Annotated in this window: 102 protein-coding genes (2 of these 102 only partly in view); 36 read left to right on the forward strand and 66 right to left on the reverse strand. The window is 64.4% G+C overall.

The genetic code is table 11. The features are described from left to right. The 5 genes from MKD49_RS14790 to MKD49_RS14810 all read right to left on the reverse strand — a co-directional run. Positions 1-482, reverse strand: the 5' portion of a protein-coding gene (locus MKD49_RS14790; protein WP_084319776.1) for a porin. The gene continues 589 nt to the left of window position 1, outside the view; only the first 482 of its 1,071 coding nucleotides appear in the window; it begins with the start codon at positions 480-482; the stop codon falls past the left edge of the window. 219 nt (positions 483-701) lie between these two features. After that, entirely contained in the window at positions 702-1,790 is a 1,089-nt protein-coding gene (locus MKD49_RS14795) for an ABC transporter ATP-binding protein (protein ID WP_039783129.1), read from the reverse strand. A 73-nt stretch (positions 1,791-1,863) separates the two neighbouring features. After that, positions 1,864-3,675, reverse strand: a complete 1,812-nt coding sequence (locus MKD49_RS14800; RefSeq protein WP_121041041.1) for an iron ABC transporter permease — start codon at positions 3,673-3,675, stop codon at positions 1,864-1,866. Between the two features lie 193 nt (positions 3,676-3,868). Beyond that, positions 3,869-4,975: an ABC transporter substrate-binding protein gene (locus MKD49_RS14805; protein WP_252696663.1), complete on the reverse strand. Its 1,107-nt coding sequence runs from the start codon at positions 4,973-4,975 to the stop codon at positions 3,869-3,871. Positions 4,976-5,054: 79 nt separating this feature from the next. Continuing rightward, on the reverse strand, positions 5,055-6,035 hold the full coding sequence (locus tag MKD49_RS14810; protein ID WP_121041045.1) for a tripartite tricarboxylate transporter substrate binding protein: 981 nt from the start codon (positions 6,033-6,035) through the stop codon (positions 5,055-5,057). Positions 6,036-6,317: 282 nt separating this feature from the next. Here MKD49_RS14810 and MKD49_RS14815 point away from each other — a divergent pair, with 282 nt between their 5' ends. Together MKD49_RS14815 and MKD49_RS14820 are read left to right on the forward strand one after the other, a co-directional pair. After that, positions 6,318-6,992, forward strand: a complete 675-nt coding sequence (locus tag MKD49_RS14815; RefSeq protein ID WP_034331694.1) for a response regulator — start codon at positions 6,318-6,320, stop codon at positions 6,990-6,992. Further along, positions 6,992-8,449, forward strand: a complete 1,458-nt coding sequence (locus tag MKD49_RS14820; RefSeq protein ID WP_252696664.1) for a sensor histidine kinase — start codon at positions 6,992-6,994, stop codon at positions 8,447-8,449. Before MKD49_RS14815 ends, MKD49_RS14820 begins: the two co-directional genes overlap by 1 nt. 14 nt (positions 8,450-8,463) lie before the next feature. Here the strand turns inward: MKD49_RS14820 and MKD49_RS14825 are convergent, their stop codons facing one another. The 4 genes from MKD49_RS14825 to MKD49_RS14840 form a co-directional block, all read right to left on the reverse strand. Then, positions 8,464-10,224, reverse strand: coding sequence for a methyl-accepting chemotaxis protein (locus MKD49_RS14825; RefSeq protein ID WP_252696665.1), 1,761 nt, complete (start codon positions 10,222-10,224; stop codon positions 8,464-8,466). A 201-nt stretch (positions 10,225-10,425) separates the two neighbouring features. Then, on the reverse strand, positions 10,426-12,186 hold the full coding sequence (locus MKD49_RS14830; protein WP_252696666.1) for a methyl-accepting chemotaxis protein: 1,761 nt from the start codon (positions 12,184-12,186) through the stop codon (positions 10,426-10,428). A 240-nt stretch (positions 12,187-12,426) separates the two neighbouring features. Continuing rightward, positions 12,427-14,055 carry a histidine ammonia-lyase gene (gene hutH, locus MKD49_RS14835; protein ID WP_204726845.1) on the reverse strand — a complete coding sequence of 543 codons (1,629 nt, stop codon included), beginning with the start codon at positions 14,053-14,055 and terminating at the stop codon, positions 12,427-12,429. Between the two features lie 39 nt (positions 14,056-14,094). Next, positions 14,095-15,348: an allantoate amidohydrolase gene (locus tag MKD49_RS14840; protein ID WP_252696667.1), complete on the reverse strand. Its 1,254-nt coding sequence runs from the start codon at positions 15,346-15,348 to the stop codon at positions 14,095-14,097. A 166-nt stretch (positions 15,349-15,514) separates the two neighbouring features. On the opposite strand from MKD49_RS14840, the gene MKD49_RS14845 reads away from it, so the two are divergent. The 5 genes from MKD49_RS14845 (at position 15,515) to MKD49_RS14865 (ending at position 21,015) form a co-directional block, all read left to right on the forward strand. Next, positions 15,515-16,846, forward strand: a complete 1,332-nt coding sequence (locus MKD49_RS14845) for a C4-dicarboxylate transporter DctA (protein WP_252696668.1) — start codon at positions 15,515-15,517, stop codon at positions 16,844-16,846. Positions 16,847-16,952: 106 nt separating this feature from the next. After that, the gene (locus tag MKD49_RS14850; RefSeq protein ID WP_121041059.1) at positions 16,953-17,645 is read left to right on the forward strand and encodes a GntR family transcriptional regulator; all 693 of its coding nucleotides are present in this window, start codon (positions 16,953-16,955) and stop codon (positions 17,643-17,645) included. A 297-nt stretch (positions 17,646-17,942) separates the two neighbouring features. Beyond that, a complete protein-coding gene (locus MKD49_RS14855; RefSeq protein ID WP_121041061.1) occupies positions 17,943-19,739 on the forward strand; it encodes a methyl-accepting chemotaxis protein in 1,797 nt (598 codons plus the stop codon). 231 nt (positions 19,740-19,970) lie between these two features. Beyond that, complete coding sequence (locus tag MKD49_RS14860) at positions 19,971-20,564, forward strand: biliverdin-producing heme oxygenase (protein ID WP_371925471.1); 594 nt, start codon at positions 19,971-19,973, stop codon at positions 20,562-20,564. A gap of 4 nt (positions 20,565-20,568) precedes the next feature. After that, complete coding sequence (locus MKD49_RS14865; RefSeq protein WP_252696669.1) at positions 20,569-21,015, forward strand: YbaN family protein; 447 nt, start codon at positions 20,569-20,571, stop codon at positions 21,013-21,015. A gap of 59 nt (positions 21,016-21,074) precedes the next feature. Here MKD49_RS14865 and mgrA read toward each other — a convergent pair whose 3' ends face one another. From mgrA to MKD49_RS14885, 4 genes are all read right to left on the reverse strand, one after another. After that, entirely contained in the window at positions 21,075-22,109 is a 1,035-nt protein-coding gene (mgrA, locus tag MKD49_RS14870; RefSeq protein ID WP_209533971.1) for an L-glyceraldehyde 3-phosphate reductase, read from the reverse strand. Between the two features lie 174 nt (positions 22,110-22,283). Beyond that, complete coding sequence (locus MKD49_RS14875; protein WP_252696670.1) at positions 22,284-23,834, reverse strand: ATP-binding protein; 1,551 nt, start codon at positions 23,832-23,834, stop codon at positions 22,284-22,286. Then, complete coding sequence (locus MKD49_RS14880; protein WP_034331706.1) at positions 23,818-24,531, reverse strand: response regulator; 714 nt, start codon at positions 24,529-24,531, stop codon at positions 23,818-23,820. The genes MKD49_RS14875 and MKD49_RS14880 overlap by 17 nt, the downstream gene beginning before the upstream one ends. A 24-nt stretch (positions 24,532-24,555) precedes the next feature. Further along, positions 24,556-25,893, reverse strand: coding sequence for an ABC transporter substrate-binding protein (locus MKD49_RS14885; RefSeq protein ID WP_252696671.1), 1,338 nt, complete (start codon positions 25,891-25,893; stop codon positions 24,556-24,558). 414 nt (positions 25,894-26,307) lie between these two features. Between MKD49_RS14885 and MKD49_RS14890 the strand changes: the two genes are divergently transcribed. The 7 genes from MKD49_RS14890 (at position 26,308) to MKD49_RS14920 (ending at position 33,743) form a co-directional block, all read left to right on the forward strand. Then, positions 26,308-27,615, forward strand: coding sequence for an ABC transporter substrate-binding protein (locus MKD49_RS14890; RefSeq protein ID WP_204726843.1), 1,308 nt, complete (start codon positions 26,308-26,310; stop codon positions 27,613-27,615). An 88-nt stretch (positions 27,616-27,703) separates the two neighbouring features. After that, complete coding sequence (locus tag MKD49_RS14895) at positions 27,704-28,618, forward strand: carbohydrate ABC transporter permease (RefSeq protein WP_134134117.1); 915 nt, start codon at positions 27,704-27,706, stop codon at positions 28,616-28,618. Between the two features lie 73 nt (positions 28,619-28,691). After that, positions 28,692-29,546 carry a carbohydrate ABC transporter permease gene (locus MKD49_RS14900; protein ID WP_252696760.1) on the forward strand — a complete coding sequence of 285 codons (855 nt, stop codon included), beginning with the start codon at positions 28,692-28,694 and terminating at the stop codon, positions 29,544-29,546. A gap of 15 nt (positions 29,547-29,561) precedes the next feature. Next, positions 29,562-30,695: an ABC transporter ATP-binding protein gene (locus tag MKD49_RS14905; protein WP_121041073.1), complete on the forward strand. Its 1,134-nt coding sequence runs from the start codon at positions 29,562-29,564 to the stop codon at positions 30,693-30,695. 3 nt (positions 30,696-30,698) lie between these two features. Beyond that, a complete protein-coding gene (locus tag MKD49_RS14910; RefSeq protein WP_252696672.1) occupies positions 30,699-31,616 on the forward strand; it encodes a BadF/BadG/BcrA/BcrD ATPase family protein in 918 nt (305 codons plus the stop codon). Continuing rightward, entirely contained in the window at positions 31,613-32,740 is a 1,128-nt protein-coding gene (gene nagA / locus MKD49_RS14915; RefSeq protein WP_252696673.1) for an N-acetylglucosamine-6-phosphate deacetylase, read from the forward strand. The genes MKD49_RS14910 and nagA overlap by 4 nt, the downstream gene beginning before the upstream one ends. Beyond that, positions 32,733-33,743 (forward strand): SIS domain-containing protein, encoded by a 1,011-nt coding sequence (locus tag MKD49_RS14920; protein ID WP_252696761.1) that lies wholly within the window; start codon positions 32,733-32,735, stop codon positions 33,741-33,743. Before nagA ends, MKD49_RS14920 begins: the two co-directional genes overlap by 8 nt. A gap of 7 nt (positions 33,744-33,750) precedes the next feature. Here MKD49_RS14920 and MKD49_RS14925 read toward each other — a convergent pair whose 3' ends face one another. Beyond that, positions 33,751-34,638 carry a LysR family transcriptional regulator gene (locus tag MKD49_RS14925; RefSeq protein WP_121041079.1) on the reverse strand — a complete coding sequence of 296 codons (888 nt, stop codon included), beginning with the start codon at positions 34,636-34,638 and terminating at the stop codon, positions 33,751-33,753. A gap of 188 nt (positions 34,639-34,826) precedes the next feature. Between MKD49_RS14925 and MKD49_RS14930 the strand changes: the two genes are divergently transcribed. Together MKD49_RS14930 and MKD49_RS14935 are read left to right on the forward strand one after the other, a co-directional pair. Continuing rightward, positions 34,827-35,237: a hypothetical protein gene (locus tag MKD49_RS14930; RefSeq protein WP_209583426.1), complete on the forward strand. Its 411-nt coding sequence runs from the start codon at positions 34,827-34,829 to the stop codon at positions 35,235-35,237. Positions 35,238-35,593: 356 nt separating this feature from the next. Beyond that, positions 35,594-37,300, forward strand: coding sequence for a DUF3300 domain-containing protein (locus MKD49_RS14935; protein WP_252696674.1), 1,707 nt, complete (start codon positions 35,594-35,596; stop codon positions 37,298-37,300). Positions 37,301-37,381: 81 nt separating this feature from the next. Here MKD49_RS14935 and MKD49_RS14940 read toward each other — a convergent pair whose 3' ends face one another. Then, positions 37,382-37,903, reverse strand: coding sequence for a GNAT family N-acetyltransferase (locus MKD49_RS14940; RefSeq protein ID WP_252696675.1), 522 nt, complete (start codon positions 37,901-37,903; stop codon positions 37,382-37,384). 438 nt (positions 37,904-38,341) lie between these two features. Between MKD49_RS14940 and MKD49_RS14945 the strand changes: the two genes are divergently transcribed. The 4 genes from MKD49_RS14945 (at position 38,342) to MKD49_RS14960 (ending at position 42,758) form a co-directional block, all read left to right on the forward strand. Continuing rightward, on the forward strand, positions 38,342-39,055 hold the full coding sequence (locus MKD49_RS14945; RefSeq protein WP_252696676.1) for a gluconate 2-dehydrogenase subunit 3 family protein: 714 nt from the start codon (positions 38,342-38,344) through the stop codon (positions 39,053-39,055). Between the two features lie 53 nt (positions 39,056-39,108). Next, positions 39,109-40,881 carry a GMC family oxidoreductase gene (locus MKD49_RS14950; RefSeq protein WP_252696677.1) on the forward strand — a complete coding sequence of 591 codons (1,773 nt, stop codon included), beginning with the start codon at positions 39,109-39,111 and terminating at the stop codon, positions 40,879-40,881. A gap of 14 nt (positions 40,882-40,895) precedes the next feature. Then, a complete protein-coding gene (locus MKD49_RS14955; protein WP_252696678.1) occupies positions 40,896-42,170 on the forward strand; it encodes a cytochrome c in 1,275 nt (424 codons plus the stop codon). Positions 42,171-42,326: 156 nt separating this feature from the next. Then, on the forward strand, positions 42,327-42,758 hold the full coding sequence (locus MKD49_RS14960; RefSeq protein ID WP_121041091.1) for a hypothetical protein: 432 nt from the start codon (positions 42,327-42,329) through the stop codon (positions 42,756-42,758). 15 nt (positions 42,759-42,773) lie between these two features. Here the strand turns inward: MKD49_RS14960 and MKD49_RS14965 are convergent, their stop codons facing one another. Continuing rightward, complete coding sequence (locus MKD49_RS14965; RefSeq protein ID WP_034331719.1) at positions 42,774-43,106, reverse strand: helix-turn-helix transcriptional regulator; 333 nt, start codon at positions 43,104-43,106, stop codon at positions 42,774-42,776. A gap of 125 nt (positions 43,107-43,231) precedes the next feature. Between MKD49_RS14965 and MKD49_RS14970 the strand changes: the two genes are divergently transcribed. Beyond that, positions 43,232-44,320 (forward strand): NADH:flavin oxidoreductase/NADH oxidase, encoded by a 1,089-nt coding sequence (locus tag MKD49_RS14970; RefSeq protein ID WP_121041093.1) that lies wholly within the window; start codon positions 43,232-43,234, stop codon positions 44,318-44,320. Positions 44,321-44,489: 169 nt separating this feature from the next. Further along, positions 44,490-44,642, forward strand: a complete 153-nt coding sequence (locus tag MKD49_RS14975) for a hypothetical protein (protein WP_252696679.1) — start codon at positions 44,490-44,492, stop codon at positions 44,640-44,642. 113 nt (positions 44,643-44,755) lie between these two features. Here the strand turns inward: MKD49_RS14975 and MKD49_RS14980 are convergent, their stop codons facing one another. The 6 genes from MKD49_RS14980 to MKD49_RS15005 form a co-directional block, all read right to left on the reverse strand. Beyond that, positions 44,756-45,484 carry an Imm52 family immunity protein gene (locus tag MKD49_RS14980; RefSeq protein WP_252696680.1) on the reverse strand — a complete coding sequence of 243 codons (729 nt, stop codon included), beginning with the start codon at positions 45,482-45,484 and terminating at the stop codon, positions 44,756-44,758. A 2-nt stretch (positions 45,485-45,486) separates the two neighbouring features. Beyond that, positions 45,487-46,071 carry a restriction endonuclease fold toxin 5 domain-containing protein gene (locus MKD49_RS14985; RefSeq protein WP_252696681.1) on the reverse strand — a complete coding sequence of 195 codons (585 nt, stop codon included), beginning with the start codon at positions 46,069-46,071 and terminating at the stop codon, positions 45,487-45,489. Further along, positions 46,068-46,430, reverse strand: coding sequence for a hypothetical protein (locus MKD49_RS14990; protein WP_252696682.1), 363 nt, complete (start codon positions 46,428-46,430; stop codon positions 46,068-46,070). Before MKD49_RS14990 ends, MKD49_RS14985 begins: the two co-directional genes overlap by 4 nt. Then, the gene (locus MKD49_RS14995) at positions 46,427-46,921 is read right to left on the reverse strand and encodes a DUF4123 domain-containing protein (protein ID WP_252696683.1); all 495 of its coding nucleotides are present in this window, start codon (positions 46,919-46,921) and stop codon (positions 46,427-46,429) included. Before MKD49_RS14995 ends, MKD49_RS14990 begins: the two co-directional genes overlap by 4 nt. After that, the gene (locus MKD49_RS15000) at positions 46,921-47,334 is read right to left on the reverse strand and encodes a PAAR domain-containing protein (protein ID WP_252696684.1); all 414 of its coding nucleotides are present in this window, start codon (positions 47,332-47,334) and stop codon (positions 46,921-46,923) included. Before MKD49_RS15000 ends, MKD49_RS14995 begins: the two co-directional genes overlap by 1 nt. A gap of 368 nt (positions 47,335-47,702) precedes the next feature. Continuing rightward, positions 47,703-48,326 carry a glutathione S-transferase family protein gene (locus MKD49_RS15005; protein ID WP_252696685.1) on the reverse strand — a complete coding sequence of 208 codons (624 nt, stop codon included), beginning with the start codon at positions 48,324-48,326 and terminating at the stop codon, positions 47,703-47,705. 204 nt (positions 48,327-48,530) lie between these two features. On the opposite strand from MKD49_RS15005, the gene MKD49_RS15010 reads away from it, so the two are divergent. After that, complete coding sequence (locus MKD49_RS15010; protein WP_204726832.1) at positions 48,531-49,430, forward strand: DMT family transporter; 900 nt, start codon at positions 48,531-48,533, stop codon at positions 49,428-49,430. 75 nt (positions 49,431-49,505) lie between these two features. Here the strand turns inward: MKD49_RS15010 and MKD49_RS15015 are convergent, their stop codons facing one another. The 8 genes from MKD49_RS15015 to MKD49_RS15050 all read right to left on the reverse strand — a co-directional run bounded on the left by MKD49_RS15015 (position 49,506) and on the right by MKD49_RS15050 (position 58,884). Beyond that, on the reverse strand, positions 49,506-50,426 hold the full coding sequence (locus tag MKD49_RS15015) for an ornithine cyclodeaminase family protein (protein WP_121041109.1): 921 nt from the start codon (positions 50,424-50,426) through the stop codon (positions 49,506-49,508). Positions 50,427-50,459: 33 nt separating this feature from the next. Further along, positions 50,460-51,398, reverse strand: coding sequence for a LysR family transcriptional regulator (locus MKD49_RS15020; RefSeq protein WP_039784761.1), 939 nt, complete (start codon positions 51,396-51,398; stop codon positions 50,460-50,462). A gap of 205 nt (positions 51,399-51,603) precedes the next feature. Next, on the reverse strand, positions 51,604-52,758 hold the full coding sequence (locus MKD49_RS15025) for a TRM11 family methyltransferase (RefSeq protein ID WP_252696686.1): 1,155 nt from the start codon (positions 52,756-52,758) through the stop codon (positions 51,604-51,606). Next, entirely contained in the window at positions 52,758-53,939 is a 1,182-nt protein-coding gene (locus MKD49_RS15030; RefSeq protein ID WP_252696687.1) for a hypothetical protein, read from the reverse strand. Before MKD49_RS15030 ends, MKD49_RS15025 begins: the two co-directional genes overlap by 1 nt. Before the next feature lie 4 nt (positions 53,940-53,943). Continuing rightward, positions 53,944-54,993: a bifunctional nicotinamide-nucleotide adenylyltransferase/Nudix hydroxylase gene (locus MKD49_RS15035; RefSeq protein ID WP_134134132.1), complete on the reverse strand. Its 1,050-nt coding sequence runs from the start codon at positions 54,991-54,993 to the stop codon at positions 53,944-53,946. A 70-nt stretch (positions 54,994-55,063) separates the two neighbouring features. Further along, positions 55,064-56,761, reverse strand: coding sequence for an NAD+ synthase (locus tag MKD49_RS15040; protein WP_252696688.1), 1,698 nt, complete (start codon positions 56,759-56,761; stop codon positions 55,064-55,066). A gap of 28 nt (positions 56,762-56,789) precedes the next feature. After that, positions 56,790-57,992 carry a nicotinate phosphoribosyltransferase gene (pncB, locus tag MKD49_RS15045; RefSeq protein WP_252696689.1) on the reverse strand — a complete coding sequence of 401 codons (1,203 nt, stop codon included), beginning with the start codon at positions 57,990-57,992 and terminating at the stop codon, positions 56,790-56,792. Positions 57,993-58,020: 28 nt separating this feature from the next. After that, a complete protein-coding gene (locus tag MKD49_RS15050) occupies positions 58,021-58,884 on the reverse strand; it encodes a cysteine hydrolase (protein ID WP_252696690.1) in 864 nt (287 codons plus the stop codon). A gap of 211 nt (positions 58,885-59,095) precedes the next feature. Here MKD49_RS15050 and MKD49_RS15055 point away from each other — a divergent pair, with 211 nt between their 5' ends. Beyond that, on the forward strand, positions 59,096-59,758 hold the full coding sequence (locus tag MKD49_RS15055; protein ID WP_034333177.1) for an NUDIX domain-containing protein: 663 nt from the start codon (positions 59,096-59,098) through the stop codon (positions 59,756-59,758). Positions 59,759-59,853: 95 nt separating this feature from the next. On the opposite strand, the gene MKD49_RS15060 is transcribed toward MKD49_RS15055, so the two are convergent. From MKD49_RS15060 to MKD49_RS15085, 6 genes are all read right to left on the reverse strand, one after another. Next, positions 59,854-60,078: a hypothetical protein gene (locus tag MKD49_RS15060; protein ID WP_121041128.1), complete on the reverse strand. Its 225-nt coding sequence runs from the start codon at positions 60,076-60,078 to the stop codon at positions 59,854-59,856. A 114-nt stretch (positions 60,079-60,192) separates the two neighbouring features. After that, a complete protein-coding gene (locus MKD49_RS15065; RefSeq protein ID WP_034333171.1) occupies positions 60,193-60,453 on the reverse strand; it encodes a DUF4148 domain-containing protein in 261 nt (86 codons plus the stop codon). A 275-nt stretch (positions 60,454-60,728) separates the two neighbouring features. After that, positions 60,729-61,013, reverse strand: a complete 285-nt coding sequence (locus tag MKD49_RS15070) for a hypothetical protein (protein ID WP_252696691.1) — start codon at positions 61,011-61,013, stop codon at positions 60,729-60,731. 158 nt (positions 61,014-61,171) lie between these two features. Next, on the reverse strand, positions 61,172-62,140 hold the full coding sequence (locus MKD49_RS15075; RefSeq protein WP_121041131.1) for a transporter: 969 nt from the start codon (positions 62,138-62,140) through the stop codon (positions 61,172-61,174). Between the two features lie 49 nt (positions 62,141-62,189). Beyond that, positions 62,190-62,957, reverse strand: coding sequence for a coniferyl-alcohol dehydrogenase (locus MKD49_RS15080; protein WP_121041133.1), 768 nt, complete (start codon positions 62,955-62,957; stop codon positions 62,190-62,192). 65 nt (positions 62,958-63,022) lie between these two features. Next, on the reverse strand, positions 63,023-64,492 hold the full coding sequence (locus MKD49_RS15085; protein ID WP_252696692.1) for a benzaldehyde dehydrogenase: 1,470 nt from the start codon (positions 64,490-64,492) through the stop codon (positions 63,023-63,025). A gap of 293 nt (positions 64,493-64,785) precedes the next feature. On the opposite strand from MKD49_RS15085, the gene MKD49_RS15090 reads away from it, so the two are divergent. After that, positions 64,786-66,648 (forward strand): sigma-54-dependent Fis family transcriptional regulator, encoded by a 1,863-nt coding sequence (locus MKD49_RS15090; RefSeq protein WP_209569498.1) that lies wholly within the window; start codon positions 64,786-64,788, stop codon positions 66,646-66,648. A 47-nt stretch (positions 66,649-66,695) separates the two neighbouring features. Here the strand turns inward: MKD49_RS15090 and MKD49_RS15095 are convergent, their stop codons facing one another. Beyond that, positions 66,696-66,977: a hypothetical protein gene (locus tag MKD49_RS15095; protein WP_121041139.1), complete on the reverse strand. Its 282-nt coding sequence runs from the start codon at positions 66,975-66,977 to the stop codon at positions 66,696-66,698. Positions 66,978-67,252: 275 nt separating this feature from the next. Between MKD49_RS15095 and MKD49_RS15100 the strand changes: the two genes are divergently transcribed. Further along, positions 67,253-68,452: an ATP-binding protein gene (locus tag MKD49_RS15100; RefSeq protein ID WP_252696693.1), complete on the forward strand. Its 1,200-nt coding sequence runs from the start codon at positions 67,253-67,255 to the stop codon at positions 68,450-68,452. 176 nt (positions 68,453-68,628) lie between these two features. After that, the gene (locus MKD49_RS15105) at positions 68,629-70,062 is read left to right on the forward strand and encodes an MFS transporter (RefSeq protein ID WP_252696694.1); all 1,434 of its coding nucleotides are present in this window, start codon (positions 68,629-68,631) and stop codon (positions 70,060-70,062) included. A gap of 42 nt (positions 70,063-70,104) precedes the next feature. Here the strand turns inward: MKD49_RS15105 and MKD49_RS15110 are convergent, their stop codons facing one another. Both MKD49_RS15110 and MKD49_RS15115 read right to left on the reverse strand, forming a co-directional pair. Then, the gene (locus MKD49_RS15110; RefSeq protein ID WP_252696695.1) at positions 70,105-72,594 is read right to left on the reverse strand and encodes a DEAD/DEAH box helicase; all 2,490 of its coding nucleotides are present in this window, start codon (positions 72,592-72,594) and stop codon (positions 70,105-70,107) included. Positions 72,595-72,684: 90 nt separating this feature from the next. Beyond that, on the reverse strand, positions 72,685-72,864 hold the full coding sequence (locus MKD49_RS15115) for a hypothetical protein (RefSeq protein ID WP_034331740.1): 180 nt from the start codon (positions 72,862-72,864) through the stop codon (positions 72,685-72,687). A 167-nt stretch (positions 72,865-73,031) separates the two neighbouring features. Between MKD49_RS15115 and MKD49_RS15120 the strand changes: the two genes are divergently transcribed. After that, complete coding sequence (locus tag MKD49_RS15120) at positions 73,032-73,562, forward strand: cysteine hydrolase family protein (protein WP_252696696.1); 531 nt, start codon at positions 73,032-73,034, stop codon at positions 73,560-73,562. 9 nt (positions 73,563-73,571) lie between these two features. Here MKD49_RS15120 and MKD49_RS15125 read toward each other — a convergent pair whose 3' ends face one another. Beyond that, positions 73,572-74,858 carry an FAD-binding oxidoreductase gene (locus MKD49_RS15125; protein ID WP_204726816.1) on the reverse strand — a complete coding sequence of 429 codons (1,287 nt, stop codon included), beginning with the start codon at positions 74,856-74,858 and terminating at the stop codon, positions 73,572-73,574. Positions 74,859-74,977: 119 nt separating this feature from the next. Further along, the gene (locus tag MKD49_RS15130) at positions 74,978-76,648 is read right to left on the reverse strand and encodes a phosphoethanolamine transferase (RefSeq protein ID WP_252696697.1); all 1,671 of its coding nucleotides are present in this window, start codon (positions 76,646-76,648) and stop codon (positions 74,978-74,980) included. Between the two features lie 229 nt (positions 76,649-76,877). Here MKD49_RS15130 and MKD49_RS15135 point away from each other — a divergent pair, with 229 nt between their 5' ends. Next, a complete protein-coding gene (locus MKD49_RS15135; RefSeq protein WP_034331743.1) occupies positions 76,878-77,516 on the forward strand; it encodes a cysteine hydrolase family protein in 639 nt (212 codons plus the stop codon). Positions 77,517-77,638: 122 nt separating this feature from the next. On the opposite strand, the gene MKD49_RS15140 is transcribed toward MKD49_RS15135, so the two are convergent. Next, complete coding sequence (locus MKD49_RS15140) at positions 77,639-78,475, reverse strand: amidohydrolase (RefSeq protein ID WP_204726813.1); 837 nt, start codon at positions 78,473-78,475, stop codon at positions 77,639-77,641. Beyond that, positions 78,472-79,713, reverse strand: a complete 1,242-nt coding sequence (locus MKD49_RS15145; RefSeq protein ID WP_034331744.1) for an MFS transporter — start codon at positions 79,711-79,713, stop codon at positions 78,472-78,474. The genes MKD49_RS15140 and MKD49_RS15145 overlap by 4 nt, the downstream gene beginning before the upstream one ends. Positions 79,714-80,080: 367 nt before the next feature. Between MKD49_RS15145 and MKD49_RS15150 the strand changes: the two genes are divergently transcribed. After that, on the forward strand, positions 80,081-80,815 hold the full coding sequence (locus MKD49_RS15150; RefSeq protein WP_034331745.1) for a GntR family transcriptional regulator: 735 nt from the start codon (positions 80,081-80,083) through the stop codon (positions 80,813-80,815). A gap of 56 nt (positions 80,816-80,871) precedes the next feature. Here the strand turns inward: MKD49_RS15150 and MKD49_RS15155 are convergent, their stop codons facing one another. Next, entirely contained in the window at positions 80,872-81,354 is a 483-nt protein-coding gene (locus tag MKD49_RS15155; protein WP_371925472.1) for a type II TA system antitoxin MqsA family protein, read from the reverse strand. A 1-nt stretch (position 81,355) separates the two neighbouring features. After that, a complete protein-coding gene (locus MKD49_RS15160; RefSeq protein ID WP_034331747.1) occupies positions 81,356-81,652 on the reverse strand; it encodes a type II toxin-antitoxin system MqsR family toxin in 297 nt (98 codons plus the stop codon). Positions 81,653-82,086: 434 nt separating this feature from the next. On the opposite strand from MKD49_RS15160, the gene yfcF reads away from it, so the two are divergent. Then, positions 82,087-82,737 carry a glutathione transferase gene (gene yfcF, locus MKD49_RS15165; RefSeq protein WP_252696698.1) on the forward strand — a complete coding sequence of 217 codons (651 nt, stop codon included), beginning with the start codon at positions 82,087-82,089 and terminating at the stop codon, positions 82,735-82,737. A 94-nt stretch (positions 82,738-82,831) separates the two neighbouring features. Here the strand turns inward: yfcF and MKD49_RS15170 are convergent, their stop codons facing one another. Continuing rightward, a complete protein-coding gene (locus tag MKD49_RS15170; protein ID WP_034331750.1) occupies positions 82,832-84,088 on the reverse strand; it encodes an MFS transporter in 1,257 nt (418 codons plus the stop codon). Between the two features lie 448 nt (positions 84,089-84,536). Between MKD49_RS15170 and MKD49_RS15175 the strand changes: the two genes are divergently transcribed. Continuing rightward, the gene (locus MKD49_RS15175) at positions 84,537-85,259 is read left to right on the forward strand and encodes a FadR/GntR family transcriptional regulator (RefSeq protein ID WP_209534022.1); all 723 of its coding nucleotides are present in this window, start codon (positions 84,537-84,539) and stop codon (positions 85,257-85,259) included. A gap of 64 nt (positions 85,260-85,323) precedes the next feature. On the opposite strand, the gene MKD49_RS15180 is transcribed toward MKD49_RS15175, so the two are convergent. The 8 genes from MKD49_RS15180 to MKD49_RS15215 all read right to left on the reverse strand — a co-directional run bounded on the left by MKD49_RS15180 (position 85,324) and on the right by MKD49_RS15215 (position 95,913). Further along, positions 85,324-86,127, reverse strand: a complete 804-nt coding sequence (locus MKD49_RS15180) for a transporter substrate-binding domain-containing protein (protein ID WP_121041157.1) — start codon at positions 86,125-86,127, stop codon at positions 85,324-85,326. Positions 86,128-86,178: 51 nt separating this feature from the next. Beyond that, the gene (locus MKD49_RS15185; RefSeq protein ID WP_209569510.1) at positions 86,179-86,973 is read right to left on the reverse strand and encodes an amino acid ABC transporter ATP-binding protein; all 795 of its coding nucleotides are present in this window, start codon (positions 86,971-86,973) and stop codon (positions 86,179-86,181) included. Beyond that, the gene (locus tag MKD49_RS15190) at positions 86,957-87,610 is read right to left on the reverse strand and encodes an amino acid ABC transporter permease (RefSeq protein WP_121041161.1); all 654 of its coding nucleotides are present in this window, start codon (positions 87,608-87,610) and stop codon (positions 86,957-86,959) included. The genes MKD49_RS15185 and MKD49_RS15190 overlap by 17 nt, the downstream gene beginning before the upstream one ends. After that, positions 87,607-88,440, reverse strand: a complete 834-nt coding sequence (locus tag MKD49_RS15195; RefSeq protein WP_252696699.1) for an amino acid ABC transporter permease — start codon at positions 88,438-88,440, stop codon at positions 87,607-87,609. The genes MKD49_RS15190 and MKD49_RS15195 overlap by 4 nt, the downstream gene beginning before the upstream one ends. A gap of 247 nt (positions 88,441-88,687) precedes the next feature. Then, positions 88,688-89,542, reverse strand: a complete 855-nt coding sequence (locus tag MKD49_RS15200; RefSeq protein WP_121041165.1) for an NAD(P)-dependent oxidoreductase — start codon at positions 89,540-89,542, stop codon at positions 88,688-88,690. Between the two features lie 412 nt (positions 89,543-89,954). Next, positions 89,955-91,457: an efflux transporter outer membrane subunit gene (locus tag MKD49_RS15205; protein WP_252696700.1), complete on the reverse strand. Its 1,503-nt coding sequence runs from the start codon at positions 91,455-91,457 to the stop codon at positions 89,955-89,957. Further along, positions 91,457-94,612 (reverse strand): efflux RND transporter permease subunit, encoded by a 3,156-nt coding sequence (locus tag MKD49_RS15210; RefSeq protein ID WP_252696701.1) that lies wholly within the window; start codon positions 94,610-94,612, stop codon positions 91,457-91,459. The genes MKD49_RS15205 and MKD49_RS15210 overlap by 1 nt, the downstream gene beginning before the upstream one ends. Before the next feature lie 11 nt (positions 94,613-94,623). Next, a complete protein-coding gene (locus MKD49_RS15215; RefSeq protein ID WP_305882128.1) occupies positions 94,624-95,913 on the reverse strand; it encodes an efflux RND transporter periplasmic adaptor subunit in 1,290 nt (429 codons plus the stop codon). Positions 95,914-96,139: 226 nt separating this feature from the next. Here MKD49_RS15215 and MKD49_RS15220 point away from each other — a divergent pair, with 226 nt between their 5' ends. Both MKD49_RS15220 and MKD49_RS15225 read left to right on the forward strand, forming a co-directional pair. Further along, entirely contained in the window at positions 96,140-97,594 is a 1,455-nt protein-coding gene (locus MKD49_RS15220) for an ATP-binding protein (RefSeq protein WP_051057590.1), read from the forward strand. Further along, positions 97,591-98,334: a response regulator gene (locus tag MKD49_RS15225; RefSeq protein ID WP_121041173.1), complete on the forward strand. Its 744-nt coding sequence runs from the start codon at positions 97,591-97,593 to the stop codon at positions 98,332-98,334. Before MKD49_RS15220 ends, MKD49_RS15225 begins: the two co-directional genes overlap by 4 nt. A gap of 127 nt (positions 98,335-98,461) precedes the next feature. Here the strand turns inward: MKD49_RS15225 and MKD49_RS15230 are convergent, their stop codons facing one another. The 4 genes from MKD49_RS15230 to MKD49_RS15245 all read right to left on the reverse strand — a co-directional run bounded on the left by MKD49_RS15230 (position 98,462) and on the right by MKD49_RS15245 (position 106,082). Next, positions 98,462-100,012: a methyl-accepting chemotaxis protein gene (locus MKD49_RS15230; RefSeq protein ID WP_121041175.1), complete on the reverse strand. Its 1,551-nt coding sequence runs from the start codon at positions 100,010-100,012 to the stop codon at positions 98,462-98,464. A 179-nt stretch (positions 100,013-100,191) separates the two neighbouring features. Beyond that, positions 100,192-101,670 (reverse strand): efflux transporter outer membrane subunit, encoded by a 1,479-nt coding sequence (locus tag MKD49_RS15235; RefSeq protein ID WP_252696702.1) that lies wholly within the window; start codon positions 101,668-101,670, stop codon positions 100,192-100,194. After that, on the reverse strand, positions 101,667-102,890 hold the full coding sequence (locus tag MKD49_RS15240) for an efflux RND transporter periplasmic adaptor subunit (protein ID WP_252696703.1): 1,224 nt from the start codon (positions 102,888-102,890) through the stop codon (positions 101,667-101,669). Before MKD49_RS15240 ends, MKD49_RS15235 begins: the two co-directional genes overlap by 4 nt. 3 nt (positions 102,891-102,893) lie before the next feature. After that, positions 102,894-106,082 carry an efflux RND transporter permease subunit gene (locus MKD49_RS15245; RefSeq protein ID WP_252696763.1) on the reverse strand — a complete coding sequence of 1,063 codons (3,189 nt, stop codon included), beginning with the start codon at positions 106,080-106,082 and terminating at the stop codon, positions 102,894-102,896. A 410-nt stretch (positions 106,083-106,492) separates the two neighbouring features. Between MKD49_RS15245 and MKD49_RS15250 the strand changes: the two genes are divergently transcribed. Next, on the forward strand, positions 106,493-107,371 hold the full coding sequence (locus tag MKD49_RS15250; protein WP_252696764.1) for an oxygenase MpaB family protein: 879 nt from the start codon (positions 106,493-106,495) through the stop codon (positions 107,369-107,371). A gap of 7 nt (positions 107,372-107,378) precedes the next feature. Here the strand turns inward: MKD49_RS15250 and MKD49_RS15255 are convergent, their stop codons facing one another. The 5 genes from MKD49_RS15255 to MKD49_RS15275 form a co-directional block, all read right to left on the reverse strand. Next, complete coding sequence (locus MKD49_RS15255; RefSeq protein WP_252696704.1) at positions 107,379-108,281, reverse strand: hypothetical protein; 903 nt, start codon at positions 108,279-108,281, stop codon at positions 107,379-107,381. Beyond that, positions 108,278-109,207: a hypothetical protein gene (locus MKD49_RS15260; RefSeq protein WP_209569520.1), complete on the reverse strand. Its 930-nt coding sequence runs from the start codon at positions 109,205-109,207 to the stop codon at positions 108,278-108,280. Before MKD49_RS15260 ends, MKD49_RS15255 begins: the two co-directional genes overlap by 4 nt. 64 nt (positions 109,208-109,271) lie before the next feature. After that, the gene (locus tag MKD49_RS15265) at positions 109,272-109,649 is read right to left on the reverse strand and encodes a cytochrome c family protein (RefSeq protein WP_252696705.1); all 378 of its coding nucleotides are present in this window, start codon (positions 109,647-109,649) and stop codon (positions 109,272-109,274) included. Positions 109,650-109,680: 31 nt separating this feature from the next. Continuing rightward, positions 109,681-110,472, reverse strand: coding sequence for a DUF2145 domain-containing protein (locus tag MKD49_RS15270; protein WP_121041185.1), 792 nt, complete (start codon positions 110,470-110,472; stop codon positions 109,681-109,683). A 21-nt stretch (positions 110,473-110,493) separates the two neighbouring features. Beyond that, positions 110,494-110,904 (reverse strand): hypothetical protein, encoded by a 411-nt coding sequence (locus MKD49_RS15275; RefSeq protein ID WP_134134172.1) that lies wholly within the window; start codon positions 110,902-110,904, stop codon positions 110,494-110,496. 207 nt (positions 110,905-111,111) lie between these two features. Between MKD49_RS15275 and MKD49_RS15280 the strand changes: the two genes are divergently transcribed. Further along, positions 111,112-111,855, forward strand: a complete 744-nt coding sequence (locus MKD49_RS15280) for a helix-turn-helix transcriptional regulator (RefSeq protein WP_252696706.1) — start codon at positions 111,112-111,114, stop codon at positions 111,853-111,855. Positions 111,856-111,860: 5 nt separating this feature from the next. Here MKD49_RS15280 and MKD49_RS15285 read toward each other — a convergent pair whose 3' ends face one another. From MKD49_RS15285 to MKD49_RS15295, 3 genes are all read right to left on the reverse strand, one after another. Continuing rightward, complete coding sequence (locus MKD49_RS15285) at positions 111,861-113,090, reverse strand: MFS transporter (protein ID WP_252696707.1); 1,230 nt, start codon at positions 113,088-113,090, stop codon at positions 111,861-111,863. Beyond that, complete coding sequence (locus MKD49_RS15290; protein ID WP_034335429.1) at positions 113,087-113,434, reverse strand: DMT family protein; 348 nt, start codon at positions 113,432-113,434, stop codon at positions 113,087-113,089. The genes MKD49_RS15285 and MKD49_RS15290 overlap by 4 nt, the downstream gene beginning before the upstream one ends. Positions 113,435-113,512: 78 nt before the next feature. Further along, positions 113,513-113,742: the final stretch of a hypothetical protein gene (locus tag MKD49_RS15295; RefSeq protein ID WP_252696708.1), read on the reverse strand. It continues 505 nt past the right edge of the window; 230 of the gene's 735 nt are visible here — the last part of the coding sequence; its start codon lies beyond the right edge, outside the window — the gene reads right to left on this strand; the stop codon is at positions 113,513-113,515.

Genomic DNA, 113,742 nt, shown 5'->3' on the forward strand with positions numbered 1-113,742 from the left:
ACGCCGGTCGGCATGCCGTCCTTGCGGCCACCGGTGGCACCGGCCGAGGTCACCCAGGAATAGTTGGCCGAGTAGCCCATGGGGTCGAACGGCAGGATGAAGTCATAGGTGGTGGAGAAGGAACGGCCCACCACCACGCGGCCGAAGCCGCCTTCCAGGCCGACGTTGGACTGGCGGTTGAAGAGCTGGTTGGAGTCGCCGTCGAAGGCGCCGTTATCCAGCTTGAAGCCGTTTTCCAGCTGGAAGATGGCTTTCAGGCCACCGCCCAGGTCTTCGGTACCACGGAAGCCGATGCGCGAGGTGTTCATGGTGCCCGAACTCAGGCGCACCAGGCTGTTGCCGGCAGCATTGGCATTGGTGACATATTCCACGCCCGAATCGATCAGGCCGTAGACGGTAACGGAAGTTTGCGCCTGCACGGAAGTCGTGGCGAACGCGGCGAATGCGGCCAGCATGCTGGCGGCGAGGTGATTCCTTTGCACTGAGGTCTCCTTGGTTGAAAGCGTTGGATGGCGTCGGCACGGCCGTGCCGTGCGACGTCTTCTGTTCATGCACCCGGTGTGCCCCTGATGGCTTTTCCGGGTGAGCGAGGCGATGGCGGGTAGCCTTGCTCGCTGGTTTTCATCGATGCGATGAAACGTCAAAAAACTAAGTTTTTCCGAACAGGAAACTTAGACATCCCGTTCGGCCACCTTAGTTTTTCAGAATGCCCACAAGGCCTGTTCCGGCAGCGACAGCCAGTATTCGCCCTGGTCCAGGCGCTGCGGTGCGTAAGCGCGCAGGCCGACCGAACCGGCCGGTCCGCCCTCGACCTTGAACAGGCATTCCCAGCGGTCGCCCAGGTACATGCAGGTCGAAAGCGGCAGGCGAATCGCATTGCCGGTCTGCTCACCCGCGATGCGCACCTGCTCGACCCGGATGATGCCGGTGAGCTGCTCGCCGGGCTTGGCATCCTCGCGTCCGCGCAGGGTCGCCACCGCCGTGCCGCCATCCAGCTTGACGGTCACGCGGTCGCCCTCGCGGCTGACCACCTCGGCGGCCAGCTTGTTGTTGCTGCCCATGAATTCGGCGGTGAACAGGGTATTGGGGGTCTGGTACATGCTCTGCGGCGTGCCCTGCTGTTCGATGCGGCCATTGTTGAGCAGCAGGATGCGGTCGGAGATGGCCATGGCCTCGCCCTGGTCGTGGGTCACCATCAGCGCCGACAGGCCCAGGCGCACGATCAGTTCGCGCAGGAAGGCGCGTGCTTCCTCGCGCAGCTTGGCGTCGAGGTTGGAGAGCGGTTCGTCCAGCAGGATCACCTGCGGGTTGTAGACCAGCGCACGGGCGATGGCCACGCGCTGCTGCTGGCCGCCGGAGAGCTGGTGCGGATAGCGTTCGCCCAGATGGCCCAGGCCCAGCTGCGACAGCACTTCCTTGACGCGCTTGGCGATCTCGGCCGAGGGGGTCTTGCGCAGCTTGAGGCCATAGGCGACGTTGTCGGCCACGGTCTTGTGCGGCCACAGCGCATAGGACTGGAACACCAGGCCCAGGTTGCGTTCTTCGGCCGGCATCTCGAAGTTGCGTGCGCCATCAAAAACGCGGCGGGTGCCGATGTCGATGGTGCCGGCCTTGGGCGATTCCAGCCCGGCCACGGCGCGCAGCAGCGTGGTCTTGCCGCTGCCGGAGGGACCCAGCAGCGCCACCACTTCGCCGCGCTGCAGTTGCATGGAAACACCCTTCAGGATGGGGTTGGCGGAGGCGCCGGTGCCATAGTCCAGGTGCAGGTCGTTGACGGAAAGTTCGGTCATGATGATTCCTCAGAATGCTCTTGCTGTATCGGGAGGCCGGCACCCCGGGTACCGGCCGTGCTTTCGGTGCAGGTCAGTCGTGCAGCTTGACGCCGAAGCGCAGCGCAATGCCCAGGCCCACGGCCACCAGCGTGATGTTGATGAAGGACAGCGCTGCCACCAGTTCCACCGCACCGGCGGCCCACATGGAGACGATCATCGAGCCGATCACCTCGGTACCGGGCGAGAGCAGGTAGACACCGGTGGAGTACTCGCGCTCGAAGATCAGGAACACCATCAGCCAGGCGCCCACCAGGCCGTAGCGCACCAGCGGAATGGTGACGTCACGCGTGACGCGGGAGCGCGAGGCACCGACCGCGCGGGCGGCTTCTTCCAGTTCCGGGCCGACTTGCAGCAGGGCGGTGTTGATCAGGCGCAGGCCGTAGGCCATCCACACCACCGAGTACGCTAGCCAGACCGAGAAGATGGTCGAACGCAGGCCGCGCAGGGCGGGAATGAAGCTGTCCACCAGCCACAGGGCGATGGGGTTGTCGATGCCCTTGAGGGCCGAGTCCAGCAGCGAGGGCACGAACAGGAACACCCACAGGAAGGACAGGCCGGCCAGCAGGCCCGGCACCGCACGCGGCACCAGCACGCTGTAGTCGAGGAAGCGGGTTACGCCATCCTGCTTGCGGTGCATGGCCAGGGCGATGGCGGTGTAGCAGGCCACGGCCAGGGCGCCGCCGATCACGCCGATCAGCACCGTGTTGATGATGCCGCGCACCAGCGACGGTTGATCCCACACGTTCAACAGGTTCTCGAAGGTCAGCACGTCCAGCAGGTTGACGCCATCGCCCCAGTGCGAAACGAAGGTGCGCAGGCCGATGCCCGAGAGCGGGATGATGACCGTGAACAGCAGCCAGCCGGCGATCAGAGTGAACGCCACCCAGCGCCACTTGCCCAGCGGCAGCGCCTTCTGGCGCGCGCCCTTGCCCTTGATGGCGACGAACTTGTTGGCCGAACGCAGCAGCCAGCGCTGCAGCATCACCAGCGGCATGGTCACTGCCACCAGGCACACGGCCACCGCTGCCATCAGGTGATACGACGGCGTGCCCAGCTTGTTGGTGAGCTTGTAGAGATAGGTCGGCAGCACCAGGTGGCCTTCCGGATCGCCCAGCACCAGTACCAGGCCGAACACTTCAAAGCCGAGGAAGAACACCAGCACGCCGGAGTAGGCCAGTGCCGGGGTAATCATCGGCAGCGAGACGTTGAGCGCGACCTGCAGCGGCGAGGCACCGGCCACGCGGGCCGCTTCTTCCACATCCGAACCCAGGCTGCGCAGGGCGGCCGAGGCATACAGGTAGACGTGCGGCACGTGGGTCAGGCCGGCGATGATGACGATGCTGGTGAAGGAATAGATGTTCCACGGATCGCCCTCGAAACCGAACACCGACAGCAGGTTCTTGACCCACACCGTGTAGAAGCCGACCGGTCCCATCGAGACCACGTAGCCGAAGCCGATCACCATGGGCGAGACGAAGATCGGCACCATCAGGGCGGGGGCGATGAAGCTGCGGCCCGGCAGGTCGGTACGCACCATCAGGAAGGCCAGCATGCCGCCCAGCGGGACGGCGATCAGCGCCAGGCCGGTGGCCAGCGTGAGGCCATTGACGAAGGCCTGGCGGAAGTCCGGGTCATCGAAGATGAAGCGGTAGGAATCGAAGGTCAGCGTCTTGACCGGCGCGAAGAACGGGGCCGACAGGAAGCTTTGATAGAAGATCAGCAGCAGCGGCACGAAGATGGCCAGGGCTGCCAGCAGCACGACCAGGCCGCGCGGCCAGTTCAGCCGGAAACGGCGGGTCGGCAGGGCTGGCTCGCTGCGCGGTAGCGTTGTGGTGGTTTGCATGGTGCGCCTCATGAGTGGGCAGATGGATCAGGACAGGCAGGGAAGCGGCCAGGGCCGCGCTCCGAAACAACGAACTTGCGCGGTGATGACAAACATCCCGTTCGGACTGAGTAGACCCGCAGGGTCGTATCGAAGGCGTGACGCCCTTGGCACTGCGGACTACCCGGCCCGTGACAGGATGAATCTAAAAAATTTACTTCTTGGTGGCTTCCTTCCACTGCTTCAGGAAGTCCAGGCGCTTCTTCTGATCCAGGTATTCCAGCAGTTCGGTCGAGACCGGCATGGGCTTGAGCGACGCTCCCAGCTGCCTGGTCAGTTCGGCCGAGGTGGTGGCACCGGTGACGTCGCCACGGATGGCGAACAGCTGCGCATCATTGGCGATGATGGTCTGGCCGCGCTTGGAGAGGATGTAGTCCACCCACAGCTTGGCGGCATTGAGGTTCTTGCCGGCCTTGTTGATGAAGATCACGCGCGAGAGCACCAGGTTGTAATCCTTGGTGAAGGCCACGCCGATGGACGGGTCCTTCTTGGCGCGCACCAGGGCGTAGGGGCCGAGGATGTTGTAGCCGATCAGGTTTTCACCCGAGGAGATGCGCTCGAGCATGGTGCCGGTCGAGGATTGCACGCGCGCAGCCACGCCGCCCATGGCCTTGGCGAAGTCCCAGAAATGCGGGTTGTGCTTCAGGTCATAGGTCATCAGGCTGAAACCGACGCCGGACTTCTCGATGTCGTAGGTGGTGACCTTGTTCTTGAATTTTTCCTGCTTGCTGACCAGCAGCTTGGTGAACTCGTCGTGGGTGGTCGGCACTTCGGCCTCGGTCACCAGGCGCTTGTTGTAGACGATGGCAGCGGGCTCGAAGGTGGTGCCGTAGGCAGTGTCCTTCCAGTTGGCCCAGGCCGGCACGGCGGCGGCTTCCGGTGACTTGTAGGCCACCGCATAGCCTTCGGAGGCCAGCTTGACCTGCAGGTCCATGGAGGAGGACCACATCACGTCAGCCGTGGCGCCACCGGCGGCGGCTTCGGAGATGAAGCGGTTGTAGGCTTCGGTGGAGTTCATGTCGTTGTACTCGACCTTCACGCCCGGATAGAGCGCACCGAAATCCTTGATCAGCGCTTCGGCCGCCTTGGAATCGGTGGTGCTGTAGATCACGACCTTGCCTTCCTTCTTGGCGCCGTCGATGACCTTGGCGTAATCGGCGGGATAGCCGGCGGGGGTGTCGGCATGGGCCACACCGCTGAAAGTGACGGGCAAAGCGAGGGCCAGGCCGAGCGCAATGCTCAGGCGACGTTTGTGCAACATGGATTCTCCTTGATGATGAAACGGACCTTGCGCCGGCCCGGCTGCAGAGCACGCCTGACGGCGTGTGCAACCTGGCTGATCAGCGCACCAGGCCCAACTCCTGGGACTGCCTGCGATAACGCGCAACGGTCTGCGCGATGTAATCCGAGAGCGGCTTGCCGGTCATGGCAAAGGGTTGCAAGCCACCGATACTGCGCTGGCGATCGAATTCGGGATCGGCCAGTACCCGGTCGAAATACCGGACCCAGCGCCGGTAGTCCGCCTCCGGCGCATGCGGGCTCATGTAGAAGCCGCGAATGATCGGCCACACCACCTCGTAACCCTGTTCGCGTGCGGTCGGTATTGCCTGCAGCGGGCCCGGCAGCCGTTGCTCGGACAGCACCGCCAGGATGCGCACCTTGCCGTCGGCCATGAAGTAGGCGGCTTCCGAGGTGTCGCCCGAAATCACCTGCACGTGCCCGGCCTGCAAGGCGGCAAACGAATCACCGCCGCCTTCCAGCGCCACGAAGCGGAACTGCCTCGGCGTAAAACCGGCTTGCTGTGCCAGCAGCGCCATCTTCAGCCAGTCCTGGCTGCCCACGGTCCCGGACAAACCCACGGTGACCGCCGACGGATCCTTGCGGATCGCTTCCAGCAACTGCTTCAGGTTGCGCCACGGCGCATCGCTACGTACCGCGATCATGCCGTGATCGATGCCGATCCCGGCCACCCAGCGCACGTCGCCTACATCGGCGGGGCCATACTTGCCTTGCGCCAGGCTCAGCAGCGAGCCGCCCGAAAACGCCACCAGCGTCTCCGGCCCACCGCGCCGCTGCGAGACCACCGAACTCCAGGCCACTGCCCCGATGCCGCCGGGCAAATACGCCACCTTGAAGTCCTGCTTGCCGCCCTCTTCCTGCATGGCCCGGCGCAACAGCTTGCACGAGGCGTCCATGCCGCCGCCCGGCTTGGCCGGGACGATGCACTCGGCCGCCAGCGCGCACGGCATCGCACAGGCCAGCAGACAGGCGGCCAGCAAGCGAACACAGTGGTGCCAACGATGCGAGCGGTCCGCCTTCATGGCGGTCAGCAGCAGAAACGGGAGGCGGGAAGAACGGTACGGACGGGTCCGGACCCAAGGGTGGTCATGATGTGTCTCCGGCTTGGATTTTTTGATATGGGCGCATCGTACAAGAAAAGCCTTTCAGCCGGCTTTCAGCGAAGCTGTCAGTGTGGGATCGATGCTACGCAGTTTCCACAATGGCCGGATGAGGACGTTTCAAAGGCGGCGGCCCATCTGTTAGCATCCGCGCTGGAGACAAGCCGTACCGCAACGTACAAGTAAAAGTAAAAGGGCCGCCGCATGCGCATCCTGCTGGTCGAAGACCATATCGAACTTTCCCGCTGGCTGTCCAAGGCCCTGCGCGACGCCCACCTGACGGTGGAGTGCGCGCACAACGGTGCCGACGCCGACAGCCTGCTGCTCACGCAAGACTATGCGCTGGTGATCCTCGACCTGACCCTGCCGCGCATGGATGGACTGGAAGTCCTCAAACGCATGCGTGCGCGCGGCAGCCGCACGCCGGTGCTGATCCTGACCGCACGCGGCGGCCTGGCTGACCGCGTCAGCGGCCTCAACCTGGGGGCCGATGACTATCTGGCCAAACCCTTCGAACTGGAAGAACTGGAAGCGCGCGTGAAGGCCCTGCTGCGCCGCTCGCAGAGCCAGGAAGCGGTGACCGTGGCCTGTGGTGCGCTGTGCTTCGATACGGTATCGCGCACCTTCACCTATCACGGCGAACTGCTGGCGCTGACCCCGCGCGAACACGCGGTGCTGGAAGTGCTGATCATGCGCCAGGGCCATACGGTCCCCAAGGACAAATTGTTCCAGCAGGTCTTTTCGCTGGATGACAATGCCAGCGTGGACGCCATCGAGATCTACATCCACCGCCTGCGCAAGAAGCTGGAACACGAGGGTGCCGGCCGCGTCGGCATCACCACCCTGCGCGGCCTGGGCTACCTGCTGCAGGCCGCGTAATGGCGCAGGCCACCCGCCGACTGGGCAACCTGCGCAGCCAGCTGGTGCGCTGGCTGCTGATTCCGCTGACGCTGCTGGTGGCGCTGGACGCGGTCTCGGTCTACTACAACGCGCTCGAAGTGGCCGACCTGGCCTATGACCGTTCGCTGCTGGCCTCCACCCGTGCGCTGGCCGAGCGGGTCTCCATCGTCAATGGCCATGTCACGGCCGACGTGCCCTACGTGGCGCTGGACAGCTTCGAGACCGATACCCTGGGCCGCATCTACTACAAGGTCACGGGCCTGAAAGGGGAACTGGTGTCCGGCTACGAAGACTTGCCGCCGGTCCCTGCCAACGTCAAGCGCTCGGAAGTCTATCCGGCCCTGGTGCGCTTCTACCAGGCCGACTATCACAACCAGCCCATCCGCATCGCCGCGCTGCTGCAGCCGGTGTATGACGACAGCATGCGCGGCATCGCCCTGATCCAGGTCGGCGAAACCATGGAGGGCCGCAACGGCATGACGCGCAAGATCCTGTTCGACACGCTGTGGCGCCAGGGCACGCTGGTGAGCGTGGCGGCGCTGCTGGTGTGGTTCGCGGTGCGCTTCGTGCTGCGTCCGGTGATGCAGCTCAAGGGCGAGGTGGAGTCGCGTGCGCCGACCGACCTGTCCGGTTTTGATCCGGCACTGGTACACAAGGAAATGCGCCCGCTGGTGCAGGCCATGAATGGCTACATGGGCCGGTTGCAGGCCCTCATCAGTGCGCAGCGGCGCTTCATCGCCGATGCCTCGCACCAGTTGCGTACGCCGCTGACGGTATTGAAGACCCAATCCGAACTGACCCTGCGCGAACTGCGCCGCACGCGGCTCGACCCGGCCGAGCTGCGCGAGCTGGTGGAGGGCATGGCCCGCACCACCGATTCCGCCGTACATCTGGCCAATCGCCTGCTGACCCTGGCACGCGCAGAACATGGCGCGGCCGAGGGCGGCACCATGCGCGTCTCGCTCACCGATGCCGCACGGCAGGTCGCGCTGGAGTTGTCGCAGCAGGCGGTGGCGCGGCGCATCGGGCTGGCCTTCGAGGAAGAGGGCGACGTCGGCATCGAAGCCAATGCCCTGCTGCTGCATGAACTGATGGTGAACCTGCTGGACAATGCGATCCGCTATACGCCCTTCGGCGGCCAGGTCACCTTGCGCGTGCGCGCCATGCGCCGTCCGGGGCAGCCGACTGCGGCCCTGCTGGAGGTGGAAGACAACGGCCCCGGCATCGCCGAGGCCGAGCGCGCAAAAGTGTTCGAACCCTTCTATCGCGCCGGGGCCACCCAGCACGTCAACCCGGGGGGTACCGGGCTGGGGCTGGCCATCGTGCGCGAGATCGCCGCCATGCACAGGGCCAGCGTCACGCTGGATGCCCCGGCGCAAGGCAGCGGGCTGGTGGTGCGCATCGCCTTTCCGGGTGGGGTCGAGCTGCGCGCCTGATCACCAGAGTTAGTTCAGAATTGTTCCCAATCCCCGTCACCGGCCGGCGGTGCCTTGCTGCTGGCCTTGGCAATGGCGGCGTTGGCGGCCGTCTTGGCCGGCAAGGCGGGGACCACGACGGCTGGCGCGGGCGGTGCGGCGGCGGGCTTCTGTGCCGCTGGCTTGGGAGCGGCGGGCTTGCTGGCCACCGGCTTGGCGTAGGCAGGCGCAGCCCCCATCGCCGCATGCTGGCTATCCAGCCGGAAGATGCTGACCGTCTCTGACAGGCGGTGCGATTGCTCCTGCAGGGATTGCGCAGCGGCCGCCGCTTCCTCGACCAGAGCGGCATTCTGCTGCGTGACTTCATCCATCTGCGCGATGGCGCGGTTGATCTGCTCGATGCCGGCGCTCTGCTCGTTGCTGGCGGCCGAGATCTCGCCGACCACGTCGGTGACGCGCCTGACGCTGGCCACCACTTCGCTCATGGTGCTGCCGGCCTGCTCCACCAGGCGGCTGCCGTTGTCCACCCGCGTCACCGAATCATCGATGAGGGCCTTGATCTCCTTGGCGGCCGATGCGCTGCGCTGGGCCAGGGTGCGCACTTCGGAGGCCACCACCGCGAAGCCGCGTCCCTGCTCGCCGGCACGGGCGGCTTCCACCGCCGCGTTCAGGGCCAGGATGTTGGTCTGGAAGGCGATGCCGTCAATGACGCTGATGATGTCGACGATCTTGCGGGAAGCATCATTGATCTCTCCCATGGTCTGCACCACCTGCCCCACCACGCTGCCGCCCTGCACCGCCACTTCAGAGGCGGTGGCGGCCAGGGTGTTGGCCTGGCGGGCGTTGTCGGCATTCTGCTTGACGGTGGAAGTCAGCTCTTCCATGGCCGAGGCGGTTTCTTCCAGCGAGCCGGCCTGCTCTTCGGTGCGCGAGGACAGGTCCAGGTTGCCGCTGGCGATTTCCTTCGACGCGGTGGTGATGGCATCGGTCCCCTGGCGGACCTGGGTGACGATGCGATGCAGGTTCTCGTTCATGGACTTCAGTGAGGCCAGCAGGGTGCCGGTCTCATCCTTGGTGGTGGCCTCGATGCGCACCGTCAGGTCGCCCTGCGCCACCGCGCCGGCGATGCTGACGGCCTGGTTGAGCGGACCCGTGATGGAGCGCGTGACCAGCCAGGCGGCAGCGACGCAGATCAGGATGGCCGCGCCCGAGAGCAGCAGCATGAGGCTGGTGGCGGAACTGGCGGTCTGTTTGCCCTGGACCACGCTCTCGTCCATCATGGTCTTCTGGTAGGCCACGAAGTCATCGAGCGCCTTGAGGTACTTGTCCTGGACGGGCACGACTTCCTTGAAGAGCAATTCGGTGCCCTCTTCCTTCTTGTTCTGCTTGATCAGTTCCCGCAGCTTGTCACGCGAGGGCGTGTAGGCATTGCGGGCATCCATGACCATCTTGAGCATGTCCTTGTCGCGCGGGCTGGTAAGCAGTTTCTCGATCTGCGCCAGCGCCTTGCCGGTCTTGGCGCTGAAGGACTGCCCTTGTTCCGTGTACTTCGCCGATTCCTCGGGCGTGCGGCCGAGCAAGGCATCGCGCAGGCTGCGTACGGCACCATTGACGTTGTCACTGATGTCACTGGCCAGGGCGATCTTCTGGTAACGGTCCTCGACGATCTCGGCGGTGGACTTCTCGACCCGGTTCAGGCTCTTGAGCGCGATCCCCGTGATCACGCACATCACCCCGATGAGCACGGCGAAGCAGACGGCCAGCCGGACACTGATCCTGATATCTTTGATGTTCATACTTACCCCCTTGTTGGCTGTGAAGACATGCATGTCTTTCTGTCAGCAAATTGTTGGCGGAATGCAACGCCGCACTGGATCGCCTGACGCATGAAAAAAGCGCCGGACAGCAGATGCTGAACGGCGCTTTTGGCCAATACTTGAGAAAACAGGGTGAGGTCCGGAAGACGGCCCCTGGCCCCTGAGCCTGCGATAGTTAGTTCAGAATTGTTCCCAATCCCCGTCATCGGCCGCCATGGCCTTGCTGCCGGCCTTGGCGCTGGCTGGCGCGGCCGGTTTTGCAGGCAGGGCCTTGGGTGCCGGCGCGGGTGCTGCCCCAGCGGCTTTGGCCGGTGCAGCAGGCGCGGCGGACGCCGGCTTGCTGCTGGCCTTGGGCGGCACCGGCTTGCGCGCGGGCTGCGCACGCGGCGTCTCATGGCTGCTGAGCTTGAAGATGCTCACCGTTTCCACCAGGCGGCCCGACTGTTCCTGCAAGGACTGGGCGGCGGCGGCGGCCTGTTCCACCAGGGCGGCATTTTGCTGGGTCACTTCGTCCATCTGCACGATGGCGTGATTGATCTGCTCGATGCCATCGCTCTGTTCGTTGCTCGCCGCCGAGATCTCGGCCACCACGTCGGTAACGCGGCGCACGCTGGCCACCACTTCGCTCATGGTGGCACCGGCCTGTTCCACCAGGCGGCTGCCGTTATCCACGCGGCTGACCGAATCATCGATGAGGGCCTTGATCTCCTTGGCCGCGGACGCACTGCGCTGGGCCAGGGTACGAACTTCGGAAGCCACCACCGCAAAACCGCGTCCCTGCTCACCGGCACGGGCCGCTTCCACGGCGGCGTTCAGGGCCAGGATATTGGTCTGGAAGGCGATGCCATCGATGACGCTGATGATGTCGACAATCTTGCGCGAGGCTTCGTTGATCTCGCCCATGGTCTGCACCACCTGGCCCACCACGCTGCCACCCTGCACTGCCACTTCGGAGGCGGTGGCGGCCAGGCTGTTGGCCTGGCGGGCGTTGTCGGCATTCTGCTTGACGGTGGAGGTCAGTTCTTCCATCGCCGAGGCGGTCTCTTCCAGCGCCCCGGCCTGTTCTTCGGTGCGGGACGACAGGTCCAGGTTGCCGCTGGCGATTTCGGAGGAAGCGGTATTGATGGTGTCGCTGCCGGTCCGTACCTCGCTGACGATGCGGTGCAGGTTCTGGTTCATGGCCTTGAGCGAAGCCAGCAGCTTGCCGGTTTCGTCCCGGGTGGTCTCGCCGATCTGTATCGTCAGGTCGCCTTGCGCCACGGCGCTGGCCACGTCCACCGCTTCATTGAGCGGCCGCGTGATGGAGCGCGTGACCCACCAGGCTGCCAGCACGCACAGCAGAATGGCCACGGCCGACAGTTCCAGCATCAGGGCGATGGCCGAATCGCTGGTCTGCTGGCCTTCAGCCACGCTTTCATCCATCAGCGTTCTCTGGAAGGCGACGAAGTCGTTGAGGACGTCGAAGTAGCGGTCCTGCTTGGGAATGACTTCATTGAAGAGCACTTCGGTGGCCTCTTCCTTCTTCTGCTGAAGGATCAGCTCACGCAGTTTGTCGCGCGACGTGCTGTAGGCGGCACGCGCGTCCTGGATGGCCTTGAACAATTCCTTGCCGCGCGGCGTGCTGATCAGTTTTTCGATCTGGTTCATGGACTCGGTGGTCTTGGCGCTGTTGGCCGCACCGCGGTCGAGATAGCGCTTGGCCTCCTCGGGGTTGCGTCCCAGCATGGCATTGCGCAGGTTGCGCGCGGCCGAATTGACGTTCTCGCGGATCTCCATCACCAACGCGATCTTCACGTAGCGGTCCTCGACAACAATGCGCGAAGCCTTGCTGATGCTGTGCAGGCTCTGCATCCCTACGCCCGCGATCAGGCACATGACCGCGACCAGGATGCCGAAGCAGGCCGCCAGTCGTGCGCTGATCTTGATGTTCTTGATGTTCATTCGTGTTCCTCGATGGAGTGTGAGAGTGCTGGTGAGCGCAGTCTGGCTGCGGGCGCGTCATCCAGCCATCAGGGATATCCTGATGCGCGCAGACAACACGCAACATGTGATTGCCGCAAGGCAATCCCATTGGCGCTGCCCCCAAATGAAAAAAGCTGCCGTTCAATCTTCTTGAACGTCAGCTTTTTGTCAGACTTGAGCCTGCGGGGTCAAATTCTCATGGCTCGGCTCGCATTTACTTCACACGAACGTCCCGATGGCCGCGATCACCGCCTCCCGCACCGACCCGCTGACCACGAAGCCATGCGCAGCCTGCACGTCGTCGTGGAACCAGCGATCGCCATCCAGGCAGGCCGGGATCTGGCGGCGGATCTCGTCATAGGCCACCTGCGTACCCTGCCCCAGCTTGAAGTCCTTGAGCAAGTCCTCGGTCATGGTCAGCGCCTGCGCCGCCAGCAACATTTCCACGCCGACGATGTATTGCGTGTTCTGCACCACCGTCATCGCCTTGCGGGCGCACCAGGTCGAGTTGGAGATGTGATCCTCGCTGTTGCCCTTGGAGGGGATGCTGTCGACGCTGCCGGGCATGCACAGGGTACGGTTTTCCATCACCAGCGAACTCATGGAACACTGCACCACCGGATAGCCGGTGTTGACGCCGCGCACGCCGCTCATCAGGTTGCGCGGCAGTCCCCACGACAAGGTCGGATCGATCAGACGCGCAATGCGGCGTTCGCAGATGCTGCCCAGATCGGTGATGGCCATGGCCAGCAAGTCCATCGCCTGCGCCAGATACTGGCCGTGGAAGTTGCCGCCGGAAATGATTTCGAAACCTTCGCCGTCTTCCTTGTTGAAGATCAGCGGATTGTCGGTAGCGGAGTTGGTCTCTTTCTCGATGATGGTATCGATGTAGTCGAGTGCATCGAATACCGGACCATACACTTGCGGTGCGCAACGCAGCGAGTACACATCCTGGATGCGCGCGGTGTAGGGGATATCGGTGCGGCGCAATTCATCGGGCAATTGCACGGCGCGCGCTTCATGCGTGGTACGGGTGGAGCCCTTGAGCAGCGTGCGGATGACTTCTGCCGTCTTGATCTGGCCCGCATGCGGACGCGCCTGCTGGATACGCGGATCGAAGGCCGACATCTCGGCCCGCATCGCTTCCAGCGTCAGCCCGAGCGACAGGCAGGCATCGGTCAGTAGATGGCGCGCATCGTGCGCGGCGAGGATGGCGACCGCCAGCGAAGCGGTGCAGCCATTGATGAGGGCCGAGGCATCCTTGGCCTTAAGATCAAATTTGACCGAACCTATCCCGGCTTGCTCGATGGCCTGCGTCGCGCGCATGCGCTGGCCCTGATACATCACTTCGGCTTCATCAAACCCGGCAATGGCCGCCGCCAGGTAAGCCAGTGGCGCGAGATCGCCGGAAGCGCCGACCGATCCCTTCTGCGGCATGATCGGATGGATACCGGCATTGATGAAGGCCAGCAGGCGATCCACCACTTCCACGCGCGGCGCGGAATAATTCGATGCAAACGCATTGGCTCGCAGCAGCATGGTGGCGCGGCTGACTTCTTCCGAGAACGGCTCGCCGATACCCGCGCTGTGCGCACGAATCAGCTGGGTCTGGAACAGCTCGATATGCTCGACCTTGATGCGGGTGTCCTTGAGCAAACCGACGCCGGTATTGAAGCTGTACATCATGGGCGCTTCATCGTGCATCCAGGTGCTTTCGATGTAGTCGCGGCTTTGCTTGAGGGCCGTTCGCGAAGACTCGGCCAGCGCCACTTTCAGGTGAGGTGCGCGGGCCACGCTGACGACTTGCGCAGCGGTGAGGTTGAATCCGTCGATGGTGATGGTGGACATGGAGACTCCGTAATCTTTCAGTAAAAAGCCTGAGCGCGCTCAGGGCTGGAATTGTTCGACCAGATGGCGGAAGACCTGCGCAGCGATGCAGGCGTCCTCGGTGCTCATGGTCTCGTCGGGGTGATGGCTGATGCCGCCGTTGCCACAGCGCACGAACAGCATGGCCACCTCGCCCAGCGGTGCCATGGCCATGGCATCGTGCCCGGCCCCGGAAGGCAGGTGGCGCACCGGCCAGCCAGCCGTCTCGATGGCTCGCGCCAAGGCCGCCTGCAGGCGCGGCGCGCAGGGCACGCTGGCCGCCTCATGGGTCTGGCGCAAATCGATCCCGACCTGGCGCCGCGCGGCAATGCGCTCGATCTCGGCGCGCACGTCGGCCACCGCCGCCAGACGGTCTGCATCCTCCTCGGCGCGGATGTCGATGGAAAAACTGGCCAGCCCCGGCACCACATTGGCCGCGCCCTGCACCACTTCCAGGATGCCCATGGTGCCCACCAGCCCCGGCTTGATGCCGCAGCGCCGTTCGATGTAAAGCCCGATCTCGGCTGCTGCCATCGCCGCATCGCGGCGCAGGTGCATGGGCACCGTGCCGGCATGCCCGGCCAGGCCGCGCACCTCGGCCATGAAGCGGCTGGCCCCGGAAATCGCGGTGACCACGCCCACCGGCAAGCCCTCGTTGAGCAACAGCGGGCCCTGTTCGATGTGCACCTCGACAAACGCCGCCACGGAAGCGGGCGACCACGCATCCCCTGCAATCCCAGCCGGATCCAGTCCGGCAGCCTGGATCGCCTGGCGCATGCTGATGCCCTCGCCATCCACGTTTTCCAGCACGGCCTGGTCGAAGGTGCCGGCCACGGTGCGGCTGCCCAGCAGGGTGGCCTTGAAGCGCACGCCCTCTTCCTCGGCAAAGCCGATCACCTCGATGGGAAACGCAAAACGCCTGCCCGCACGATGCCATTGGGCAATGCAGGCCAGCGGCAGCACGATGCCCAGGTTGCCGTCGTACTTGCCGGCATTGCGCACGGTATCGAAGTGCGAACCGGTCACCAGCGCCGGACGATGCGCATGTCCTGGCGCGGCCTCGTAGCGGCCGATCACATTGCCGGCGTTGTCGCGCCGCACGCGCAGGCCGGATTGCTCCATCCAGTGCGTCAACTCGGCGGCGGCAGCCTGGTGCGTGGGGGTGAGATAGGTCCGGGTCAGCATGCCGGGGGCTTCACTGTGCTGCGCCAGCAGCTCGGCCCACTGCATCGCTTGCTGGCCGGCCTGCTGGCTGGACAGGTCCATGGCGTTCATCGCGTCTCCTCTGCTCGACCGGCTCCGGGATGGAGCGGGACTCGAAAATTTTCGTGTTTTTTATTGTATTCAAAAATTGTATGCAATATAGTGATCTCGCGCCACCGCGACAAAAAAGATCACCTGCGTTGGCAACATTTCAATAAAACAAGTCAAGGAGACAACGGTGAGCAAAGTATTCAAGTCCCTGTTCGGGCAGGTGGTGCTGGCGCTGGTGGCCGGCATCGTCATCGGCCTGTTGTGGCCGGATTTCGGCCAGAGCCTCAAACCGCTGGGCGACGGCTTCATCAAGCTGATCAAGATGATCATTCCGGTCATCGTCTTCTGCGTGGTGGTGCAAGGCATCTGCGGTGCCAGCGACCTGAAGAAGGTCGGCAGCGTGGGCGTCAAGGCCATCATCTATTTCGAAGTGGTGACCACCATCGCCCTGCTGCTGGGCCTGGTGCTGGCGCTGGTGGTCCACCCCGGCGCGGGCATGAACATCGATCCCAGCAACCTGGATGCCAGCAGCCTGTCGGGCTACATGGCCAATGCCGGCAAGGTCAAGGAGACCGGTTTTGCCGACTTCATCATGAAGCTGATCCCGGCCACCGCCGTGAGCGCCTTCACCTCCGGCGATGTGCTGCAGGTGCTGCTGATCTCGGTGACCTTCGGCTGCGCGCTGCTGCTGATCGGTGACAAGGGCGCACCGGTGGTGGCGCTGGTGTCGTCGCTGTCGGATGCCTTCTTCAAGTGCATGTCCTTCTTCATCCGCCTGGCGCCGCTGGGCGTGCTGGGGGCGATTGCCTTCACGGTCGGCAAGTACGGCATCGGCTCGCTCAAGCAGCTGGCACTGCTGGTGCTGCTGTTCTACGGCGCGGTGATCTTCTTCGTGCTGGTGGTGCTGGGCGGCATCCTGCGCGCCAGCGGGCTGTCCATCTTCAAGCTGATCCGCTACCTGCGCGAAGAGCTGGTGGTGGTGCTGGCCACCACCTCCTCGGACAGCGTGTTGCCGCAGATCATGAGGAAGCTGGAACACATGGGCATCAAGAAGTCCACCGTCGGCCTGGTGATCCCGACCGGCTATTCCTTCAACCTGGATGCCTTCTCGATCTACCTGACCATGGCCGCGCTGTTCATCGCCCAGGCCACCAACACGCACCTGTCCTGGGGTGACCTGGCGGCGATCCTGGCCATTGCCCTGGTGACCTCCAAAGGCGCGCACGGTGTGCCCGGCTCGGCCATCGTGATCCTGGCGGCCACGCTGACCACCATCCCGGCCATTCCGGTCGTGGGCCTGGTGCTGGTGCTGTCCATCGACTGGTTCATCGGCATCGCCCGTGCGCTGGGCAACCTGCTGGGCAATTGCGTGGCCACCGTCGTCATCGCCAGCTGGGAAAAGGATATCGACAAGCAACGTGCCCGCGCCGTGCTCAATGGCGAATACGTGACGCCGCTGGCCGAGGAACTGCCCGTCATCGACCTGCCGGGCGTGGCCGCCAGCCCGGCCCGGGCCTGAGCCCGCCGATGGACGCAGGGGAAGCGGAATTGGCTGTCCATCGTTGCACTGGTTACAATGGAGCGCCGCCGCAGGGCGGCCTTCCCAGCCACTCGTCCCCCCAGCCATGACCGCTTCCGCCCCTGCCCCCGCGCCCGACAGTTCCGACGCCATCGCCAGCGACATCGCGGCCAATATCGCCGCGCAGCGCCTGCCGCCCGGTGCCAAGCTGCCCGAGGAAGCCTTGGCGCGGGTGTACCAGGTCAGCCGCACCAAGATCCGCGCGGCGCTGGTGATGCTGGCCAAGGACAAGCTGGTGGACCTGATCCCCGACAAGGGGGCCTTCGTCAGCAAACCCACGGTGGAGGAGACGCGCAACCTGTTCTTCGTGCGCCGGGCGCTGGAAGCGGCCATGGTGCGCCAGTTCGTGGCCTGCGCCACCGAAGCGGATTACGCCCGGCTGGAAGCGCACCTGGAACAGGAACGCCAGGCCGTCAAGGATGACAACATGCAGGTGCGCTCTTCCCTGCTGAGCGACTTCCACATCCTGCTGGCGCGCATCGTCGGCAACGACGTGCTGACCGACATCCTGGAAAAGCTGGCTGGCCGCAGCGCCCTCATCACCATGCTCTACCAGTCCACGCGCGATGCCGCCTGCTCCAGCGAGGAACATGGCGCCTTCATCGCGGCGGCGCGGGCGGGCGATGTCGAGAAGGCCGTCGAACTGATGGAACACCACCTGCTGCATGTGGAACAGGCACTGGCCTTTGAACCCAAGTCCGGCCCGCGCAAGGATCTGCTGCGCGAACTGTTGTCATGAATTCGTCAGCCAGCGCTGAGCGAGGTTGAAAAACTTAGTAAAAATTCATTTCCATTCATATCAGTCCCCCTGCTGCAAGGGATCGCGGGCGGTCTGACCGTACTCCGACTAAGTTTTCATCACATCGGCCCGGAACCGCCCAAGTCTCGGGCAAGCCCGCATCAGACGGTGAAATCCAGCTGTATTCCACGGTTACCGCCACGGCAGCGGGGTCCACACTCATGCACCGGTCCGGATGCCGTCCGTCAAGATTGAACAGGGCCTGGTTCACCAAAATAATGATTTCAGGGATTCCACATGCTCAACTCCATCAAAGCCCGCATCCTGTTCTATACGATTGCCCTGCTGGTCGCCAGCCTGGCGGTGGTCGGGACGGTGTCCTTCTTCATCATCCAGACGGACAACGACCGCGCCATCGAGCGCAATGCTCAAGCCGTGGCCACCGGTTTCGGTTCCACCATCAATGAATGGGTGGCGGCCCGCACCGCCATGACGGTAGCCGCCGCCGAAGGCGTGCAGGGGGCCGATCCGGTGTTCGTCATCAAGCTGCTGCAGAAGAGCGGCGGCTTCTACGTCACCACCCTCGGCCGCGAAGACAAGACCGCCTTCACCTCGGCTGCCGAAGGCCTGCCGGCCGGCTATGATCCGACCGCCCGCCCCTGGTACAAGCAGGCGGTGGCCGCCGGCAAGCCGGTGCTGACCAAGCCCTACACCGATGTCGCCACCAAGAAGCCGATGGTCTCCTTCACCGCACCGGTGATGCAGAACGGTCAGCGCGTGGGCGTGGTGGCGGCCGCCATGTTCCTTGATGGCGTCTCCGAAGTGGTGCGCGCCATCCACCCGACCCCGGCCAGCTACGCCTTCCTGGTGGACCGTGACGGCCTGATGCTGGCGCACCCGGATGGCCAGTGGGTCAACAAGCCGGCCAAGGAGTGGAATGCCGAGCTGACCCCGGAACGCCTGCAGAGCCTGGCGGCCGATGACAAGGTCAGCGCACTGCCACTGGATGGCGCGGCCAAGCTCATCAAGGGCATCCCCATCAAAGGCACCGAATGGACCCTGATGCTGGCCATGGACAAGGCCGACGTCACCGCCGGCATGCGCAATGCCACGCGCTCGGCGCTGATCGCGCTGGTGCTCGTGGCACTGGTGGCAGCGGGCATCATGAGCGTGATCACCACGGCGGTGTTCCAGCGCCTTTCGCGCGTGCGCCGGGCCATGGACAGCCTGTCTTCCGGCAACGGCGACCTGACCCTGCGCCTGGACGAAGACGGCAAGGATGAACTGACGCAGATCTCGCGCTCCTTCAACCAGTTCGTCAACCAGATCACCGGCATCCTGCAGGACGTGCGCCGCAGCAGCGATACCGTCAAGATTTCTTCCACCGAGATCGCCAGCGGCAACCAGGACCTGTCGGCCCGTACCGAGCAGCAGGCCGGTGCGCTGGAAGAAACCGCCTCGGCCATGGAACAGCTGACCTCGACCGTGCAGCAGAACTCGGAAAGCGCGCGCCGCGCCAACGAACTGGCCGGCAATGCTTCCCGGATCGCTGCACAGGGCGGTGAAGTGGTCGGCAACGTGGTCTCGACCATGGAAGCCATCAATGCCTCCTCGCGCCAGATCGCCGACATCATTACGGTGATCGACGGCATCGCCTTCCAGACCAACATCCTGGCCCTGAACGCCGCCGTCGAAGCGGCCCGCGCCGGTGAGCAGGGACGCGGCTTCGCGGTGGTGGCTTCCGAAGTGCGTTCGCTGGCCCAGCGCAGCGCCCAGGCCGCCAAGGAGATCAAGCAGCTCATCGACAACTCGGTGGCCAAGGTGGCCGATGGCGGCGTGCTGGTGGCCCAGGCCGGGCAGACCATGGAACAGATCGTGGCCAGTATCCGTGACGTCAGCGTGATCGTCAGCGAAATCGCCCATGCCAGCAGCGAACAGAATGGCGGCATCCAGGAAGTGAACCTGGCCATCACGCATATCGACGAAGGCACGCAACAGAATGCAGCGCTGGTCGAACAGGCGGCAGCCGCTGCCAAGTCCTTGCAGGATGAGGCGCACCGGCTGTCGGTGCTGGTGGGCGGCTTCAAGATGTAGCGCCACCTTTGTCATTCTGACGTGCCCGCCTCGTCAGAATGACGAAAGTGCTGACACCCCCACGGCCGGCCCCGCGCGCAAGCGGGTCCGGCCGTTTGCGTTAAAATGGCCGACGCAGTCAGCCTCTTCCGTCCTCCCGCAGGCCGGGTCTGCCAGCCGCGCCGCCCAGGGCCATCGACATGATGGGCCCGCCGGATCTCCCGGGCGGCAACATGATGACCCGTCCCGACCATGATGAATCCTCTCTCTACCGCTCCCGCCCTGCTCTCGGCCCGTCTCAAGCATGAAACGGCCACGCTGCACGAGCAGATGCACGCCCTGATGGAACAGGCGCAACCCTTCGCCAGCCGCGCACAGTACGTGCGCTTCGTGGCAGCGCAGTATCACTTCCAGCGCGATGTCGAACATCTCTTCGACGATCCGGCCATCCACGCCGCCGTGCCTGACCTGCAGGTGCGCGGCCGCGAAGCCGCTGCACTGGCCGACCTGGCCGATCTGCAGGCCGCGCCGGGTGAGGCCGTCATCGCCACCGGCAACGTGGCCATGCCTGAAGCCCTGGGCTGGCTCTACGTCTCCGAAGGTTCGACGCTGGGCGCGGCCTTCCTGCTCAAGGAGGTCAAGGACAAGCTGGGCCTGAGCGAAAGCTTTGGCGCGCGCAACCTGGCGGCCTACCCGGAAGGACGGGCGGTGGTCTGGCGCCGCTTCGTCAGTTTCCTCGATGCGCCGGGTCTCTCGGCGCAGGAACAGGATGCGGTGGTGGCCGGTGCCGCTGCGGCCTTCGAACGTTTTGGCGTGCTGTTGAAACGGCACTTCGCGCTGGACTGAGGCCATGGCGGACAGTCCGTCCCAACCGCCCCTGCCGCTGCCGTCCAGCCAGCTGGCCCCGCGCCGCACGCGCTGGCTGTGGCTGCTGCTGGCCTATGCCAGCCTCGGTATCGGCATCGTGGCCATCTTCATTCCCGGCCTGCCGACCACCGAATTCGTGCTGCTCTCCGCCTGGGCCGCCAGCAAGGGTTCACCGCGCCTGCAGCGCTGGCTGGAACAGCATCGCCTGTTCGGCCCGATGATCCACAACTGGCGCCACGGCCGCGTGGTGGCGCGGCGCGCCAAGATCAGCGCTTCCCTCATGATGAGCCTGTGCCTGGTCATCATGCTCTTCACCGTCAAGCGTCATTGGGTGATCGTGCTGGCCACGCTGGGCATGGCCCTGGGTGCGGCCTGGATGTGGTCGCGCCCGGAACGCGCGGAAGACGCCGAGCCCGGCGAGCGCTCATGAAAAAAGCCTGTCCCGCGCAAACGGGACAGGCTCTTCGTTGATGCACGTGCCAATCGGCGTCAGGTGATCGACGACGACACCTTCCACAGATCCACATCGCCATCGGTGGCGTGCTTGTCGATGCTGGCCAGTTCCTCCTGCGTGAAGTCCAGCTTCTTGACCGCATCCAGCGAATCGTCGAGCTGCTCGACGGTGCGCGCACCGATCAGTGCCGAGGTCACGCGCGCATCGCGCAGCACCCAGGCGATGGCCATCTGCGCCAGGGTCTGGCCGCGCTTGGCGGCGATGTCGTTCAGGGCACGGATGCGCGCCAGGTTGTCCTCCGACAGCATGCGCTGCGGCAGCGACGGCGCACGCGTCACGCGGGCGCCTTCCGGCACGCCGCCCAGGTACTTGCTGGTCAGCAGGCCTTGCGCCAGCGGCGAGAAGCCGATGCAGCCCACGCCCAGTTCTTCCAGCGCCGGCAGCAGGCCGCTTTCAATCGTGCGGTTGAGCATGGAATAGTTGGGCTGGTGGATCAGCAGCGGCACGCCTTCGCTCTTGAGAATGGCCGCTGCCTTGCGGGTCAGCTCGGGCGAATAGGACGAGATGCCGACGTAGAGCGCCTTGCCCTGGCGATGCAGCTGCGCCAGCGCGCCCATGGTCTCTTCCAGCGGCGTGTCGGCATCGACGCGGTGCGAATAGAAGATGTCGACGTAGTCCAGGCCCATGCGCTTCAAGCTCTGTTCGCAGCTGGCGATGAGGTGCTTGCGCGCACCGCTGGGACCGCCGTAAGGGCCGGGCCACATCTGCCAGCCGGCCTTGCTGGAGATGACCAGCTCATCACGGTAGGGCAGGAAATCCTTGGCCATCCAGCGGCCGAAGTTTTCCTCGGCGGAACCGGCCGGGGGACCGTAGTTGTTGGCCAGGTCGAAGTGGGTGACGCCACGGTCGAAGGCGCGGCGCAGCACGGCGCGGCCGGTTTCGAAGTTGTCGACGCCACCGAAGTTCTGCCACAGGCCCAGCGAGACGGCGGGCAGCAACAGGCCGCTGCGGCCGGTACGGCGGTAGGGCATGCGGCCATCGTAGCGGGAGGATTCGGCGATATAGCTCATGGGTCTCCTTGGAGAAATGTTCTGCGGGAAGAATCGAGGGGGAACTGCCTGAACTGCCACTTCCTGGGTGGTGTGCTGAAGTCTACGCTTCTCTCACTTATTCATTAAATGCAAAATTTTGATGCGATTGATCTGTCTGACAGATGAATCGCCAGGCCCGTTCCCGACGGATCGTCAGCGCGCCGGCAGGATGATGGTGGCGATCAGGCCGCCCTCCGGATGGTTGCGCAAGAGCAGTTCGCCGCCATGGGCCTGCACGATGTTGCGCGAGATGCCCAGACCCAGGCCCATGCCGCCGCTGTTCTGTGCGCGTCCGTGTTCCAGCCGCACGTAGGGCTGGAAAAGCGTACCCATGGCATCTTCCGGCACGCCGGGGCCGTGGTCGCGGATCTCGATTTCCACCAGGTCGCCACCGACACCGGCCGAGGGCCGAATGCTGATCTCGACCTTCTGGCCGTAATACAGGGCATTGTCGAACAGGTTGCCGATGGCGCGCTTCAGGGCCAGCGGCTTGGCCATGACGTTGATGCCGGAGGGCGTGAAGGCGATCTCGTGGCCGGCCAGGCGGGCATCGCGGATCATGCGCAGCACCAGCGCATCGAGGCGCACCTCGGTGCGGTTCTCGTGGATGTCGCTGTCCTTCACCGATTGCAGCGCGCCCTTGACCATCATGTCCAGCTCATCGAGATCATCATGGAAATCGGTGCGCATGGCGTCGTCATCCATCAGTTCGGTGCGCAGCTTGAGGCGTGTGATGGGCGTGCGCAGGTCATGCGAGATGGAGACGAACAGGCGCTCACGATCTTCCAGATAGCGCTTGATGCGCTCGCGCATGCCGGAGAAAGCGCGCGCAGTCTTGACGTATTCGCGGCTGCCGGTCTCGGGCAGGCTGGGTACGGTCTCGCCCTTGCCGAACGCTTCGGCGGCATCGGCCAGCGCGGCCAGCGGACGGGTGGTCCAGCGCACCACGAGGATGGTCAGCAGCAGGATCGCGGCCAGTGACAGACCCTGCAGCACCAGGCGGTCCAGCCACAGCGGATTGTCACTGTCGAGGAAATACGGGTTGGGCATGAGCGCGGCCAGGTAAATCCAGCGGCCGCTTTCCACCTCCATCTGGATCACCAGCACCGGGGCCGAGTTGGGCTTGGTCAGCAGGATGTGCTGCACCCAGTTGTCGGGCAGGTCGTTGACGGTGAGGCCATCGCTGGCTACCGGCAGGCCATCCGGCCAGGCGAAGGCCAGCCGCGCTTCCGGCAGGAAGGGCAGGTCTTCGCGCAGGGTCTGGGCGGCGACATCGATGGCCAGCTTGGCCAGGCGGCTGTCGCCGATCGATTTGACCGGTACCGCGCTGCTGTTGGCATTGATGAAGAAGCGCGTGCCACCCATCTCGCGCAGCTGCTGGATCATCAGCGGACGGTAGTTGGGTGGCAATGTCATGAAGTAGCGGATCGCCGAAGCGGCGCTATGGGCCAGGTGCTGGGCGGCGGTGCGGGTCTCGGCCTCGGACTTGCTGCGCAGCTGCACGGCCCAGATCAGGCCACCGGCCACCTGAGTGACCAGCACACCAAAGATCATCACCACCGACAGGCGGCCCAGCAGGGAATCCGGCAGCATCCAGTCCAGCAGCGCAGCCAGCCGGCGGCGCAGGCTGGGGGGACGCGCGGCGGCAGCGGGGACAGCCAGCGCTGCCGTCTCCGCCGCCAGGCTCTCAGGCGGCTGCGGCACTGACGTCGGCCGAGAAGACATAGCCGGCACCGCGCACGGTCTTGATCAGGTGCGGCTGGCGGCCGCCATCGTTGAGGCGCAGGCGCAGCTTGCTGATCTGCACGTCCAGCGAGCGGTCCAGCGGGCCGGCATCGCGTCCGCGGGTTTCTTCACAGAGCACATTGCGATCGAGCACGTCGCCCGGATGTTCGACGAAATACTTCAGCAATTGGTAATCCATGCCGGTCAGCGGCACGACTTCGCCGGCGCTGTCGGTGAGGGTGCGTTCCACCGTATCGAGCGAGAAGCCGGCGAAGCGGTAGTAGCGCGGCGCCGCACTGTTGTCGATGCCGATGCGGCGGTGGATGGCCTTGATGCGCGCCAGCAGTTCGCGCGGGCTGTAGGGCTTGGCGATGTAGTCGTCCGCACCCAGCTCCAGCCCGACCACGCGGTCGGTCTCGTCGGAGCTGGCGGTGAGCATGATGACCGGCACGTTGGATTTGCGGCGCACCGCCTTGCACAGGGCAAAGCCGTCGGTGTCCGGCAGCATCACGTCCAGGATCACCAGCGAGAGCTCATCGGCAAAGCGCTGGAACTCGGTCAGGAAGGCCGCGCCATCATGGGCCAGGCGCACTTCGTACTGGTTCTTTTCCAGGTAGGCCTTCAACAGGGTGCGGGTCTTCTGGTCATCGTCGACGATCAATATCTTGCGCGTCATGTTGCTGCTCCATCTCCGAAATTCTTAATCGTTACGATTGCGGGCGAGTGTACGCGCAATCGCTGCCAGCCGTTTCTGGGTCTGTTCTTCGCTCAGGTTGCGGTCGAGGAAGAAGCGCTGCACCTCGGCCACGATGGCATCCTTGGTCGTATCGTCGGTGGCCATGCGGTGCACCAGGCTGGGCGCCTGCCAGGCCGGCCCCTTGCTGAAGGCGCGCCAGGAGTCGCGCGCACAGCGGTCCATGTGCGGATCGGCCGCGCGCAGCACGGGAATCGAACCCTTGATCCTATTGTATTCGGACTGCACGGCCGGCGACATGGTCAGCCGCGCCAGCGTTTCCTGCATCGGCTGGTGCGCATAGTTGCCGGCGAACATGGCCAGGGTGTCGGTACTGTAGAGGTGAAAGTCGCCCGTGCCCGGCGCCGGTGCACAGCCGAACTGCTGGTCCACTTCCATGCCCCAGGCATTGAGCTCGCCCTTGGCCCAGTCACCCATGATGAGCATGGCGGCCTCGCCGCTGACCATGCTGCGCGCCACTTCCGTCCAGGGCCGCTCGCGCACCGGCTGCGGCATGGCGGAGGCCAGGCTGCGCAGGCGCTTGAGGATATGCAGCATGCGCGCATCGAGATAGGCGGCCGGGCTCATCTCCACGAACAGGCGGCGGTAATAGGCGGGGCCGCTCTCGGCCAGCGCGATGTTCTCGAACAGCGTGGCCAGTTGCCAGGCCTCGGCACTCTGCGCCAGCGGCACGATGCCGGTGCCCTGCAGCTTCTTGACGATCTGGTCGAAGTCGTCCCAGGTCTTGGGCGGCGCGAGGTTGTAGCGCTTGAAGATGGCCGTGTTGTAGAACAGCGAGTTGATGCGGTGGATGCCCAGCGGCGCGGCCACCACGTGGCCGTGGTTGTTGAGCAGGGACCAGACGGTAGGGAACATCTGCTTTTCCCAGTTGCCCTGCACGGCCACATTGTCCAGCTCGAGCAAGAGGCCGAGGTCGGCCCACTCGCCGAAGACCACGCCATTCAACTGCGTCACTTCCGGGGCACGATTGGCCAGCACCATGCTCTTCAATACCTTGGCGGCGCCCATGCCGGCGCCGCCGGGGATGGCGACGTCGCGCCACTGGATATCCTGTTTGGCCAGTTGATTGACCACCACGTTGATGGCCTGGCGCTCGCTGGCCGAGGTCCACCAGTGCAGCACCTGCAGGGCATTACCGGTAGCCGGGGACGGCCCCGCTGCAGGCACCTGCGCCTGGGCGGGCAAGACAGCCAGCCCCAGCGCCAGCGCGAGCAGGCACAGCACGGCCAGCCCGAAGCGGGCCGGGCCGACGCGTGCATTCGCGGGCCGTTTCGTTTTTATCATGGGGGGTGCTGTCTCCAAACCGGAAGAGACTATAGCCGGGTGACTGCCATTGTGCAATTTGTGCAGCAGTGCGCCGCCACCGCACGCATCTTGAAAACGATGAACTCGGTTTAGCTCTTGTTAATAAATGTAAGACTGGTTCTGCTTATCTTATCCACAGGCGCGATCAGATGCTGCGCCACCTTGCCCCCTTGCCGCCTCGGTGAACCCGCCCGCGCCATGCTGCAGGGCCTGTAAGGATATGTAATGCGCAAGGTGCGGCGAATCGACTTAATTTCTTTTTGAATCAAACACTTGCGGCACTCTCCGGCCAGCCGCTGCCCAGGCTCGCATCACATGCGGGCCGCTGCTACTGTCACGGCGTTTCGTGGCGCAGGGCTGCTGCGATCCCCACAAAAACCAAGGAGACCCAAGATGCAGACCGAACAAAAGGCTGGTCGTTTTTCCCTCATCCCTTCCCTCCCGGCATTGCCGCGCCGTCGCCTGCTGGCCGCCTGTGCCCTGGCCTTCGGCCTGACAGGGCTGGCCGCCGCGCCCAGCCAGGCAGGCACGCTGACCATCGAAAGCTGGCGCGTGGATGACCTGCCGCTGTGGCAGGAGGTGCTGATCCCGGCCTTCCAGCGCAGCAATCCGGGCATTACCGTGAAGTTCTCGCCGACCGCCCCGACCGAATACGATTCCAGCCTGGCCGCCCGCATGGCCGGTGGCACCGCCGGTGACCTGGTGGCCTGCCGCCCCTTCGACGTCTCGCTCTCGCTGTACAACAAGGGCCATCTGGAAAAGCTGGATGGCAAGCCCGGCATGGAATTCTTCGCGCCTGCGGCCAAGGCCGCCTGGCAGACCGATGACGGCAAGGACACCTTCTGCATGCCGATGGCCTCGGTGATCCACGGCTTCTTCTACAACACCAAGATTTTCAAGGAACTGAACCTGGAGCCGCCCAAGACGGAGGCAGAATTCTTCAAGCTGCTCGATACCGTCAAGGCCAACGGCAAGTACGCGCCCCTGGCGATGGGCACTTCCGAACAGTGGGAATCGCACCAGGTGCTCTTCACCAGCATCGGCCCCAATTACTGGAAGGGTGAAGAAGGCCGCAAGGCGCTCATCGCCGGCAAAGCCAAGTTCACCGATCCGCAATTCGTGGCCGCCTGGGAATACGAAGCCAAGCTCGGCAAGTACCTGCCCAAGGGCGCGTCGGCCCAGACCTACAGCGACAGCCAGAACATGTTCGCCCTCGGCAAGGGCGCGGTCTATCCGGCCGGTTCCTGGGACATCGCTTACTTCAACGGCAAGATGGACTTTGCCGCCTTCCCGCCGCCGGTCCCCAAGAACGGCGATGCCTGCTACATCTCGGACCACAACGACATCGGCATGGGCATCAACAAGAAGTCCAAGAACAAGGATGACGCCTACAAGTTCCTGGCCTGGCTGGGCTCGCAGGAGTTTGCCGATCTCTACACCAACAAGGTCACCGGTTTCTTCTCGCTGTCGAACCACCTGATCTCGGTGAAGGACCCGATTGCCAAGCAGATGATGGGCTGGCGCAAGAACTGCGCTTCCACCATCCGCGTCAATTCGCAGATCCTCAACCGTGGCACGCCCAGCATGGAAAACGAGATGTGGAACGTCAATGCCCAGGTGCTCAACGGCAAGATGAGTCCGCAGGATGCGGCGGCCAAGATCCAGGCCGGCTTTGCCAAATGGTACAAGCCGCAACAATGACCTGACGGTCCGGCCAAGCAAGGCACCAACCCGGAGCGAAGGACCCGCCAAGAGGTCCGCTCCCTCCCCTTCAGGAAGAGAGACATCCGTGAAAACCATCCGCGCCTGGCAACTGGCGGTGCTGCTTGCACCCGCCGTGCTGATCTACGCGCTCTTCAGCGCCCTGCCCCTGCTCGATACCCTGCGCCTCGGTTTCTACACCGCCAATGATGCCGGCGTGCGCAGCTTCGTGGGCCTCGACAACTACCGCACCATCCTGTTCGATCCCGACTGGTCGGCCGCTTTCTGGAATGCGATGTGGAACAACGTCAAGTTCTTCTGCATCCACATGGCCCTGCAAAATCCCATCGGCCTGTTGCTGGCCTCGCTGTTCAGCCTCAAGGGACTGCGCGGTGCGCGCACCTACCGCACGCTGATCTTCCTGCCCACGCTGCTGTCGGTGGTGATCATCGGCTTCATCTGGCAACTGATCCTCTCGCCGCTGTGGGGCGTGGGCGAGAAACTGCTGGGCCTGGTCGGCCTGGCCGACTGGTTCGCGCCCTGGCTGGGGCAGGAATCCACGGCACTGCTGACGCTGTCGCTGATCTCGGTGTGGCAGTACGTGGGCATTCCCATGATGCTGATCTACGCCGCCCTGCTGGCAGTGCCCGAAGAAGTGCTGGAAGCGGCGCACGCCGAGGGGGCCAGCGGGCTGCGCATCTTCTGGCAGATCAAGCTGCCGCTGATCTACCCGACCCTGGGGCTGGTGACCATCCTCACCTTCGTGGCCAACTTCAATGCCTTCGACCTGATCTATTCGGTCAAGGGCGCGCTGGCCGGCCCCAACTACGCCTCCGACCTGCTGGGCACCTACTTCTATCGCACCTTCTTCGGCTACCAGGCGCAGATCGGCAGCCCGACCATGGGCGCGGCCGTGGCGACCCTGATGTTCCTGGTGATCCTGGCGGGCGTGGGGGCCTATTTCGTGATGGTGCAGCGTCGATTGACGCGCTATGCCCTGTGACGGCAAGGAGAACGGCATGCAGCTTTCCTCCTCCGTCGGCACTTCTTCCACTTCTGCAACTATCCCGACCACCATGCGCAAACCCTCGCTGATCCAACGCAGCTTCGGCCCCGCCGGCCATCTCTGGGTGCATGCGGTGCTGTGCCTGTATGCGGTGATTGCGCTGTTTCCGATTGCGCTCATCCTCATCAATTCGGTCAAGACCCGCAATGCCATCTTCGAAGGTCCGATGGCCCTGCCCACTGCCGAGACGCTGACCTTCGCCGGTTTCCAGAAGGTGCTGGCAGGGACCCACTTCCTGCTCTACTTCGGCAACAGCATGGCCGTGACACTGGCCGCCCTGCTGCTGATCGTACTCTTCGGCGCGATGGCGGCCTGGGCGCTGACCGAGTACCGTTTCTTCGGCAACCGCGCGCTGAACTTCTTCATCGCCATCGGCATCATGATCCCGATCCGGCTGGGCACGGTCTCGATCCTGCAGCTGGTGGTGGCGCTGTACCTCATCAATACGCGCACTGCACTGGTGCTGGTCTACACGGCGCAAGGGCTGCCGCTGGCGGTGATGATCCTCTCCGAATTCATGCGCCAGATTCCGGACGAGTTGAAGGACGCGGCGCGCTGCGATGGCGTGGGCGAACTGAGCATCTTCTTCCGCGTGATCCTGCCGCTGCTACGCCCGGCCATTGCCACCGTCGCCGTGTTCACCATGATCCCGGCCTGGAACGACCTGTGGTTCCCGCTCATCCTCGCGCCCGGCGAAGACACCCGCACCGTCACGCTGGGCGTGCAGCAGTTCATCGGGCAATACGCCACCGACTGGAATTCGGTGCTGGCGGCGCTGTCGATGGCGGTCATCCCGGTGCTGATCCTGTACATGGCCTTTTCGCGTCAGCTCATCCGTGGCCTCACCTCAGGCGCGGTCAAATAATTCAAAGGAGACTTCATGGCACACGTCAACATCAAGCAATTGCGCAAGACTTACGATGGCCGCGCCGATGTGCTGGCCGGGCTCAACCTGGATATCCGCGATGGCGAATTCTGCGTACTGGTCGGGCCTTCCGGCTGCGGCAAGTCGACCCTGCTGCGCATGCTGTGCGGGCTGGAAGAGATCAGCGGCGGCGAACTGGCCATCGGCGGCGAGGTGGTCAACCACCTGCCGCCGGCCGAACGCGGCATCGCCATGGTGTTCCAGAGCTATGCGCTGTATCCGCACATGAACGTGTACAAGAACATGGCCTTCGGTCTCAAGGTCGCCGGCAGCAGCAAGAGCGACATCGATGCCCGCATCCGGCATGCGGCCTCCATCCTCAAGATCGATCACCTGCTGCAGCGCCTGCCGCGCGAACTCTCGGGCGGCCAGCGCCAGCGCGTGGCCATCGGCCGCGCCATCGTGCGCCAGCCGCGCCTGTTCCTCTTCGACGAACCGCTGTCCAATCTCGATGCGGCGCTGCGCGTGCAGACCCGGCTGGAGATCGCCAAGCTGCACCGGCAACTGGCGGCCACCATCGTCTACGTGACGCACGACCAGGTCGAGGCCATGACCCTGGGCGACAAGATCGTGGTCATGCACGAGGGCCGCATCCAGCAGGCCGGTACGCCCCTGGAGCTGTACCAGCAGCCGCAGAACCTGTTCGTGGCCGGTTTCATCGGTTCACCGAAAATGAATTTCTTCCCCGGCGTGGTCACGCGCTGCGACGACAGCGGCGTGCAGGTCGAAATCGCCGGCGGACTGCGGCTGCTGGCTGATGTCGATCCGCAGGGTGTCGCGCCGGGTGCAGCCGTCACGCTGGGGCTGCGCGCCGAACAGATCCGCGAAGGGCTGGGCGATGGCCAGCCGCTGCGCGGCGTGGTCAACCTGGTGGAACACCTGGGCGAAGCCAACTTCCTCTACGTGACGCTGGAAGGCGGCCACGACATCGTGGTGCGCGGCGATGGCAATCGCAGCGTGCACATCGGCGAGCTGATCGCGCTGTCGGTACAAAGCCACGCCTTCCATCTCTTCGATGCACAAGGGCAGGCGCTGCGGCGGCGCAACCCCGGCAACCTGCAGGCAGCGCGTCGCCTCGCTGAGGACTGACACATGAACGCTATCGCCTATCTGCTGGGCATCGATGGCGGCGGCACCAAGACCCTGGTGCGGCTGGCCTCGCCGCAAGGGCAGGTGCTGGCGCAGGCCAGCGGCCCGGGTTCGGCCTTGCGCATCGGCGCCGCGCAGGCGTGGCGCGTCATCGGCCAGGCCATCGAGGATGCCTTTGCCAGCGCCGGACTCCAGCGTCCAGCGGATCAAGCGCTGGCGGTCGGCATCGGCATCGCAGGCGAGAACGTGGCGCAGTGGGCGGCCGACTTTCGGGCAGAGGCGCCGGCCTTCGGCGTGCTGGAGATCGTCAATGATGGCGTGGCCACCTTGCTGGGTGCGCATGGCGGCGCGCCCGGTGCCATCATCGCGGTCGGTACCGGCACCATCGGCCTGTCGCTGGACCTGGATGGCAGCCGCCGCGTGGTCGATGGCTGGGGCTTTCCCAGCGGCGACGATGGCAGTGGCGGCTGGATGGGCTTGCGCGCCCTGCACCATGCCCAGCTGGCACTGGATGGCCGCAGCCATCGCGGGCCGCTGGCCGACGCCGTGCTGGACCTGTGCCGCAAGGAACTGCCTGCCAACACGGCACGCGATGAACGCGTCACCTTGCTGGACTGGCTGGCACAAGCGGACCAGGCCGCCTTCGCCCGTGCAGCGCGGCCGGTGGTGGCGCATGCCCATGACGATGTGGCCGCACGCAGCATCCTGCAGGCGGCGGCCGCCGAGATCAGCCGCATGATCGATACCCTCGACCCCGCACAATGCCTGCCGCTGGCGCTGTGCGGCGGACTGGCCGCAGCCTTGCAGCCCTACCTGGAACGCCGCCAGCAGGCCCGCATCGTCCCGCCGCAAGCCGATGCGGTGGACGGTGCCCTGCTGCTGGTGCGGCGCGCCCTGCAACCCAAGGAGACCCCGGCATGAACGCACTGACCCAATTGCACGGCAACGTGCTCACGCCCCACGGCTGGACCCATGGCAGCATGGTCTTCGACCAGCGCATCCGCTCCATCGACGGCCGCCCGTTGCGGCAGCAGCCGCGCGTCATCGACGAAGGCGACTACATCCTGCCCGGCTTCATCGACCTGCACGTGCATGGCGGCGGCGGGCGCGACGTGATGGAAGGCGGCGACGCGGTGCAGGTGCTCTCGCGCCTGCATGCACGCCACGGCACCACCAGTCTGCTGGCCACCACCATGACCGCGCCGCTGGAGGAACTGGAAGTGGCGTTGAAGGCCATCCGCAGCTCCACCGACGCGCGCTTGCCCGGCCATGCGCGCGTGTTGGGCGTGCATCTGGAAGGGCCCTACATCAACCCCGGCAAGCTGGGCGCGCAGCCCGACTTCGCCATCGCGGCGTCGCTTGAGCAGGTGGATTATCTGGACGGGCTGGCCCCGATCAAGCTCATCACCATCGCCCCGGAAGTGGACGGCCACCTGAAGCTGGTCTGCAAGCTGGCCCATCGCGGCATGAAAGTACAGATCGGCCATACGGCCGGCAGCTATGACGATGGGGTGGCCGCGCTGGCCCATGGAGCCTCGGGTTTCACGCACCTGTTCAATGCCATGAGCGGTTTCCATCATCGCGCGCCCGGCATGGTCGGTGCGGCGCTGGCCCATGCGCAGTATGCCGAACTGATTCCGGACCTCCTGCACGTGCATCCCGGTGCCATCCGCGCGGCGCTGCGCTCCATCCCGCGCCTGTTCTGCGTGACCGACTCGACGGCGGCGGCGGGCATGCCCGATGGCGACTATGCGCTGGGCCGGCAGGTGGTACACAAGTGCGCGGGCGGCGTGCGGCTGGACGACGGTACTTTGGCCGGCAGCGTGCTGACCATGGACCAGGCGCTGCGCAACCTCATTGCGCTGGGCATGGACGTGGCCGAAGCCTCGCTGCGCACCTCGACCTATGCTGCGGATTACCTGGGCCTGGCCGACCGTGGCCGCCTGGCCACCGGCCACTACGCCGACGTGGTGGTGCTGGACCGGCAATTTGCCCTCAAGGCTGTCTATGTGGAAGGAGAAGAGATTGACCTCGCTGATGCTTAAGGAAGCCCGCTCTGCGGCCGATTACGTGGCCGTGCAGCTGACCCGCGACCAGGACCGCTATGCCGCACTGGGCGCGCAACTGCGCGCGGCGCCACCGGCGTCCATCGTCACGGTGGCGCGCGGCAGCTCCGACCATGCGGCCGCCTATTGTGCCTATCTCATCATGGCGCGCCTGGGCCGCATCGTGGCGTCGCTGCCGATGTCGCTGGTGACGCTGAACCGGGCCCCGCTGCAGGTGCGCGATGCGCTGGCCATCGCCATCTCGCAATCCGGGCAGAGTCCGGATGTGGTGGAGCCGATCCGCTATTTCCAGGCGCAGGGAGCGAGTACGGTGGCGCTGGTCAACCAGGCCGATTCGCCACTGGCGGCTGCAGCGCAGTGGAGCCTGCCGCTGCATGCGGGCGTGGAAGCCAGCGTGGCCGCTACCAAGAGTTTCATCGCCAGTCTGGTGGCGGGGGCCTCGCTGACGGCGCATTGGCAGGATGATGCCGCCTTGCTGGATGCCCTGGCGCAGTTGCCCCAGGCGCTGCGCGCGGCGTGTGAATGCGACTGGTCAGCGGCGGTGGAGGCTTTGGTCCCGGCCAACCGCCTCATGATCGTGGGGCGCGGTATCGGCTTCCCGCTGGCGCTGGAGGCGGCGCTCAAGTGCAAGGAGACCTGCGCCATCCAGGCCGAGGCTTTCAGCGGCGCGGAAATCAAGCACGGGCCGATGGCCCTGATCGAAGACGGCTATCCGCTGCTGATGTTTGCCACACGCGGCCCCTCGCAGGCCGGCATGCTGGCGCTGGCCGCCGAGATGCGCGCACGCGGGGCCAGGGTCCTGCTGGCGGCGCCCGAGGATGTGATCGAGCGCGACCTCACCTTGCCCGTGGCTGCCACGCCGGACCTCGATCCCATCGTGGCGATCCAGGCCTTCTATGTGATGGCGGCGCAATTGTCCGCCGCACGCGGGATGGATGCCGACCGGCCACGGCATCTCAACAAAGTCACAAAAACGAACTAACCAAGGTTCATGCCTGCGCCTGCCGCGCCTCCTCGATGAAGGCGCGCAGGTAATCGATCTCCACATCGCTTTCCCGTGCGCCCAGGTAGATGTGCTTGGCGATGCCCTGCTTGCCCAGGCGCACCGGCACGATCGCCATCTGTTCGGCATATTCCAGCACCAGCCAGCGCGGCAGGGCTGCCACGCCGCGCCCGCTGGCCACCATCTGCAGCATGATGTCGGTGGTCTCGATGGTCTTGTGGCGGCGTGGCACGATGCCGGCCGGGGTCAGGAACTGGGTGTAGATGTCGAGCCGGTCCACCGGCACCGGATAGGTCACCAGCACCTCGTTGTTCAATTGTTTGGGCTTGACGTAATCGGCGCCGGCCAGCGGATGGTCGGCCGCCACCACCAGTACCTGTTCGTAATCGAACACCGGCTCGAAGACCAGGCCGGGCTTGTCCAGCGGATCGGGCGTGACCAGCAGGTCAATCTCGTAACCGAAGAGCGCACCGATGCCGCCGAACTGGAATTTCTGCTTCACGTCCACATCCACATCTGGCCAGGCGGCCAGATAAGGCGACACCACTTTCAGCAGCCATTGGTAACAGGGGTGACATTCCATGCCGATGCGCAGCGCGCCGCGCTCGCCCTGGGCGAACTGGCGCAATCTTTCTTCGGCCAGGTTCAGTTGCGGCAGCACGCGGTTGGCGACGGCCAGCAGGTATTGGCCGGCTTGCGTCAGACGCAGGTGGCGGCCTTCACGCAGCCAGATGTCGGTGCCGAGTTGCTGCTCCAGCTTCTTCATGCTGTGGCTGAGTGCGGATTGCGTGACGTGCAGCACGCCGGCCGCCGCCGTCAGCGAGCCCTGGCGTTCGACTTCCTGCACGATGGAGAGGTGGATGCGGTCCAGCATGATGATGAATGAAACTCATGGTTGAGGAGGAATGCATCATTTTAAGTCATGTCTGAAAACTGCTCATCCGGCCATGTTTCAGTTGTAATCTGCACGGGAAGAAATGACATACAGCGTCAACCAGGGACCGGCAGACTACGTCCATGCCAAGCCGCTTTCCATCCTGATCACTGAACGAGGAGCTCATCATGCGCATTTCTTTCCGCACCCTTTCCGCCCTGTGCAGCATCGCCACCATCGGCACCCTGGCCGTCTTCGCGTCGGCGTTCAGCCAGAGCGCCTATGCCGCCTCGGCCAGTGAACTGGACCAGGCCCTGTCTCCGCATCGCGCCATGGTGCGCACGGCACTGGCACCCCAGACCGGCAGCGTGAATGACAGCGGCAACACCATGCAACTGGCCTCCAACAGCGAATCTCCTTCCTGCCGCAGCCTGCGCATGCAAGCGGAGCGCGCGCGCACCGGCGATCCGAGCAACGTGCAACGCGCCCCCGTGCCGGGCACCTGGCGCGATGGCCGCTTCACCATGAACGGACCGGGCAACATCGAGTATGGCGAACGCGCCCGCATCGAATCGCGGTACATGAGCGAGTGCCGCTGAAAATATTAGTTTTTCCTTGCTGCATCTCTCCTGTTGGCAGACCTTCATGGTCTGCCTTTTTTGCATTGACCTTGCAAAACGCTGACAAGACCATCTCGCCAACGCCCGCTTCTGGTGCGCCTTTCCAGTCAGTGATTTGTCAGTTTCCCGTGCGGCGCGATCTTTCCGCTTGACGAAGAACGAAGTCGAACCTTTCTCCATGGCCGTGCTCGAAACCTAACAATACGCGATGGCCTTGCATGGCCTGCGCTGTTACATCCCATCACAATTCTGCAGTCAACTGCGCATCGCCGCGTGTCGTTAGCCAGGCTATCGCAACGCGTTTCCGTGCGCCGTCACGGATCGAGGACTTCATCATGACAACAAGAAACAGATCTTCCGCCATCATCGTTTCGGCTTCGCTGCTCGGTGCAGTGCTGGCCCTCTCCGCCTGCCAGAAGCAGGACGCCGTCCCGCCCACCGCAGCCGCCGCGCCGGCTGCGCCGACCACGCCGCCCTACACGCCGCCCACGGCCGAGCAACTGTCGCAGATGGTGGCCCCCATCGCCCTGTTCCCGGACAAGCTGGTGGCGCAAGTGCTGGCCGGGGCCACCTACCCGGACCAGATCGTCGCCGCCAACCAGTGGCTGGGACAGAATGGCGCGCTCAAGGGCGATATCCTGCAGGCGGCCGAAGACAAGCAGCCCTGGGACGTCAGCGTGAAATCGCTCACCATGTTCCCGGCGGTGCTGTCGCAGATGGCCGCCAATCCGGACTGGACGCGCTCGCTGGGCGATGCATTCGTCAATGATCCCAACGACGTGATGAATGCCATCCAGGCCCTGCGCCTGCGTGCGCAACAGGCCGGCAATCTCAAGAGTTCCTCGCAGCTCAAGGTAGTCAGCACGGTACGCAGCAGCGACACCGTGCGGGTGGAAGATGCGCCCGCGCCGCGCACCGTCTACGCCGGTGCCCCGGTGATCCCGCCGCCGCCGCAGACCATCGTCATCGAATCCAGCCAGCCGGATACGGTCTACGTACCGGCCTACAACCCGGCCGTGGTCTATGGTCCGCCGGTGCCGGTATATCCGGGCTATGCCTATCGTCCGCCCAGCCCGGTGGCCAATGAAGTGGTGGTGGGTGCGCTGTCCTTCGGCGTGGGCGTGTTCGTGGGCGAGGCCATCAGTCATCACAGTGACTGGGGATGGCATGACTGGGGCATGCACTGGGGTGGCGGCGGTGGCGGCGATCGCCCCTCCGGCGACTGGCAGCGGCCGGCCGTGGTGTACAAGAACACCACCTATGTGTCGCACTCGACCACCGTCATCAACCGCGTGACCAACAACAACGTGACGGTCAACAATACGCGCGTGGTGAACAACAACGTGAACAACGTCAGCAACGTCAATAACGTCAGCAATGTCAGCAACGTGAACAACGTGCGCAATGTCGACGAGCGCAACGTCAACAACCAGACCCGCATCGACAATCGCCGCGAACAGGTGGCACCGGCGGCCATGAGCATGCCGCATTTCACGGCCAGCGATGCACGTCCCGGCGCGATGCCGTCACTGCGCGCGCAGGAAACTCAGCAGAAGATGGCACTGGCCAACCTGCATGCACAGCCGCAGGCGCAGAAGGAAGCCGTGCAGGCAACGGGTGCGCACCCGCATCAGGAAGCGCCACAACAGGCACAGCGCGAGCAGCAGGAGCAACGCCAACTGCAGCAGCAACAACAGGAGCAGCGCGCGCAGAAGGAACAGCAGGCAGCACGCGAACGTGAACAGGCCCAACAGAATGCCGCGCAACAGGCGCGCCAGCAGGCCGAGGAAAGAAAGGCCCAGGCGATGAAGCAGGAAAACCTTCATCCGCAGATGCAGGCGCATGCCGCTGCCGCCGCGCCCCGTGAAGAACGTCCGCCGCAGCACGAACAGAAGGCTGCTCCTGAGCGGCATGAGGCAGCGCCCCATGCACAGGAAGCGCACGCGCAAGCGAAGCACGAGCCGGCCAAACACGAGGAAGACAAGCGCGCCAACGACAAGCATGAAGGCGAAAAGCACGAGGGAGAAAAGCACAGCGGCTGAGGCCGTGAGCCCCCTCGCATCGCTGAGTAGCAACACAAAGGGCCGCTTCCATGCGGCCCTTCGTGTTTGACGCTGCGGCAATCAGCTGTCGATGTTGTCCGGATCAGTGCGCTGATCCAGCGTCAGTTGCAGGAAGGCCAGGTCCAGCCACTTGCCGAACTTGGTGCCGACCTGCGGCATGTGGCCGACCTGCTCGAAGCCGAGCTTCTTGTGCAGGGCGATGGAGCCGACGTTGCTGGCATCGATGGCGGCCACCATGACGTGTTTGCCAACGGCGCGCGCACGCGGGATCAGCGCTTGCATCAGGGCCACGCCCAGGCCTTCGCCACGGTGATCCTTGTGGACGTAGACCGAATGTTCCACCGAATGGCGGAAACCATCGAAGGGACGCCAGTCACCGAAGCTCGCATAGCCCAGCACCTTGTCGCCCTCCACCGCCACCAACACCGGATAGCCCAGCTGGCGACGGGCCGCCAGCCAGTCCTGGCGGTTCTGGTCGTCCACCAGCTTGTCGCTCCAGATGGCCGTGGTATTGACCACGGCGTCGTTGAAGATCAGGGTGATGCCGGGGATGTCGGCAGGGGTAGCGTCGCGAATCTGCATGGTGTCTCGGTCTCGGAATTCGGGGTCTGCAGCGACAATGCTGCGGATGAGCAGTGTAGCCGAAGACGGCCATGGCAGGATCTTGCCACGAGGCAGCGTCTTAAGACATCTGACAACTAGAGGTGTTAGAATGCGTGCGCTCATCCATAGAGCAACCCGCCTGGCCTGATGGACCGTGGCCAGGACCGGGAATCACAAGAAATGCCAGCCCCGCAAGCTGGACGCAAGATCGGAGACGCGTTGACCCACTCTGAGATTGCGACCCATGCCCCATTCCATTGCAACGACGTCTCATCCTGCGCAGGCCGCTCCACGCGGCATTGCGGGTGCCGGCGCGCGTGCCGTGCAGCGGTCATGGCGGGCGCAGTCCTGCCCGATGCGTCCGTGTCCCGATGCCTCGCGCAGCTTGTTTTCCACCCACCCCACTTTGCTCACATCATGACCACCAAGTTCAGTCCCTCGCGGCGTGCCGTCCTCGCGGCCACCGCAGCGGCAGTGCCGCTAGTCTCGCTGCCCCTGCTCAAGCAGGCCCGGGCCGATGGCCTGGAAGGCATCGAGCTGCAACACTACAAGCCGGTGTTCTTCAATGCCGCCCAATGGCTCTTCATCCTGGCCGCCTGCGACCGCCTGATCCCCGCCGAAGGGCGCGGGCCGGGCGCGCTGGAAACCAATGTGCCGGTCTTCATCGACCAGCAATTGCATGCCGGCCTGGGCAGCGACATCTACCAGCAGGGGCCGCACCAGACCGATGCACCGGCCACGCTGGGCTTCCAGATTCCCTATGCGCCGCAGGACGTCTACCGCATCGGCATCGAGCTGACCCAGCAGATCAGCCAGCAACAGCATGGCAAGCGCTTTGAGCAGCTGGACGCCAAGGACAAGGATGCGCTGCTGACCTCGCTGCAGAAGAACGCTGCGGACTTTGCCGCGCTGGGCGAGAAGGCGATGAAGCCGTCGCAGTTCTTCGGCCAGCTGCTGGGCGATACCAAGAACGGCTACCTGGCCGATCCCATGTACGGCGGCAACAAGGACATGAAGGCCTGGGTCGCCATCGGATTCCCCGGCGCGCGTGCGGCCTATACCGAATGGGTGGACCAGCACAACGTGAAGTATCCGCTGGGACCGGTGAGCCTGTCGGGCAAGCGCGCCTGATGCGCGGCCCTGTCTCCTCGTTCACGCCTGCAACCTCTTACTGACTTAATTCAATGCCTAACATTACCAACGACGACGTCGACGTCGTCATCGTCGGCCTCGGCTGGGCCGGCTCCCTGATGGCCATCGAACTGGCCCAGGCCGGCCTGAAGGTACGCGCGCTGGAGCGCGGCCCGGACCGTCCGCCCGAAGACTTCGCCTATCCCAAGCCGGCCGACCAGTACGGCTACGCCACCCGCAACAAGGTCTTCGCCACTCCGCGCGATGCTGCGCTGACCGTGCGCTACAACACCGCGCAGCAGGCGCTGCCGACCCGCAAGTGGGGCGCCTTCGCGCCCGGTACCGGCGTCGGCGGCTCGGGCCTGCACTGGACGGCGGTGCTGATCCGCGCCACGCCCACCGACCTCAAGCTCAAGACCTACGCCGACCAGGCCTACAAGCACAGCAGTCTCGACCCCGAGATGCGCATCAAGGATTTCCCCTTCACCTGGAACGAAATCGAGCCGCACTACGATTTCTTCGACAAGGTCTGCGGCCTGTCGGGCAATACCGGCAACCTGCGCGGCCAGATCCAGCCGGGCGGCGATCCTTTCGAAGGACCGCGCTCGAACCCCTATCCGCTGCCGGCGCTGCACGACACCTACAACAACACCCTGTTCGCCGACGTGGCGCGCAAGCTGGGCTACCATCCCTTCCCCAATCCCTCGGCCAATGTCTCGCAGGCCTGGACCAATCCGTATGGCGCACAAATTGCACCTTGCAACTATTGCGGTTTCTGCAGCAAGTATCCCTGCCTGAACTATTCCAAGGCCTCGCCGCAGACCACCATCCTCGATGTGGTCAAGCGCCTGCCCAACTTCGATTACAAGGTCAACGCCAACGTCATCCGCGTGGACCTGCACGCCGACAAGAAGACCGCACGCGGCGTGACCTACATCGACGAGAACATGAAGGAAGTGTTCCAGCCGGCCAAGATCGTGATCCTCTCCAGCTTCCAGTTCGCCAACGTGCGCCTGATGCTGCTCTCGGGCATCGGCAAGCCCTATGACCCGATCACCGAGACCGGCGTCATCGGCCGCAACTATGCCTTCCTGTCCAATGGCGGGGCGACGCTGTTCTTCAAGGACAAGCACTTCAATTCCTTTGCCACCGCCGGTGCCACCGGCGAAATGTTCAACGATATTTCGCCCGGCAACTTCGACGATGGCATCAAGCTGGGCTTCATCGGCGGTGCCAAGATCCACAGCTCGCAAGCCTCGGGCGCGCCGATCGGCACGGCGCTGCCGCCGGGCACGCCCAGCTGGGGACGCGGCTGGAAGGAAGGCATGATCGACTGGTACGACCATTCCATGAAGATCAGCATCACCACCACCTGCATGTCCTATCGCGGCCACTTCCTGGACCTGGATCCGAACTACAAGGACCCGTGGGGGCAGCCGCTGTTGCGCATGACCTTCGACTGGCGCCAGAACGAACTGAAGCTGCAGCGCTACCTGCGCGACATCGTGCTCAAGATTTCCAAGGAGCTCAATCCGGACCACATGTCGGAAAGTTTCCTGGCCCTGGATTCGCATTGGGACATCACCAAGTACGTCTCCACCCACAACGTGGGCGGCGCGATCATGGGCGATTCGCCGAGCGATTCGGCCTTGAACAAGTACCTGCAATCCTGGGATGTGCACAACGTCTTCGTCCCCGGCGGCAATGCCTTCCCGCAGAACTTCCAGGCCAATCCGACGGCTACCATCGGTGCCATCACGCTCATGGCCGCGCACGCCATCAAGACGCAGTACCTGAAGAACCCCGGCCCGCTGGTCCAGGCATGAAGGGGGGAGAGAACATGAAAAAAATGACTTCATTGCTGGCCGGACTGGCGTTGTCGCTGGGCGTGCTGGGTGTGTTCAATGTGGCGCAGGCGGCCGACCAGGATACGGTGGCACGCGGCCAATACCTGGCGCGTGCCGGCGACTGCATGGCCTGCCACAGCGCTGTCGGCAAGCCGGCCTATTCGGGCGGACTGGCCATCGACAGCGGCCACGGCATCATCTATTCGACCAACATCACGCCGGACAAGGAACACGGCATCGGCAACTACAGCGAAGCCCAGTTCTCTGCGGCCGTGCGCCACGGCGTGCGCGCCGATGGCACGCAGCTCTATCCGGCCATGCCCTACCCCAGCTATGCCAAGGTGAGTGATGAGGACATCCACGCCCTCTACAGCTACTTCATGCAAGGGGTGAAACCGGTGGCCTCCACGCCGCCGGCCAGCAGCATGAGCTTCCCCTTCAACATCCGCTGGGGGATGAAGCTGTGGAATGTCTTCTTCGCCAATGACAAGCCGTTCAAGGAGCAGGACGGCTGGAGCGCCGAGATCAAGCGTGGTGCCTATCTGGTGGAGGGCCTGGGCCACTGCGGCAGCTGCCACACCCCGCGCGGCTTTGCCATGAACGAGAAGGCCAGCGACAGCAGCCAGGCGCAGTTCCTCTCGGGCGGCGACCTCAATGGCTGGGCGGTACCGTCGCTGCGCGGCATGCCGCACTGGAGCGCGCAGGACATCGTCGACTACCTGCAGACCGGCCGCAACAAGACCGCGTCAGTGGCGGGCGAGATGAGCCTGGTGGTGGAACACAGCACGGCGCACCTGAAACCGGAAGACCTGCAGTCCATCGCCGCTTACCTGAAGACGCTCTCGCCGGTGGCCTCCGCCAGCAGCGGGCGCGTCACGCCGCAAGGGGCCGAGGCGACCATGAAGAAACTCACGGCCGCCAAGGACCTGAGCCTGGGCGAACGCCTGTACCTGGACAACTGCGCGGCCTGCCACTTCGTCAATGGCAAGGGCGCGCCGGGCATCTTCCCGGTGCTCGATGGCGCGACCGTGGTCAATGCCGACAATCCCAGCGCGTTGCTGCACGTGATCCTGGCCGGGGCGCGCACGCCGTCCACCGAGAAGGCACCGTCGATCCTGGTCATGCCGGGCTTCGCCCATCGCCTCTCGGACAAGGAAGCGGCAGAACTGGCCAGCTTCGTGCGCCAGGGCTGGAGCAACCAGGCCGGGGCCGTGTCGGAGAAGGAAGTGCGCCGGATGCGCGAGGGTCTGGCCAAGCACGGGTCCTGATCTGCTGCGCAAATCGTCGCTGTGAAAGAAAAGGCTCGCATGGCAGCATGCGGGCTTTTTTTACGCGGCTGTCACGCCAAGCCGGCTGCAAGTTGATTGACCACGATGAACGATCGCGCCACTATAGCGCCCAGGAAATTCTTCTTGAAAGCACGCATGCTCCCCACCTACGGTGCCACCTATCGCGGCAAGCACATCAGCGTCTCCTGCACGCAGCAACGCGATGGCGACGTCCTTTGCACCGTGCAGATCGACGGCGAACCGGCCCCCGGCCTGCGCGGCAATCCCTTCGCTTCGGTGGCATCGGCACAAGTGGCCGGCGTGGGTTACGCGCGTGCGGTGATCGATACCCAGCTCGACAATGACGTGGCCGAGCATCACGGCTATTTCATCCGGGTCAGCAGCAGGGAACAGATCGACGGCACCTGGGTCGGCAGTTACCAGCTGCATCGCAATGACAACCCGGTCGCCTTCCGGCGCGTGGTGTGCGAAGACTTTCGCGGCAATACCTCGGTGGAGGCAGAACAGTATGCGATGGCCACGGCCTTCGTGGCGGTAGACGCCGACGTCAAGGCCGGCAAGCTCTGAGCGGACGGGAAGGCTTCAGGCCGCCTTCTTGCGGCGGGCGGGCAGCTTGTCGTGCTGGGCCAGGATGGCCGACAGCAAACCCGGAAAACGCTGCTCGATATCAGCACTGCGCAAGGTGTTGATGTGGGTGGTGCCATTGCTCTCGGTACGCACCAGGCCGGCTTCGCGCAAGACCTTGAAGTGGTGCGAGACGGTGGACTTGGGACGCCCGCCATCGAGTTCGCCGCAGGTCGCACATTCCACGCGCGCCAGGTGGCGCACGATCTCCAGGCGGATCGAATCGCTCAGCGCGTAGAGCACGCGCTCCAGCACGAACTCGGCAATCTCGGGATGTTTGTAGGGACGCATCTGCAAGATGATACACCCTGGGTTATACTCCTTCCATAGTTCGAAGATTTACGAACAAACGAAGCGAGTGCTGTGCCAGTGCAGCGCTTGTTGATCTCATTTTCATCATTGACAAGAAGCCACCCATGTCTGCTCTCTTTACTCCCTTCAAGCTGAAGGACCTGAACCTGCGCAACCGCATCGCCGTCCCGCCCATGTGCCAGTACATGGCGGTGGACGGCAAGGCCAACGAATGGCACCTGTCGCACTACGCCAGCATCGCCCGTGGCGGTGCCGGCCTGGTGATCGTGGAGGCCACTGCCGTGGCCCCGGAAGGCCGCATCACGCCGGGCTGCACCGGCATCTGGTCGGACGAGCTGGCGCAAGCCTTCGTGCCTGTCGTCCAAGCCATCAAGGCCGCCGGTGCCGTGCCCGGCATCCAGATCGGCCACGCCGGCCGCAAGGCCAGCGCCAATCGTCCCTGGGAAGGCGACGACCACATGGCCGCCGACGATGCACGCGGCTGGGACACCATCGCCCCGTCCGCGATTGCTTTCGGCAAGGGCTTGCCCAAGGTCCCCAAGGCCATGAGCCTGGATGACATCGCCCGCGTGCGCCAGAACTTCGTCGATGCCGCCATCCGCGCCCGTGATGCCGGCTTCGAATGGCTGGAGCTGCACTTCGCCCATGGTTACCTGGGCCAGAGCTTCTTCTCGGCGCATTCCAACCAGCGTGATGACATCTACGGCGGCAGCGTGGAAAACCGCGCCCGCTTCCTGCTGGAAACCCTGCGCGCCGTGCGTGAAGTATGGCCGGAACACCTGGCCCTGACGGTGCGCTTCGGCGTGCTGGAATACGATGGCCGCGACGAGCAGACGCTGGCCGACTCCATCGGCGTGGTGCGCCAGTTCAAGGAGATCGGCATGGACATGATCAGCGTGACCATCGGTTTCACCATTCCGGAAGTGCAGATCCCCTGGGGTCCGGCCTTCCTCGGTCCGATCGCCAAGCGCGTGCGCGAGGAAGCTGGTGTGCCGGTGTCTTCCGCCTGGGGCTTCGGTACGCCGGAACTGGCCGAGCGCGCCGTCAAGGAGGGCCAGCTCGACCTGGTGATGGTGGGCCGGTCGCATCTGGCCAACCCGCACTGGACTTATCAGGCCGCCAAGGAACTGGGCGTGGAGCGCCCTTCCTGGACGCTGCCGGCACCTTACGCGCACTGGCTGGAACGTTATTGATGCGCTGATGCGGCGGCGTGCTGCGGCTCGCTGCTTGGCAGAATGACAGCATTGCCGGCCTGCAAGCCGCTCAGGGATTCCCTGAGCGGCTTGTTTGTTTTCTAGGGAAAATCACTAGAGCCAGGCGAGGTGCTTTCTCCTAAGATGAAGTCGTCTTGAGGAGATCATCATGTTCACCACCTTCCTGCTGACTGCCGTTTTCTCTACGCTGGTGACCGTTGCGTTGTCGGCCACGGGCATCTACCTGTTGGCCGAAGCGCGCTGGCGGCATCATCCGCTGGCCGGCCGTGCCAGCCTGCCGCCGCATCGGCTGCCGTATTGAGCGAGCGGGACGGCACCGTGTCCGGTGCCGCCTGGTGTGTGTCTGCCTGAATCGCGATGAAATGATGTTGGCCCCCTGGTCGTCGGACCCGGGGGATTTTTTTTGCGTGAGGGTTACAGGGCAGCGTAGCGCGGCAACAGGTCCTGGTCAGCCAGACGGATTTCGATGGCGTTGGCGGCCTGGATGTGATCGGGATTTTCATCGTCAAACGCATCGCCCGCCACCGAGACGATGATGGTGCCGCGCTGCTGACTATCCTCATTCAATACCGGCAGCAGCTCGGCGGCCTCGGGGACTTGGGCGCGCGTGATCCTGCCTGGCAGATACAGCAGCCATCCGGCGCCGGGGCGATCGGAGAAGACCTTGTGTCGCATGCCATATCCGTCAGGGTCGACAGCGATGAAGGGAGGCTGCCATTGCAACGAGAGCCCCGTCAGCACCTTGATCAGATTGGCCTTCTGACAAAGCGCAGGAACTGCTTGCGCCTGCAGGCGGAAAGTGGAATTGCCGGAATCATCTGCAACAGTCAAACCAAGAAGGATGGCTGAACCGGCCTCTTCTTCATAGCCGTTCCAGATACCAAGATAACGAAAGCCGTTGGCAGGATCACTGCGCTCACCCTCTTCCACAATGGCCAGCGCAGCGCGTGTAGGACCGTCTCTTTCAAATGCCTGGATGCGCCGGGCATCTTCCGGCGTATCAGCTGGAGGGCACCAGTCGTCCAGCGGCATGCCCACCGCGTCCAAAAGAACCGCGACTTTCCACAGTATGGAGAAATGTTCGGATGCGCTGGGCAAGGTAGCGAGCGTTGAAGCAAAGGCAAAGTTGATGACAAGATACATGATCATGGCTTATGGAAAAGTTGGATGGCGAGCTTGTTGGCAGGAAAGACCTCGCTCAGATGACGAAAGACCAAATGATCCTGCACGTACCAGCACAAGTGGGCAGGACTGGACTTCAATACGGCCGCACTCTGCGCGGCGGCTTGTTTCATAAGATTCGGGTACCCCTTCAATCCATAGAAGAACTTGGGCTCACCCGTCTTTCTGTCAAAAAACTGCGCATACCGTGCCTTGGCCTCTTGCAGCAGACACGGGCCGAGCTGGAATCCATCGAAATCAATGTCATCGAAGGCCCACTCGGTATAGGGTGCAAACCCGGTCACGCGCGCCTGATAGGCCCTTGCCTCTTCAGACATGTGCCAGTTGCGAGGCACCAGGCTCCCCGCTGCGGGGGGACAGCGCTTGCAGGACTGATCTTTCTTGAGTACATCGGCCTGACTCAATGGGGAGGACTTGGCCTCTTCGGCCCTGCGCAAACTGCTGTAGATGGCCGCCCCGGTACCGACTGCGGCCACCGACGCACCCAGCCCTATCCATCCAAGAATCTCGCTGCTGATCAGCGGTGCCGCCACGACGGGAGCGATCATGATTTGCGCTCCTCATCTTGCGGCGCGGCCAGCTTGTGCAGGACGGCGATCATGTCATCGAGCCTTTGTTCGGGCGTGGCACCCGGCCGACGAAGGTAACGCACGGTGCCCGGACGACAGAACAGGCCCGGCCAATCGGCAGACAGATACATCATGTAGATCAGGTGGGACAGCGCACCGAAGCCCAGCGACAGACCATGCTCATAGGCCTCGCGCATGCGCCGGATTACCTCGCTGCGACCCGGCAGGCGCTGCAGGTCGGCACGCTCGGCCAGGAACTGGTCGGCCACGGCGGCAATGAAATGTTCGGTATCACGTGCACGCAAACGCGCCAGGTCGTCTTCATCGAGGCGGATCATGTCGGCCTCCCGATGTGAACCCGGCGGCCATCGAGCAACAGGTGCCATTCAAACAGGTGACCGAAGAGCGTGTGGCGCTGCGCTCCCTTCAGGTCACGCGCTGCTGCAGCCAACACGCGCGGATCCCACAAGCGCAGCAGTGCAGTGCGTCCGTCGGGCAAGCTCATCTGCATGCACAAGCGCAATAGTTGCGCCAGGCCCTGCAGATCCTGCGGGCCAATGATCCAGGAAACCGCCGGAGCAATCGCTTCCAGGCGGCTGATCTGCTCCAGCAACGCAGGGGACAACTTCTCGGCCGCCAGCAGCCAGGGCCCGGCGGGCGCCAGATGCGCATCCACGGTCTCGGCAAAAAGTGCAACGACGCCGGGTGCCTCACGTAGCGCCGCATCCGTGCAGGACTCGTAGTGCAGTCCGTCCACGAGGACGTACAGCTGCAGTGCCGGCATGGTCTTCCTCGCCTCGGCCAGTCGCTTCATGACGTCGGCGGCCATCAGCTGCGCACCAGCAGGGTGGCGCCGCTGACGGCAGCATCGCGCATGCAGCTCAGGCAGATGCCGGAATCGGCCGATGCAGCGTTCCCGGCGCCGGCCTTGGCTACCTCGGCCTCAGCGGCCAGGAATTCCGGACTGGCGATCCGGCCCTCGGCATGCGTGCTGGTAGCCTGGCTGGCGATGAGTGTGGCGCCGCAGGCGGTGCGGTCACCGTGGCGTGCCACGGCCGCGCCGAGCGAGAACATGTCGCCCGCACCGGTAGTGATGGCGAAGGTCCCCTGGCACCGGGGGCAGACCGTCTGGTCGCCCACGCGCGCCACCGGCTTGCCGTGGACCATGAAAGTGAGATCGCCGGAGATGACCGTGCCGCCGTGGCTGGTCCTGTCCCCGATGGTGATGAAGGCTTGTGGCACACGCTCCTCCTCTGCAGTGATGACATCAGCCGCAGCGCGAAGAAGAGAATCCGAAAGAAGCCTTCAGCCGGTGCCGCAGCAAGGCCGCACATCATGCCGGGGCAAGACGCATCGGCCCGCATCGGGCAGAAAAGAAGAGCGAATTATGGAAGTATTTTTAGTAACGCCTGAACCCTTTTCGAGGCAGGCGCAAGCAATCAAAACAAATCAGTAAAACAGCAAAGTCCACAAGGGAACGCTGGCCAGCAGCAGACAGCCAAGGAAGGCGGCAAGGAAGAGCAGTTTTTTCTTTCGGGTGGCCATGGTGAACCTGCAGGACGGAAATGGGCGCGCATGCGCAAGGCCGCAGTGTACCGCGCCCGCCGCCATCAGGCCATGCCGTTGCGGCCGTAGGCGCGGAAGCCGGGCCGCTCGCTGAGGCGCTCGTAATACGCTGCCACGGCCGGCAAGGGCGCATGCTCCAAGGGCGTGCCGAACCAGCGATTGACCGACAACCCGACCGGAATATCGGCCAGCGTGAATGCAGGACCCGCCACGAAACCGCCACTGTGCTGCAACCGTTGTTCCAGCACCTGCATGAAGCGCGTCCAGCCAGCGATGGAAGCCGCCAGTTGCTGCGCATCGCCATGCTCGGCCGACTTGCGCACCAGCGCCATGAAGGCATAGCTCCAGCTGCGGTTGAGGTCGCTGGCCTGCCAGTCGATCCACTGGTCGATGCGCGCGCGCAGACGCGGTTCCTTCGGATACAGCGCACCGTCACCGTATTGCCCGGCGAGATAGCGCAGGATGCTGTTGGACTCCCACAGGACGAAGCCATCATCATCAATCACCGGCACCATCGCATTGGGATTCATGGCAACGAAAGACGGCTCGCTGGTCGATTTGAAACCAATACCCCAGTCCTGCCGCTCGAAGGCAATGTCCAGCTCGCTGCAGGCCCACAGGACCTTGCGTACGTTGATGGAATTGTCACGGCCGTAGATCGTCAGCATGCAGGCTCCCGTACAGTAAGTGTCAGGCTGGCAAGCCTAGCAGGTGGCCCGGTACGGTGCCATGCACAGTTCTTCCTCATTCTCCCCGGTGACTGTTGCGCTGCAGTCAAGTGGCCCGGTACAAAGCTGCCAACTGTACCGGGACGGCTCGAGGAAGTGGCCGTACAATCGACCTCCCACTGGCCATACCTGCCGCCCACGCCCATGTCTTCCTCCAACATTGCCAAGCTGTTGCTGCTGGCTGCCATCTGGGGCACCAGCTTCATGCTCATGCGCATCGCCGCACCGGTCTTCGGCCCCATGCTGACCACCTTCGGCCGTGCTTCGCTGGCCACGCTGTCGCTGCTGGCCTTTGCCCGCATGCGCGGGGTGCCGCTGCAGTGGCGACGCAACTGGCTGCCCTACCTGGTGATCGGCATCTTCAATACCGCCCTGCCCTTCGCGCTGTTTGCCTGGTCGGCGCTGCACATTCCCTCGGCCTACATGGCCACCATGAATTCGCTGGCACCGATCTTCACGGCCATGTTCGGTTTCCTGCTGCTGGGCGAACGGCTGAGCCTGGTGCGTACCGGGGCCTTCGTGCTGGGCCTGGTCGGTGTGGCGGTGCTGGTGGGCATCGGCCCGGCGCCGGTCAATGCGCTGGTGATCGCCGGGGTGCTGGCGGCCATGAGTGCGGCGGTCAGCTATGGTTTTGCGGCCACCTTCACGCGCATGCGCGCCGGCGGCATCCCGCCCATCGCCATGGCCACCGGCAGCCAGTTCGCCGCTGCCCTGTGCCTGCTGCCGCTGGCCGCGCCGTCGATGCCGCATGCGCTGCAGGCCGGCACCCTGCCTGCGCTGTTATCTGTACTGGTGCTGGGCGTGGTCTGTACCGGTATCGCTTACGCACTGTTCTTCCAACTGATTGCCGCCGAAGGGGCGACCAAGGCCATCACCGTGACCTTCCTGGTGCCGATGACGGCTTCGCTGTGGGGCTGGCTGCTGCTGGATGAACCGGTAACCGTGGGCACCGTGACCGGCATCGCCGTCGTGCTCATCGCCACCGCCACCGCCTTGCGGGCCAAACCGGCAGCGGCCGCCAAGGACAAGAAAGTGACTGCCTGATTCGAGGCTGCCCCCAACAAAAAAGGCGCTGCGGGAAAATCCGCAGCGCCTTTTTTCATGCAACCCAGGTTTGGCTTACCAGCCGTACTGCGCACACGCCTTGCGATACGCCAGCCCTGCCAGCGCCACATCTTCCAGGCCGATGCCGATGGCCTTGTAGATGACGATGTCCTCGTCCTGGCGCTGATAAGGCATGCTGCCATCGACAGCCTGCGCCAGTTCCATCACCTTGTCCCACGCGAACACACCCGGTGCGCACTGCACCAGGTCGCCGGCCTCCTGCTGCGCCTGCGGCTTCCATTCCACGAACAGCGCGGCGGCACGGCCGATGGCGGTGTCGTCCAGCTCGCGCACGTTGGCCTTGGAGGCACCGACGGCGGCGACGAAAGCCCCCGGACGCAGCAGCTTGCCATCGAACAGCGGCGTGGCTGAACGGGTCACGGTGACCAGCACGTCCGCTGCGGCGGCGGCTTCATCGACGCTCACCACCCGCGCCGGAACGCCCAGGGTGCGCGTGACTTCCTCGGCCAGGGCTTCGCGGCCCGACAAGCCGGCGATCAATACTTCCTTGAACGGCCGCACCTGCAGCAGCGCCGGAATGTGCGAACGCGCCTGCACGCCGGTGCCGATCACCGCCAGGGTGGCGGCGTCCTTGCGGGCCAACGCATCGCAGGCCACCGCCGTGGCGGCCGCAGTGCGCAGGCCGGTCATGGCGTCGCCCTCCAGCGTGCACAGCGGTGCGCCGGTCTCGCTGGAGAACAGCTGGATGACGAACCTGAACTGGCCCTTGATGGTGGTGTAGACCTTGGCCCCGGCGATCCCGGCCGATGGAATGACCGCCCCCATCATCGACAGCATCACGCCATTGGCGGCACTGGTGCGCACGCGCCCCTGATGCGCGCCCTCGGCGGCGTGGGCAAAAGCCTCGCGCATGGAGGCGATGGCGTCTTCGGTGGTCAGCAGTTCGCTGACCTGCTGGTTGGTGAGAAATTTCATGCGGGACCTTGGCTTCAAAAAATGCAGGAAAAATTATGGCGTGCCGTGCTCGGCCTTGAGATAGTTCCAGATCCGGTCTATGTCCGGATTGGCTCCATCCAGACGGCGATAGACGCGGATATCCATCTCGTCGCACCACAGCCCCTGCTCCAGCGCTTCGCTGTCGTTCGGGGCGATGGCCAGGGTCAGCTTGCCCTCGGCGATCTCGCGCGACACCGCACTGGCCGGCAGCCAGGCGATGCCGTGGCCTTCGACGGCCATGCTCTTCAAGCCTTCGGCCAGGTCGGTCTCGAAGCGGCGGAACAGGTGCACGCGGCGCGGGCTGGAATGCAGGGCCTTCTCGACGATGCGCGAGAGCGAGGAATACGGGGAATAACTGAGGAAGGGTTGCGGATCATTGGGTGTACCCGGCAACACATACTTGGGCTGGCCACTGGGCAGCGTCTTGACATAGGGACGCAGCGGCTCCTTGCCCAGCGAAAGCACGGCATAGCGTTCGGTATCGAGGGCGATGCCCTGCTGGCGATGGTCATAGCACAGCAGCAGGTCGCAGTTGCGCTCCACCAGGGCCATGACGGCATCGTGCACGTTGCCGGCCATGACGGTGGTGGCGATGGCGCCGATGGTCTTTTCGATTTCCGACAGCAGCTTGGGGAACACCGTCAGCAAGAGCGTGTGCGGCATCGCAAAGCGTACCGAGGATTGCGCCCCTGCGAGTTGGCCGCGCAGCACCAGCCGCGCCTGCATCGACTGGTTGAGCATTTCCTTGGCGATCGGGACGAAGGATTCACCGGCCGGCGTGAGCGTGCAGGGATAGGACGAGCGATCGAACAGTTCGGCGCCCAGCCAGGTTTCCAGCGAGCGGATGCGGCGGCCGAAGGCCGGTTGCGTGACATTGCGCAGTTTGGCCGAGCGGCTGAAATTCAGCGTATCGACGACCGAGAGGAAGTCCTCCACCCATTTGATTTCCATCTTCCCTACCCCGTTGGCTTGCCGCGCTGATCCGGCGGCTTGTCTTTGGTGCCGACCACGTTGTGCCTGGCGGCGACCCTCCTTTGGAACGCAGCCACTATACCGAAATGGCATCGGCAGCGCCCCATGCCATTTTGGCATGAGGCGCTGTAAAAGCGGGTAGACAGGCGATGAATAAACGATGCGGCGCAGTGATCACACCAGCTCAGCCGGGGCCCTGCAACAGCGCTGGCGGCATCAGGGGCAAGCCGTGATGGAAAACCGCATGCGGAAGAACAGTTGCCACATCGTACTGCGCATCACGCAAGCACAGGTCCAGCCGCACCTGCCGGCCCGCACGGTCGAGCCGCACGGCGCGCAGGTAGTGGCGCTTCGGGAGCACGGCCGCAGCGGAGCCGGCCATGGCGGCCGAGAACGGTGCGCCCCAGCAGGTGAGCGCGAAGCCCTGCTGTTCCAGCCAGTGGCACACGGCAGCGACCAGACGCGGATCGTCGGGCAGCAACAGATCCGCATCGGCGGGCGCCTGCGACAACGGCAAATCCTGCAGCCAGCGCGCAAAGCTGCCGTAAAGGACGAACCCCGGATGCGCCAACTGCAGCGCTTGCAGTACGGCAAGGGTCTGCTCCGTATCGATGGCGTGCGGCAGATGGCGCGCGATCAGCGCGTATTCGTGCGAACGATTGCTGCGCAGCTGGCCGGGCGTCTCGGACGTACTGGCGCGGTCATAAACCAGGATGCGTTCTTCGACGAAACGGAAGCGGTCCGCCATTAGCCGCGCCAGATCCCAGGCCAGCGGCACGAACTGCTCGCCCACCCGCAGGTTCTCGGCGCACAGCACCAGCCAGCCGCCGGGACGCAAACAGTCGCGCAATGCGCGCAGCAGACGCTCCAGCATGCCGAGGAAAGCGGCGTAGGTCTGGCTGGCGTAAAGCTGTCCAGCGTGCGCGGCGTCGGAGGCGTCCGGCCACTGGCAGCCGAAGTAAGGCACGTTGCTCAACACCAGGTCCACCGCCGGCAGGGAATGCGCGAGCGCCGTGGCATCGCCTTGCAACACTTGCTGTGGCGGACCATCGGCCCCGAGACGCTGCAGCCGCTGGCGCGTCAATGCCACGCGCTGGCCATCTATCTCGATGCCGATGCCCGCGCGGCCCACGCTGTGCGCGGCGACCAGCGTGCTGCCAAATCCGCAGAAGGGATCGAGCACCTTGCCGTCAGGCGGGCACAGGTGCGCAATGAACGGCTGCATCTGCTCCACCCAGCCGCAATCGCGCGCGCCGAAGGGATCGGTCTCGGCCAGCTCCTGTGGCAGGGTCCAGGCCGGGTCCTGCCTGCTGAGGTGCAGCCAGCTGTTGTCGTTCATCACGGGCTCCGCAGCAGCTGCAGCGGCTGCACCGCGCGACTGCGCATGGGCGCGGCACCGGTGGTTTCCAGCAGCACGTGTTGTTCGGGATTCCAGCCGCCGCACAGGCGGCCGTTGGCATGGAACACCAGCTTGTAGATGCGTCCGCTGGCATGGCGCGCATGCATGCGCACATAGTCCGAGGCTTCGAAGGTGAGCTGCATGCCGCGCCAGTGCAGCACCACGTTCCAGAAGTAGTAGCCGGAGGTGGCATGCACCGGTTGCGCTTCGGCGCTCAGTTCCGGATCGGCCAGGCAGGCTGCCAGCAACGCCGCCACATCGATGCGCGCGCCGCCGATGTAGCGGGCCGTCACGTTGTTGCGGTATTGCGGTCCGAGTTGCGAGAACTCGCGCAGGATCACCGCCGTCACACCGCGCTGTTGCGCCCAGCGCAGATAGGCTTTCAGCGCGGGCACGCCATCGATGCCACCCTGCTGCACGATGCACACCAGCTTCACCGGCAACTGCGGCACCAGTTGCGTGAGCGTGGCGTCGATGCCGGCCTGCGTGGCAACCGCCTGTCCGCTGCGAAAACGCATGATGGCCTGATTGGCCTGGGCCTCATGATGGTGGCGCGACAGTTCCACCCAGCCGAGATCGAAGGCCTGCAAGCGCGCGATCAGCTCCGCGCCACGCGGCGTGGCCAGGCCGCCTCCATTGGTGTAGAGCACGCTGCCCTGCACGGGTGACTGGCGCGCGTGCTCCTGCAGGACATCGAGCATGGACAGCATCCAGCAGGCGTCATCAGTGGTCTCCAGCCCTGACAGCGACCACGACAGCGGCAGCCCGCGCAGCGCAGCGAGCGCTTGCCGGAGCTGTGCGCCGTACTGCGGACCGGGTCGTAGCGCTGCGGCGTGCGGGCCGCCATCGTCCAGCGTTTCGGAACAGAAGCGGCAGCGCGCCGAGCATGGTTGCGCCGAGGCATAGGGCGTGAAGGTCACCGGCTGGGCGATCTGCAAAGTTCGCCCGCCGATCTCCCAGCGCCGCCAGCGCCTTGCATCGTCCTGGTCGGGCTCGCGCCGGATCACGCGTGGCAGGCGGTTTTCCAGCAGCTGCTGCAGGGCGGCGGGCATCAGGTCCGGCAGCGCCGGACTATCCGGTGCGATGGCCTCGGCGGTGTCGACGGCGTCAGAGATGGCCATGGTCTCACTCGCTGCCGGTGAGGTTGAGGAAGGTATCGAGGATATGGAAGTGATCATCGAAGAAGCTCGCCTCCATCGCCGCCAGTTGCGCAATCGGTGTCCACACCGCCTGGGCCGCATCATCGGCGGCCTCGACCTCGGGCAGTTGTTCCAGCCGCAGGTCAAAGTAGTAAGCATGAGTGATGGTGCGGCCACGCGCACTGCGGTCGGGGTGATCGAAAATCTTGACGTCCACCAGGGCCTCTTCCAGCGTCACATCCAGCACGGCCAGGTTGGTTTCCTCGGCCAGTTCGCGCAGGGCGGCCTGCATCAGGCGCTCGCGCTGGTCCAGAAAACCGCCGGGGATGGCCCACAGCCCGCGCCCCGGAAAGCCCTTGCGCTGTACCAGCAGCACGTGGTCCGCCGCGCGGATCACGGCATCCACTGTCGTGAAGACCGGCGGATAAGGTGCCGCAGCCCAGGCCGCTTGATACTTGCGCAACTGGCGATGTTCTTCCACCAGGGCGGCGTAATGCGGCAGCAGTGACCAGGCGCGCAGGTAGTGGCGCACGCTGGGCGGCACCATCGTGTCGAGAACGTCGAGGCTGACTTCCAGGTCCTCGGCCTCGAACCAGACATTGCGAATGTCGGTGGCATCGATGTCGCCCGCGCGCGGCAGGGTTTCCAGCTGCCATTGCGGGAAGTGGCGCAGGTAGTAGCTGGAGGCATCCTTGAAGTGCCCGACCAGCAGCACCCTTGCCTGGGGATCGGTCTCGGCCGCGACCAGGCGGCGCACTTCGGCGGACCAGCGGCGATCGTCGTAGTAATCGCGGGTAGCGACGAAGCGCAGGCGTTCGCGCTGGCCCGGCGGCATGGCACCGGCGATCATGGCGGCGCGCTCTTCCCAGGTGAAGGGGTTCTTGGTGTTGCGGGCGTGGAAGGCCGAACCCAGCACCACGATCACCGTGGCCGCGCGCTCCAGCGCGTGATGCAGCAGGTGCAGGTGGCCGTTGTGCACGGGCTGGAAGCGGCCGATCACCACGGCGGCATCGTATTGCGGAGTCAGGACGGGCATGCGCTTTCCTTAATTTTTATCAACAGGGTCGAACGGCCGTTCACCTGAATGACGGATGACGGCCAGCGCCTCAATAGCGCACTGCGATCGGAATCTGCCTTCCGCTGCCAAAGGCCCGGGCGCGCACCCGGATCACTGGCGGCGACTGGCGGCGCTTGTATTCGTTGCGCGCCACCATGCGGCAGATGCGTTCGACCAGTGCTGCCCCGGTTTCGGTTCCGCTGAGCTGTTCGACTGCGCGGCTGGCCGCCCGGGCTTCATCGGCAGGAAGGCGGCTGCCTTCGATGTGCCACTTGAGGATCTCGTCGAGCACCTCGTAAGGCGGCAGGCTGTCGGTATCGCGCTGGTCCGGGGCCAGTTCGGCCGAGGGGGCCTTGTCGATGATGGCCGCGGGGATGATCTCGCGGCCGGCCTGAGCATTGAGGTGGCGCGCCAGCGCATAGACCTCGGTCTTGTAGAGATCGCCGATCAGGCCCAGGCCACCGTTGGTGTCGCCATACAGGGTGCAGTAGCCGACCGAGATCTCGCTCTTGTTGCCGGTGGTCAGCAGCAGCGCGTCATAGCCGTTGGAATACTCCATGAGGATGGCACCGCGCACGCGGGCTTGCAGGTTTTCCAGCGGCAGCCCGCGCAGGGGTGCGCCGAAGGCCTTGGCAAAACCGTCCTCGAACTCGCGCACCAGATCGGAAATGGGATGGCGGAACAGCGTCACGCCCAGCGCCTGGCACAGCGTTTCGGAATCATCGACCGAACCGGTGCTGGAGAACATCGACGGCATGGTCACCGCCACCACGTTCTGAGCACCCAGTGCCTCCACGGCCAGCGCGATGGTGAGCGCCGAATCGATGCCACCGGAACAACCGACCACCACCTTGCCGAAGCCGCAGCGGCGCGCATAGTCGCGCAGGCCCAGCAGGATCTGGCGGCGCTGGAATTCGGGCGTGGCCAGGGTCTGGTCTGCGCGGACCGGTTCGCCCACACCATCGCTGCGCAGGAAGCGCCCGCTCTCGAAGGCAATGACCTGGAAATCCTCGGCCAGGCGCGCCGCCTCGAAGGCCAGTCCCTGCAGCGGCGACATGGCGAAGGAGCCGCCGTCATACACCAGCTGGTCCTGCCCGCCGACCTGGTTGACGTAGAGCAGCGCCATCTGGCGGCGCAGGCAGGCGGCCTGGAACAGGGCGTGGCGCTGGCTGCGCTTGCCGACGTCCGACGGGCTGGCATTGATGGAGACCACCAGTTGCGCATCGGCCTGGGCCAGCTTCTCGAAGGGATTGACGCGATAGCTGCGCAGGTCGTCGTTCCAGCCATCCTCGCAGATCAGGAAGCCGACCCGCATGCCCTTGACCGGCAACACACAGGCCGTCTCCGGACCCGCCTCGAAATGGCGGCCATCATCGAAGACGCCATACACCGGCAGCAACTGCTTGTGATACTCGGCCACGATGACACCCTCGCGCACCGCCAGCAGGGCATTGAAGAGCGGCTTGCCGGGGCCGGGATTGCGGCGCGGCGCGCCGATCACGGCAGTCAGTCCGGGCAGGCTGCGGGTGGCGTCGATGACCGATTGCAAGGTCTGCTCGGCCTGCACCAGGAAGCGGGCTTCTTCCAGCAAATCGCCGGGGTAGTAGCCGCAGACCGAGAGTTCAGGAAAGACCACCAGGTCGGCACCGGCCCCGGCGGCGCGCTGCAGGCCATCGAGGTGAAGCGCCAGGTTGCCGGAGAAGTCACCGATGGTGGGATTGCATTGGGCGATGGCGATGCGAAGCATGATGCATCCTTTCTGCCGCCGCAGCGGCTCAGGCAGGGGTGGCCGGCGCAGCGATGCCGAACAGCTGGCGCAGGTAGGCCAGGAAAGTTTCATCCTTGCACAAAGTCTTGCCCGGCGAATCGGACAGCTTGGCCACGGCCTGGCCATTGCAGGACGACAGCTTCATGACGATGTTCAGCGGCGCGATGCCGGTGTCGTTGCTGAGGTTGGTGCCGATGCCGAAACCGGTCATGGCACGGTCGGAAAAATGACGATACAGGCGCAGCGCCTGCGGCAGGCCCAGTCCATCGGAGAACACCAGGCGCTTGGTGTTGGCATCCAGGCGCAGCTTGCGATAGTGCGCCAGCGCCTTCTCGCCCCATTCGAAGGGATCGCCCGAGTCGTGCCGCAGGCCGTCGAAGAGCTTGGCGAAATACAGGTCGAAGTCGGCCAGGAAGGCATCCATGCCGACCACGTCGGTCAGGGCCACGCCCAGGTCGCCGCGGTATTCCTGCACCCAGTCTTCCAGTGCGGCCTTCTGGAAATCACGCAGCCGCACGCCGAAGGATTGATAGGACTGCAGGTATTCGTGGGCCATGGTGCCGATCGGCACCAGTTGATACTTCTTGGCTAGCCAGACGTTGGAGGTCCCCTTGAAATACTGCGGGACCTCGCGCGCCAGCGTGGCCACCACTTCCTCCTGCCACGCTCCGCTGTAGCGGCGGCGCACGCCGAAGTCGAAGAACTCGAAGGGATGACGGCCTGGCGCTTCAGCGGCGAAGGCGTGCAGCAGAGCAACCTTCTCCTCCAGACGGCGGCGCGCTTCTTCCCCGGCCGCTGCCGTGCCGATCCGGCGGAAATAGAGTTCGTTGACGATGTAGAGCACGAAGATTTCGAAGCCCATGACATGCACCTGCGGACCGCGCGCGACGATGCACAGGCGCTCGCCCTCGGTGCTGACCTCGATGAACTTGCGTTGGAAGCGGAACAGCGCGAGGAAGTCGATGAAGTCGCTCTTCATGTAGCGCAGCTGCGCCAGATAGGCCAGTTCATCACTGCTGAAGCGCAGGCTGCACAGGTGATCCAGCTCGCGCTCCACCTCTTCTTTCAATTCGGCCAGCGGGAATTGCGGCTGGTTGCGGCACACGAAGGTGTATTCGGCCTGGGCACCTGGATGGCTGTGCAGCAAGGCCTGCCACATGGTGAACTTGTAGAGATCGGTTTCCAGCAAACTACGAACGACGGGTGCCATGATGGGCACTCCTTTCAACGTGGATGGGTCAGGCGTTGGCTTGCAGTTCCTGCAGCACCTGCTCCGAAGTGGCCAGGCGCACGCCAGCCTGTGACATGGCCGCCAGGAAGTCCTGGTACTGCGCCTCGAAGCCGGCCACCGGGCTCATGCAATCGGTCACCAGCACCAGCCGGGCACGGCCGGCGGCGTCGAGGTTGGCGGCGATGTGCTCGGTGGTGGCGCGCACGCAGTGGCTGCCCGCCTCGCCGGTGATGTAGACGGTATCGGCCTGCGCCAGGGTGGCGATGAAGCCACGGTTGAGCTGGGTGGCGGGATCATCGACATCCGGCACTTCGGCCATCACTGCCGAATAGTGTTCGGTCCACGGGTTGCTGCCCTTGCCCAGCTTGGTGACCACGCCCAGCGTGCGTTCTTCCCAGCGGTTGTAGGCGGCGCGCACATCGGCGTGGACCGCCCCGCCCCAGCTGCCGATCTCGCAGTGCACCGGCCAGACCATGAGGCGATAGCATCCGGCGGTTTCCAGGGCATCGAGATAGGCCAGTGCGCGCGGCAATGCTTGCGGATCACGTGGCAGGTAAGCGCCGGCACGGACCTGCGCGGCCTCGATCTGGGTGAAAGGCGTGACCGCCGCGCCATCGGCTTGCTGCCAGAACGTGGGATGGGCGATGTCCAGCCTGTGGTGGGCGTCGAGGGTGATGCTGATGGCCGACAGGCCGGTACCGCCCTGGTCGATCAGACGCGCCACGCGCTGCAGGTCGGCATGGCCGCCCGCCACCGGCAGCGCTGGTTGCAGTACCCCGCCGGTAACCGGGTCCACCGGCAGCCAGTCCGTCGGCAGGTCGCAGAAATCGTTTTGCGGATCGATCACGAGGAGATGCAGGGAGCGCTTCATGGTGTCCACCTTTCGGAGTGCGTCGGGTTACGGTAAGGCCAGTGTAGACCACTTAATTTAATTTTGCAACTAACATAGGCTTCGTAAATTTTCTGGATTAGCTCTCCAAATAGGGCTTACAGGTCATCCGTGATCCGAATTGCAACAAATAGATTCACAATGACACTAAGTACCTTTAGACTTCCCGGACTTGGACAAGGCGAGGAGAAAAATGGATCCGGTGATCTGCACAGTGGATGTGGCGTTGCTCACGCTCACGGCCGAGGGGCTGGAAGTGGCGCTGCTCAAGCGCGAACATGCGCCCTTCAAGGGGGTGGCGGCGCTGCCCGGCGGCTACATTCATGCGCGCACCGACGTCGATGCGCGCGATGCCGCGCGCCGCGTGCTGCTGGACAAGACCGGCATCGCCGCGCCCTACCTGGAACAACTGGCCACCTTCTCCGGTGCGGCGCGTGATCCGCGCGGCTGGTCGATCTCGATCGCGTATTACGCGCTGGTACCGGCCAGCACCATCGCCCAGGCCGAGCGGGACGAGGTCCGCCTGCACAGCGTGGACCGCCTGCCACCGCTGCCCTTCGACCATGGCGACATCATCGGCACCGCCGTCTCGCGCCTGCGCAGCAAGAGCCAGTATTCGTCGCTGCCCTGCCATCTGCTGGGCGATGTCTTTACCTTGCCGCAGTTGCAGCGGGTCTACGAAGTGCTGATGGGCGAGAGCATCAACAAGGTGAGTTTCCGCCGCAAGATGACCGAGATGGACATGCTCGATCCGGTGGACGGACAGTTCGAGAGCGGGGCGCATCGTCCGGCGCAGCTGTATCGTCTGAAGCCGGCCTTCCGTGAAGAGTTGCAGTTGCTGGAGCGCGGGCTTTGAGGCAAATGGCGCTTCGAAACCGGACAGGCGCAAACGGAAGCGGCGCACCCCAATGGGTGCGCCGCTTTTTTCATGTCGAAATTCTTGAGCCAGGCTCAGGCACAGCAATTGCCGCCGGAATCGGCACAGCGTTCACGGCGCTGCAATTCACGGCGGTGGCGCACACGTTGCGAGACGCGATAGACGGCGCGCTGGGTCAGCATCATGGACAAGGTGCTCAAGCTGAACTCGGCGGCAATGAGCAAACCGACCAGAGCGGCAAATTGCAGGTAGATCCGTGGATACACGGAGAGACTACGCGAGAACAGTTGATGCAGCATGATGAATTCCTCTTTCTTGTTTTACGTGCTGGGGTTCTGCTTCACACCAGTGACGATGCAGCGAACCGCGATGCGTGGCCGATCATGCCGGTCCACGCATCGGATCACCCTGCATCAGGCACCAGCGTAGGTCGAATCGGCAACGCTGCCGGCGGTTTGCACGGCGCTCTTGGCAGCAGCGTTGCTGACGGCCGGGAACACCGAGTCAGGCTGGTTGGCGATGCCTTGTGCCTGGGCGCGGGCGAGGTCGGCCTTCACGGCAGCGCGGGTGGTGTGCGAGACGAAAGGCTTGTCAACCGGGTATTGGGCTTCAGCGAAAGCGACGGACGAAGCGGACAGGGCCAGGACGGCGGCGATGATGGTCTTTGCGGACATGATGTTTCTCCTTGAATGCGTTACGTTAAGTGGACTTCAGTCGGGTTGATTTCTGTTCAGTGATGCGTGGGGCCGGGATGTCGTTCGGCTCACGCCACTCACTCTCTAGAACCGCATCGTTTCTTGCGTTGCGATGTCGTTCATCGATGGACTGAAGTCTACGGAAGAGCGCTCAGGAGAAAAACCACGCTGGAAAGAATTGAGTGTTCCGGGTTCTGGAACAATCGCCATTGCCTATCGAGCCGATAGTCCGAAAGTGATACAAAGCCGCGCCATCAGGTCCACTGGCGCTGGTTCGCGCGCAGGGGCTGAGTGTATTCCTCGTGCTGGACCTGCTTCGCTACCGGACGCGCAGGGCCGGTCTCGGCACGCACGCGCACCTCGGGCGCGCAGGTCTGCGAGGACATCTGCAGCGCAGGCTGCAGCTGGCGCGGCGGACGGACCACCGGCGGCAAACGTCCACCCGCGAGCGTTTTACGCAAGCGCTTGCACATCGGATCGTCAGTTTGCTCAAGCTGGCGGGCAGGCTGGCCGGTTCTGGATTGGTCGGTAGCTGGCATGATTCGGTTCTCCCATCTTGTCGCGGGCACCTTGGGTGCCTTCATTGTCGGGGAGCAGTATCACGCCGGAGGACCGGGCGGTTAAGCGGACAACGGCTCTGCCTGCTGTAGGAAAGCAGGCAAAGCCGCAGCTGACGACAGCGCCGAATGCGCCCGGATCAGAAGTGATGGTCGTAGCGGATCTGGAACTTGCTGTTCTCGGCCCGGTTGCGCACGGCGAATTCCTGGTACACGTTGAAGAACAGCAGGTCGCGCTCGGACAATCTCACCATCGCCGCTGGACCGAGTCCGACCACGCGCTCGCGCCGCCCGCCCACATCGCTGCCGTTGACCTTGGTATCGGTGATCTGCTGCAGCCAGTAGCCGGCCGCGCCGATGGTCAGCGCCGGATTGAGCACGTACTCGGCGGAGAAGTTGGCATGCACCGCCTGCCCCGCCTGCGTGGAGCTGACGTTGTTGCCGAAAGCCGCATTGGGCGAGTTGTTGCGGGCATTCCAGAGATAGTGCAGACGCCAGCTGAAACTCAGGTTCTGGCTGGCCCACAGCGTACCGGCCCAATAGGGATCGAAGGACCAGGTATTGCTGCCCGGATTGACGGTGGCATTGCGGTCATAGGCCCCGGTCGGCAGGATGAACTGCAGTTCGAACCGCTGCGAATAAAGCGGCCCTTGCGCCCCCATGACGGGATCGTACTGCACAGACACGCCGGCGCTGATGTCGCCAATGCCGGTATTGCCGCGAAGGATGGCATTGTTGGCACCATCGTCCACCTTGGCATTGGCCACCCACGGCACCAGCACCTGGAAGCCCAGTTGCTTGTTGCCGAATTTGGCCCCCGGTGGCACGTAGATGAACTGGCTGATGGGGGCGAACACGCTGATGTCCTGGGTGGCCGGAAAGCCCAGCCGGTTGCCGTTGTTGTCCACCAGTTTGGTGGCCTTGGTGTAGGTGAGGTATTCGACGAAGTAAAAGCCGGGACCGCCGGGCAGCGGTGCGCCGTCGAAGAAACTGGTCCCGCCCATGTTGACGGCGGGCTGGTCGTAGGCGCTGGCCAGCGCGGGCAGCAGGCTCAGGCTCAGTGCCAGCCGCGCCGCGCGCCGGCGGGCGGGCTGTCGGTGCTCTCTCATGGTGTCTCCTTGTATTGTTATCGGATGGGTCGCTTCCCGTGCGTCGGATTCAGAGATAGGTCGAGGCCAGTCCGCCATCGACCGGCAGGTTCACGCCATTGATCCAGCGGCTGCCGTCATCGCACAGCCAGACGATGGCTGCAGCGATCTCGTCCGGATAGGCCGGACGCTTCATGCGATGGGCATCCTTCTGCACGCGGTCCTGCCCGAGCATGGTCACGAAATCGCCCAGGATGGGCGTGAGCACCGGGCCCGGCGCAACGCTGTTCATGCGGACCGAATGCTTCAGGAACCAGGGCTGGGCCTGGGCCATGCTCCAGACGATGAGCGCTTCCTTGAAATACTGGTAGCAGCGCTCCTGCGGCACCGGATGCTGCGCCAGCCACTCGGCCCCGGCCGCAAAACCGGCGGTCTGCGCCAGCGCCTTGTGCTGGTCCAGCCGCTGCGGCCATTCGGCACCGAGGATGGAAGCCACGTTGACGATGGCGCTGCCCGGCGGCATGCGGCGAATCAGCAGCTCGGTGAGATGGCGCAAGCCGAGATAGTTCACGCGTGCAACCAAGTCCGCCGGGGCCGTGCCGGGCACACCGGCGATGTTGCACAGGCCATCGATCTTCTCGGGCAATTGCGCGGCGGCGTCATGGATGGCATCGGCGGTGGAGAGATCGGCCTGCACGAAACCCTCCACGCTGATGATCGGTGCATTGCGATCCACCCCGATCACGCGGGCACCCTGGACCCGCAGCAGCCGGGCGGTCTCGGCACCGATGCCGGAAGAAACGCCGGTGACGACGATGGTCTTGTCTTGCAGTGTCATGCTGGTCTCCTTGAATAATGATTTATATCGTTTGGTTTTTTTGCAGCGGCACGCATGCGATGGAGTCAGAAGGGATACGGCGTGGCCTGCTCCTTGACGGTGATCCATTTCCATTGCGTGTACTCTTCCCAGTCGGCCGGCCCGCCCACACTGGTGCCGTTGCCTGCAATGCCGGGACCACCGAAGGGGTTCACGCATTCGTCATTGACGGTCTGGTCATTGACGTGGACCATGCCCTGGCGCAGCCGCCCCGCCACCCGCATGGCGCGGGCCAGCGAACCGGAGATCACGCCGGCGGCCAGTCCGCCCTGGTTCTGGTTGGCCAGGGTGATGGCTTCTTCCTCGGAATCCACCGTGATGACGCTGGCCACCGGACCAAAGATTTCTTCATCAAATACGCGCATGCCGGGCCGCACGCCGGACAGCACCGTCGGCTGATAGAACAAACCTTCATAGGAGCCTCCAGCCAGCAAGCGTGCGCCGGCCGCCACGCTGTCCTGCACCAGCCCGTGCACGCGCTGCAGCTGGCGCGCATCGATCAGCGGGCCCAGCGCCACCTGGCCGCTGGCCCCATCGCCCACGGGCAGGTGACGCGCCTTGTCCACCAGGCGCTCCAGCAGACCCGCTGCCTGCGAGGCATGGACCAGGATGCGATTGGCTGCCATGCAGATCTGTCCCTGGTGCAGCCACGCGCCCCAGGCCGCGTTGCTGGCGGCGACGTCGAGGTCGGCATCGTCGAGGATCACCAGCGCATTGGCCCCGCCCAGTTCCAGCGAGACCTTCTTGAGATGGCGTCCGGCCAGCTCGCCGATGCGGCGGCCCACGGCGGGCGAACCGGTGAAAGCGATCATTGGCACCTGCGGTGCCGTCACCAGCGCCTCGCCGGCCTCCGCGCCACCGGGCAGCACGTGCAGCAGACCGGCCGGCAAACCCGCTTCCTCAAAGATGCGCGCCAGCATGAAGCCACCGGACACGGGCGTGCGCACATCCGGCTTGACCACCACTGCATTGCCCGCCGCCAGCGCCGGCGCCACCGTGCGCAAGGTCAGGATCAGCGGGAAATTGAAAGGCGAGATCACCCCGATCACGCCCAGTGGCGCACGTCTGGCGATGCTCAGGCGACCCGGCGCGCTGGGCAGCAGCTGTCCCTGCGCCTGCAGCGGCATGCCGGCCGCGAGGTGGCACAGGGTGATCGCTTCGCGCACCTCGTGTTCGCCCTTGAAGAGCACGCCGCCGGTCTCGCGCGCCACCATGCGCGCCAGCTCATCGAAGTGCTGCTGGAACAGGGTGCCGGCGCGACGGAAGATCTCGGCACGCTCACGCGGCGGCACCGTCAGCCATTCGGCCTGGGCGGCCACGGCGGCCTGGACGGAGATGGCCACGTCATCCGCGCCGGCCAGACCGACCTCGGTCAGCGGTGCGCCGGTGGCCGGTTCGATGACGGTGGTGCCGTGTGCGGTTTCTTCCCAGCGGCCACGGAACAGGTGGCGTTGCCAGCGGGCAGGATCGAGCAAGGGGGTGGATGGGGCGGACATGCGGGTCTCCTTTGTAATGGCCGGTGAATCCGGATCGGCAGCCATTCTGCAAAGCCTGTGCCACCGCGCTGCGCGCCATCCCATGCGGCTTCGCAGCAAGCTCATCCATCCGCGACGGGGAAGGCCAGAGCAGGTTTCAGGGAGAGATTTTTGCTGCGATGGAGCAGAGTTCTTGACGCAGTGCAGCTTGCGCATTTGCGCAAATTCGCCAACCATCAGCCCACTGAATTTCATCATTTGATGAACCGGGCCTTCGCCCGTCCCGCTTGCCCCTTTCCGCCAGGAGTTCGCCCATGCCGCCATCCCAGCGTATTTCCCTTGCCGAGATGGTACGCAGCCAGGGCAGCGCCGCCGCCCCGGTGCAGCTGAGTTCGGCCAGCACCGACCGCTGGAGCGTGGACGCCCATCCGACCCTGGCGGACCTGGGCGAATGCCTGTTCTTCTCGCCCGGCGACGGCCGCATCTGGCTCAATGACCAGCGCATGCTGCTCATCCACAGCCGCAGCATGGGGACGCTGCGGCGCGAGCTGATCGACAATCTCGGCATCGACAAGGCGCGCGGCCTGCTGACCCGCGCCGGCTACATCTCCGGCGCGCGCGATGCGCAGCTGGTGCGCGAACGCTGGCCCGAGGCCGATCCCTCCACCATCCTCATGGCCGGCACCCGGCTGCATACGCTGGAGGGGGTGGTGAAGGTGATCCCGGTCAGCTTCAGCTATGACCCCGACAGCGGCCGCTACGAGGGCGAATTCCTGTGGCACAACTCCAGCGAAGCCGATGAACACCTGGCCGCCTACGGCGTCGCCACCGCGCCCTCGTGCTGGCAACAGATCGGCTATGCCATCGGTTATGTCAGCACGCTGCTGGGACATCTGGTGATCTTCCGCGAAGTGGAGTGCCGCGCCATGGGCACGCCGCATTGCCGCGTGATCGGCAAATCGGCCGAACTGTGGAGCGATGCCGAAGACGACCTGCGCTACCTCAATGCCCAGGACTTCGTCGGCAGCGGCATGCTGGCCACCGATGGCGAAGCCGCCGCCAACAGCCACAGCGGGCTCAGCGCCGAGGCGGCGGAAGCCATGGAGGCCGATCTCACGCGCGCGCTGGTGGGCACTTCCTCGGCCTTCAACGCCGCCTGCCATCTGCTGAACCGGGTGGCACCGACGGATGCGACCGTGCTCTTCACGGGCGAGTCGGGCGTGGGCAAGGAACGCTTTGCGCGCATGCTGCACCAGATCGGCCGGCGCGAACGCCAGCCCTTCGTGGCCATCAATTGCGCCGCCATTCCCGAGACGCTGATCGAGACCGAACTGTTTGGCGTCGAACGCGGTGCCTATACCGGAGCCACGCAATCCCGCGCGGGCCGCTTCGAACTGGCCGACGGCGGTACGCTGTTCCTTGATGAAGTGGGAACCTTGAGCCTGGTGGCGCAAGGCAAGCTGCTGCGGGTGCTGCAGGAGGGTGAATTCGAGCGCGTCGGTTCGACCCGTCCGCTCAAGGTCAAGGTACGGGTGGTGGCCGCGACCAATGAGGACCTGGCGGTGGCGGTACGGGAGGGGCGCTTCCGGCAAGACCTGTTCTTCCGCCTCAACGTGTTCCCGATCCACCTGCCGCCGCTGCGCGAGCGGCGCGACGACATTCCGCTGTTGATGAATCATTTCCTCAAGTTCTACGGGCAACGCCACGGGATAGCGGTACGCGGGTTCACGCAGCGTGCGGTGCAGGCGCTGCTCAACTACAGCTTCCCCGGCAACATCCGCGAACTGCAGAACCTGATCGAGCGCGGCGTGATCCTGGCGCAGGGTCATCCGCTGGATTTGCCGCATATGTTCATCAGCGGTGAGACGCTCAATGACGAGGTGCTGTCGCTGGCCCTGCAAGGCGAAGGGGAAGGCGAGACCGGCACGCTCGCCGGGCGCCAGGGCCAGCGCAGCAAGGAAACTTCACATCAGCCTGAAGGCAGCCTGCTGGAGACGGTGCAGCAATGGCGCGGCGGCCGCAAGGAGGAAGGTGATGCGCTCTCCCTGCCCGCGCTGGAGCAGACCCTGATCGCCGAGGCCATCGAACGGGCCGGCGGCAACCTGTCGGCGGCGGCACGCCTGCTTGGCATCACGCGGGCGCAGCTGGCGTACCGGCAGCAGAAGCGGGAAAGTTAGGGAATGTGCGGGCATCTCCTGGCAGGCAGGAGACGAGACGAAGAGCGTCAGGCGACGTTCTTGTAGGGACTGGGACGGTCGGCCTCATCGGCCACGATCTGCATCTCGCCGATGCGGTTGCGCAGTTCTTCCCAGGGATGGATGGGCAGATCCTTGTCGAGATGTTCGGATTGCCTGCGCGCGGACAGATCTTCCACCTCCTGCATCACGCGGTCCTGCCAGCGGTGTTCCAGCGCGATGAACAATGCAATGGCTGCCACCAGCCCGACCGAACAGATGGCCAGGGCGGCATAGATGGCGTACTGCATGATGGTATCGAACCAGTCCATGTCCTCCCCGTCCTCGTTGTTTGATGGCAATACGGCGATGGTAGCTTGCGGATGGGTTGACGCCCATCAGGAAATGACTGAGGCGAAAAGAGGGCAGGACTGGCAGGACTGCGGCGGACTTATAAACTTTTTATCTTTTTTATCTACCAAAGATAAATACCAAAATTTTTCTATAAACCGAATCATTTCGCGCGTCATACGGTAAGCGGGGTTGACGGATATATCCTTTTTAGCTAATTTATCCTAAATAGATAAAATGAATAAAAAGGATAGATATGAACCCGGTCACGAACCCTTACGCTCCAGGTGCAGGCAGTCCACCGCCCGAATTGGCGGGGCGCGATGCGGTTCGCGAGAAGATGAGCATCTGCATCCAGCGTGTGCGTCTGGGCAAGGCCGACAAGAGCATCATGCTGGTCGGATTGCGGGGGGTAGGCAAGACTGTTCTGCTTGATCAGATGATGCGCGACGCGGAGGCAGAAGGCGTCGTCGCCATCCGCATCGAGGCACCGGAAGGCAGGTCTCTTCCCGCAGCGCTCTTGCCGCAGTTGCGACTGGGCTTGCTTCGTCTGAGCAGATTGGAGAAGTCCAAAGATTACGCGGTGCGCGGTCTGCGCGCATTGGCCGGCTTTGTGGGGAAACTGAAAGTCACGTTCAACGACATCGAAGTCGGCCTTGATTACGAAGCCGAACCGGGGCTGGCCGACAACGGCGACCTGGAAGGCGACCTGACGGCGCTGCTCGAACAAGTCGGAAAAGCCGCGCAATCGGCAGAAACGGTGGTAGCCATCTACATCGACGAACTGCAGTACGTTCCCGAAGCGCAGATGGCCGCGCTTATCTCCGCGCTCCATCGTTGTGCTCAGCAGAAATTACCCTTGATAGTCGTAGGAGCGGGCCTGCCCCAGCTCAGGGGCCGCATGGGCGAAGCGAAGTCGTACGCCGAGCGGCTGTTCGCCTTCCCCCCCATCGGTCCTTTGGGAGAGGAGGATGCGACTGATGCGATCGTCAAACCCGCCGCAAGCGAACACGTCGAGGTTGACCAGGATGCGGTCAAACTGATCGTCCAATACACCCAAGGCTATCCCTACTTCCTGCAGGAATGGGGCAAACATGCCTGGGATGTCGCAGAAAAAAGTCCGATCACCAAAGCAGACGTCGAGAAAGCTTCTACCGAAGCCATCGCGGCCTTGGATGAAAGTTTCTTCCGCGTGCGTTTTGACCGACTCACTCCCACCGAAAAAAGATACCTGCGTGCGATGGCGGAACTAGGTCAGGGGCCTCACCGCTCCGGAGACATTGCTTCCGAATTGGGACGAGAGAGCTCATCCTTGGGGCCGGTACGGAGCAGCCTGATCGCCAAAGGCATGATCTGGAGTCCGACACATGGGGATACCGCCTTCACCGTTCCCTTGTTTGATGACTTCATGAAGCGAATCATGCCCGGCCGCGACTGGCTCAATGCGGAGGTTTAGCGGTGCCTCTGCATGAGCTTCCACAGGGTCTGCATGGACGTCACCCAATAAAGAAATAACTTCATCGTCGCAAATAGCCGGCCAAGCTCATCCACAGGAACCCGCGCTGCCAGCGGGCGGTCTGCCGTTCAGGCGCAGGCTGCACGGTGCGCCTCGTCTCGCACACGGAGCCCTCGATGATTGCCACCCCATCCGCCACCATCCCTGCCCGCCTCGACCGCCTGCCCTGGTCGCGCTGGCATTGGCGCGTGGTCATCGCCTTGGGCGTGGCCTGGGTGCTGGACGGGCTGGAAGTCACCCTGGTCGGCTCGCTGGGCAGCGTGCTGGAGCGCAGCGATACGCTGGCGCTCGATGCGGCGCAGGTCGGCTGGACCGGCTCGCTCTACATCGCCGGTACCGTACTGGGCGCGCTGGTCTTCGGCCGCCTCACCGACCGGCTGGGACGCAAGCGGCTCTTCATGCTCACGCTGATGCTGTACATGGCGGCGACACTGGCCACCGCGTTTGCGCAGGATTTCCTGTTCCTGGCGCTGTGCCGCTTCGTGACTGGCCTTGGCATCGGCGGCGAATACGCAGCCATCAATTCCGCCATTGATGAGCTGGTACCGGCGCGCGTGCGCGGACGGGTCAATCTCATCATCAACGCCAGTTTCTGGATCGGGGCGGCACTGGGTGCCGGGCTGTCGCTGGTGATCCTCGATCCGCAGGTGATGGGTGCGGCACTGGGCTGGCGCGCCTGCTTCCTGCTCGGGGCCGTGCTGGCGGTGGCGGTGCTGCTGGTGCGGCGGCATGTGCCGGAGAGTCCGCGCTGGCTGCTCATGCACGGCCGCCACGCCGAAGCCGAAGACGTGGTGCGCCGGATCGAAGCGGAGGTCGAGCAGCAACATGGCCCCCTGCCCGCCGTGGAACACGCCGCGAGCGCATCGACCCAGAGTGGTACGGCAGGCAGCGGCATGCTGCCCTGGCGCGAGATCGCCCACGTGCTGCTGCATCGCTATCGCCAGCGCAGCGTGATGGTGGCCCTGATGATGGTGGCGCAGGCCTTTGTCTACAACGCCATCTTCTTTACCTACTCGCTGGTGCTCACGCGCTTCTTCCAGGTGCCGGACCATCGCGTGGCGCTCTACATCTTCCCGTTTGCGCTGGGCAATGTGCTCGGGCCGCTGCTGTTGGGCCATCTGTTCGACAGCATCGGCCGTCGCCGCATGATTGCGGCCACTTACCTGCTCTCCGGTGCAGGATTGGCCGCCACGGCCTGGGCCTTCAATGCCGGGATGCTGGATGCGCGTTCACTGGCGCTGTGCTGGAGCGCAGTATTCTTCGTGGCCTCGGCGGCGGCCAGCTCGGCCTACCTGACGGCCAGCGAGGTATTCCCGTTGCGCATGCGTGCCATGGCCATTTCGATTTTCTATGCCATCGGTACCGGCGTCGGCGGATTCGTGGCGCCGGTCCTGCTGGGCTGGCTCATCGCCAGCGGTGACCGCCATGCAGTGGCAGCGGGCTATGCGCTGGGCGCATGCCTGGCGCTGCTGGCCGGGGTGTGCGCGCTACGCTTTGCGGTGGACGCAGAACGGCGCACGCTGGAAGAGGTGGCGGAATGGAAATCCTGAATGCCTGAGCTGATGATGAAGCTGTTCAGTCATCAGCCGCGCTTATGACAGGATTTTTTCCGCAATGCCCGCCCCCAGCGGTGCCAGCAAGGCCTGCAATTCCTCTTCGCCAAACTTGATGGTGGCGGTGTCATCGCGCCCCAGCATGCCCTCGGCCAGCGCCGACTTGCGCGTCTGCAGTTCGAGCAGGCGTTCTTCGATACTCCCCTCGATGACCAGCTTGTAGACGAACACCTGGCGCGTCTGCCCCAACCGGTGTGCGCGGGCAATGGCCTGCTCTTCCACGGCCGGGTTCCACCAGGGATCGGCCAGCACCACGGTATCGGCAGCCGTCAGGTTCAGGCCAACCCCACCCACCTTCAGGCTCACCAGCATCAGCGGCACTTCACCTTGCTGGAAGCGGGCGATCACACCGCTGCGGGCGGCTGGTTCGGTGTCGCCGGTCAGCATCAGGCAGGGCAGTTGCAACGCCTGCAGTTCCGCTTCGATCAGGGTCAACATGCTGGTGAATTGCGAGAACAGCAGGATGCGCCGCCCCTCCTCCACCAGCGCGGGCAAGGTATCGCGCAGCCACTCGATCTTGGCGCGCTCCAGTCCACGCGGCATGCGGCCCTGCTTCAGCAGGTAGGGATCGCAGCAGACCTGGCGCAACTTGAGCAGCGCATCCATTACCGACACCTGGCTGCTGCCCAGGCCGCGCCGTTCCAGCGCGCGGCGGACCTGCTTGTCGGCGGCGATGCGCACGCTCTCGTAGAGCTCGCGCTGGCGGCCCTGCAGTTGCAGGCGTTCGATGATCTCGATGCGGGCCGGCAGCTCCTGCAGCACATCCTCTTTGCGCCGGCGCAGGATGAAGGGGCGCACGCGCTGGGCCAGCAGGCGCGCACGGACGGTCTCGCCCTGCTGCTCGATGGGCTTGCGCCAGAGCCGTGCGAAGCTGCGCGCATCCCCCAGGAAGCCCGGCATGAGGAAATGGAACTGGCTCCACAATTCGCCGAGATGGTTTTCCAGCGGCGTGCCGGTCATGCAAAGCCGATGACGTGCGTGCAGGCGGCGCGCGGCAGCAGTGCTGCGGGCAGCGGCATTCTTGATGGTCTGCGCCTCGTCCAGCACCAGCAGGTGAAAGCGCAGCGACAGCAGCAGGTCGAGATCGCGCCACAGCAGCGGATAGGTGGTCAGCACCAGGTCGGCCTGTCCCTGCGCAATGGCGCTGACATGGCGCGCGCGGTCCTCGCCATGCAGCACCTGCACGCGCAGGGCCGGGGCGATACGCTGCGCTTCCTGCTGCCAGTTGAACAGCAGCGAGGTCGGCACCACCGCCAGCGCGGGCAGGTCGAGCCGGCCGGCCTGTCGTTCGATGAGCAGATGGGCCAGCACCTGCGCCGTCTTGCCCAGGCCCATGTCGTCAGCCAGGATGCCGGCCAGGCCATGCTGGCGCAGGTACTGCATCCAGGCCACACCCTGCAGCTGGTAACCGCGCAAGGTCAGGCCCAATCCTGCCGGGGGTGCCACCGGTTGAACGCTGCCGGCGGCACGCAGCCGCTGTGCCAGTTGCAGCACGCCGGCAGCGCCGCTCATGTGCCACGGCGCACCGCCTTCCAACAGCTGGAGATCGGCCTGCAGGCTGTGCAGGCGATGGGCATCCCAAGGCGAGAGCTGCAGCGGTCCGTCCTTGCGCTTGAGGTCCACCAGCAGATCCAGCAAGGACAGCACCACCGCCTTGAGCGGACCGGCCATGGCATCGATGCGGCGGCCGCCCGGTGCACGCAGCGAGATCACGGCATGCGGATCCATGCGCTCCACCTGTTGCGCATCGGCCCAGCGCGGGTCGCGCCGCAACAGGTCGGCCACCATCGGTGCCACATCCAGAGTCTGGCCATCGACCTCGATGCCCATAGCCAGCAGCCAGCGGCCACTGGGGTCGAGGCCGTCGAAGATCTCGCTGGAAAAGGCGCGCGGCTGCAGGGGCGCGGCCACCTCGCGCGCGCTGAACTCACCGGTCTCGCTGCTGACGATGAAGCGCCACGCCGTGACCGGCACACTCTCATGCGCAAACCCCGGCCGCACGCGCAAGGTCCAGCCCTGCTGCTGCAGACGCGGGGCCTGGTCGGCCCAGAAGTCGCCGAAGGCGTCTTCCAGCATCAGGGTCCAGAGCGGACCGGCGTCATGCAGGGGATTCTCGGCACGCCATTGCAAGGCATCCTCACGCAAGGGCAGCAGGCCCATCTCGCGAATGCTCTCCAGTGCGGCGGCCTCGGCGGCGTGGTTGCGCGTGACGTGTGCCGGTGTGTAACCGGCTTCGTCATCGGCGTGACCCACAGGGGCCGGCATGCTCCAGCGCTGCGCGCCTTCGCCATAGACCCAGTCGATCTGCGCCACCGTCACCATGCCACCACGCGGCCCGAACAGGCCGTGCGCGCGCATGCCCAGCAAGCCCTCACCACGGGTGAGCGTCTGCAAGGTCAGGCGAGGATGAAATGCACTGGAGGAAGGCGAAGCAGGCATGCGGCCGATGAAAAACGGGGAAGCGGCCATTGTAGGGCGCTTCAGGCCGGGTGTGCAGGAACGCGGGGAAACTGGCTGGGGTCATGCGCATGCGCTCAGCGCATGCCAGCGATGGGAGGCTTACTTCGCAGGCGGCGTGATGCAGAAGTCCAGCATGCCGAACGGCGTGCGGCCTTCACCGGTAGCCCATACCCACACGGCCCAGCACAGCAGGCCGCACACCAGCAGCAGGGCCAGCAGGATGTGCAGTCCGGATGCCTTGCGCAGGAAGCCTTCGACGCGGTCAAACAGGGCAGTCATGGGAATAGATGCAGAAATGGAATAACTCGGAGTACCCCATTGTAGCGAAGCCCCCGGACCGATGAAATGGGACAAATTGCCGCAGTGTCAGGCTGGCAATATCCTTGCGGGGCCGCTTGGCCGGGGCTCTGTTACCCTAGCGCATTCTTCTCAACGCGTTCGCCACCATGACCACTGCCCTGCTCATCATCGACGTCCAGCAAGCCCTGTGCACCGGCCCTGAAGCCGTCGACAACGGCGACACCACAATCGCCAACATCAACCTGCTCTCGGCCCATGCACGTGCGGCAGGCGCACCGGTGATCTTCGTGCAGCACGAAGATAGCGGCAGCTTGCAGCACGACAGTGCCGGATGGCAACTTGCGGACGGTCTGCATCATCAGGCCGATGACCTCTACCTGCGCAAGCGCGGCTCGGACGCCTTCCACCAGACGGCCCTGGAATCGCAGCTGCGCGAACGTGGCGTGACACGATTGGTGATCTGCGGCATGCAGACCGAGTTCTGCGTGGAATCCACCGTGCGTCGCGCACTGGCGCTGGGCTTTCCGGTAACGCTGGCGGCAGGGGCACACACCACCGCACCGAACGGTGTGTTACCGGTGGATCAGGTGGTGGCCCATCATCAGGCCACGCTGGCCAATCTGGGGGCGTATGGCGTGCGCACCACCATCGCGGCAGCCGCCGATATCGCTTTCTGAGGCAGGCCCTCAGAAGCGCTGCGGACTGAACGGTGCCAGATCGATTTCCGGCACCTCCCCCGCCAGCAACTGCGCGGCGATGCGTCCGGTGCGTGCCGAGCAACCCAGGCCGATGTGGCCGTGGCCATAGGCATGGATGATGTCGGCACTGGCGCTGGCCGGTCCGATGCAGGGCATGCCGTCGGGCGTGCTGGGGCGGCGGCCCAGCCAGTATTTCACGTCCTCCGCCGGCAGCGTGCGCGGCAGGCCGGGGAAGAGTTTCAGGGCGATGTCGCGCATGATCTCGCCGCGCCGCCAGTCCGGTGCCGCCTCGAAGGAGGCGAATTCGACCTGGCCAGCGATGCGCAAGCCGGTTTCCATCTGCGTGGCGATGACCTTGAATTCGGACACCATCATCGGCGTGCGCGCTCGCGCCTCCTGGTCGTGCCCGCCAATGACGGCGTGATAGCCGCGCTCGCTCTCCAGCTGCACCTGATCGCCAGCGGCAGCCGCCAGCGCCTTTGAGCGTGCACCGGCGCAGATGACGGCGGCATCGCAGGCGATCTCGCCCTGTTCGGTCAGCACGGCCTTCAAGCGTCCCTGCTCCACGCGGAAACCCGTGGCCCGGCCCTCGACGCGGCTTGCACCGCGTGCCAGGGCATGCGCCTGCAAGGCCTGCAGATACGCCGCAGGATTGCGGCAATGACCGGCCTCGTCGACCTGGACCGCAAAGCCGAAGGCCGGATCCAGATCCGGTTCGCGTTCACGCAGTGCCGCGCCTTCCACCTCCTGCCACTGGATGCCCAGCTCGCGACGCACACCCCAGCCGAACGCATCATTGTCGAAATGCTGGCGCGAACGGTAGACATGCAGCACCCCCGAGGTATCGATCAGGTGCGCCACACCGGCGCGCTGCGCCACCTCCAGATGCAGGCGGCGGGCATCGGCCACCAGCGTGCGCAAGGCGCGTGCGGTGGCGCGGATGCGATCACGGCGCGCGCTGGCAAGGTTGCGCAGCAGCCAGGGCGTCAGGCGCGGCAGGTAGCGCCAGCGGATCGACAGGGGACCGAGCGGATCCATCAGATAGCCGGGGACTTTCTTCCACATCCCCGGCTCCACCGGCGGGATCACCGAATGCGAGGAGAGCCAGCCGGCATTGCCATAGCTGGACGCCTCCTCGCTGCCGGCCGGATTGAAATCCAGCAGGGTCACCTGCAAGCCCTGGTCCAGCGCGTGGATGGCAGTCATGAGACCGACGGCACCGGTGCCGATGATCACGGCGTGGCGGGGAAAGACAATGGCGGAGGAAGTGGACATGGCGGGATGTGCGATGCAAAGCAGCATGATACGAGAACCGCGCGCGTCCGTCAGGATCGCGCATGGCGCGTCCTGCGGCTTCGCTCGGCTCCATCACGGATCACGCTTCTCCAACGCGATCAGGGAGTCTGGTTGTAGGTCACCGTGCGCGGCAGATAAGGCTGGCCATTGATGCGCCGCCGCTGATGGAAATTGCCGCTGCCGAACTGCTCGCTGAGGATGTCGTGGCGCGCGTCGTAGTAGCGTGACTGCACGCCCAGCAGGCCCATGATGGTGTGCTCCAGCTGGTCGGTCTGGTAAGGCCGGTATTCGAGCCGGGCTTTGTCCTCCGGGCTCTTGCCGGTGAAGGAGCGGGTCCATGCCAGCATCGGAATTTCATAGCCGGTGGCGTCGCTCACCGACTGGCCGGCGTGATTGCGCGTGTGGCCCACCTCCTGCGCGTGGTCGGAACTGAAGAGCAGGCTGGCATGGTCCTGCCGTGCCGCGTTCATGGTGAGCTTCAGCATGCTGCCGACCACGTAGTCGTTGTAGGCCATGGCGTTGTCGTACTCATTGCGCAGCTGGCGTATCCACGCTGAGCGGTCGGCGTCCTCCAGCTTTTCGGTCACGCCGTCGCGCACGGTATCGAAGCGGGCGTACTGGCTGGGGTAGCGCATGTCATAGGTAGGATGCGCGCCCAGCAGGTGCACCACGATCAGCTTCTTCGGGGACGGGTCGTGCAAGGCAGTGTCCAGCGCCGGCAGCAGGTTGCCGTCGAAATTGTTTTCGCCGCGCCCGGCTCCCTTGTTGATGAACACCTGCTCGTCGGCCCGGCGCGAGACCAGGCCCAGCCAGCCATCGTTGGGCGGCTGGTTGGACAGCCAGTGAATCCGGAATCCTGCCTCGCGCGCCAGCATCAGCACGTCCGGCTTGCGGTTCCAGGCCTGCGGATCGTTGAGGTCGGCCGGCGTGAGCATCTTCATCAGCGAGGCCATGGTGGCGGGTTCCGACGAGACCACGTCGCGGAACACGATGAGCTCCTTGCGCATCGCTTCCAGCGTCGGCGAGGTATGGCGCTCATAGCCATACAACGACATGTTGGCGCGATTGAGACTCTCGCCGATGATCCACACCACGGTGTTGCGCTCCGGTCCGGCATAGCGCACCTGCCAGTCGGAGCGATGCGCCATGTTGCGCGCCACATCCGCTTCCATGCTGGCGGCCTGGGCCAGTTGCTCGCGATAGTCGAGATAACGGATGGGCCAGAACAGCAGCGGATTTTCCTTGGCCATGGTGGGATTGAAATGCAGGGCCACGAACACCGCCAGCAAGCAGCCGACGGCAGCCCGCCCGCGCCAGCGCCAGGGTGTGGCGGGCTGTCCCTGCTCGCGCCGGCGCAGCCAGCGCTCGCCCAGCCACAGTCCGGTCCACGCCAGCAGCAGCAGGCCCAGCGCCTCGGCCAGGTCGCGGCCATTGTGGCGGAAGAACTCGCTGCTCTCGGCCGGGTTGGTATTGAAGATGGCTTGCAGCACCAGGATGGGATTGGGGCGCAGGCCGAAATAGTCGCGCAGGAAACCCTTGATGGCGGCATCCAGGAAGAATACGCCGATGATCACCAGCGCCGCGCGCGAGAACCAGCGTGGGCGTTCGCGCCTCCACGGCAAGACCAGAAACACGCCGGCGATGCCGGGCAAGGCGGTGGCCATGAGCACGCTGCTCTTGGCCAGTTCGTTGGCGCTGATGCGATCCAGTGCCCAGAAGAAAACCAGGCCGATGAGGCCCAAACCAAGTCGCTTGACCAGTTTTTCCAATGCTGTCTTTCCGCCGCCCCGCCCGGCAAAATTTTGTTCTGAAGAAATATTGTCCGGGGCGCCGCTTCCCTGGCGGCTTGTCTCCGGCGGCGCGGACGCTTTGTCCGGCCTGCGCGATAGGACAAGCTCGGCGATAATTTGTTTCCGCGCGGCGGGCCAAGTATGGCACCGTGCAGGAAAATGACCAACAATACCGACTCCCCGGGCCCCTGCTTCTGAAAGGAACACCATGCGACTCTTCTCTCACGCCATCCTGGCCGCCCTCATCGGCCTGTCGGCCAGCCTTGCAGTCTCCGCCCCGGCGGCAGCCCAGGGCGTCTATGACGAATGGTCGACGGTGAAGGCACCGGCCGCGCCGGCACTGTCGCACGTAGTCATCGACCCGGCCACCACCGCCGTGCTGGTGCTCGACATCGCGCGCCAGACCTGTCATCCAGACAGCCGACCGCGCTGCGTGGCAATGTTGCCGCGCGTGGCCAGGCTGCTGGCCATGGCACGCGAGAAGAAGGTCCCTGTGATCTATACCCTGGGCGGCAACAGCACGCCGGCCGACATCTGGCCCGAAGCGGCCATGCAGGGCGGTGAGCCGCTGTTCAAGTCGGGCCCGGACAAGTTCATCAATACCGAGCTGGAAAAGTTGCTGCGCGAGAAAGGCATCAAGACCGTGATCTGCATCGGTGCGGCGGCCCACGGCGCGGTGCTGCATACGGCGGCCAGCGCAGCCTTCCGTGGTTTTGACGTGGTGGTGCCGGTGGACCTGATGGCCTCCGACACCGCCTATGCCGAGCAATACACGGCATGGCACCTGGTCAATGCGCCCCGTCTCGGTGAGCGCGTCAAACTGACGCAGCTGAGCTGGATCGAGTGAGGCGGAGGTGACATCATCCGCTGCGCAACAAGTGCAGCGAATGCATCAATGCGGGGATCTGATGCAGGCCATGCATCAATCCCCGGAGGGATTATCTGCTTTCCTGTGCGCGTGGCACGGGCTCAGGCGAACTGGAACAGTTGCGCCGCCGTCTCGCCGGTGATGCAACGGCGATCGGCCTCGTCACTCACCAGACTTTCAAAACGCCGCCAGCTGTCGGCATAGCTGGTCATGCTCTCATGCTGGGTGTGCGGCCAGTCGCTGCCCCACAGCAGGCGATCCGGTCCGAAGTGCTGGCGCAGCAGCGGCCAGGCCTGGCCAGCGAAACGGGCACCGCCCTCGCTGCCGCCGTTGCGATACTGCGCCGACAATTTCACCCACACCTGGCGCGAAGGGCCGGTGGAGAGCAGGTAGCGGAAACCCGGGTCATCCACGCCCAGTGCCGCGTCGACCCGCCCGAAGTGATCGACCACGACCTTCAATCCCAGTGCCAGCAAGGGTTCCAGCACCCGTGGCAAATCTGCGGCCTCGCGATGAATCTCTACCTGCCAGCCCAGTGCCGCAATGCGCGTGAGCGTGTCGCGCCACGCGCCGCCGAAATCCGGCAGCGGCGCGCCCCCCACCAGGTTGAAGCGCACGCCAACCACGCCGCCCTGCTGCAAGGCCTGCAATTGCGCGTCGTCGATATCGGCATCGACCATGGCGATGCCGCGCAGGCGCTGCGGAGCGCGAGCGATGGCCTGCAACAGGTAGCCGTTGTCGCTGCCCAGGAAGCTCGGTTGCACCAGCACGCCATGACTCATGCCATGCGCATCCAGCTGCGCCAGGTACTCCTCGACGGTCACGTCGTAAGCGGGCGTGTAACGGCGCACGTCGGCCATCGGCAGGCCACGCGCAAAAACGTGCGCGTGGGTATCGATGCGCAATGCGGGCGCGGTCACGGTGGCGGTCTTGCTCATGCGCCGGTTTCCATCTGGCGTCCCTTGGTCTCGGGCAGCATCAGCACGGCGATCACCACCAGCGAATAGGCGATGGCGGCATCGATGCCGATGGCCTGGCCCAGCGGCATGGAGTCGCTCATGTGCCCGACCAGCACCGGGAAGCCGGCCGAGGCCACGCGTCCGAAGTTGTAGCAGAAGCCCACGCCGGTGCCGCGAATGCCGCTCGGATACAGCTCATTGAAGAGCGCGCCGAGACTGGCCGGGATGCCGGCCGCGAAGAAGCCCAGCGGGAAGCCGCAGATCAGCATCTGGGTATCGGTCAGCGGCAGGAAGATGTAGCACAGCACGGTCGCCACGCAGCACAGTGCGAACGACGCCACGGTGCGGCGGCGGCCGATGCGGTCCAGCAATTGCGCACTGGCGATGCAGCCACACCAGAAGGCGATGATGATGACGGCCAGATAACCGCCGGTAGACAGGACCGACAGGTGCTTCTCGGTTTTCAGATAAGTCGGCAGCCAGGTCATCAGCGCATAGTAGCCACCGTGTGCGCCCACGCCGAGCAGACTGCCGATGAGGGTCAGGCGCAGCACGTCGGGACGGAAGATGCCCAGCAGCGTACTGGCCGCAGGCTTGCTGGTGGCAGCCTTGCGGCCGGCCAGGAAGGCATCGGTCTCGGACACCGAACGGCGCACGTAGACCACCAGCAACGCGGGCAGCAGGCCGATGACGAACATCACGCGCCAGGCCATTTCCTGCGGCAGCATCGTGAACAGCACCGAGAACAGCAGCACCGCACCGCCCCAGCCCACGGCCCAGGCGCTCTGCACGGTACCCATGGCGCGACCGCGATGTTCGGCGCGGATGGTCTCGGCCATCAGCACCGCACCGGCCGCCCATTCACCGCCGAAACCGAAGCCCTGCAGGGCTTTGAGCACCAGCAGCTGCGGATAGCTTTGGGCGAAGGCGCTCAGGAAAGTGAAGAAGGAAAACCAGATGATGGTGATCTGCAGCGTCTTGACGCGCCCGTAGCGGTCCGACAGGGCGCCGGCGAACCAGCCGCCGATGGCCGAGGCCACCAGCGTGGCACCGCTGATCATGCCGGCGTCCGCCTTGGAGAGCGAGAAGGCCGCGATCAGCGCGGGGATGGCCAGGCTGAACATCTGCACGTCCAGCGCATCCAGTGCCCACCCGCTGAAGCAGGCCCAGAAAGTCTTGCGTTCCTTGGCAGTGACCTGCCGATACCATGAAAACATTGTCTCTTCCTCTATGCCGAAGGCGCGCTACCTCGGGCTTCCCCGTCCGGCCGCCAGGGCAGTGCCGGAACGTGATGCAAGCACGATGGTGGCGCGTAGCTGATTGATATATTTAGTGGACTACTCATATAGTCATCTATATGAGTTAACGGAAGATAACACAGCCGGGGTGACTCAACAATCCTCCTGAATCCTGATCACTGCGGCGAGCGATGAAACCTTGTGGCGCTCAGGGTTGCATCATCGGTGGACAAGGACGGCGGCGCACTGCCGTCCACCTGCGTGCGGTACGATGCACCCTGTCATTGTGGGCGGGCCCGGCCCCGGGTAGACTGAGCACTTTCTCTTTTGCAAGGCAAGTTTCAGCATGCTTGACCAGACCGCCGCCGATGCGCGCCTGCCGCTCTATCTCCAGTTGCGTGACCAGCTCGCGGCGCAGATCCGCGCCCAGAAATGGCAACCGGGACAAGCCATCCCGTCCGAAGCCGAATTGAGCCAGACCTATCAGGTGGCCGTGGGTACGGTGCGCCGCGCGGTCGAGACGCTGATGAGCGAAGGCCTGGTGGAACGCACGCACGGGCGTGGCACCTTCGTGCGCAAGGCGCGTTTCGACAATTCGCTGTTCCGCTTCTTCCGCTTCGAATCGGCCGATGGCCGCCCGCTGCAGCCGACCAGCGTGATCGTCAGCCGCAAGGTCATCGAGGCACCGCGTCAGGTGGCCGAGGCCTTGCACCTGAAGACGCACGCCCGGGTGATCGAACTGCTGCGCCTGCGCAAGGTGGATGGACAACCGGTGCTGGCCGAGAACATCTACCTGTGTGCCCAACGCTTCAAGGCGCTGGCGGGGAAGGCACCGGAGGATTTCGGCGATCTGCTGTATCCCCTGTATGAGCGCGAATGCGGGCTCATCGTCGCCTCGGCGCGTGAAACACTGACGGTGGAAACGGTGACGGCGGCGCAGGCCAAGCTGCTGGGACTCAAGGAAAAGACGCCGGTAGTGGTGATCGAACGCATCGCCTTCGGCTCGGATGGTGCGCCGCTGGAGTGGCGACAATCGCGTGGGGCGGGGAGCAAGTTCAGGTATAGCGCGGAGATTCGCTGAGTGGACGCACGCGCGAATCGGACTACGAGGGAGGTTGGCGATCCCTCCCGTGGGTTTCACTTGGGGGGCCTGCGCGCACGCACGGGCCTGGCTGGTTCCTGAATGGAGAACGCCGAACCAGCGTGCGACGCGCGGGTTGGTTCATTGCGCAGCTCACGCAGCAGACCCGGATGATTGCGCAGCAGTCGCAGCAGCAGCACCAACGCACGAGGCGGCTTGATCTTGCCGGCCTCGTAGCGATTGAAGGCATTGACGCCCCCGCCGAACAACAAACTGGCCTCGCGCTGGCCCAGGTGCAATGCCTGGCGCGCAGCAATGATTTCCTCCGGATCGATCAGTCCCGCATTGACCGTCTTGTTGAAGGCCAGGGCTTCAGCCGAGATCCGTTCTTCTTCGCCCGGATCCGGCAGGCATTCGCCGCAACGCGGGCAGTGCTGGCCGCTGACGGCAGCAATGACCGTGGTTTCGCCTTTGTAGGCATACGGCAGGTCACGCGTGTCGCGCACCAGCACAGCACCTCCGCATTGGGGGCATTTCATGTCATTTCTCCTTGAAGGATACGATCAGCACATCATCGACCACGGTCAGCTTGAGATAGAGCACGCCGTGCCGTGTCGACGGGCGGTAAACGTCCTGCCAGATGCGATGATCGTCGTGCGTGGTCATGCTCTTGTAGAAGTCACGCTTGCCCAGACTGGCCACGATGGCTACCATCCCCATCTCGTCGATACCCATGGCTGCAGCCCCCAGCAGTGCCGACGCCGTCTTGCGCACCCGCCCTTGGCGAACCAGTGAATGAACGACTTCCAGCTTGCAGTGGGGAGTGTGCTTTTCCATTTGCATTGTAACCATCTTGGTTATGATCGCCAAGCTGGTGATAGCGAAGAGGTTTGAGAAACGAGAGTAAATTCGATCACCGGGTGCGGCGGATGCCCGATGCGAAACCGCGATTCTGAAACGCACTCTGTGGTTTTGATGCACACGGACGGAAATGTCGCGTGAAACTCGTTTACTATCGTCGCTCAGCCCATCACTTCCCACACCATGCAACTGAAGCGATCCCTCATCCAGACACGCGCTGCCCTTCCGGCGGCCGGTGTCTGCCTGCGCGGGCTGAACACCAAAAAACGGCATCTCCGCTGACGGGGATGTCACGTCCCGTCCGGCGGATCGCCTGGCGGGACTGGATCGCAACATCACCCTTCTTTCAGACCTCGCCCGGCGCACTGCCGGCGGAACGGCTTTCTTCAACCGTTCTTCATGAGGTACATATGCAAACTGATCGTCACCCGTCCGCTCTGCAACTCCACATCGACGCCCAATACGCCAGCCCCTATGCCATGTCGGTCTTCGTCGCCCTGCGCGAAAAGGCCTTGCCCTTCGATCTGCACACCGTCGACCTCGACGCTGCCGCCCATCATGATCCCGCCTATGCCGCGCTGTCCCTGACGGCGCGCGTGCCGACGCTGCAGCATGGCGAGCTGGCACTGTCCGAATCCTCGGCCATCACGGAATATCTGGAAGACGTCTTCGACGGTGCCCCGCTCTATCCTTCCGATCCAGCCGCGCGCGCACGCGCACGCCAGGTGCAAGCCTGGCTGCGCAGCGACCTGATGCCCATCCGCGAAGAACGCAATACGCAAGTGCTCTTCTATGCCGCCCGCAAGCCGCCCCTGTCCGCGCAGGCAGAGGCCGCAGCACAGCGGCTGTTCCGTTTCGCGGACGCCCTGCTGCCGCAGGGAGCAGACCATCTCTTCGGCCAGTGGTGCATCGCCGATACCGACCTGACGCTGATGATCAATCGTCTCGCCCTGCATGGCGATCCTGTACCACCGCGTCTGGCCGCCTATGCCAAGGCACAATGGCAGCGGTCCACGGTGCAGGAGTGGGTGGCCCTGCAGCGCCCGCCGCTGACGGCATGAACGATATCGGGCGTCACTGATCCGTGATCCCCAATGAAAAAAGGGCGGCGTCCCAAGACGCCGCCCCCTCATGCACTCTTGCGAATGACGACAATCAGGCAATCGCCTCCGGACGCGGACGGGCAATCGCAAACACCACCGCCACGGCCACCAGGTCGAACGCGGCCAGCAACACGAACAAGGGACCATAGCCAATCTGCGTGACCAGGATGCCGAAGAGCAGCGTGAACAGCGTCGCCCCCAGGTAGCCGCTCATGCCGGTCAGGCCGGTGGCAGTGGCCACCTGATTCTTGGTGAACACATCGGAAGTGATCGAATACAACGCGCCCGACAGCGTCTGGTGCGCAAAGCCGCCGATGGAGAGCAAGGCAATGGCCACATACGGACTATCGACGAAGCCCACGCAAGCCGGCCCGATCATGGCCAGACTGCCCACCAGCATCACCAGCTTGCGCGAAGTGAACAGCGACACATTCAAATGCTTGTGGAAGAACGGGCTCAGGTAGCCGCCCAGTACGCAACCGATGTCCGCCGCCAGGAAAGGCAGCCAGGCGAACATGGCGATTTCCTTGATGTTCATGTGGCGCTCGGTGGCCATGTACAGCGGGATCCAGGCATTGAAGGTCTGCCACGCCGGTTCCGACAGGAAGCGCGGAATGGCGATCGACCAGAAGTTCTGGCTGCGCACGATCTTGGTCCAGCTTTCACGCACGACTTTTTCAGGCGTCTTTTCCTGGCCGTCGAGGATGTAGTCGCGCTCTTCCGGCGAGAGCAGCTTCTGGTCACGCGGGCTCTTGTAGAACAGCATCCACAGGAAGAACCACAACACGCCCAGCACGCCCACCACCACGAAGGACATCTTCCAGCCGCCATGCAGGATGGTCCACACCACCAGGGGCGGTGCGCACAGCGCGCCAATCGAGGAACCGATGTTGAACCAGCCGATGGCCACCGACCGTTCCTTGGCCGGGAACCACTCGGTGGAAGCCTTCACGCCACCGGGAATGCCGGCCGCTTCAGTCATGCCCAGCAGCGCGCGGAAGAAGGCCAGGCTCTGCCAGCCGGTCGCCAGTGCAGCCGCCGCGCACACCAGCGACCAGGCCAGGGCGAAGATGCCGAAGCCGATCTTGGTGCCCACCGCGTCGAGAACGTAGCCGGCCACCGGCTGCATGACCGCATAGCAGATCTGCCACGCCACCACGATGTAGGAGTACTGCTGGGTACTCATGTCCAGCTCTTTCATCATGGTCGGGGCGGCCACCGACAGCGTGTTGCGGGCCAGGTAATTGACGATCAGGGCCAGGGTGACCAGCGTCACCATGTACCAGCGGATTCCTCTTACGTACTTCATGGCGTCTCCAAAATGGATAGTTCTTCAAAGGGCAGGCAATGCGCGGCTCGTCGCCCCGGGGCCCGTTTGTGCGCCCGCTCTCGCGGTGGATGGCGCACAGCCGTCATCCCCCGGCGGCACAGGGCCGCCTGGGCTCAGGCAGATCGGGAATGCATGCCTGTCTCCAGATGAAGTTTTCTTATCTTTTTTATCATTTGATTTATACGATGTCGTATAAGTTGAGCTGCGATTAGTCGGACTAATTCTTCATGCAGGTGGACAACTCTAATGATCGCGGCTCCGGAAGTCAACCGAATTAAATGCAGATTCCTTCACGGAAACGGCTTTGCAGGCCGATTTCAGGGGGATGAGGTGAATCTTCCCGCGCGCCGGGCAGCCCAGGCTTGCGCCCCGGCGCAGAACCCTTCATAGTGACCGCAGACGAACTTCCCGGCAGCAGTCATCGTACATGTCAGCATTCCACCCGCCCTCCCCCGATTCTTCACATCGCGGCCAACTCAGCCGGTCCGAACACATCTGCAAGCAGATCATCGCGTCCATTCTGCGCGGGGAACTGGGCGAGAACCGCAAGCTGCCCACCGAAGTGGAACTGGCGCAGCGCTACGAGGCTTCCCGCACGACGGTACGGGAAGCGCTCTCGCGCCTGCGTTCGGAAGGTATCGTGGTCTCGCGCCGGGGCTCGGGCAACTATGTGCAGCGGCTGCCGGTCCTGCAAAGCAGCGCGCCGGCGCAGATTGCCAGCATTCCTGACGTGGAGCGCTATTACGCGTTTCGCGCGTGTGTGGAAGTGGGTGCGGCAGGCATTGCGGCCACGGCCCGCGAGGAAGAGGACATCGCCCTGATGCGCCATTGCCTGCAAGCGCTGCGGCGCGCGCAGCTGCAAGGCCAGACCGGCGTGGAGGAAGATCTGGCGCTGCACATGGCCATTGCCCGGGCCACCCGCAATCCCTTCTTCATCTCCACCATCGAACATGCGCTGGGCCCGATCCGCCAGTGCATGGAACTGGCGCAGAACCTGGGCTCACCGCAGGAGAGCGAGCGCATCCAGGTCATCGATGATGAACATCAGGCCATCATCGATGCCATCGCCCAAGGCTCGGCGCAAGACGCCGAGGCGGCCATGCGCGCCCATATCGGGCATGCACGCCAGCGTATCTTCGAAGGCCGCTGAACGCTGCGCATGACGCAACAACGCCGGGCCATGCTGCACCCGGCGTGGCTGGAACAGATACGGCTTATGCGGGATTCTGCACGGCAGCCGGCAGATCGCGGCCGTGATGTTTCTTGTAGATGGCATTGAGCTTGCCATTCTTCTGGTTGGTCTTGACCCAGTTGTCGATCCATTCCTTCAGGCGTGGCTGGTTCTTGTTGATGGCGATGCCCAGGTCAAAGGCCTTCTGTTCAAATTTCATTTCCAGATTCTTGCCCGGCGCCTTCTTCTGCATCTCCTGCAGGTTGGAAGGCGTGCTGGAAAAGACTTCCACCTGGCCCGTGACCATCGAGGTGATGAGGGTGGCGTCATCCTCGTAGCGCATGATCTCCGCGCCCTTGGCGTTCTGCGTGGTCAGCGTATCGTTGGGCGTGGCGCGGGTGACGCCGATGCGCTTGCCGTTGAGGTCGGCATAGTCCTTGATGGCCATGCTTTTGGGCGCGCCGATGATGAGGCTGATGACCGCATAGGGCGTGGAGAAATCGATGACCTTCAGGCGCTCCGGCGTGATCGACAGCGAGCCCACCACGATATCGGCGCGATTGGATTGCAGGGTCGGCACCCGCGCGGCATTGGCCACCTGGATCAGGTCGAGCTGCACGCCCAGGTCCTGCGCCAGCAGGCGCGCGGCGTCGACGTCGGAGCCGGCCGGCTGCAGCTTGTCGTCGCTGTAGCCGAACAGCGGCGTGCTGGACGTGGTGGCGATGCGGATCTTGCCGGCCTTCTTGATATCGTCGAGCTGGTCGGCGTGCGCGGCATGGGAAGCGAGGCCCAGGATCAGGGCCGCAATGGCCGGGCGTGCAAGGTGGCGTAATGGGCTTAGTTTCATTTTGTGTCTCCGTTATTTTATGAATGGTCAGGTCAGGCAACAGCGTTTGCGCTACAGGTCGGCAGCCAGGAAGGCTTGCAGTTCGGGGGTGTGCGGATGGTCCAGCATGTCGCCGGGACCGACTTCCCACACTCTGCCCTGGTGCATGTAGATGATGCGGTCGGCCACCCGCTTGGCGAAGTTCATCTCGTGCGTCACCAGCAGCATGGTCATGCCATTGGCGGCCAGGTCTTCCATCACGCGCAGTACTTCGCCGGTCAGTTGCGGGTCCAGTGCCGAGGTCACTTCATCGAACAGCATCACCTTGGGCGACATCGCCAGCGAGCGCGCAATGGCCACGCGCTGCTGCTGGCCGCCCGAGAGCTGCTCGGGATAGGCATTGGCCTTTTCATCGAGCCCCACCTGCGCCAGCGCGGCCAGGGCCACGCGGCGCGCCTCGGCCTTGTCCTGCTGCTTGACGTGGCGCAGCGCCAGCATGACGTTTTCCAGCACGTTGAGATGCGGGAACAGGTTGTAGCTCTGGAACACGATGCCCACCTCGCGCCGCAGCCTGTGCAGGTCGACCTGCGGATCATCGACACGGATGCCGGCCACTTCGATGCTGCCGGAGTCAATGGTCTCCAGCCGGTCGATACAGCGCAGCGCGGTGGACTTGCCGGAACCGGAGGCGCCGATGATGGCGATCATCTCGCCGCGCGCGACTTCAAAGGACACGCCTTTCAAGACCTGGTTGTCACCGAAACTCTTGTAGACCTGGTCCAGCCGGACGATGACCGGCTGCGCTTCCTGGGACGCCGCCACGGCGCGCAGATGCGGTGCGGATTCGGGTTTAGCGATGGCTGACATTGAGCTTTCTCTCCATGGATGCGCTCCAGCGCGATAAGGGATAGCAGAGCAGGAAGTAGAAGGACCCCACCAGCAGGAACACCAGGAAGGGCTGGAAGATGGAGTTGTTGATGATCTGACCGGCCCGCGTCAGTTCGACGAAACCGATGACCGACGCCAGCGAGGTCATCTTGATCAGCTGCACCAGGAAGCCGATGGTCGGCGGCAGCGACAGCCGCGTGGCCTGCGGGATGATGACCAGGCGCAGCGTCTGCCAGCGTGTCAGCGAAAGGCACTCCGATGCTTCCCACTGCGGGCGCGGCATGGCCTCCACGCAACCGCGCCAGATGTCGCCAAGATACGCGCTGGCATAGATCATCATCGCCAGCCCCGCTGCCACCAGTGCCGGCAGCACCAGCCCGTACACCGACAAGCCGAAATAGACGATGAAGAGCAGGATCAGCAAGGGTATGCCCTGCACGCATTCGATGAAGAGGATGGCAGGCCGCCGCAGCCAGGCGCGCGGCGAGATGCGCGCCAGCATCACCAGGAATCCGCCGATGCCACCGAGCACGAAAGCCAGTAGCGACAAGACCAGGGTCCAGCCGATCGATTGCACCATGAAGAAGAAATAGGTCCAGCTGAAGTTGCCCATCATGACGTGCTCCCTTCGATGCGCAGCGAGGCCGCGGTGTTGACCGCCACCGGCCGCGAAGCGGCATGTACATAAGGCACATGGGCCAGCGGTGCCATCGCTGCCGGATCGCTGGCCGGCAGGCGCGACACCGGACTGCGCCTGCCCTGTGCAGCCGCGCGGCGCAAGGTGCGGCGGCGTTTGAAAATAGTTTCACCGATGGAATAAGCCACCAGCTTGACCAGCACGGCCAGCACCAAGTACAGGGCAGCCACCACGAGATAGGTTTCCAGTGAACGGAAGGTATCGGACTGCACGGTATTGGCGATGGCCGTCAACTCCTCGGCGGAAATCTGCGAGGCCATCGCCGAGGCCTGCATCATCAGCAGGAACTGGCTGGTCAGCGCCGGATAGACGCGCTCGATGGCCGGCTGCAGCATCACGTGCCAGCGGATGCGCCAGACCGACAGGCCCAGGCATTCGGCGGCTTCGATCTGTCCGCGCGGCACCGAATCAATGCCGGCGCGAATGATCTCGGCGGCATAGGCGGCGATGTTGATGATCATCGCCAGCACCGCTGCCGCGAAGGTCGGCATGCGGATACCAAGACTGGCCAGGCCGAAATAGAGCAGGAAGATCTGCACCAGGAACGGGGTATTGCGCACCACCTCGATGTAGCCGCTGCAGGTGCGGGCCACAACGCGATTGGGGCTGTTCTTGGCGAAGGCGACGAAGATGCCGATGGCCACGCCGACGATGACGGCCAGCGTCGTCATCTTCAGCGTCAGCCAGGCACCGTGCAGGAACACGGGCCAGTAGGGCGCCAGTGGCGTGAAGTCGAGAGAGAAGTTCATGGGCTGCCGGGTCCGTCAAGGTTTCAGGGAACCGGACATCGGTGCGGCGCGGGCGCGATCCTGCTGCGTGCGAGCGGCCCGGTGTGCCGGGTGCTGCCTTGCTGCGATTCAGGTCAAGCTGTTGCGTGCGGTGCTGCCATGCCGCGCGCTGAAGAATGGCGTGGCGCGCGGAAAATGCAATGAACTGCGGCGATGAACTACGACGGAATGCCGCGATGAAACGAGAAAACGCTGTGGATAAATTAAGTTAGTTCGCCAACGGATCAAAGGGTCCGGCAGCCGTAAAGGCGCCACCTTGCAGGGTCGCCACCGGATCATCGGCGGCCGGCTGCGGTTGCGCTTCCACCTTGGCGCGGAAGATTTCCGAACTGTCCTTGGGCGCATAGCCCAGGTGCGCGGCGTGGCGGTTGTCCCACCAGGTCTTGGCGTTGGCCGACATGCCGTAGACGATGGTGTGACCCACGCCAGGGATGAACAGCGCACGGCGCAGCAGTTGCTCGAAATCGTCCATGCTCATCCAGCTGGCCAGCATGCGGCGGTTGGTCGCTTCCGGGAAGATCGATCCGATGCGGATGCTCACCGTCTCCACGCCATAGCGGTCGAAGTAGAACTGCGCCATGTCTTCGCCATAGGACTTGGACAAGCCGTAGTAGCCATCGGGACGCTTCATGTCGTGCGCATCGATGCGCTCATCCTGGCCATAGAAACCGGTGACGTGGTTGGAGCTGGCGAAGATGACACGCTTGACGCCATGGCGGCGGGCGGCCTCGTAGATATGGAAGACGCCCTTGATGTTGGCTTCCAGGATCTCTTCGAAGGGACGCTCCACCGACACGCCACCGAGGTGGATGATGGCCTCGCAGCCTGCCACCATCGCATCGACCGCGGCGCGGTCGGCCAGGTCGCAGCCCAGCACTTCTTCATGCGCCGCCGCGGGACCCGCGGCCTCCATGGCCGCAGCCAGATCCGCTACCCGCACACGCTCGGCGAAGGATGCCAGGCGGCCACGCAATTGCCGGCCCACGCCACCGGCCGCGCCGGTCAGCAGGAGTCGGGAAAAACGGGCGGTCTGCCACGCATCACGGTCGGTGTCTGCGCTCATGCGGGCTGTCTCCTGATGGTTGCTCATCGTTGTTGTTGTCGGATCGGGTGCTGCTTTCAAAGACGGTGATGCCGGCGACTGCACTGCACCTGGACTCGCTCGGCAGATCTTGTACGTCGTCGTATCACTTGGCGGATTATTCCCGCCGGTGTACGGCTTGTCAACCAGATTAAGGGGCAAGTGATGGGTTCAGATATGAAGCTTCACGCCGGAAACACTTGCAGCAAAATATCGCCAACACACATGCATTTCACGACAAAAATACCGCAATTCACATCAACATCCACAATGGTGCGGGCAGTTCAGCGCCGACCAGAGGGATGCTGACGTGGCGGCCGATGATGACGACCCGCTGACGACCGACATCACGCCGGCGCAGCAGCGGATCGGGCGCTGACGGCCGTCAGCTCGATCACGACGGACTGCGCTGCACAGCTGCCACAGGCTGCGCAGTGTCCTCATTCCAGCCCCCGCCCAGGACCTTGTAGAGCGTAATGCGATTGCTCTGCTCGGTCAGTCGCAGCGAGATCAGCGTCTGCTGTGCGGAGTACAGCGTACGCTGCGCCACCAGCGTGGTGAGATAGCTGTCGATGCCATTCTTGTAGCGTGCCTCGGACAAGCGGAAGGCCTTCTCGCTGGCCGCCGTGGCCCGGCCCTGTGCGTCCAGCCGCTGGTCCAGCGTGGCGCGCACGGCCAGTGCGTCGGCCACTTCACGGAAGGCGGTCTGGATCGCCTTCTCGTAATTCGCCACATCGATGTCGCGCGTGATCTTGGCCGAGTCCAGGCTGGCACGCAGGCTGCCCGCATTGAAGATGGGCAGGTTGATCGACGGCACGAAACTCCAGCTGCCACTGCCGGCCTTGAACAAGCCGCCCAGCGTGCGGCTGGCAGTACCACCGTCAGCGGTGAGCGAAATGCTGGGGAAGAAGGCCGCGCGCGCTGCTCCGATGTCGGCATTGGCGGACTTCAGGGTATGCTCCGCCGCCAGCACATCCGGGCGACGCAGCAATACTTGCGACGGCAAGCCGGCAGGCGTGGCAGGCAATACGCTGGCGGTATCCGGCAAGCCGGTGGGCAGCAGCGCCGCATCGATATCGGCCCCGACCAGCAGGCGCAGGGCATTGATGTCCTGCGCGACCTGGCTGGTGTAGCTGGCCACATCGGCGCGAGCCGCTTGCACCGTGGCTTCCTGGCTGGCCAGATCGACCCCGGAGACGGTGCCGATATCATGGCTGCGCTGGCTCAGTTCGAAGGTGCGCGACTGGCTGGCATAGGTGTCCTGCGCCAGCTTCAACAGCTCGCGGTCGGAGGCCAGCGTGAGCCACGCCGTGGCCACTTCGGCCACCAGGCTGATGTGCGTGCTGCGACGGGTCTCGACCTGATACTGATAGGTCTCCAGCGCCGCATCCGAGAGATTTTTCAGGCGACCGAAGAAATCGAGTTCGTAAGCGCTGATCCCTACCGTCACGCTCTGCTGCCGCGACACCGTGGCGCGGCCGCTGGTGGTCAGCTCAGACGGCGTGCGGCTGGCAGTACTGGTGCCGGTGGCGGAGATGGCCGGATAGCGATCGGCATCGGTGATGCGATATTGCGCACGCGCCTTCTCGATGTTCAACGCCGCCACCCGCAGGTCACGGTTGTTCTCCAGCGCAGCGGCGATCACCTGCTGCAGACGTGGATCGAGGAAGAATTCGCGCCAGCCGAGCTGGTCCGCATCAATCTCGCCAGCGGCCTTGCCGGCGTTGCTGCCGACCGGCTTGCCATCGACCTGCTGGGTCCAGCTGGCCGGCACCGGTGCCGCCGGCTGCGCGTAATCGGGCGCGAGATTGGCGCAGCCCGCCAGCGCTGCCGTGAGCGCCAGCACCATGGCCGTGCGGGTCCAGAGGATGGATGTCTGTTGTGCGGGCCGGGTCATCACACGCCCTCCTTTTGTGTCGCGTGATCGTCATCCTGGCGCGGCTTCTTCGCCGCGCGGCGATCCAGCCAGGTGCCGATCAGGTAGTAGAACAAGGGCACGAAGAAGATGCCCAGCAAAGTGGCCGAGAGCATGCCGCCCAGCACGCCCGTGCCGATGGCGCGGCGGCTGGCCGAGCCGGCGCCGCTGGCCACGGCGAGCGGCAGCACGCCGAACATGAAGGCCAGCGAGGTCATCAGGATCGGACGCAGGCGCAGCTGCACCGCTTCCAGCGTGGCATCCCGCAGGCTCTTGCCGGACTCGTGCAATTGCTTGGCGAATTCCACGATCAGGATCGCGTTCTTGGCCGACAGGCCCACCGTGGTCAACAGCCCCACCTGGAAATACACGTCATTGGACATCCCGAAAATCCCCGTCAGCAGCACGGTCCCGACGATGCCCAGCGGCACCGCCAGGATCACTGCGAAGGGTACCGACCAGCTCTCATACAAGGCCGCCAGGCAGAGGAACACGAAGAGGATGGAAATCGCATACAGCATCGGTGCCTGGTTGCCCGAGAGCCGCTCCTGATAGGACGAACCGGTCCACTCGAAACCGATGCCGGCCGGCAGTTGCGCCACCAGTTTTTCCACCTCGGCCATGGCCGTGCCCGAGCTCACGCCCGCGGCCGGTTCACCGACGATCTCGAAGGACGACACGCCGTTGTAGCGTTCCAGCAGGGAAGGTCCATAGGTCCACTTGCTGCTCATGAAGGCCGAGAACGGCACCATCTGGCTGGCCGAGTTGCGCACATACCAGCGGTTCAGGTCTTCGGCCTGCATGCGGAAGGCGGAATCGCCCTGCACATAGACCTTCTTGACGCGCCCGTTGCTGAGGAAGTCATTCACGTAGGTGCCGCCCATGGCAGTGGCCAATGTCGAGTTGATGTCGGAGGTCGCAATCGACAGCGCATCGGCCTTGCGGTCATCGATGGCCACACGCAATTGCGGCGTGTCATCGAGGCCGGTGGTGCGCACATTGGCCAGCAGCGCATTGCCGCGCGCCAGTTGCAGGAACTGGTCACGCGCCTTCAACAGCGCATCGTGGCCCACGCCGCCCACATCCTTCAATTCCAGGTCGAAGCCGGAACTCTGTCCCAGGCCGCGCACCGCAGGCGGATTCATCAGGAACACGCGCGCCCCGCGAATCTTGGACAAGTCCGCGTTGGCCAGGCGCACCAGCTCGGAAGCCGACTGCCCGGCACCGGTACGCTGGTCCCACTCCTTCAAGCGGATGAAGGCACGCGCACCGTTCTGGCTGTTGCCACCCACGCCGGCACCGACGATGGCCAGCACCGAATCGACCGACTCGGGCTTGTTCATGAAGTATTCCTGCACGGTCTTCACGACAGTAGCGGTCTGCTCGGCGGTCGCGCCCGTGGGCAGCTGGATCTGGGCCATCAGCACGCCCTGGTCTTCTTCCGGCAGGAAGGACGTGGGCAGGCGCATGAACAGCACCGCCATCGCCACGGCGATCAGCGCATACATCAGCAGGCCGCGCTTGCCCCGCTTGAGCAGGCCGCCGACACCGCCCTGGTAGCGGGTCGCGCTGCGGTCAAAGGTGCGGTTGAACCAGGTAAAGAATTTTCCTTGCTGCACGTGGCCGCTGGCATGCGGCTTGAGCAGCGTGGCGCACAGCGCCGGGGTCAGGGTCAGCGCCACCATCACCGACAAGGCCATGGCTGAGACGATGGTGATGGAGAACTGGCGATAGATCACGCCGGTCGATCCGCCAAAGAAGGCCATCGGGATGAACACCGCCGACAGCACCATGGCGATACCGACCAGCGCACCGGTGATTTCCTGCATGGACTTGCGGGTGGCTTCCTTGGGACTGAGCTTTTCTTCGCTCATCAGGCGCTCGACGTTTTCCACCACCACGATGGCATCGTCCACCAGCAAGCCGATGGCCAGCACCATCCCGAACATGGTCAGGGTGTTGATGGAATAGCCGAACATGGCCAGGATGCCGAAGGTCCCCAGCAGCACCACCGGCACCGTGATGGCCGGAATGAAGGTAGCGCGGATGTTCTGCAGGAACAGATACATGATCAGCACCACCAGCACGATGGCTTCGATCAGAGTCTTGACCACTTCTTCCAGCGACACGCGCACGAAAGGCGTGGTGTCGTAGGCGATATTGGTCTTGAGCTTCATGGAGGCCGGGAAGTAAGGCTCCAGCTCGGCCATCTTCTTCTTGACCGCGTCCGCCGTGGCCAGCGCATTGGCACCGGTGGCCAGCTGGATCGCCAGTGCCGACGACGGCTTTCCGTTCTGCTGCGAGGCCACCTGGTAGCTCTCGCCACCCAGCTCCACGCGGGCCACATCAGATAGTTTCACCACTGAACCATCGGCGGAAGACTTGACGATGATGTTGCGGAATTCATCCGGCGTAGTCAGCTTGCTGCGCGCCGTGATGGTGGCGTTGATCTGCTGACCCGGTTGCGCCGGCAGTGCGCCGATCTCGCCGGCCGACACTTCGGTGTTCTGCGCTTCGAGCGCACTGGTGACGTCGGATGGCATGAGCGCGTACTTCTGCAGCTTGGCCGGATCGATCCAGATGCGCATCGCGTAATTGGTGCCGAAGGCAGTCACGTCGCCCACGCCTTCCACGCGGCTGATCTGGTCGGTCAGCGTGCTGCTGATGAAGTCGCCGATGTCGATGCTGGTGATGCGCGGATCATCCGAGGTCAGCGACAGCACCATCAGGATATCGGTGGAGGCCTTGGTAACGGTCACGCCATTGTTCTGCACCGCCTGCGGCAGGCGCGCCGTGACCTGCTGCAGCTTGTTCTGCACCTGCATCTGGGCCACGTCCGGATTGGTCCCGGCGGTGAAGGTCAGCGCCACCGTGGCGCTGCCGGCCGAACTGGAGCTGGCCGACATGTATTGCAGGTTGTCCAGGCCCTTCATTTGCTGTTCGATGACCTGGGTCACCGAATCTTCCAGGGTCTTGGCCGAGGCACCGGTATAGGTGGCCTTGATGTTGACCTTGGGCGGCGCGATGTCCGGGTACTGCTCCAGCGACAGCGAGCGGATCGACATCATCCCGCCCAGCATGATGATGATGGCGATGACCCACGCGAAGATGGGCCGGTCGATAAAGAAACGTGCCATGTGCGCCTCGCTTACTTCGACTGGACGCTGGTGGCCGGGGCAGCGGAATCGCCCACCTTGTCGGCATCACCGCCCAGCGAGGGGTCGGCAGCCGCCGCAGCGGCTTCACGCGCCAGGTCCTTCTGCAAGCTGTCGGTGATGTCGATGGCACGCGGAGTGTCACCGGTACGCACCTTCTGCAAGCCATCGACGATGAGCTTGTCGCCCTGCTGCAACCCACGGCTGACCCACCAGTTGTTGCCCACGGCGCGTGCCACGGTCACCAGGCGCTGCTGGACCTTGCCGTCGGCCCCCAGCACCAGGGCCGTCGCCGCACCGGTCTGGTCGCGGCTGATGGCCTTCTGCGGCAACAGCAGCGCGTGGTCATCCACACCTTCTTCCAGCACCGCACGCACATATGCGCCGGGCAGCAGCACGCCATCCGGATTCGGGACCACCGCGCGCAGCGTGATCATGCCGGTGCCGGTATCGACCGACAGGCCCGTGAATTCGAGCTTGCCGGTGCGCTCATAGGTGGAGCCGTCTTCCAGCAGGATCTTGACCTGGGCGGCATTGTCGCCACTCTTCTTGATCTGGCCGCTGGCCAGTTCGCGGCGCAGGCGCAGCAGGTCCACGGTGGATTGCGTCACATCGACGTAGATCGGATCGATCTGTTGCACCGTGGTCAGTGCGGTGGTCTGGCTGGCCGTCACCAGCGCGCCGGGAGTGACGCTGGATTTCTCGATGCGGCCCGAGATGGGCGACAGGATCTTCGTGTATTGCAGGTTGATGGCTGCGGTCTGCACGGCGGCCTTCTGCACTTCCACGTCGGCCTGGTTCTGGCGCAGCGTACTCTGGGCGTCGTCATTGTCCTGCTTGGAGACGGCGTCGATCTTGTTCAGCTCGGCATAACGGTCGGCCTTCAGCTTGGAGGAGGCCAGCGTGGCCTGTGCCTTCAGCAGGGAAGCCTTGGCGCTGTCATAGGCCGCCTGGTAGCTGGCCGGATCGATCTGGTACAGCGGCTGGCCGGCCTTGACGTTACTGCCTTCCTTGAACAGGCGCTTCTGGATGATGCCGCCCACCTGCGGACGGATGTCGGCCGCCAGATAGGCCGTGGTACGGCCGGGCAACTCGGTGGTCAGCGCCTGGCGCTGGGCCTTGACGACCACATAGCCGACTTCGGACTGGGCCGCAGGCTTGGGCTGGTCGCCGGATTTGGAGCAGGCGCCAAGGACGGCCACCAGCATCAGCGACAGCACCAGGCGGGCTGCGGTGGAGGAACTGCGCCCCGGGCGGCGCGGGAGTGAGAGGTTTTCTTGCATGATCGGGTGGCTTTCTGCCCGTCCGCCAGCCGCCATGGGCGCGGGTTCCGGGCGCAATGAGCTATCGGACCTGCGATTATGGAAAACAAATGTGAGGGAAAAATGAGCAAGCGCGACGGCATGTCCGTCCTGCAACATCGCGCATGACATTGGCAACTCGTGCGCCACCGCCGGCCGGGTTCTTGATAAGCTCTGGCCTGATTCCACCGACCGCCTGCTGCATCCCATGTCCATCGCCCACTCGATCGCCGAGCTGACCGACCGCTTCTTCTATCGCGCCAACATTCGCCTCAAGCTCTTCTATGCGATGCTGGCCCTGATCGTGGCGGTGATTGCGGCCATCAATGGCGCGGGGCATTACATCTTCAATCGCGACTTCCTCGGCTATCTCAACGAGCAGGCCCAGCAGCGCATGGAAGACATGGTGCCGCGCCTGGAACAGGCTTATCGCGAGCACGGCAATTGGGAATTCCTGCGCGACAATCCGCGCGCCTGGTTCGAATTGATGAAGCCGGCCATCGTCGAACACAGCGGTGCGGTCCGCACTTCCGGCCCGACCTTCACCCCCTCCGACCTCACCGGCGCGACCCTGCGTTTCTCGCTGCTCGATGCGCGCCGCCAATTGGTGATCGGCTATCCGGATGTCGGTCCCGATGCGCGCCTGAGCCCGCTGATGCAGGATGACGTGATCGTCGGCTGGGTGGCGCAGACGCCCTTCGAGAGCGTGATCGGCTCCATCGACCTGCGGTTCCAGCAAAGCCAGTTCCTGGCGCAGATCATCATTGCGGTGGTGGCCGTGATGCTGGCGGCGTTCCTGGTGGTGCGTATCTCGGGTGTACTGACCCGTCCGTTGACGCGTGTAGCCCGCGCCACGCACCGCTTGGCGGGCGGCGATTATGCGATCCGGGTGGAAGTGGAATCGGGCGACGAAGTGGGCATGCTGGCACAGGACTTCAACCAGCTGGCGATGACGCTGGAGCGCAACGAGAAACTGCGGCGCGAATTCATGGCCGATGTCTCGCATGAATTGCGCACCCCCTTGGGCATCCTCAACGGCCAATTGGAAGCCCTGGAAGATGGCGTACTGCAGCCCGACGCGCAGACGCTACGCTCGCTCAAGAGCGAGGTGGAACATCTCAACAAGCTGGTCGGCGATCTCTACGATCTGTCACTGGCCGATGCCGGTGCCCTTACCTATCGCCGCACCGACATCGACCTGGCACCGCTGCTGCGCGACAGTGCGGCGATCTACGCCGAGCGTTTCAGCCAGCGCGGCATGACGCTGACCTGCAGTCTGCCTGCCACCATGCCGGTGCATGCCGATGCGGCGCGCCTGCAGCAACTGTTGAACAACCTGTTCGAAAACAGCTTGCGCTATACCGACAGCGGCGGCCGTCTGCAGGTGCATGCGCAACTGCTGCAACAGCACTGGCACCTGGTCTTCGATGACAGCGAACCGGGCGTGCCTCCTGACGTCATGGCGCGCCTGTTCGAGCGCTTTTTCCGGGTCGAGGCCTCGCGCAACCGCGCCAGCGGCGGTGCCGGGCTGGGCCTGGCGATCTGCCGCCGCATCGTCGATGCGCATCAGGGGACCATCGGTGCCACCGCCTCACCCCTGGGCGGACTACGGGTCTCGGTGGTGTTGCCGGCCCGCGCAGAAGATGAGGAAGACCGCGCATGAACGAATCCACGGACGATTTCCGCTTCGCGCCGCCCGAGCGGGCCGACATCCTCATCGTCGAGGATGAACCGAAGCTGGCTGAACTGCTGCAGAAATACCTGGCGGTGGCCGGCTATACCTCGCGCCATGTGGCACGCGGGGATGCGGCGCTGGATGCAGTCCGCGCACAGCGGCCGGACCTGATCCTGCTGGACATCATGTTGCCGGGGATGGATGGGTGGGAAATCTGCCGCCAGTTGCGCACCTTCTCGGACGTGCCGGTACTGATGCTGACGGCGCGCGCCGAGGAAGAAGACCGCCTGCGCGGACTGGAGCTGGGGGCCGATGACTACATCGGCAAGACCCCGTTTTCGCCACGCGAGATCGTGGCGCGGGTCAAGTCCATGCTCAGGCGCAATGCCTCGGTGCAGCGTTCAGTGCCAGCGGACACACAGCCGCAGAGCAGCTCGCCGCTGGTCATCGACGAGACCCGCCATCAAGCCAGCGTACGTGGCGAGCCGCTCAACCTGACGCCGCTGGAACTGCGCCTGCTCAAGACGTTCGCGGCCGCGCCGGGCCAGGTGTTTTCGCGGGAACAGCTGCTCAACCACCTGCACGATGATGACCGTTCTGTCACCGATCGCGCCATCGATACCCACATCAAGAACTTGCGCCGCAAGCTCGAACCCTGCTTCCCCGGACACAATGCCATCCAGGCGGTGTATGGCGTGGGTTATTGCTTCGCGTTGCCACCGGAATGAAAGACATCCTTCCATTCATTCCAGATTGGAATGAATGGAATATGTGGCATATATCGCATATATGGATGGCGTAACCGCAAATTACGTTGGGCAGAACCTGCTTGAAACACGCCCCGCCGAACCAGCCTCAACGCTGGATCTTGAACACACTCACCACCTGTGACAAGCGCCCCGCCTGATCCTGCAAGGACTGCGCGGCGGCGGCGGCTTCTTCGACCAGCGCCGCATTCTGCTGGGTCACTTCATCCATCTGGGTGATGGCGCGATTGATCTCCTCGATGCCGGTGCTCTGCTCGCTGCTGGCTGCGCTGATCTCGGCCACGACATCGGTGACGCGCTTGACGCTGGCCACCACCTCGCTCATGGTGGCACCCGCGCGTTCGACCAGCTGGCTGCCTGCACCGACCTTCTGCACCGAGTCGTCGATGAGCTGCTTGATCTCCTTGGCGGCAGAAGCCGAACGCTGTGCCAGCGAACGCACTTCGGAAGCCACCACCGCAAAGCCGCGTCCCTGCTCACCGGCACGCGCCGCTTCCACGGCCGCATTCAAGGCGAGAATGTTGGTCTGGAAGGCGATGCCGTCAATCACCGTGATGATGTCGGCAATGCGGTTCGAGCTTTCGGTGATGCCTTCCATGGTCTGCACCACCTGGCCCACCACTTCGCCGCCCTGGCTGGCCACGTCGGAGGCCGATGCAGCGAGCTGGTTGGCCTGGCGGGCATTGTCGGCGTTCTGCTTGACGGTGGCCGTCAGTTCTTCCATGGCCGAGGCGGTTTCTTCCAGTGAACCAGCCTGCTCTTCGGTGCGCGAGGACAGGTCGAGGTTGCCGGTCGCGATTTCCTGCGAGGCCGTGGTGATGGCATCGGTGCCGTAGCGCACTTCGCTGACGATCTTGTTCAGGCTGTCGTTCATGGCGCGCAAGGAATGCATCAGCATGCCGGTTTCATCCTTGCTGTCGGAACGGATGTCCACCGTCAGGTCGCCCTGCGCCACGCGCTCGGCCACGCTCACCGCCTCATTGAGCGGACGCGAGACCGCACGTGCCACCGCCAGCGCCAGCCCGAAAGCGATCACCACGATGGCGGCCAGCAGGCCGATGATCCAGGCGCGCGCCGAGTTGAAGACATCGCTGGCGGTCTGGTCCGAACGCATGCTGCCGGCGTCGTTGATCTTGATGATCTCGTCCATGCTTTCCAGCATGCTGCGGAAGGTCTTGTTGGAATCGCCCTTGAAGATCGCGCGCGCTTCCTCTTCCTTGCCGGCACCGGAAATCTCGGCGAGCTTCTTGTCGATCTCCAGATAGGTGGCGAAGCTCTTGGAGAACTTCTCGTAGGCGAGCTTCTCTTCTGCTTCCGAAATCTGGGCTTCGTAGGTGGCACGCTGTTTGGCCAGGATATCCAGGCGCGACTTGATGGCCTTGAGCGCATCTTCACGCTCGGCGGGGGTGGCCGCCGTGATCATCTGCAATTCGGAAATGCGCATGCGCGGCAGTGAAGCCTGGATCGACTGCGCCGCCTTGATCGTGGGCAGCCAGTTGGTGGCCATGTCGGTGGAGGCCTGGTTCACCGCCTTCAATTCGCGGATCGCGAAGATGCCCAGGATGACCGTCAGGATGATGACGGCCGCAAAGGAAAGAATGAGCTTCTTGGCGATCTTCAGATTGTTGAACCAGTTCATGTCTGCCTCGTTATTTCGCTTGTGATGGATTTCACCAGCGATTCTAGGCAGCTCAGGAAGCGGCCATAACGCTAATTACACGGGCGTTTACGGGGTAATTGCCCGCTTCCTTCCTGAAGCTGACAAGCGCGACAGGAAGTGTGCCAACTATCGTGCAAACTGGTCAGGCCACCTGATCACTACTTCTCCGCAGACGATAATGTTTTCGATTGCACAAGAGGCGTTTCCTCGCGGCGGACATGCCAGTCTCCACCCAGGGCCTTGATCAGGAACACCGACACCAGCAGCCGCTGTCCCATCAACTGCGCCGCCTGGCGTTCGCTGTTGAGCAGGGCCTGCTGGGCGGTGATGACATCCAGATAAGGCGTGGCGCCGCCCTCGTAACGGCTGGTGGCGATGTCCAGCACGCGGCGGGCACTGGCAATGGCCGATTGCGATTGCCGCCAGGCGCGGTCCAGTGAAGCGATACCGGTGATGCCATCTTCCACTTCCTGCATCGCGGTCAGCACGGTGCGGCGATAGGTCGCCACGGTGGCGTTGTAGCCGGCCTGGGTGAAGTCCACCCCCGCGCGCAAGCGGCCGGCATCGAACAAACTTTGCGAGGCCGACACCCCCAGTGACCACAGCACGCTGGGTGCGTTGAAGAGCGTGGCCCAGTTGCGGCTGTCCACGCCATAACCGGGCTGCAGCATGAAGCTGGGATAGAAGGCCGCGCTGGCCACGCCGATCTGCGCATTGGCTGCGGCCATGGAACGTTCGGCGGCGGCCACATCGGGGCGGCGCTCCAGCACGTCCGACGGGATGCCCAGCGGAATCTCCGGCAGCGCGATGGGCGCCAGCGAAGGAGACAGGCTGAAGGCCGGTGCCGGGGTGCCGGTCAGCGTGGCGATGGCGTGCTCGTATTGCGCCCGCTGCCGGCCCAGCAGATCCACCTGGGTCAGCGTGTTGTCCAGCAAGGCTTGCTGCTGGGCCACGTCCAGCCCCGAGGTGGCGCCCAGGTCGTGGCGCGCGGTGGCCAGTTCCAGCGCCTTGCGCTGCAGTTCGATGGCACGCCGGACCACGTCCAGCTCGATGTCCAGCTCGCGCAGGTTGAAGTAATTGCTGGCCAGTTCTGCCGTCAGCAGCAGGCGGGTGTTTTCCAGATCTGCCGCCGATTGCTGGGCCGAGGCCGTGGCCGCTTCCACCGAACGGCGTACGCGCCCGAAGAAATCGAGTTCGTAACTGACATTCAAACCCAGCGCGAAATCGTTTTGTACGGTCGCGAAGTTGGGCGAGTTGTAGTTGGTCAGCGGCCGGTTGGCCGAGATGCGGGCGCGCGCCGCACGTGTATTGATGCCGACCTGCGGGGCTTGCGCCGCGCCTGCCACATCCAGCTGCGCACGCGCCTGCGCCAGCCGCGCCGTGGCGATGGCCAGCGTCTGGTTGCCGGCCAGGGCCTGCTGCTGCAGGGCGTTCAGTTGCGCATCGTTGAAGCGCTCCCACCAGGGCCCGCGCGGGGCGGCGTCCTGCGGCTGCATGGCGCGCCACGGCGCTTCCGGGGTCCAGGCGGCGGGCATGTCGACCTGCGGCCGCACGTAGTCGGGACCGCTGGCGCAGGCGGCCAGCAACACGGCGGCGGCCAAGGCGATAGCGATGCTGTGGCGGCGCGGCAGGCTCATGAGGCGGCCTTCTTGTCGGCGGCCTTGTCCTTGGGCTGCTCCAGTGTGGGCTCGACCTGATCACCTTCAGCCAGCGAATCGGAAGGATTGAGGATCAGCTTTTCATCGCCCTTCAAGCCCTCCAGCACTTCTACCGTCAGGCCGAAATTGCGGCCCAGCCTGACCTTCTTCAGGCGCACCTTGTTCTGTTCATCCACCGCCGCCACCAGCGAGCCATCCCGCCGGAACATGAGCGTATCGGCCGCCACCAGCAGCGTGCCGCTGGGCTTCAACGGCAGCTCCACCTGCACGAAGGCACCGGGCAGCAGCGCGTTGTCGGCATTGGAGAGCGTGACCTCGATCTGCATCGAGCGCGTGGCCGCATCGATGGAGCCGGCCGTGCGTGCGACTTTGCCCTCGAACTTGCGTCCGCGCAGTTCGGACTGGGTCACCGTCACCTGCTGGCCCGGCTTGACCAGGTTGGCATAGGCCTGCGGCACGTTGACGTAGACCCGCAACGGATCGGTCTGCGACAGCACGAACAGCGCGCGGCCCGCGCCCGGATCGATCAGGTCGCCCACATCCACGTTGCGGCGCGTGATGATGCCCGAGAACGGCGCCACGATACGTTTGAAACCTTCCACCTGGCGCAGCCGCTCGACGTTGGCGTCGGCCGCCGCCAGGTTGGAACTGGCCTGGGCAAAGGCGCTGCGGCGTTCATCGAGTTCCTGCTGGGAGACCGCGTCCTTCTTGCGCAGGGCTTCCCAGCGCGCCATCGAACTCCGGGCCAGCTCCATGCTGGAGGCGGCCTGCTGGCGCGCGGCCAGCGCTTGCGACAGTTGCTGGTCGATTTCCGGGGTATCGAGTTCGGCCAGCAGTTCGCCCCTCTTCACTTCCGATCCGATGTCCTTGGTCCAGCGCTTGAGATAGCCGCCCGATCGGGCCGAGATGGGTGACTGCACGAAGCCCTGCAGGCTGCCCGGCAAGGCCAGCGTCTGGCCCTCGGCGCTGCTGCGGGCCGGTGCCACCCGCACGAAGATCTTGGCGCGTTCAGCGGTGCCGGCCTCCAGTGCACGGGCGTTGGCGGCGCGGCTCACGAGGGTGCGCGCAGCACCGGCGGCCAGCAATACCAGCACCACGACCAGCACCAGCCGGGCGCGCTTCATCATCTGCTGGCGCTGTTGCGGCTCGCCCTCGCCCAGAGGGTGGATGCCGAGTTCGGAATGACGGTCATGCGACATGGTTCAAGACTCCTGATGCGCGGGTCCGCCCGCCAGATGGCGTCGCCTTTCGGCGCGGCGGGCCAGCCGCTGATGCACACCGGCGAATACCACCGGTACGAAGAACAAGGTCGATACGGTGGCCAGCAGCAGGCCCCCGATCACGGCGCGCCCCAGCGGCGCATTCTGCTCGGCGCCCTCGCCCAGGCCCAGAGCCATGGGGATCATGCCGATGATCATCGCCAGCGCGGTCATGAGCACCGGACGGATACGGGTGGAGCCCGCTTCCAGGGCGGAGGCCAGCGGGGTCGCGCCTTCCTCGCGGCGCTGCCGGGCAAAGGCGACGATGAGGATACTGTTGGCGGTGGCTACCCCCATGGTCATGATGGCACCGGTCAAGGCCGGCACCGACAGCGTGGTGCCGGTGAGGAAGAGCATCCACGCAATCCCCGCCAGTGCAGCCGGCAAGGCGGCGATGATGATGGCCGCATCGATCCACGACTGGAAGTTCACCACCACCAGCAGGTAGACCAGCACGATGGCCATGGCCAGACCCACGCCCAGGCCGATGAAGGAGGACTGCATGGTCTCCACCTGGCCACGGATGACCACCTGGCTGCCGCGCGCCAGCTTGGGCTTGATCTCCTCCACCAGCTTGGCAACCTTGCCCGCCACGCTGGCCAGGTCGGTACCCTGCACGCTCACATAGACGTCGATGGCCGGCGAGATGTTGTAGCGCGAGGCCACCGCCATCTGGCGTCCCGCATGCACGTCGACCAGGTTGCCCAGCAGCTGCGGCGGCGTGGCGGCATTGGCACCGGCACCGACCGGGATGTTGAGCAGGGCATCGAGCGAATCGACCTGGTATTGCGGCGACTGCACCGCGATGCTGTAGACCACGCCATTGTTGGGATTGAGCCAGAAGGCCGGCTGTGTCTGCGAACTGCCGGACAAGGCGATCAGCAGGTTCTGCCCGACGTTGGCCGCAGACAGGCCGAACTGCTGCAGGCGCGTGCGATCCATGCGCAGGTCCAGCGAGGGGCCATCGAGGCGCTGGTGCACGTGGGCATCGACCGCGCCCGGAATCTGGCGGATCTGCTTGGTCAGTTCGGCGGCCAGGCGCGCGTTGGCTTCCATGTTGGGGCCGGTGAACTGCACGTCGATGGCGGCTGGCAGGCCGAAGTTGAGGATCTGGGTGACGATGTCGGCCGGCTGGAAGAAGAATTCGATGCCCGGGAAGCGGCGCGGCAACTGCTCGCGCAGCAGCGACACCAGTTCCTCGGTAGGACGATGGCCCTCCTTCAAGGCCATCAGGATCTCGCCATCGAGCGTGCCGATGGTGCCGGCATTGCTGTAGGAGAGGTTGATGCCGGAGTTGGGCACGCCCAGGTTGTCGAGGATGGTCTCCAGTTCCGAGGCCGGGATCAGTGAGCGGATGACGCGCTCGACTTCATCGGCGGCGCGCGCCGTTTCCTCGATGCGGGTGCCGGTCGGCATGCGCATGTGCAGGCGGATCTGGCCGCCGTCCACGTTGGGGAAGAAGTCGCGCCCGAGGAAGGGATAGAGCAGGCAGGACAGCAGGCAGAACCCCAAAAAGCCCAGCGCGAAACGGCGCCGGTGCGTCAGCAGCGAAGACAGTACCAGCGTATAGCCATGGCGCACGCGCTCGAAGCGGTTGTCGAAGGCGCGATAGAGCCGCTGCAGCAGGCTCTGCTTGGCGCTGTCGACCTGGCCGTGACTGCCCATGAGCAGCATCACCAGGGTCGGCACCAGGGTGCGGGAGAGCAGGTAGGAGGCGGCCATGGCGAACACCACCGCTTCGGCCAGCGGCACGAACAGGAAACGCGCCACGCCCGAGAGGAAGAACATCGGCACGAACACGATGCAGATGCACAGCGTCGCCACGAAAGCCGGCACGCCGATCTCGCCGGCCCCGACGATGATGGCGTCATGCAGCGGTTTGCCCAGGTGCAGGTGGCGTTCGATGTTCTCGATGGTGACGATGGCCTGGTCCACCAGGATACCCACCGACAGCGCCAGGCCGCCCAGGGTCATCAGGTTGAGCGTCTCGCCCAGCGCGGCCAGCATCAGGATGGCCGCCATGATGGACAGCGGAATGGTCAGCCCGATGATGAGCGTGCTGCGCCAGTTGCCCAGGAACAGCAGCACCATGGCGGCCGTCAGCCCGGCGGCGATGAGCGCCTCGCTGATGACGCCGGTCACCGCCGCCTTGACGAACAGCGACTGGTCGAACAGCGGCGTGATCTTGATGTCTTCCGGCAGGGTCTGGGCGGCAGTCGGCAGCAGCTTGCGCAGGTTGTCGACGATGTCCAGGGTAGAGGCCCCGCCATTCTTGAGGATGGACAGCAGCACGCCGCGCGCGCCATCCTGGCGCACCACGTTGGTCTGCGGCGAGAAGCCGTCGCGCACGTTGGCCACGTCCTTGAGGTAGATGGTGGCACCGTTGGCGGTGCGCACCGGCAGTTCATTCAAGCCGGCCACCGCTTCCGGCGAGCCGTTGAGCTTGACCGAATATTCGGTGCCCCCGAACTTGGCCGTACCGGAGGGCAGGATCAGGTTCTGGGTGTTGATGGCGTTGACCACGTCGATGGGCGAGAGGCCGCGCGACTGCAGCGCGGGCGTATCGAGGTCGACCGAGATCAGGCGCGTCTTGCCGCCATAGGGAAACGGTACGGCCACGCCGGGAATGGTGATGAGCTGCGGGCGCAGCGTCTGCACGGCGGTATCGAAGACGGTTTGCTCGGGCAGCGTGGGCGAGGACAGCGCCAGCTGCATCACCGGGATGCTGGAAGCCGAATACTTGATCACCAGCGGCGGCGTGATGCCCGGCGGCAGCTGGCGCAACTGCGACTGCACCGAGGCCACCACCTGGGCGATGGCGGTCTGGATGTTGGCCTTGGGCTGGAAGAACACCTTGATCACGGCCACCCCGGCCAGGGATTGCGACTCGATGTGTTCGATGTCGCTCACCACCGTGGTCAGGCCGCGCTCGTTCTGGGCGGCGATGCGCTGGCCCATCTCCTGGGCCGACAGGCCGTTGTAGTTCCAGATGACGGAGACCACCGGGATATTGATCTCGGGGAAGATGTCGGTGGCCATGTTCTTCAGCGTCAACGGCGTGGCCAGCACGATGAGCAAGGCCATCACGATGAAGGTGTACGGGCGGCGCAAGGCCAGCGCGACCATGTTCATGAACTGCGATCCCTGTGAAACGGGCAGGCCGGACCAGGCGCGCTGTGGCTCACCCATGTCCGCAGCCGGCATCCCGTGCGATGCCTGCCGTCCTCTCCCGCGATGCTGTATTTCGTCTTGCGCGGCGTGGCGTGCTTCCCCGGTGCCCCGATCGCGTTCCCTGAATTGCGCCGTTCTGCTCCCTGTCCTGCGGCCCCGATGTTGTTCTTCTGGGACCGTACGGCGTGGCTATTGTAACGGCCTCGCAGGCCGCGTGCAGAGGGCGTTGCGACAAATCGCTTTCTGACAGAAATGTCAGTGAAACGCTTCTCGCGGGCTGCAAACTGAACCGGAAAAATGTCCACATGACGGCCCCGGCAGGAATAATGTCGCTATGGCACACTGCCTTTCCCTTCCGCTTTTTCTGCATCATGGAATTCCTGCGCCAGCGCATCGAAGCCAATGTCCTCGCCATCAGCCGTGGCCCCGGCAGTGCCGATTTCCTGCAGCCCCCGGGCGACCCCGGCCTGTTCGGACCGGACTCGGCAGCGTGGCAGGTCCACAGCGATTTCACCGCCATGCTCACCGGCGGCGTCGCGGCACTGCTGCTGCAGATGCTGCATCCCCTGCCGCTGGCAGGCGTCTGGGACCACTCCAACTTCCAGGCCGACATGCTGGGCCGCCTGCGCCGCACCGCCCAGTTCGTGGCTGGCACCACCTTCGGCAGCCGGGCGGACGCCGAGCGACTGATCGCCCGCGTCAAACAGATTCATCTTGGCGTCACCGGAGTGGCACCCGACGGCCGACCTTATGCGGCCAGCGATCCGGACCTGCTCACCTGGGTCCACGTGGCCGAGGTGCATTGCTTCCTGCAAGGGTACCTGCGGTATCGCCGCCCGGATTTTCCGGCGGCGCGCCAGGATCAGTATCTCGATGAGATCGCCTGCGTGGCTGAAGCGCTTGGCGCACGCGAGGTGCCGCGTTCAAGGGCGGCCATCGCCGATTACATCGCGCGCATGCGCCCGCAATTGCGTTGCGACGATCGCACCCGCGCCACCTTGCAGCTGGTCTTGAATGCGCCTGCTCCCAATGCGGTAGCGCAACCGTGGACACGGCTAATGATGCGCGGTGGCGTGGACCTGCTGCCGCCGTGGGCACAGGAGATGCTGGGCGTGACGCCACGCGGACCGCTACGGCGCGAACTGCTGCGGCGCTCGGTATTGCTGGCCGCGCAGCCGATCCGCTGGGCCATGCGCAATGGCTCGATCCACCTGGCACGCCGGCGCATGGGCTTGCCGCCACAGCCTTGACGATCGCTCAGGAAAACAGACCCAGGCTGTCATCGGTGGCGATGGCCACGGCACCGGCCGCCGCTGCTACCGGTGCCAGATCGGTGGCATCGCGCTGACTGCGGCTGTCCGAGGCTTCGCTGCGGCCTTCGGGGCCACTGGTGTCGCCGCTGCCATCGCGGCCGTTGTCCCAATCTCCGCTGGCACCGCCGCCATCGAACTGGCCCTGGAAGGCATCCGGATCGGAATTGCGCTCACTGACGTCGCGGAACAGGCTCACGCCCTGGCTGGACGTGGTGAAGCTGAACAGGGCGACATTGTCTTCGTCATCGCGGCGCTGCGCGCGGCGTCGTGTCACCGGCTGTACCGCCGGCAGTTGTGCCAGCAACGCGCGCAGCTGGAGCCAGCGCGCTTCCTCCAGGCCGCTGCCGCTGTGCAGCGATTGCCGGATCAGCTGCACCAGCGCCACCAGCGCACGGGACGCGGTCAGCAATGCGCGCCGCTCCTGATCCAGGCGATCCAGCTCGGCGCGCAAGGCGGCAAGCTGCCCATGGCGCTGGCGGTCGATATGGCGGGTCAGGCGCACACGCATCAGGGCCAGCGCCTCGCGATAGGCGGGACCGGCCAGCCACGCCATCCAGCCGAACCACATGCAGCGGCGCTGATGGCGGGCGAAGCTGTCGAGGATGAGTTCATCGACGAAATCGGGCACGTCCCGCTGCAGGCGCGCCAGCGTGGAGCGCGAGATGGCGGGCAGCAATTGTTTTTCCACCAGCCGGATGCGATAGCGGCGGCGCTGGCGATCGGCGATCTCGATATCGCGCCGGATCTTCTTCAGACGCGGACTGAGTGCGCTGTCAGCCTGTTCGAGAAGCGGCAGGGCTGCGCGCAATTCGGCACGCTGGGCGTCGGTCAAGGGAGGGATGCTCATGCGGCCAGCTCCTCGCCGTCTTCGTGACGGCTGGCAAAGTAACGCGCGAAATAATCGCGCAGGCCCGGCTTGTCCATCGTCGCGGCCCATTCCAGCGGCTGGCCGGGATGGATGGCGAGGTCGTTCCAGGGGTCGTAGCCGAGGTCGGTGATGTCGTGCATGCGCAGGAAGTAGCGGCGATTGACGGCATCGCCATGCCACAGGTGGCGGATGTGGCCGGGTACCACGCCCAGGCTGCCGCGCACCTCTGCGTGGAAACGCGCGCTCCATGCGCGCAGATGCGACAGCTGGCGCGGCTCATGCTTGAGCGCATTGCGGATGCAGAAGTTGCAATCGTTGAAGATGGCATGCGCCATGAAGTGATCGGCGCTGCCGGAGATCGCACATTCATAGAGGCCGACGCGGTCGAAGATGTCGCGATGCATGGCCCAGCCATAACCGGTGTGGCCGTGCAGGTCGTAGCGTCCGGCATTGAGCGTGGCGGGATCCCTGGCCATCACGCTGGCGAAGGAATGGCAGAGGTCCGGCGTGGCTCCGGGCTGACCGTGACGATCCAGCCGTGTGCAGGTCTCGAACACCTGCACCACCCGATGCCGTTGCAGTGCCTGTACCAGATCGGCCGGCCAGCGCGGATTGTCGAACAGGATGTCGCAATCGATCCAGGCGACGAAGCGGCAGCTTGCAGGTAGCCAGGAAGCGCCGAGATTGAGCAGTCTTTCCTTTTGCCACAGCAGGGTTTCGGAGCGGATCTGGATCACGTCCAGGCTGGGCGGCAGGTCGAAGGGCGCATCGCCGAAGGCACATTCCACGGTCAGGCAGGGGACGCCGGCCTCCCGCATGCCCTGCATGAACAGTCCGTAATTGCGCCGCCGGCTGGCATAGCCGACCGGATTGAAATAGGTGGTGATGACGAACAGCTCGGACATGGCGCGGCGCTCTTGTTGTCGTTATGGCTGATAGACGCTGATGCGTCAGCCGCCTAGACCGCGCTTATTGCTGGAAAGTTCGCAGATAGGCCAGGATGTCGTCGATCTGCTTGTCGCTGCCGATGCCCCAGAAGCGCATCTTGTTGCCGGGGACGACATCGCTGGGCGCCTTGAGGAAGGCCCGCAATTTGTCTTCGGTCCAGATGAAGCCGGACGAGGCCATCGCCGGAGAATACTTGAAATCGGTGGTGGAACCGGCCTTGCGCCCGATCACATTGGACAGCTGCGGACCGAAGCCGGCGCGCGCCGAGGGGCCTACCGCATGACAGCTGGCGCATTTGGCGAAGGCGGCGCGGCCCGCCGCGACATCTCCCGCCCCCAGTGCGGACAACGGAGCAACAGCAATGACAAGGGCGAATGCCAGGCAATGATTCGGGCGCATGGGTCGTTCCGGCCAACGCCGGCATCAGGAATTACTGGATCACGAAATGGCTGGCTTCGAGACCGGCTTTCTGCAGGAAAGCCAGCAGCGAATCCGCCGTAGTGGTCTCGATTCTATCGCTGAAGCGCAAGGCGTTGGGATGATCGTCAAAAGCGATGTTGGCCTTGAACATGCGTCCGCCCAGGCGCGTCATCGGTCCCAGGTTCAAGGTGTCCGGCACGTAGCCCTTGAACTTCAGCCAGGCCTGCGCCTGCTCGCGCGTGGTGATCTGCGGCTCCAGCGCCATGGCGAGCATTTCGTTGACCCACTGGTTGGACTGCTGGTAGCGCGTCGCCCAGGGATAAGCCAGCATGTTGTACTGCGCTTCATGCAGGCGCGTGACCTGCGGGCGCACGAGGATCGCACGCAGGCGCTGTTGCACCTCCGGCTGCGGCACGGCCACATAGGCCTCCAGCAGGAAGGGAGAGTCCATGAAGAACTGCCCCAGCCCCTGTTCATAGAGATTGCTCACGGCCGTTCCGCATTCGTTGAGCTTGTGGACCACAACCCACTGCTGGCCATCGCGATAGGCAAACGCCAGGTGCGAATAGCGTTGCCGGTACTTGCTCAGGTCTTGCCCGACACGGCCGATGATGACCACGTCTGCACCGCTGGCATTGAGCCGCTCGACGGTGCGCACGGCCATGTCCAGCTGGGCTTGCACGGCGGTGGCATCAGGGATGGCCGGTTCGCAGGACTGGCCGGCATGCGCCGCCAGCGGTGCTGCGACGGCCAGGACCAGACCGGCAAGCAGGCATTTGATACGAAGTTGAAACAAAGCCATGGCGATCTCCCCTTGTGCCGGTCAGGACAGTTTCTCGCTCTTGAGCAGCGCCCGGCCCAGCGCATTGGGAATGATCGCCAGCACCTTGCCGGAGGCCACCAGCAGCGTGCCGGACGCAGAGGTCACGAACGTGACCGATTCACCGACGCCCACCGAGGCCGCGCCGCTGACATTGGCACCGACCGTGACCGAACCACGGATGCCCTCGCCCACTTTTTCCAGCACATAGACCGTACCATCGGCGGAGGCTTCCACGCCCTTGACCACGTAGCGTCCGCCTTCGGAAATGAAGGCGGCAGGCAGCATCACCGAGACCACCACCGACACGGTGGACGCATCGCTGTTGCGCGACTGGGCATGTACGGGGGCGCTCAGGAGGGCGGCGATCAAGACGCAGGAAAGCGTGAGGCGATGCAGCAGCGGGCTGTTCATGATGGACTCCTTGTTCTTTGACTGATGAGGGATGGGATGTGATTTCTGCTTGCCGTTCCGCCTTGGCGGGCCAGCGGGACGCACTGTAGCAATGCCCCTGCAGAACGTGGATCACCTCATCAGAAAGCGCAGTTCCTGTCGCATCTGGTATCGAAATACAATACCGGCCAAACATCGCGCGCCGCGCGCATCACAAGGAGGAAGGACATGGCCCAGGCCGAATCACTGGTCAATGCATTGAAGAATCTGCTCAAGGCGCGCGGCATCACCTATGCGCAGCTGGCCAAGGGACTGGGCCTGAGCGAGGCCAGCGTCAAACGCATCTTCGCCGAGCGCAGCTTCACATTGGAGCGGCTGGATCAGGTCTGCACGCTGCTGGGCATCCAGATCAGCGACCTGGCGCGCATGGTGGTGGCCGAGCAGCCGGTGCCCTCGCGCCTGACCGAAGAACAGGAAAAGAAACTGGTGGCCGATCCCAGGCTGCTGCTGGTGGCCGTGCATGCCCTGCACCAGTGGACGCTGGAAGACATCCTCGCCAGCTTCGCCATGAGCAAGGCCGAATGCATCCGCCTGCTGACGCGGCTGGACAAGCTGGGCATCCTCGACCTGCTGCCCAACAACCGCATTCGCGTGCGCGTCGCGCCGGATTTCACGTGGCTGCCGGGCGGACCGATCCAGCAGTATTTCCGCGCGCAGTTGCGCAATGATTTCTTCAACTCCCATTTCGACAAGCCGGGCGAGAAGATGATCATGGTCAGCGGCACGCTTTCCGAGGAAAGCAATGCCGCCGTGCAACGCGCCATGAACCGGCTGTCCTCCGACTTCCTCAGCGCGCATCAACAGGACCTGTCGCTGCCGCTGGAACGGCGTCATGGCACGGCGCTGATCGTGGCCCTGCGGCCGTGGACACCGGCGCAATTCCGCGACCTGCGCCGTGAGGAAGGCGAATAAGACGATTACTTCGCCACCGCCACCGGCCGGCCGCCCGGCGCATGATCGCGCCGCTCGGCCAGCACACCCCACACCACCAGTGCCAGCAAGGCGATCCCGGTCAGGGCCGCAAAGGCCGCGCCATAACCGTAATGCTTGGCCACCACGCCGGCCAGCGCCGGGCTCATGGCTGCACCGATGGACTGGATGGTCGTGACCGCACCCAGGCCGATGTTGATGTGGCCGCTACCCTGCAGGATGCGCGCCACCGAGCCCGGCAGGGCCACGCCCAGCAGCCCCGCACCGACGCCATCGAGCATCTGCACCGGCAACAGCGCCCAGGCCGAATCCCAGACCCCGGCCACCAGGCCGCGCACCGGCAACGCCAGCAGTGCCACGGTAATGAGCAGCCAGTAGCCCTTGCGGTCGGCGAAGCGGCCCGCAAAGAGCGCCGTGGGAATCATCACCAGTTGCGCCACGATCACGGTCAGCGCCGTATAGAGCGCCGGATCGGCATGGCCGCGCGAGACCACCGACTGGCTCAGCAAGGGCAGCATGGCCGCATTGCCCAGATGGAACAGCATCATCGCCAGCGCCAGCAGCATCAGCGGGCGCGACCCGGCCAGCACGCGCCAGGTGGACACCTGCGGCTGGTCGGTGGCACGTTCGGGGTCGAGGCCACGGGCGACATCATGGTCGATGTCCTCGGGACGGATGCGCGAGAGGCACACCAGCGAAGCCACCGCCATCACCGCCATCAGCACGAACACCGCCGGCAAGCCCCAGAAGTAGCCGAGTGCACCGGCCAGCGCCGCCGAGAAGACATTGCCGCCGTGGTTCCAGGCCTCATTCTTTCCGAGCTGCGAAGGCAGGCCCTGCTGGCCGACGATGCCCAGCGTCAGGCCGGCAATGGCCGGTCCGATGATGGCGCCGACGATGCCGGTACCGACCTGCGACACCGCCGTGATCGTGAAGCTGGGCGAGACCAGCAACAACAGCGAGCCCGCCACCACCAGCACCGAGCCGATGCCGACCACCAGCCGCTTGGCGCGCACCGCATCGGTCAGCGCCCCGGCGGGCGTGGTGGCCAGCATGCCGGCAATGCCGCCCAGCGTCATGACATAGCCGATGTCGTCCGCGGCCCAGCCGTGACCCATCAGGAACACACCGAGGAAAGGGCCGAGCCCGTCGCGCACATCGGCCAGGAAGAAATTCAGCCTGGAGAGCCAGGCGATCGAGCCCGCTTTGGTGTTCATCCGATGGGCCCCTTGAAGATGAAGAAGGCACCCAGGCAGATGCAGCCGAAGCCGACCAGGTGATTGATGGTGAACTGCTCACCCAGGTACAGCACCGAGAAGATCGAGAACACCACCAGCGTGATGACCTCCTGCATGGTCTTCAGTTCGGCGGCGTTGTAGACCGAGTGGCCGATGCGGTTGGCGGGCACCGCGAAGCAGTATTCGGCCAGGGCGATGCCCCAGCTGACCAGGATCACCAGGTACAGCGGCCGGTTCTCGAACTTGAGGTGGCCGTACCAGGCAAAGGTCATGAAGACGTTGGAGATGATCAGGAAAACAATGGGAAGGATTTTTGGCGACATGGTTCTTATTCTTTATCAGGTGGATGAAATGACACGCGGAGAATCGGGCAGACCGCCGGCCTGCCCTGCCGCAACCCCTTATCGGACGCGGCTGTACAGCGGTTGCAGGGAATCCGCGCTGGCCCCGACATCAATGGCCTCGATGGCGGTACCGAAACTGTTGCGGGTCCCCAAGCCATTGGCAGCAAACGGCGCGCCAGGTTCCAGCGGCGTGCGCAGACTGTCGGGGGCAAAGCGCACGATGCTGCCGTCATCCAGGATGACGCCATTGGCTTCGCCGCGCGGGCCGGTCAGGACCATGGCGATCT

This window comes from Herbaspirillum sp. WGmk3, from assembly GCF_023952535.1.
Classification (GTDB): domain Bacteria; phylum Pseudomonadota; class Gammaproteobacteria; order Burkholderiales; family Burkholderiaceae_D; genus Herbaspirillum; species Herbaspirillum huttiense.

Coding starts and splice junctions, on each gene's coding strand:
- MKD49_RS14795 (WP_039783129.1), bottom strand. CDS start 1,790: ATGACCGAACTTTCCGTCAACGACCTGCACCTGGACTATGGCACCGGC.
- MKD49_RS14800 (WP_121041041.1), bottom strand. CDS start 3,675: ATGCAAACCACCACAACGCTACCGCGCAGCGAGCCAGCCCTGCCGACC.
- MKD49_RS14805 (WP_252696663.1), bottom strand. CDS start 4,975: ATGTTGCACAAACGTCGCCTGAGCATTGCGCTCGGCCTGGCCCTCGCT.
- MKD49_RS14810 (WP_121041045.1), bottom strand. CDS start 6,035: ATGAAGGCGGACCGCTCGCATCGTTGGCACCACTGTGTTCGCTTGCTG.
- MKD49_RS14815 (WP_034331694.1), top strand. CDS start 6,318: ATGCGCATCCTGCTGGTCGAAGACCATATCGAACTTTCCCGCTGGCTG.
- MKD49_RS14820 (WP_252696664.1), top strand. CDS start 6,992: ATGGCGCAGGCCACCCGCCGACTGGGCAACCTGCGCAGCCAGCTGGTG.
- MKD49_RS14825 (WP_252696665.1), bottom strand. CDS start 10,224: ATGAACATCAAAGATATCAGGATCAGTGTCCGGCTGGCCGTCTGCTTC.
- MKD49_RS14830 (WP_252696666.1), bottom strand. CDS start 12,186: ATGAACATCAAGAACATCAAGATCAGCGCACGACTGGCGGCCTGCTTC.
- hutH (WP_204726845.1), bottom strand. CDS start 14,055: ATGTCCACCATCACCATCGACGGATTCAACCTCACCGCTGCGCAAGTC.
- MKD49_RS14840 (WP_252696667.1), bottom strand. CDS start 15,348: ATGAACGCCATGGACCTGTCCAGCCAGCAGGCCGGCCAGCAAGCGATG.
- MKD49_RS14850 (WP_121041059.1), top strand. CDS start 16,953: ATGACCGCTTCCGCCCCTGCCCCCGCGCCCGACAGTTCCGACGCCATC.
- MKD49_RS14855 (WP_121041061.1), top strand. CDS start 17,943: ATGCTCAACTCCATCAAAGCCCGCATCCTGTTCTATACGATTGCCCTG.
- MKD49_RS14860 (WP_371925471.1), top strand. CDS start 19,971: ATGATGAATCCTCTCTCTACCGCTCCCGCCCTGCTCTCGGCCCGTCTC.
- MKD49_RS14865 (WP_252696669.1), top strand. CDS start 20,569: ATGGCGGACAGTCCGTCCCAACCGCCCCTGCCGCTGCCGTCCAGCCAG.
- mgrA (WP_209533971.1), bottom strand. CDS start 22,109: ATGAGCTATATCGCCGAATCCTCCCGCTACGATGGCCGCATGCCCTAC.
- MKD49_RS14880 (WP_034331706.1), bottom strand. CDS start 24,531: ATGACGCGCAAGATATTGATCGTCGACGATGACCAGAAGACCCGCACC.
- MKD49_RS14885 (WP_252696671.1), bottom strand. CDS start 25,893: ATGATAAAAACGAAACGGCCCGCGAATGCACGCGTCGGCCCGGCCCGC.
- MKD49_RS14890 (WP_204726843.1), top strand. CDS start 26,308: ATGCAGACCGAACAAAAGGCTGGTCGTTTTTCCCTCATCCCTTCCCTC.
- MKD49_RS14900 (WP_252696760.1), top strand. CDS start 28,692: ATGCGCAAACCCTCGCTGATCCAACGCAGCTTCGGCCCCGCCGGCCAT.
- MKD49_RS14905 (WP_121041073.1), top strand. CDS start 29,562: ATGGCACACGTCAACATCAAGCAATTGCGCAAGACTTACGATGGCCGC.
- MKD49_RS14910 (WP_252696672.1), top strand. CDS start 30,699: ATGAACGCTATCGCCTATCTGCTGGGCATCGATGGCGGCGGCACCAAG.
- nagA (WP_252696673.1), top strand. CDS start 31,613: ATGAACGCACTGACCCAATTGCACGGCAACGTGCTCACGCCCCACGGC.
- MKD49_RS14920 (WP_252696761.1), top strand. CDS start 32,733: ATGCTTAAGGAAGCCCGCTCTGCGGCCGATTACGTGGCCGTGCAGCTG.
- MKD49_RS14925 (WP_121041079.1), bottom strand. CDS start 34,638: ATGCTGGACCGCATCCACCTCTCCATCGTGCAGGAAGTCGAACGCCAG.
- MKD49_RS14930 (WP_209583426.1), top strand. CDS start 34,827: ATGCGCATTTCTTTCCGCACCCTTTCCGCCCTGTGCAGCATCGCCACC.
- MKD49_RS14935 (WP_252696674.1), top strand. CDS start 35,594: ATGACAACAAGAAACAGATCTTCCGCCATCATCGTTTCGGCTTCGCTG.
- MKD49_RS14940 (WP_252696675.1), bottom strand. CDS start 37,903: ATGCAGATTCGCGACGCTACCCCTGCCGACATCCCCGGCATCACCCTG.
- MKD49_RS14945 (WP_252696676.1), top strand. CDS start 38,342: ATGACCACCAAGTTCAGTCCCTCGCGGCGTGCCGTCCTCGCGGCCACC.
- MKD49_RS14950 (WP_252696677.1), top strand. CDS start 39,109: ATGCCTAACATTACCAACGACGACGTCGACGTCGTCATCGTCGGCCTC.
- MKD49_RS14955 (WP_252696678.1), top strand. CDS start 40,896: ATGAAAAAAATGACTTCATTGCTGGCCGGACTGGCGTTGTCGCTGGGC.
- MKD49_RS14960 (WP_121041091.1), top strand. CDS start 42,327: ATGCTCCCCACCTACGGTGCCACCTATCGCGGCAAGCACATCAGCGTC.
- MKD49_RS14965 (WP_034331719.1), bottom strand. CDS start 43,106: ATGCGTCCCTACAAACATCCCGAGATTGCCGAGTTCGTGCTGGAGCGC.
- MKD49_RS14970 (WP_121041093.1), top strand. CDS start 43,232: ATGTCTGCTCTCTTTACTCCCTTCAAGCTGAAGGACCTGAACCTGCGC.
- MKD49_RS14975 (WP_252696679.1), top strand. CDS start 44,490: ATGTTCACCACCTTCCTGCTGACTGCCGTTTTCTCTACGCTGGTGACC.
- MKD49_RS14980 (WP_252696680.1), bottom strand. CDS start 45,484: ATGTATCTTGTCATCAACTTTGCCTTTGCTTCAACGCTCGCTACCTTG.
- MKD49_RS14985 (WP_252696681.1), bottom strand. CDS start 46,071: ATGATCGCTCCCGTCGTGGCGGCACCGCTGATCAGCAGCGAGATTCTT.
- MKD49_RS14990 (WP_252696682.1), bottom strand. CDS start 46,430: ATGATCCGCCTCGATGAAGACGACCTGGCGCGTTTGCGTGCACGTGAT.
- MKD49_RS14995 (WP_252696683.1), bottom strand. CDS start 46,921: ATGGCCGCCGACGTCATGAAGCGACTGGCCGAGGCGAGGAAGACCATG.
- MKD49_RS15005 (WP_252696685.1), bottom strand. CDS start 48,326: ATGCTGACGATCTACGGCCGTGACAATTCCATCAACGTACGCAAGGTC.
- MKD49_RS15010 (WP_204726832.1), top strand. CDS start 48,531: ATGTCTTCCTCCAACATTGCCAAGCTGTTGCTGCTGGCTGCCATCTGG.
- MKD49_RS15015 (WP_121041109.1), bottom strand. CDS start 50,426: ATGAAATTTCTCACCAACCAGCAGGTCAGCGAACTGCTGACCACCGAA.
- MKD49_RS15020 (WP_039784761.1), bottom strand. CDS start 51,398: ATGGAAATCAAATGGGTGGAGGACTTCCTCTCGGTCGTCGATACGCTG.
- MKD49_RS15025 (WP_252696686.1), bottom strand. CDS start 52,758: ATGAACGACAACAGCTGGCTGCACCTCAGCAGGCAGGACCCGGCCTGG.
- MKD49_RS15030 (WP_252696687.1), bottom strand. CDS start 53,939: ATGGCCATCTCTGACGCCGTCGACACCGCCGAGGCCATCGCACCGGAT.
- MKD49_RS15035 (WP_134134132.1), bottom strand. CDS start 54,993: ATGCCCGTCCTGACTCCGCAATACGATGCCGCCGTGGTGATCGGCCGC.
- MKD49_RS15040 (WP_252696688.1), bottom strand. CDS start 56,761: ATGCTTCGCATCGCCATCGCCCAATGCAATCCCACCATCGGTGACTTC.
- pncB (WP_252696689.1), bottom strand. CDS start 57,992: ATGGCACCCGTCGTTCGTAGTTTGCTGGAAACCGATCTCTACAAGTTC.
- MKD49_RS15050 (WP_252696690.1), bottom strand. CDS start 58,884: ATGAAGCGCTCCCTGCATCTCCTCGTGATCGATCCGCAAAACGATTTC.
- MKD49_RS15055 (WP_034333177.1), top strand. CDS start 59,096: ATGGATCCGGTGATCTGCACAGTGGATGTGGCGTTGCTCACGCTCACG.
- MKD49_RS15060 (WP_121041128.1), bottom strand. CDS start 60,078: ATGCTGCATCAACTGTTCTCGCGTAGTCTCTCCGTGTATCCACGGATC.
- MKD49_RS15065 (WP_034333171.1), bottom strand. CDS start 60,453: ATGTCCGCAAAGACCATCATCGCCGCCGTCCTGGCCCTGTCCGCTTCG.
- MKD49_RS15070 (WP_252696691.1), bottom strand. CDS start 61,013: ATGCCAGCTACCGACCAATCCAGAACCGGCCAGCCTGCCCGCCAGCTT.
- MKD49_RS15075 (WP_121041131.1), bottom strand. CDS start 62,140: ATGAGAGAGCACCGACAGCCCGCCCGCCGGCGCGCGGCGCGGCTGGCA.
- MKD49_RS15080 (WP_121041133.1), bottom strand. CDS start 62,957: ATGACACTGCAAGACAAGACCATCGTCGTCACCGGCGTTTCTTCCGGC.
- MKD49_RS15085 (WP_252696692.1), bottom strand. CDS start 64,492: ATGTCCGCCCCATCCACCCCCTTGCTCGATCCTGCCCGCTGGCAACGC.
- MKD49_RS15090 (WP_209569498.1), top strand. CDS start 64,786: ATGCCGCCATCCCAGCGTATTTCCCTTGCCGAGATGGTACGCAGCCAG.
- MKD49_RS15095 (WP_121041139.1), bottom strand. CDS start 66,977: ATGGACTGGTTCGATACCATCATGCAGTACGCCATCTATGCCGCCCTG.
- MKD49_RS15100 (WP_252696693.1), top strand. CDS start 67,253: ATGAACCCGGTCACGAACCCTTACGCTCCAGGTGCAGGCAGTCCACCG.
- MKD49_RS15105 (WP_252696694.1), top strand. CDS start 68,629: ATGATTGCCACCCCATCCGCCACCATCCCTGCCCGCCTCGACCGCCTG.
- MKD49_RS15110 (WP_252696695.1), bottom strand. CDS start 72,594: ATGGCCGCTTCCCCGTTTTTCATCGGCCGCATGCCTGCTTCGCCTTCC.
- MKD49_RS15115 (WP_034331740.1), bottom strand. CDS start 72,864: ATGACTGCCCTGTTTGACCGCGTCGAAGGCTTCCTGCGCAAGGCATCC.
- MKD49_RS15120 (WP_252696696.1), top strand. CDS start 73,032: ATGACCACTGCCCTGCTCATCATCGACGTCCAGCAAGCCCTGTGCACC.
- MKD49_RS15125 (WP_204726816.1), bottom strand. CDS start 74,858: ATGTCCACTTCCTCCGCCATTGTCTTTCCCCGCCACGCCGTGATCATC.
- MKD49_RS15135 (WP_034331743.1), top strand. CDS start 76,878: ATGCGACTCTTCTCTCACGCCATCCTGGCCGCCCTCATCGGCCTGTCG.
- MKD49_RS15140 (WP_204726813.1), bottom strand. CDS start 78,475: ATGAGCAAGACCGCCACCGTGACCGCGCCCGCATTGCGCATCGATACC.
- MKD49_RS15145 (WP_034331744.1), bottom strand. CDS start 79,713: ATGTTTTCATGGTATCGGCAGGTCACTGCCAAGGAACGCAAGACTTTC.
- MKD49_RS15150 (WP_034331745.1), top strand. CDS start 80,081: ATGCTTGACCAGACCGCCGCCGATGCGCGCCTGCCGCTCTATCTCCAG.
- MKD49_RS15155 (WP_371925472.1), bottom strand. CDS start 81,354: ATGAAATGCCCCCAATGCGGAGGTGCTGTGCTGGTGCGCGACACGCGT.
- MKD49_RS15160 (WP_034331747.1), bottom strand. CDS start 81,652: ATGGAAAAGCACACTCCCCACTGCAAGCTGGAAGTCGTTCATTCACTG.
- yfcF (WP_252696698.1), top strand. CDS start 82,087: ATGCAAACTGATCGTCACCCGTCCGCTCTGCAACTCCACATCGACGCC.
- MKD49_RS15170 (WP_034331750.1), bottom strand. CDS start 84,088: ATGAAGTACGTAAGAGGAATCCGCTGGTACATGGTGACGCTGGTCACC.
- MKD49_RS15175 (WP_209534022.1), top strand. CDS start 84,537: ATGTCAGCATTCCACCCGCCCTCCCCCGATTCTTCACATCGCGGCCAA.
- MKD49_RS15180 (WP_121041157.1), bottom strand. CDS start 86,127: ATGAAACTAAGCCCATTACGCCACCTTGCACGCCCGGCCATTGCGGCC.
- MKD49_RS15185 (WP_209569510.1), bottom strand. CDS start 86,973: ATGTCAGCCATCGCTAAACCCGAATCCGCACCGCATCTGCGCGCCGTG.
- MKD49_RS15190 (WP_121041161.1), bottom strand. CDS start 87,610: ATGATGGGCAACTTCAGCTGGACCTATTTCTTCTTCATGGTGCAATCG.
- MKD49_RS15195 (WP_252696699.1), bottom strand. CDS start 88,440: ATGAACTTCTCTCTCGACTTCACGCCACTGGCGCCCTACTGGCCCGTG.
- MKD49_RS15200 (WP_121041165.1), bottom strand. CDS start 89,542: ATGAGCGCAGACACCGACCGTGATGCGTGGCAGACCGCCCGTTTTTCC.
- MKD49_RS15205 (WP_252696700.1), bottom strand. CDS start 91,457: ATGACCCGGCCCGCACAACAGACATCCATCCTCTGGACCCGCACGGCC.
- MKD49_RS15210 (WP_252696701.1), bottom strand. CDS start 94,612: ATGGCACGTTTCTTTATCGACCGGCCCATCTTCGCGTGGGTCATCGCC.
- MKD49_RS15215 (WP_305882128.1), bottom strand. CDS start 95,913: ATGCAAGAAAACCTCTCACTCCCGCGCCGCCCGGGGCGCAGTTCCTCC.
- MKD49_RS15220 (WP_051057590.1), top strand. CDS start 96,140: ATGTCCATCGCCCACTCGATCGCCGAGCTGACCGACCGCTTCTTCTAT.
- MKD49_RS15225 (WP_121041173.1), top strand. CDS start 97,591: ATGAACGAATCCACGGACGATTTCCGCTTCGCGCCGCCCGAGCGGGCC.
- MKD49_RS15230 (WP_121041175.1), bottom strand. CDS start 100,012: ATGAACTGGTTCAACAATCTGAAGATCGCCAAGAAGCTCATTCTTTCC.
- MKD49_RS15235 (WP_252696702.1), bottom strand. CDS start 101,670: ATGAGCCTGCCGCGCCGCCACAGCATCGCTATCGCCTTGGCCGCCGCC.
- MKD49_RS15240 (WP_252696703.1), bottom strand. CDS start 102,890: ATGTCGCATGACCGTCATTCCGAACTCGGCATCCACCCTCTGGGCGAG.
- MKD49_RS15245 (WP_252696763.1), bottom strand. CDS start 106,082: ATGAACATGGTCGCGCTGGCCTTGCGCCGCCCGTACACCTTCATCGTG.
- MKD49_RS15250 (WP_252696764.1), top strand. CDS start 106,493: ATGGAATTCCTGCGCCAGCGCATCGAAGCCAATGTCCTCGCCATCAGC.
- MKD49_RS15255 (WP_252696704.1), bottom strand. CDS start 108,281: ATGAGCATCCCTCCCTTGACCGACGCCCAGCGTGCCGAATTGCGCGCA.
- MKD49_RS15260 (WP_209569520.1), bottom strand. CDS start 109,207: ATGTCCGAGCTGTTCGTCATCACCACCTATTTCAATCCGGTCGGCTAT.
- MKD49_RS15265 (WP_252696705.1), bottom strand. CDS start 109,649: ATGCGCCCGAATCATTGCCTGGCATTCGCCCTTGTCATTGCTGTTGCT.
- MKD49_RS15270 (WP_121041185.1), bottom strand. CDS start 110,472: ATGGCTTTGTTTCAACTTCGTATCAAATGCCTGCTTGCCGGTCTGGTC.
- MKD49_RS15275 (WP_134134172.1), bottom strand. CDS start 110,904: ATGAACAGCCCGCTGCTGCATCGCCTCACGCTTTCCTGCGTCTTGATC.
- MKD49_RS15280 (WP_252696706.1), top strand. CDS start 111,112: ATGGCCCAGGCCGAATCACTGGTCAATGCATTGAAGAATCTGCTCAAG.
- MKD49_RS15285 (WP_252696707.1), bottom strand. CDS start 113,090: ATGAACACCAAAGCGGGCTCGATCGCCTGGCTCTCCAGGCTGAATTTC.
- MKD49_RS15290 (WP_034335429.1), bottom strand. CDS start 113,434: ATGTCGCCAAAAATCCTTCCCATTGTTTTCCTGATCATCTCCAACGTC.